General features: G+C 59.3%; 103 protein-coding genes, 1 tRNA gene and 1 pseudogene (1 of these 105 only partly in view). 60 read left to right on the top strand and 45 right to left on the bottom strand.

Going from position 1 to position 114,414, the window contains the following annotated elements; translation table 11 throughout:
- Positions 1-902 carry the 3' portion of an alanine racemase gene (gene alr, locus LG31_RS0110050; RefSeq protein WP_033114334.1) on the top strand. It extends 325 nt beyond the left edge of the window, so 902 of the gene's 1,227 nt are visible here — the last part of the coding sequence; its start codon lies off the left edge, out of view; it ends in the stop codon at positions 900-902.
- 196 nt (positions 903-1,098) lie between these two features.
- Here alr and LG31_RS0110045 read toward each other — a convergent pair whose 3' ends face one another.
- From LG31_RS0110045 to LG31_RS0110015, 7 genes are all read right to left on the bottom strand, one after another.
- Complete coding sequence (locus LG31_RS0110045) at positions 1,099-2,043, bottom strand: TerC family protein (protein WP_033114333.1); 945 nt, start codon at positions 2,041-2,043, stop codon at positions 1,099-1,101.
- A 298-nt stretch (positions 2,044-2,341) separates the two neighbouring features.
- Positions 2,342-3,337 carry a murein tripeptide/oligopeptide ABC transporter ATP binding protein OppF gene (oppF, locus tag LG31_RS0110040; RefSeq protein WP_033114332.1) on the bottom strand — a complete coding sequence of 332 codons (996 nt, stop codon included), beginning with the start codon at positions 3,335-3,337 and terminating at the stop codon, positions 2,342-2,344.
- Positions 3,338-4,318, bottom strand: coding sequence for an ABC transporter ATP-binding protein (gene oppD / locus LG31_RS0110035; protein ID WP_033114331.1), 981 nt, complete (start codon positions 4,316-4,318; stop codon positions 3,338-3,340).
- Between the two features lie 100 nt (positions 4,319-4,418).
- The gene (gene oppC / locus LG31_RS0110030; RefSeq protein WP_033114330.1) at positions 4,419-5,330 is read right to left on the bottom strand and encodes an oligopeptide ABC transporter permease OppC; all 912 of its coding nucleotides are present in this window, start codon (positions 5,328-5,330) and stop codon (positions 4,419-4,421) included.
- A 14-nt stretch (positions 5,331-5,344) separates the two neighbouring features.
- Positions 5,345-6,265: an oligopeptide ABC transporter permease OppB gene (oppB, locus tag LG31_RS0110025; RefSeq protein WP_033114329.1), complete on the bottom strand. Its 921-nt coding sequence runs from the start codon at positions 6,263-6,265 to the stop codon at positions 5,345-5,347.
- Positions 6,266-6,361: 96 nt separating this feature from the next.
- Positions 6,362-7,981, bottom strand: a complete 1,620-nt coding sequence (locus tag LG31_RS0110020) for an ABC transporter substrate-binding protein (protein WP_033114328.1) — start codon at positions 7,979-7,981, stop codon at positions 6,362-6,364.
- Between the two features lie 279 nt (positions 7,982-8,260).
- The gene (locus tag LG31_RS0110015) at positions 8,261-8,896 is read right to left on the bottom strand and encodes a YchE family NAAT transporter (RefSeq protein ID WP_033114327.1); all 636 of its coding nucleotides are present in this window, start codon (positions 8,894-8,896) and stop codon (positions 8,261-8,263) included.
- 754 nt (positions 8,897-9,650) lie between these two features.
- On the opposite strand from LG31_RS0110015, the gene adhE reads away from it, so the two are divergent.
- A complete protein-coding gene (gene adhE, locus LG31_RS0110010; RefSeq protein ID WP_033114326.1) occupies positions 9,651-12,317 on the top strand; it encodes a bifunctional acetaldehyde-CoA/alcohol dehydrogenase in 2,667 nt (888 codons plus the stop codon).
- Positions 12,318-12,767: 450 nt separating this feature from the next.
- Here the strand turns inward: adhE and LG31_RS0110005 are convergent, their stop codons facing one another.
- The 3 genes from LG31_RS0110005 to LG31_RS20480 form a co-directional block, all read right to left on the bottom strand.
- The gene (locus LG31_RS0110005) at positions 12,768-13,508 is read right to left on the bottom strand and encodes a YebC/PmpR family DNA-binding transcriptional regulator (RefSeq protein WP_033114325.1); all 741 of its coding nucleotides are present in this window, start codon (positions 13,506-13,508) and stop codon (positions 12,768-12,770) included.
- Positions 13,509-13,609: 101 nt separating this feature from the next.
- On the bottom strand, positions 13,610-15,376 hold the full coding sequence (gene aspS / locus LG31_RS0110000; protein ID WP_033114324.1) for an aspartate--tRNA ligase: 1,767 nt from the start codon (positions 15,374-15,376) through the stop codon (positions 13,610-13,612).
- A 32-nt stretch (positions 15,377-15,408) separates the two neighbouring features.
- A complete protein-coding gene (locus LG31_RS20480; protein ID WP_005337686.1) occupies positions 15,409-15,660 on the bottom strand; it encodes an FmdB family zinc ribbon protein in 252 nt (83 codons plus the stop codon).
- Between the two features lie 152 nt (positions 15,661-15,812).
- Here LG31_RS20480 and LG31_RS0109990 point away from each other — a divergent pair, with 152 nt between their 5' ends.
- From LG31_RS0109990 to LG31_RS0109965, 6 genes are all read left to right on the top strand, one after another.
- Entirely contained in the window at positions 15,813-16,661 is an 849-nt protein-coding gene (locus LG31_RS0109990) for a DUF72 domain-containing protein (RefSeq protein WP_033114323.1), read from the top strand.
- A gap of 344 nt (positions 16,662-17,005) precedes the next feature.
- Positions 17,006-17,752 carry a carboxy-S-adenosyl-L-methionine synthase CmoA gene (cmoA, locus tag LG31_RS0109985; RefSeq protein WP_033114322.1) on the top strand — a complete coding sequence of 249 codons (747 nt, stop codon included), beginning with the start codon at positions 17,006-17,008 and terminating at the stop codon, positions 17,750-17,752.
- Positions 17,749-18,726 (top strand): tRNA 5-methoxyuridine(34)/uridine 5-oxyacetic acid(34) synthase CmoB, encoded by a 978-nt coding sequence (gene cmoB, locus LG31_RS0109980; RefSeq protein WP_033114321.1) that lies wholly within the window; start codon positions 17,749-17,751, stop codon positions 18,724-18,726. The genes cmoA and cmoB overlap by 4 nt, the downstream gene beginning before the upstream one ends.
- Positions 18,727-18,778: 52 nt before the next feature.
- The gene (locus tag LG31_RS0109975; protein ID WP_033114320.1) at positions 18,779-19,567 is read left to right on the top strand and encodes an ATP-dependent zinc protease family protein; all 789 of its coding nucleotides are present in this window, start codon (positions 18,779-18,781) and stop codon (positions 19,565-19,567) included.
- 3 nt (positions 19,568-19,570) lie between these two features.
- Entirely contained in the window at positions 19,571-21,109 is a 1,539-nt protein-coding gene (locus LG31_RS0109970; RefSeq protein ID WP_033114319.1) for an inactive transglutaminase family protein, read from the top strand.
- A gap of 3 nt (positions 21,110-21,112) precedes the next feature.
- Positions 21,113-22,078, top strand: coding sequence for an alpha-L-glutamate ligase-like protein (locus LG31_RS0109965; protein WP_033114318.1), 966 nt, complete (start codon positions 21,113-21,115; stop codon positions 22,076-22,078).
- Positions 22,079-22,528: 450 nt separating this feature from the next.
- Here LG31_RS0109965 and LG31_RS0109960 read toward each other — a convergent pair whose 3' ends face one another.
- A complete protein-coding gene (locus LG31_RS0109960; RefSeq protein WP_033114317.1) occupies positions 22,529-23,131 on the bottom strand; it encodes a peroxiredoxin C in 603 nt (200 codons plus the stop codon).
- A 145-nt stretch (positions 23,132-23,276) separates the two neighbouring features.
- Here LG31_RS0109960 and LG31_RS0109955 point away from each other — a divergent pair, with 145 nt between their 5' ends.
- The 3 genes from LG31_RS0109955 (at position 23,277) to LG31_RS21425 (ending at position 25,317) form a co-directional block, all read left to right on the top strand.
- Entirely contained in the window at positions 23,277-24,191 is a 915-nt protein-coding gene (locus LG31_RS0109955) for a hydrogen peroxide-inducible genes activator (RefSeq protein ID WP_033114316.1), read from the top strand.
- 174 nt (positions 24,192-24,365) lie between these two features.
- A complete protein-coding gene (locus LG31_RS0109950) occupies positions 24,366-24,815 on the top strand; it encodes a C40 family peptidase (RefSeq protein WP_033114315.1) in 450 nt (149 codons plus the stop codon).
- A 325-nt stretch (positions 24,816-25,140) separates the two neighbouring features.
- Entirely contained in the window at positions 25,141-25,317 is a 177-nt protein-coding gene (locus LG31_RS21425; RefSeq protein ID WP_104014414.1) for a hypothetical protein, read from the top strand.
- 96 nt (positions 25,318-25,413) lie between these two features.
- On the opposite strand, the gene dsdC is transcribed toward LG31_RS21425, so the two are convergent.
- Positions 25,414-26,364 (bottom strand): DNA-binding transcriptional regulator DsdC, encoded by a 951-nt coding sequence (dsdC, locus tag LG31_RS0109945; RefSeq protein ID WP_033114314.1) that lies wholly within the window; start codon positions 26,362-26,364, stop codon positions 25,414-25,416.
- A gap of 222 nt (positions 26,365-26,586) precedes the next feature.
- Between dsdC and dsdX the strand changes: the two genes are divergently transcribed.
- Together dsdX and LG31_RS0109935 are read left to right on the top strand one after the other, a co-directional pair.
- Positions 26,587-27,924, top strand: coding sequence for a D-serine transporter DsdX (gene dsdX, locus LG31_RS0109940; protein WP_033114313.1), 1,338 nt, complete (start codon positions 26,587-26,589; stop codon positions 27,922-27,924).
- A gap of 16 nt (positions 27,925-27,940) precedes the next feature.
- Positions 27,941-29,272 (top strand): D-serine ammonia-lyase, encoded by a 1,332-nt coding sequence (locus LG31_RS0109935; protein ID WP_033114312.1) that lies wholly within the window; start codon positions 27,941-27,943, stop codon positions 29,270-29,272.
- Positions 29,273-29,348: 76 nt separating this feature from the next.
- On the opposite strand, the gene icd is transcribed toward LG31_RS0109935, so the two are convergent.
- Entirely contained in the window at positions 29,349-30,602 is a 1,254-nt protein-coding gene (gene icd, locus LG31_RS0109930) for an NADP-dependent isocitrate dehydrogenase (RefSeq protein ID WP_033114311.1), read from the bottom strand.
- Between the two features lie 170 nt (positions 30,603-30,772).
- The gene (locus LG31_RS0109925; protein ID WP_033114310.1) at positions 30,773-31,645 is read right to left on the bottom strand and encodes a helix-turn-helix transcriptional regulator; all 873 of its coding nucleotides are present in this window, start codon (positions 31,643-31,645) and stop codon (positions 30,773-30,775) included.
- Positions 31,646-31,774: 129 nt separating this feature from the next.
- Between LG31_RS0109925 and manA the strand changes: the two genes are divergently transcribed.
- Positions 31,775-32,974 carry a mannose-6-phosphate isomerase, class I gene (gene manA, locus LG31_RS0109920; protein ID WP_033114309.1) on the top strand — a complete coding sequence of 400 codons (1,200 nt, stop codon included), beginning with the start codon at positions 31,775-31,777 and terminating at the stop codon, positions 32,972-32,974.
- A gap of 269 nt (positions 32,975-33,243) precedes the next feature.
- Positions 33,244-33,741, top strand: a complete 498-nt coding sequence (locus tag LG31_RS0109915) for a hypothetical protein (protein WP_033114308.1) — start codon at positions 33,244-33,246, stop codon at positions 33,739-33,741.
- Positions 33,742-33,867: 126 nt separating this feature from the next.
- On the opposite strand, the gene LG31_RS21420 is transcribed toward LG31_RS0109915, so the two are convergent.
- Positions 33,868-34,020, bottom strand: a complete 153-nt coding sequence (locus tag LG31_RS21420) for a hypothetical protein (RefSeq protein WP_167334754.1) — start codon at positions 34,018-34,020, stop codon at positions 33,868-33,870.
- Between the two features lie 559 nt (positions 34,021-34,579).
- Here LG31_RS21420 and LG31_RS0109910 point away from each other — a divergent pair.
- The 7 genes from LG31_RS0109910 (at position 34,580) to tauD (ending at position 42,687) form a co-directional block, all read left to right on the top strand.
- Entirely contained in the window at positions 34,580-36,475 is a 1,896-nt protein-coding gene (locus tag LG31_RS0109910) for a PTS fructose transporter subunit EIIC (protein ID WP_033114307.1), read from the top strand.
- Between the two features lie 240 nt (positions 36,476-36,715).
- Positions 36,716-37,468, top strand: a complete 753-nt coding sequence (locus LG31_RS0109905; RefSeq protein WP_033114306.1) for a DNA/RNA non-specific endonuclease — start codon at positions 36,716-36,718, stop codon at positions 37,466-37,468.
- A 282-nt stretch (positions 37,469-37,750) separates the two neighbouring features.
- Positions 37,751-38,854, top strand: coding sequence for a YdcF family protein (locus tag LG31_RS0109900; RefSeq protein WP_033114305.1), 1,104 nt, complete (start codon positions 37,751-37,753; stop codon positions 38,852-38,854).
- A 391-nt stretch (positions 38,855-39,245) separates the two neighbouring features.
- On the top strand, positions 39,246-40,220 hold the full coding sequence (gene tauA, locus LG31_RS0109895; protein WP_033114304.1) for a taurine ABC transporter substrate-binding protein: 975 nt from the start codon (positions 39,246-39,248) through the stop codon (positions 40,218-40,220).
- 27 nt (positions 40,221-40,247) lie between these two features.
- Positions 40,248-41,015: a taurine ABC transporter ATP-binding subunit gene (gene tauB / locus LG31_RS0109890; RefSeq protein WP_033114303.1), complete on the top strand. Its 768-nt coding sequence runs from the start codon at positions 40,248-40,250 to the stop codon at positions 41,013-41,015.
- The gene (gene tauC / locus LG31_RS0109885) at positions 41,012-41,839 is read left to right on the top strand and encodes a taurine ABC transporter permease TauC (RefSeq protein WP_033114302.1); all 828 of its coding nucleotides are present in this window, start codon (positions 41,012-41,014) and stop codon (positions 41,837-41,839) included. Before tauB ends, tauC begins: the two co-directional genes overlap by 4 nt.
- On the top strand, positions 41,836-42,687 hold the full coding sequence (gene tauD / locus LG31_RS0109880) for a taurine dioxygenase (RefSeq protein WP_033114301.1): 852 nt from the start codon (positions 41,836-41,838) through the stop codon (positions 42,685-42,687). The genes tauC and tauD overlap by 4 nt, the downstream gene beginning before the upstream one ends.
- A 55-nt stretch (positions 42,688-42,742) precedes the next feature.
- Here tauD and LG31_RS0109875 read toward each other — a convergent pair whose 3' ends face one another.
- From LG31_RS0109875 to cyoA, 7 genes are all read right to left on the bottom strand, one after another.
- A complete protein-coding gene (locus LG31_RS0109875; protein WP_033114300.1) occupies positions 42,743-43,117 on the bottom strand; it encodes a DUF805 domain-containing protein in 375 nt (124 codons plus the stop codon).
- 60 nt (positions 43,118-43,177) lie between these two features.
- Positions 43,178-44,548: an MFS transporter gene (locus LG31_RS0109870; RefSeq protein ID WP_033114299.1), complete on the bottom strand. Its 1,371-nt coding sequence runs from the start codon at positions 44,546-44,548 to the stop codon at positions 43,178-43,180.
- A 167-nt stretch (positions 44,549-44,715) separates the two neighbouring features.
- Positions 44,716-45,606, bottom strand: a complete 891-nt coding sequence (cyoE, locus tag LG31_RS0109865) for a heme o synthase (RefSeq protein ID WP_033114298.1) — start codon at positions 45,604-45,606, stop codon at positions 44,716-44,718.
- A 14-nt stretch (positions 45,607-45,620) separates the two neighbouring features.
- Positions 45,621-45,950: a cytochrome o ubiquinol oxidase subunit IV gene (locus LG31_RS0109860; protein WP_033114297.1), complete on the bottom strand. Its 330-nt coding sequence runs from the start codon at positions 45,948-45,950 to the stop codon at positions 45,621-45,623.
- Positions 45,951-46,565 (bottom strand): cytochrome o ubiquinol oxidase subunit III, encoded by a 615-nt coding sequence (locus LG31_RS0109855; protein WP_033114296.1) that lies wholly within the window; start codon positions 46,563-46,565, stop codon positions 45,951-45,953.
- 4 nt (positions 46,566-46,569) lie between these two features.
- Positions 46,570-48,546, bottom strand: coding sequence for a cytochrome o ubiquinol oxidase subunit I (gene cyoB / locus LG31_RS0109850; RefSeq protein ID WP_033114295.1), 1,977 nt, complete (start codon positions 48,544-48,546; stop codon positions 46,570-46,572).
- A 2-nt stretch (positions 48,547-48,548) separates the two neighbouring features.
- Complete coding sequence (gene cyoA / locus LG31_RS0109845) at positions 48,549-49,592, bottom strand: cytochrome o ubiquinol oxidase subunit II (RefSeq protein WP_084059589.1); 1,044 nt, start codon at positions 49,590-49,592, stop codon at positions 48,549-48,551.
- Positions 49,593-50,205: 613 nt separating this feature from the next.
- Here cyoA and LG31_RS0109840 point away from each other — a divergent pair.
- Both LG31_RS0109840 and LG31_RS0109835 read left to right on the top strand, forming a co-directional pair.
- Positions 50,206-52,131: an NAD(P)-binding protein gene (locus LG31_RS0109840; protein WP_033114293.1), complete on the top strand. Its 1,926-nt coding sequence runs from the start codon at positions 50,206-50,208 to the stop codon at positions 52,129-52,131.
- Positions 52,128-53,333, top strand: coding sequence for a c-type cytochrome (locus LG31_RS0109835; RefSeq protein ID WP_033114292.1), 1,206 nt, complete (start codon positions 52,128-52,130; stop codon positions 53,331-53,333). Before LG31_RS0109840 ends, LG31_RS0109835 begins: the two co-directional genes overlap by 4 nt.
- A gap of 86 nt (positions 53,334-53,419) precedes the next feature.
- Here LG31_RS0109835 and LG31_RS0109830 read toward each other — a convergent pair whose 3' ends face one another.
- The 3 genes from LG31_RS0109830 to LG31_RS0109820 form a co-directional block, all read right to left on the bottom strand.
- Positions 53,420-53,749 carry a DUF3634 family protein gene (locus LG31_RS0109830; RefSeq protein WP_033114291.1) on the bottom strand — a complete coding sequence of 110 codons (330 nt, stop codon included), beginning with the start codon at positions 53,747-53,749 and terminating at the stop codon, positions 53,420-53,422.
- A 126-nt stretch (positions 53,750-53,875) separates the two neighbouring features.
- Positions 53,876-54,859 carry a nucleoside hydrolase gene (locus tag LG31_RS0109825; RefSeq protein WP_033114290.1) on the bottom strand — a complete coding sequence of 328 codons (984 nt, stop codon included), beginning with the start codon at positions 54,857-54,859 and terminating at the stop codon, positions 53,876-53,878.
- 211 nt (positions 54,860-55,070) lie between these two features.
- Positions 55,071-55,364: a hypothetical protein gene (locus tag LG31_RS0109820; protein ID WP_019446630.1), complete on the bottom strand. Its 294-nt coding sequence runs from the start codon at positions 55,362-55,364 to the stop codon at positions 55,071-55,073.
- Positions 55,365-55,576: 212 nt separating this feature from the next.
- On the opposite strand from LG31_RS0109820, the gene LG31_RS0109815 reads away from it, so the two are divergent.
- The 13 genes from LG31_RS0109815 to LG31_RS0109755 all read left to right on the top strand — a co-directional run bounded on the left by LG31_RS0109815 (position 55,577) and on the right by LG31_RS0109755 (position 66,913).
- Positions 55,577-57,022: a coniferyl aldehyde dehydrogenase gene (locus LG31_RS0109815; protein WP_033114289.1), complete on the top strand. Its 1,446-nt coding sequence runs from the start codon at positions 55,577-55,579 to the stop codon at positions 57,020-57,022.
- Positions 57,023-57,033: 11 nt separating this feature from the next.
- The gene (locus LG31_RS0109810) at positions 57,034-57,624 is read left to right on the top strand and encodes a TetR/AcrR family transcriptional regulator (RefSeq protein WP_033114288.1); all 591 of its coding nucleotides are present in this window, start codon (positions 57,034-57,036) and stop codon (positions 57,622-57,624) included.
- Entirely contained in the window at positions 57,605-58,123 is a 519-nt protein-coding gene (locus tag LG31_RS0109805) for a hypothetical protein (RefSeq protein ID WP_033114287.1), read from the top strand. Before LG31_RS0109810 ends, LG31_RS0109805 begins: the two co-directional genes overlap by 20 nt.
- A gap of 17 nt (positions 58,124-58,140) precedes the next feature.
- Positions 58,141-59,325 carry an iron-containing alcohol dehydrogenase gene (locus LG31_RS0109800; RefSeq protein ID WP_033114286.1) on the top strand — a complete coding sequence of 395 codons (1,185 nt, stop codon included), beginning with the start codon at positions 58,141-58,143 and terminating at the stop codon, positions 59,323-59,325.
- 176 nt (positions 59,326-59,501) lie between these two features.
- Complete coding sequence (locus tag LG31_RS0109795; RefSeq protein WP_033114285.1) at positions 59,502-59,762, top strand: GNAT family N-acetyltransferase; 261 nt, start codon at positions 59,502-59,504, stop codon at positions 59,760-59,762.
- Positions 59,749-60,339 carry a nucleotidyltransferase family protein gene (locus LG31_RS0109790; protein WP_033114284.1) on the top strand — a complete coding sequence of 197 codons (591 nt, stop codon included), beginning with the start codon at positions 59,749-59,751 and terminating at the stop codon, positions 60,337-60,339. Before LG31_RS0109795 ends, LG31_RS0109790 begins: the two co-directional genes overlap by 14 nt.
- Positions 60,340-60,410: 71 nt before the next feature.
- The gene (locus LG31_RS0109785; protein WP_033114283.1) at positions 60,411-62,234 is read left to right on the top strand and encodes a SulP family inorganic anion transporter; all 1,824 of its coding nucleotides are present in this window, start codon (positions 60,411-60,413) and stop codon (positions 62,232-62,234) included.
- A gap of 121 nt (positions 62,235-62,355) precedes the next feature.
- Complete coding sequence (locus LG31_RS0109780) at positions 62,356-63,702, top strand: MATE family efflux transporter (RefSeq protein ID WP_033114349.1); 1,347 nt, start codon at positions 62,356-62,358, stop codon at positions 63,700-63,702.
- A gap of 11 nt (positions 63,703-63,713) precedes the next feature.
- Positions 63,714-64,325 (top strand): hypothetical protein, encoded by a 612-nt coding sequence (locus tag LG31_RS0109775; protein WP_033114282.1) that lies wholly within the window; start codon positions 63,714-63,716, stop codon positions 64,323-64,325.
- Positions 64,326-64,597: 272 nt separating this feature from the next.
- Entirely contained in the window at positions 64,598-64,810 is a 213-nt protein-coding gene (locus LG31_RS0109770; protein WP_033114281.1) for an HP1242/YdcH family protein, read from the top strand.
- Positions 64,811-65,053: 243 nt separating this feature from the next.
- The gene (locus LG31_RS0109765) at positions 65,054-65,713 is read left to right on the top strand and encodes a YceH family protein (protein ID WP_033114280.1); all 660 of its coding nucleotides are present in this window, start codon (positions 65,054-65,056) and stop codon (positions 65,711-65,713) included.
- Positions 65,714-65,800: 87 nt separating this feature from the next.
- Positions 65,801-66,364 (top strand): HutD family protein, encoded by a 564-nt coding sequence (locus LG31_RS0109760; protein ID WP_033114279.1) that lies wholly within the window; start codon positions 65,801-65,803, stop codon positions 66,362-66,364.
- A gap of 93 nt (positions 66,365-66,457) precedes the next feature.
- Positions 66,458-66,913: a PD-(D/E)XK nuclease superfamily protein gene (locus tag LG31_RS0109755; protein ID WP_033114278.1), complete on the top strand. Its 456-nt coding sequence runs from the start codon at positions 66,458-66,460 to the stop codon at positions 66,911-66,913.
- Positions 66,914-66,918: 5 nt separating this feature from the next.
- On the opposite strand, the gene LG31_RS21800 is transcribed toward LG31_RS0109755, so the two are convergent.
- Both LG31_RS21800 and azu read right to left on the bottom strand, forming a co-directional pair.
- Positions 66,919-67,122: a hypothetical protein gene (locus LG31_RS21800; protein WP_084059590.1), complete on the bottom strand. Its 204-nt coding sequence runs from the start codon at positions 67,120-67,122 to the stop codon at positions 66,919-66,921.
- A gap of 119 nt (positions 67,123-67,241) precedes the next feature.
- The gene (azu, locus tag LG31_RS0109750; protein WP_033114277.1) at positions 67,242-67,685 is read right to left on the bottom strand and encodes an azurin; all 444 of its coding nucleotides are present in this window, start codon (positions 67,683-67,685) and stop codon (positions 67,242-67,244) included.
- A 271-nt stretch (positions 67,686-67,956) separates the two neighbouring features.
- Here azu and LG31_RS0109745 point away from each other — a divergent pair, with 271 nt between their 5' ends.
- The 14 genes from LG31_RS0109745 (at position 67,957) to LG31_RS0109680 (ending at position 85,708) form a co-directional block, all read left to right on the top strand.
- Positions 67,957-69,003 (top strand): FAD:protein FMN transferase, encoded by a 1,047-nt coding sequence (locus LG31_RS0109745; protein WP_193354225.1) that lies wholly within the window; start codon positions 67,957-67,959, stop codon positions 69,001-69,003.
- Positions 69,004-69,159: 156 nt separating this feature from the next.
- Positions 69,160-70,806, top strand: a complete 1,647-nt coding sequence (locus LG31_RS0109740) for a tetratricopeptide repeat-containing response regulator (RefSeq protein WP_033114276.1) — start codon at positions 69,160-69,162, stop codon at positions 70,804-70,806.
- An 89-nt stretch (positions 70,807-70,895) separates the two neighbouring features.
- Positions 70,896-71,702 carry an exodeoxyribonuclease III gene (gene xthA / locus LG31_RS0109735; protein ID WP_005337776.1) on the top strand — a complete coding sequence of 269 codons (807 nt, stop codon included), beginning with the start codon at positions 70,896-70,898 and terminating at the stop codon, positions 71,700-71,702.
- Positions 71,703-71,836: 134 nt separating this feature from the next.
- Positions 71,837-72,268, top strand: a complete 432-nt coding sequence (locus LG31_RS0109730) for a PPC domain-containing DNA-binding protein (RefSeq protein WP_033114275.1) — start codon at positions 71,837-71,839, stop codon at positions 72,266-72,268.
- 8 nt (positions 72,269-72,276) lie between these two features.
- Positions 72,277-72,855, top strand: coding sequence for an ECF transporter S component (locus tag LG31_RS0109725; RefSeq protein ID WP_033114274.1), 579 nt, complete (start codon positions 72,277-72,279; stop codon positions 72,853-72,855).
- On the top strand, positions 72,855-73,547 hold the full coding sequence (locus LG31_RS0109720; RefSeq protein ID WP_033114273.1) for an energy-coupling factor transporter transmembrane component T: 693 nt from the start codon (positions 72,855-72,857) through the stop codon (positions 73,545-73,547). The genes LG31_RS0109725 and LG31_RS0109720 overlap by 1 nt, the downstream gene beginning before the upstream one ends.
- A gap of 5 nt (positions 73,548-73,552) precedes the next feature.
- Positions 73,553-74,371, top strand: coding sequence for an energy-coupling factor ABC transporter ATP-binding protein (locus tag LG31_RS0109715; RefSeq protein ID WP_152598365.1), 819 nt, complete (start codon positions 73,553-73,555; stop codon positions 74,369-74,371).
- The gene (locus LG31_RS0109710; RefSeq protein WP_084059587.1) at positions 74,358-75,098 is read left to right on the top strand and encodes an energy-coupling factor ABC transporter ATP-binding protein; all 741 of its coding nucleotides are present in this window, start codon (positions 74,358-74,360) and stop codon (positions 75,096-75,098) included. The genes LG31_RS0109715 and LG31_RS0109710 overlap by 14 nt, the downstream gene beginning before the upstream one ends.
- Positions 75,099-75,299: 201 nt before the next feature.
- Positions 75,300-76,490 (top strand): efflux RND transporter periplasmic adaptor subunit, encoded by a 1,191-nt coding sequence (locus tag LG31_RS0109705; RefSeq protein ID WP_033114345.1) that lies wholly within the window; start codon positions 75,300-75,302, stop codon positions 76,488-76,490.
- A 9-nt stretch (positions 76,491-76,499) separates the two neighbouring features.
- The gene (locus LG31_RS0109700; RefSeq protein ID WP_033114272.1) at positions 76,500-79,610 is read left to right on the top strand and encodes an efflux RND transporter permease subunit; all 3,111 of its coding nucleotides are present in this window, start codon (positions 76,500-76,502) and stop codon (positions 79,608-79,610) included.
- A gap of 156 nt (positions 79,611-79,766) precedes the next feature.
- Positions 79,767-80,267, top strand: a complete 501-nt coding sequence (locus LG31_RS0109695) for a hypothetical protein (protein ID WP_033114271.1) — start codon at positions 79,767-79,769, stop codon at positions 80,265-80,267.
- Between the two features lie 302 nt (positions 80,268-80,569).
- On the top strand, positions 80,570-82,102 hold the full coding sequence (locus LG31_RS0109690; protein WP_033114270.1) for an efflux RND transporter periplasmic adaptor subunit: 1,533 nt from the start codon (positions 80,570-80,572) through the stop codon (positions 82,100-82,102).
- A 76-nt stretch (positions 82,103-82,178) separates the two neighbouring features.
- Complete coding sequence (locus LG31_RS0109685) at positions 82,179-85,307, top strand: efflux RND transporter permease subunit (RefSeq protein WP_033114269.1); 3,129 nt, start codon at positions 82,179-82,181, stop codon at positions 85,305-85,307.
- A 44-nt stretch (positions 85,308-85,351) separates the two neighbouring features.
- Complete coding sequence (locus LG31_RS0109680) at positions 85,352-85,708, top strand: copper-binding protein (protein ID WP_033114268.1); 357 nt, start codon at positions 85,352-85,354, stop codon at positions 85,706-85,708.
- A 108-nt stretch (positions 85,709-85,816) separates the two neighbouring features.
- Here LG31_RS0109680 and LG31_RS0109675 read toward each other — a convergent pair whose 3' ends face one another.
- The 5 genes from LG31_RS0109675 to LG31_RS0109655 form a co-directional block, all read right to left on the bottom strand.
- A complete protein-coding gene (locus LG31_RS0109675; RefSeq protein ID WP_033114267.1) occupies positions 85,817-86,734 on the bottom strand; it encodes an ABC transporter substrate-binding protein in 918 nt (305 codons plus the stop codon).
- Between the two features lie 85 nt (positions 86,735-86,819).
- Entirely contained in the window at positions 86,820-87,623 is an 804-nt protein-coding gene (locus tag LG31_RS0109670) for an ABC transporter ATP-binding protein (RefSeq protein WP_033114266.1), read from the bottom strand.
- Positions 87,623-88,660: a FecCD family ABC transporter permease gene (locus LG31_RS0109665; RefSeq protein WP_033114265.1), complete on the bottom strand. Its 1,038-nt coding sequence runs from the start codon at positions 88,658-88,660 to the stop codon at positions 87,623-87,625. The genes LG31_RS0109670 and LG31_RS0109665 overlap by 1 nt, the downstream gene beginning before the upstream one ends.
- A gap of 7 nt (positions 88,661-88,667) precedes the next feature.
- A complete protein-coding gene (locus LG31_RS0109660; RefSeq protein ID WP_033114264.1) occupies positions 88,668-89,684 on the bottom strand; it encodes a FecCD family ABC transporter permease in 1,017 nt (338 codons plus the stop codon).
- 176 nt (positions 89,685-89,860) lie between these two features.
- Positions 89,861-90,664 (bottom strand): siderophore-interacting protein, encoded by an 804-nt coding sequence (locus tag LG31_RS0109655; protein ID WP_033114263.1) that lies wholly within the window; start codon positions 90,662-90,664, stop codon positions 89,861-89,863.
- A 322-nt stretch (positions 90,665-90,986) separates the two neighbouring features.
- Here LG31_RS0109655 and LG31_RS0109650 point away from each other — a divergent pair, with 322 nt between their 5' ends.
- Positions 90,987-92,504, top strand: a complete 1,518-nt coding sequence (locus LG31_RS0109650; RefSeq protein ID WP_033114262.1) for an HD domain-containing phosphohydrolase — start codon at positions 90,987-90,989, stop codon at positions 92,502-92,504.
- A gap of 80 nt (positions 92,505-92,584) precedes the next feature.
- On the opposite strand, the gene LG31_RS0109645 is transcribed toward LG31_RS0109650, so the two are convergent.
- Positions 92,585-93,850: a TIGR03503 family protein gene (locus LG31_RS0109645; protein ID WP_033114261.1), complete on the bottom strand. Its 1,266-nt coding sequence runs from the start codon at positions 93,848-93,850 to the stop codon at positions 92,585-92,587.
- The gene (gene dnaQ, locus LG31_RS0109640) at positions 93,847-94,581 is read right to left on the bottom strand and encodes a DNA polymerase III subunit epsilon (protein WP_033114260.1); all 735 of its coding nucleotides are present in this window, start codon (positions 94,579-94,581) and stop codon (positions 93,847-93,849) included. Before dnaQ ends, LG31_RS0109645 begins: the two co-directional genes overlap by 4 nt.
- Positions 94,582-94,633: 52 nt before the next feature.
- On the opposite strand from dnaQ, the gene rnhA reads away from it, so the two are divergent.
- Positions 94,634-95,098 carry a ribonuclease HI gene (gene rnhA / locus LG31_RS0109635; RefSeq protein ID WP_033114259.1) on the top strand — a complete coding sequence of 155 codons (465 nt, stop codon included), beginning with the start codon at positions 94,634-94,636 and terminating at the stop codon, positions 95,096-95,098.
- Here the strand turns inward: rnhA and LG31_RS0109630 are convergent.
- A complete protein-coding gene (locus tag LG31_RS0109630) occupies positions 95,086-95,808 on the bottom strand; it encodes a methyltransferase domain-containing protein (RefSeq protein ID WP_033114258.1) in 723 nt (240 codons plus the stop codon). The genes rnhA and LG31_RS0109630 overlap by 13 nt on opposite strands.
- A gap of 72 nt (positions 95,809-95,880) precedes the next feature.
- Between LG31_RS0109630 and gloB the strand changes: the two genes are divergently transcribed.
- On the top strand, positions 95,881-96,645 hold the full coding sequence (gloB, locus tag LG31_RS0109625; RefSeq protein ID WP_033114257.1) for a hydroxyacylglutathione hydrolase: 765 nt from the start codon (positions 95,881-95,883) through the stop codon (positions 96,643-96,645).
- 70 nt (positions 96,646-96,715) lie between these two features.
- Entirely contained in the window at positions 96,716-98,266 is a 1,551-nt protein-coding gene (locus LG31_RS0109620; RefSeq protein ID WP_033114256.1) for a lytic transglycosylase, read from the top strand.
- 64 nt (positions 98,267-98,330) lie between these two features.
- On the opposite strand, the gene LG31_RS21775 is transcribed toward LG31_RS0109620, so the two are convergent.
- The 3 genes from LG31_RS21775 to LG31_RS0109610 form a co-directional block, all read right to left on the bottom strand.
- Positions 98,331-98,462: a hypothetical protein gene (locus LG31_RS21775; RefSeq protein WP_274518917.1), complete on the bottom strand. Its 132-nt coding sequence runs from the start codon at positions 98,460-98,462 to the stop codon at positions 98,331-98,333.
- A gap of 184 nt (positions 98,463-98,646) precedes the next feature.
- Positions 98,647-99,672, bottom strand: a complete 1,026-nt coding sequence (gene astE, locus LG31_RS0109615) for a succinylglutamate desuccinylase (protein ID WP_033114255.1) — start codon at positions 99,670-99,672, stop codon at positions 98,647-98,649.
- Positions 99,673-99,944: 272 nt separating this feature from the next.
- Positions 99,945-100,154 carry a DUF1127 domain-containing protein gene (locus tag LG31_RS0109610; RefSeq protein WP_033114254.1) on the bottom strand — a complete coding sequence of 70 codons (210 nt, stop codon included), beginning with the start codon at positions 100,152-100,154 and terminating at the stop codon, positions 99,945-99,947.
- 528 nt (positions 100,155-100,682) lie between these two features.
- Between LG31_RS0109610 and LG31_RS0109605 the strand changes: the two genes are divergently transcribed.
- On the top strand, positions 100,683-101,576 hold the full coding sequence (locus tag LG31_RS0109605; protein WP_033114253.1) for a DNA replication terminus site-binding protein: 894 nt from the start codon (positions 100,683-100,685) through the stop codon (positions 101,574-101,576).
- 108 nt (positions 101,577-101,684) lie between these two features.
- Here the strand turns inward: LG31_RS0109605 and LG31_RS0109600 are convergent, their stop codons facing one another.
- Both LG31_RS0109600 and LG31_RS0109595 read right to left on the bottom strand, forming a co-directional pair.
- Positions 101,685-105,521, bottom strand: a complete 3,837-nt coding sequence (locus LG31_RS0109600; protein ID WP_033114252.1) for a DEAD/DEAH box helicase — start codon at positions 105,519-105,521, stop codon at positions 101,685-101,687.
- A 512-nt stretch (positions 105,522-106,033) separates the two neighbouring features.
- Positions 106,034-106,123, bottom strand: a tRNA-Ser gene (locus LG31_RS0109595).
- A 382-nt stretch (positions 106,124-106,505) separates the two neighbouring features.
- On the opposite strand from LG31_RS0109595, the gene LG31_RS0109590 reads away from it, so the two are divergent.
- Both LG31_RS0109590 and LG31_RS0109585 read left to right on the top strand, forming a co-directional pair.
- Positions 106,506-107,417 carry a L,D-transpeptidase family protein gene (locus LG31_RS0109590; protein ID WP_033114251.1) on the top strand — a complete coding sequence of 304 codons (912 nt, stop codon included), beginning with the start codon at positions 106,506-106,508 and terminating at the stop codon, positions 107,415-107,417.
- Positions 107,418-107,441: 24 nt separating this feature from the next.
- Positions 107,442-108,428 carry a DUF481 domain-containing protein gene (locus LG31_RS0109585; RefSeq protein ID WP_033114250.1) on the top strand — a complete coding sequence of 329 codons (987 nt, stop codon included), beginning with the start codon at positions 107,442-107,444 and terminating at the stop codon, positions 108,426-108,428.
- Between the two features lie 66 nt (positions 108,429-108,494).
- Here the strand turns inward: LG31_RS0109585 and LG31_RS0109580 are convergent, their stop codons facing one another.
- From LG31_RS0109580 to LG31_RS0109565, 4 genes are all read right to left on the bottom strand, one after another.
- Complete coding sequence (locus LG31_RS0109580; RefSeq protein ID WP_033114249.1) at positions 108,495-109,910, bottom strand: SLC13 family permease; 1,416 nt, start codon at positions 109,908-109,910, stop codon at positions 108,495-108,497.
- Between the two features lie 224 nt (positions 109,911-110,134).
- Positions 110,135-110,860: a MaoC family dehydratase gene (locus tag LG31_RS0109575; protein ID WP_033114248.1), complete on the bottom strand. Its 726-nt coding sequence runs from the start codon at positions 110,858-110,860 to the stop codon at positions 110,135-110,137.
- A 243-nt stretch (positions 110,861-111,103) separates the two neighbouring features.
- Entirely contained in the window at positions 111,104-112,048 is a 945-nt protein-coding gene (gene rlmF, locus LG31_RS0109570; RefSeq protein ID WP_033114247.1) for a 23S rRNA (adenine(1618)-N(6))-methyltransferase RlmF, read from the bottom strand.
- A gap of 150 nt (positions 112,049-112,198) precedes the next feature.
- A complete protein-coding gene (locus tag LG31_RS0109565; RefSeq protein WP_033114246.1) occupies positions 112,199-112,687 on the bottom strand; it encodes a C40 family peptidase in 489 nt (162 codons plus the stop codon).
- 275 nt (positions 112,688-112,962) lie between these two features.
- Here LG31_RS0109565 and LG31_RS0109560 point away from each other — a divergent pair, with 275 nt between their 5' ends.
- On the top strand, positions 112,963-113,682 hold the full coding sequence (locus LG31_RS0109560; protein WP_033114245.1) for a 4'-phosphopantetheinyl transferase family protein: 720 nt from the start codon (positions 112,963-112,965) through the stop codon (positions 113,680-113,682).
- 50 nt (positions 113,683-113,732) lie between these two features.
- A complete protein-coding gene (locus LG31_RS0109555) occupies positions 113,733-114,104 on the top strand; it encodes a DUF3846 domain-containing protein (protein ID WP_033114244.1) in 372 nt (123 codons plus the stop codon).
- Positions 114,105-114,131: 27 nt separating this feature from the next.
- Here LG31_RS0109555 and LG31_RS0109550 read toward each other — a convergent pair.
- Positions 114,132-114,414: pseudogene (locus tag LG31_RS0109550) on the bottom strand (hypothetical protein); the annotation flags it as partial.

Here is a 114,414-nt window from a genome sequence, read left to right as displayed (position 1 = left end):
GCGAGAAGGGCTTCACCGGCCGTCTGATGCGGGTGCGTGCTGCCACACCGGATGAGGTCGAGCAGGCGTTGCCCTACAAGATGGAGGAGCTCATCGGCAGTCTGGTCAGTGCCCAGGGCATCGCCGATATCGCCCAGCGCCACCACACCACCATTCCGGTGCATATCGCCCTCAACTCCGCCGGCATGAGCCGCAATGGCATCGATCTGCGACTGGCCGACTCCAAGCAGGATGCGCTGGCCATGCTCAAGCTCAAGGGGATCACCCCGGTCGGCATCATGACCCACTTCCCGGTGGAGGAGAAAGAGGACGTCAAGATGGGTCTGGCCCAGTTCAAGCTGGACTCCCAGTGGCTGCTGGAAGCGGGCAAGCTGGATCGCAACAAGATCACCATCCACGCCGCCAACTCCTTCGCGACACTTGAAGTACCGGACGCCTACTTCGACATGGTCCGCCCGGGCGGCCTGCTCTACGGTGATTCCATCCCCTCCTACACCGAGTACAAGCGGGTGATGGCGTTCAAAACCCAGGTTGCCTCCGTCAACCACTACCCGGCCGGTAACACCGTCGGTTATGACCGCACCTTCACCCTCAAGCGCGACTCCTGGCTCGCCAACCTGCCGCTCGGTTACTCCGATGGCTATCGCCGGTCACTGAGCAACAAGGCCTATGTGCTGATCCAGGGCCAGAAGATGCCGGTGGTCGGCAAGACCTCCATGAACACCATCATGGTGGACGTGACCGACCTGAAAGGGGTGAAACCCGGTGACGAGGTGGTGCTGTTTGGCCGTCAGGGAAGTGCCGAGGTGAAACAGGCAGATCTGGAGCAGTACAACGGCGCCCTGCTGGCGGATATGTACACCATCTGGGGCTACACCAACCCCAAGAAGATCAAACGCTGAGCACACGATATGAAAAAGGGCTCCCGCGGGAGCCCTTGTTGTTACTGCTTTATGATCTGCCGCGCTTAAGCGGCCTTTTTACGGGTCACAAAGAGGCTGAGTCCCATAGAGGCCAGCAGGATCAACGCCACCACGCCCAATGCGATGTCACTCAGGGGGATCTTGAACAGACCCCACCGAGATTATTAACGCCGCTTCACGCCGCCTTTTTACGGGTCACAAACAGACTCAGCCCCATGGATGCCAGCAGGATCAGCGCAACTACGCCCAATGCTATGCCGGTCGGGATCTTGAAGATATCCAGCAACAGCATCTTGACCCCGATAAACATCAGGATCAGCGCCAGACCGTACTTCAGCAGAGCGAAGCGATCAGCCACCCCGGCCAGCAAGAAGTACATGGCGCGCAGACCCATGATGGCGAAGATGTTGGAGGTCAGCACGATGAAGGGATCCGTGGTCACCGCGAAGATGGCCGGGATACTGTCCACCGCGAAGATGAGATCGCTCACCTCCACCAGCACCAGAATGAGCAGCAGCGGGGTGGCATAGCGCACACCGTCACGCCAGACGAAGAAGTTCTCCCCTTCCAGGGTCTCGGTCACCTTGAAACGACGGCGCATCCAGCCCAGCAGCTGGTTGTTGGCCAGATCCGGCTCCTTGTCGGCCGCCCACAGCATCTTGGCACCGGTCAGCAGCAAGAAAGCGCCGAACAGGTAGAGGATCCAGTGGAACTGCTCGATCAGCCAGCTGCCCGCGAACACCATACCGGCACGCATCACGATGGCCCCCAGTACCCCGTAGAGCAGCACGCGACGCTGCAGCTCGGCCGGAATGGCAAAGTAGCCAAACAGCATCAGCCAGACGAAGACGTTGTCCACCGCCAGCGCCTTCTCGATGAGATAGCCGGTGAGGAACTCCAGCCCCTTCTGGTTGGCAATTTCACGGCCTGCACTGTGATCCAGCCAGAGCCAGATCGCCAGATTGAAGAGCAGCGCCACGCTGACCCAGATAAGGGACCAGATGCCTGCCTCTTTCAGCGACACCTTGTGGGATTTGCCACCGCCGACAAACCGTATGTCTATCCACAACAGGACCAGCACTATGCTGAAGAAACCGGTCCACATCCACCATTCACCCATGTTCACCTCTCCCAAAAACGACAAAACCCACGTCCGAGAGGCGTGGGTTTGCGTTTAGAGCAGATACACCTTGCCTCTCGGCAAGGTCTCACTTACAGCCCATTTTCATCGACTGCCCGGCTGCCGGGTACACCTCAATGGATGCACCGTAATGACGACAAACCGGCGAGAAGTTACTCCCCTTGTTGCGCGGATATTAACAGCGGAAAAAGATAACGCCAAGAGACATCTTCATCTGTGGCCAAAATTAATCGGGGCACCACCAAGGTGCCCCGCAAACAGGTTCAACACATCGCAATCAGAGCGGGTCGACCTTGAGGCAAGAGACGGCGTGATCGAAGTTTCCCTCCAGCACAGGGCGGGTCTTGGCACACTCGGGGCCAGCCACCGGGCAGCGGGTGCGGAACACGCAACCTGATGGCGGATTCATCGGCGATGGCAAGTCCCCTTCCAGGATCTGGATCACCTTGTTGCGCTCCAGCTCCGGATCAGGGATCGGCACCGCCGACATCAACGCCTTGGTGTACGGATGCAACGGATTGGCGAAGATCTCCTTGCGGGTCCCCAGCTCAACGGCGTTGCCCAGATACATCACCAGCACCCGGTCGGAGATATGTTTGACCACCGACAGGTCGTGGGCGATAAAGATAAGCGACAGCCCCATCTCCTTTTGCAGTGACTTGAGCAAGTTAACCACCTGCGCCTGGATAGAGACGTCGAGCGCCGACACCGGCTCATCGCAGATAATCATCTTGGGCTCGAGGATCAGCGCCCGGGCGATACCGATCCGCTGGCACTGGCCGCCAGAAAACTCGTGCGGGTAGCGGTTGACCAGGTTGGGCAACAGCCCGACCTTGCTCATCATGGCGCGCACCTTCTCCTTCACCTCTTCCCGCGGCAGGTTGGGATAGAAGGTGATGAGCGGCTCGGCAATGATGTCACCTATGGTCATACGCGGGTTGAGGGAGGCCAGCGGATCCTGGAAAATCATCTGGATCTCTTTACGCTTCTCGCGCAGGGCATTCTGGTCGAGCTTGGTAAGATCATCACCCAGCCACACCACCTTGCCTGCCGTCGCCGGCACCAGACCGATGATGGCGCGGGCGAAGGTAGATTTGCCGCAGCCGGATTCACCCACCACCCCGAGGGTTTCCCCTTCGTAGAGACGCAGGGTAACACCATCGACCGCCTTCAAATCGGATGGCTTGGCCCAGGGCCACGCCTTGCCACTTTTGATACTGAAGTGCACCTTGAGGTCAGACACTTCCAACAGCAATTTCTTCTCGGCACCCATTTAGTTGGCCCCCTTGTTGATGGCATCCGATACCCAATGGCAGGCCCGCTCCCGGCCGTCGTTGAACGGCGTCAGGATTGGCGACTGCTGGCCACAAATCTCGCTCACCCGGTGGCAGCGCTCCTGGAAGGGGCAGCCGGTGGGCAGACGCAGCAGGTTGGGCGGATTGCCCGGGATGGTGGGCAGCACTTCCCCTTCGGTATCTAGGCGCGGAATGGCGCGCAACAAGCCTTCGGTGTAGGGGTGGCTGGGGCGATAGAAGATATCGTCCACCTTGCCGTACTCCATGGTACGACCGGCATACATCACCAGCACCTTGTTGCAGATACCGGCGACCACGCCAAGGTCGTGGGTGATCATGATGATGGCAGTGTTGAACTCGCGCTTGAGCTCGTTCATCAGGGTCATGATCTGGGCCTGTACGGTCACGTCGAGCGCGGTGGTCGGCTCGTCGGCGATCAGCAGTTGCGGCCGGCAAAGCAGCGCCATGGCGATCATCACCCGCTGGCGCATACCGCCGGAGAACTCGTGGGGGTACATCCCCATCCGCTTGCGCGCTTCGGGGATCTTCACCGCATCCAGCATCCGCACCGACTCCTCGAACGCCGCAGCCTTGTTCATCCCCTTGTGCAACATCAGCACTTCCATCAGCTGATCCTGCACCTTCATGTAGGGGTTGAGCGAGGTCATGGGGTCCTGGAAGATCATGGCGATCTTCTCGGAGCGGATCTTGTTGAGCTTGGACTCGGGGAGATTGAGGATCTCTTCGCCCTGAAATTTGGCGGAACCGGTGATCACGCCGTTCTTGGCCAGCAAGCCCATGATGGCAAACGCGGTCTGGGATTTGCCGGAACCGGACTCGCCGACGATCCCCAGGGTTTCACCGGCGGAGAGAGAGAAGTTGAGGTCGTTGACCGCCACCACATTGCCATCCGGGGTCTTGAACTCGACCCGCAGATCTTTTACATCCAGTAATTTCATAAAAACTCCTTATCGATCTTTCGTGACGTTTTCCTGTCGATCCGATTCGCTGTCAGCGATGGGTGGCCGCACTCTTGCGGGCAGCCACTTGCCGCCTTGATTAGCGATCCTTCGGATCGAGGGCGTCACGCAGACCATCCCCGAGGAAGTTGAAACAGAACAGGGTCACCACCATGAAACCGGCGGGGAACAGGAGTTGCCAGATGGCCACTTCCATCGACTTGGAGCCTTCATCCAGCAGAGCACCCCAGCTGGTCATGGGCTCTTGCACGCCCAGGCCAAGGAAGCTCAGGAAGGATTCGAACATGATCATCCCGGGCACCAGCAGGGTGGCGTAGACCGCCACGATCCCCAGCACGTTGGGCACGATATGGCGGGTGATGATCTTCCACTTGGAGACACCGCAGACGTGGGCCGCCTCAATGAACTCCTTGCTCTTGAGGCTCAAAGTCTGGCCACGCACGATCCGCGCCATGTCGAGCCAGCTCACCGCCCCGATGGCGATAAAGATGAGCGCCAGATTGCGGCCAAAGAAGGTGACCAGCATGATGACAAAGAACATGAAGGGGAAGGCGTTGAGGATCTCCAGTACCCGCATCATCAGGCTGTCGACCCGCCCGCCGATAAAGCCGGAGGCGGCACCATAGAGGGTGCCGATAATGACGGCCACCATGGCCCCCATGATGCCGACCATCAGCGAGATCCGGCCACCCAAGAGGGTTCGCACAAAGAGATCGCGGCCCAGACTGTCGGTACCGAAGTAGTGACCCGCTTCGATGTCCGGCGCACTCTGCATGGCGCCCCAGTCGGGATCGTCAAAGGTGTACTGGGAGAGGTGCGGCCCGACAATGACCGCCAGACCGATGAAGGTCAGGATGATCAGGCTGGTGAGCGCCGCCTTGTTGCGCAGGAAACGGCGACGGGCATCCTTCCACAGGGAGCGCCCCTCCACCACTTCCACTTTCTGCGCGAACGCCTCGACGGCTTCGCGTTTTTCAGTTGAAACAACCATGATGCACTCCCGAATTAGTAACGGATCTTGGGATCGATAAAGGCGTAGAGAATATCGACCACAGCGTTAAAGGTGATGGTGAGGGCGCCGACCAGAATGGTCAGGCCGAGTACCATGGAGTAATCACGGTTAAGGGCACCGTTGACGAACAGCTGACCAATCCCCGGCAGACCGAAGATGGTTTCGATCACCACGGAGCCGGTGATGATGCCGACAAAGGCCGGGCCAAGATAGGAGACCACCGGCAGCATGGCCGGACGCAGCGCGTGCTTCAGGATGATATGGCGCAGCGGCAGCCCCTTGGCTCGGGCGGTGCGGATGAAGTTGGAATTCATGGTCTCGATCATGCTGCCACGCATGATCCGCGAGATGGCGGAGATGTAGTACATCATCATGCCAAACACCGGCAGCACCATAAACTGCACGCCACCACCCTGCCAGCCACCGGCCGGCAACCAGCCAAGATGGATACTGAAGATAAGCACCAGCAAGGGCGCCAGCACAAAGCCCGGGATCACCACCCCGGCCATGGCCGACGACATCAACAAATAGTCGATGATCGTGTTCTGTTTCAGCGCCGCTATGGTGCCGAAAGTGACCCCCAGCGTTACGGCAAAAATAAAGGCGAAGGTACCGATCTTGGCGGAAACCGGCAGCGCCTGACTCACCAGATCGTTGACGGTAAAGTCCTTGTACTTGAAGGAGGGGCCGAGATCACCCTGCACAAGGTTGCCCAGATAGGTGAGATATTGCATCCCGATCGGCTTGTCGAGGCCATATTTGGCTTCGATGTTGGCCATAACTTCGGGGGGGAGCGAGCGCTCGCTGCTAAAGGGGTTACCCGGGGCGAAACGCATCATGAAGAAGGAGACGGTGATCAAGACCAGCAGAGTCGGGATCGCTTCCAGTAGACGTTTAAAAATGAATTTCAACATAGACAATTCCTGTCCTGTACTGCTTCCAAAGGGTCGCGGTTGTAATAAAGGCCCGCCGTCCGGCGGGCCTGCTTGTTATGCGACTTGTAACGAAAATCAGTGAGCGATGATGTACATGTCTTTGCTGTAGAGGTTATCCAGCGGGTTGGCCGGGTAGCCGCCTACATAGGGTTTGACCATACGGGCAGTCACGTACTGGTAGATGGGGGCAATCGGCATGTCCTTGGCCAGGATCTCTTCGGCCTGGACATAGAGCTTGTTGCGGGCAGCCACATCAACCTGATCGCGAGACGAGTCCATCAGCTTGTCAAACTCCGGATTGGAGTATTTGCCGTCGTTATTGCCGTGGGTGGTCTGCATCAGATCCAGCATGGAAGAGGCTTCGTTGTAGTCGGCAATCCAGCCGGCACGACCCACATCAAACTGACCCTGCTTCTTGGTCTCCAGATAGGTTTTCCACTCCTGGTTGACCAGGCTCACCTGCACGCCCAGCTTCTTCCACATGGAAGCAACGGCGACCGCTACTTTCTTGTGGTTGTCGTCGGTGTTGTAGAGCAGCTCGAACTTCAGCGGCTTGCTGGCATCGAAACCGGCCTCTTTCAGCAGCTCTTTTGCCTTGGCATCGCGCTCGGCCTGGGTCATCTTCGACCATTCCGGAGCCACCGGCTTGAAGCCATCCACAAAGTCCGGCACCAGGGTGTAACCCGGTGTCTGGCCCTGACCCATCACCTTGTCGGCGATCACATTACGATCGATGGCATAGGAGAGCGCAGTCCGCACACGTACGTCATCAAACGGCTTCTTCTTGAAGTTGTACTGGTAGTAGTAGGTACCAACGTAGCCAGTCACCTTCAGCTCATCCGGCTTCTCTTTCTTCATCTGCTTGAAGCGCTCGATGGGCATCTGGTAAGTCATGTCCACTTCGCCGGCCAGATAGCGGTTCAGATCGGAGTTGGTGGACTGGATCGGCAGATAGGTCACCTTGTCGATCACTGTCTTGCCGTTGTTCCAGTAGTTGGCGTTGCGCACCACATCAACCCGCTCGTTCACGACCCAATCCTTCAGCTGATAGGCACCGTTGGATACCATGTTGCCGGGCTGGGTCCACTTGTCACCAAACTTCTCGATCACCTTCTTCGGTACCGGGTAGGTGGTGGTGTGGGAGAGCATGCTGACAAAGTAAGGAATGGCTTTCTCGAGCTGCACCTCGAAGGTGTAGTCGTCCACCGCTTTCACGCCCAGAGTGTCGGCAGGTTTCTTGCCGGCAATGATCTCGGAGGCGTTGATGATGGTCGGGATCTCCAGATACCAGGAGTAAGGAGAGGCGGTTTTCGGATCGACTGCGCGTTTGAAGGCAAATTCGAAGTCGTGGGCAGTGACCGGATCACCGTTGGACCACTTGGCATCTTTACGCAGATGGAAGATGTAGTGTTTGTTGTCCTTGGTTTCCCAGGATTCGGCTACCGCAGGCAGGATCTCGCCTTTGGGACCGGAGGCAACGAGACCTTCAAACAGGTCGCGCAGGATATTGGATTCGACCGTTCCTTCGGTCTTGTGCGGGTCAAGGGTCGCAGGCTCGGAGCCGTTGCCTTTTACCAGCTGCTGAACATCAGCCAGCTTGGTTCCCGCCGGGACATCGGCAGCCTGTGCCATATTGATGCCACCAAACAGTGCAGCCATCAGCAATGTGTTAATAATTGTTTTTTTATGAGTCATTTCCATACTCCAACAAGAACATTCCATGCGTTCATTTAAGTGGCGGGCATAGACCCCGCTCCCAGCATAATTCCCTGCCAATTCCGATATTGCAATAGATATTGTCAGGACAATCATCACTTTGCGGTCAAAAAATCAGCTGTCAGCCTGTTTTTCAGAATGAAAATACCAACGGCATGTTCATTTTTTAAACAAGCGTCCGATTCTAAAAAACGGTGACCAAAAAGCAACCAATAAAAAGCCGGTCACGAGGACCGGCTTTCATAAAACAGACCTGGCTCACATCAGGCTGGGGAAGACACCCTTGATACCCGCCACCATGATCTCGATACCGAGCGACATCATGATAAGACCCATAATACGGGTCACCACGTTGATACCGGTATTGCCCATGATTTTGAAGAGCAGCGGCGCGGCGCGGAAAATTAGCCAGGAGCAGAAGGAGAAGACAACGACAACAACCGACATGCCGAGCAGCTGCTGCCAGTGGCTCTGGCTGGCATAGACGATGACCGAGGAGATGGCGCCCGGGCCTGCCATCAATGGCAATGCCAGCGGCACCACGGCGATCGATTCACGCACCGCCAGTTCGCCCTTCTCCTGTTTGTTGTGCTTCACCTCGCCCAGCTTGCCCTGCAGCATCGACCAGGCGATCAGGGTAATCAGCGAACCACCGGCGATACGGAACGATGCCAGCGAGATGCCGAAACCGTCCAGGATCAGCTGCCCCATATACATGGAGACCAGCAGGATGATCATCACCGCAATATTGGCGGTGGTGTTGGTCTTCATCCGCTCAGCCTGGGTGTAGTGGCTGGTCAGGCTGACAAAAACTGGCAGCAGACCCAGGGGGTTGATGATTGCGAACAAACCGACAAAAAACTTCAGGTACAAAGAGACGTCAATTGCAGCCATAGGCGCCTTCCAAACGTGTGCAGGGCCCATCGGGCCAGTCCATTAATTTCGCGCGTAAATTTACATCATCCCCAGGGCGGGCACCAATCAAATAATCTCACCATTTACAGGGTTTTTTAGTTAGTTTCGCTAATGCATGGCCTCAACGTGGCATAAACCGGTGCTAACCAGCACAAAAGGGCTCAATTGCCACCCAACACTTGTCTGTGTGCCCATATCCTGGCTTATCGCCTTTGCTGCGATGGCAAAGATGGCATTGAACGGCTAACTGCCACGCCCCAAAGATCGCTGTCACAGCCATCAATTGGATTAGTCATGGATTAAAACAACATGCAATTTCGTAACAAATGGGGTTTTAGGACAGGTTGAATGGTGACTTTGTAACCACAACATTCATATTTTATAACCTGAAGAGCCTGTTCCACTTCCAGCAAACTGGCTAAAGCTTATTTAACCATTTGATACAAAGCGATTATTACCGTCTATTTACAATCCTCTTTGCTTCCTTCAGGATGCACATTCCGATAACATCCATCAAACATGGATCATGAAATAAAATTTCTTTTGTTCTTTTGTTACACATGATCCAGATCAAGTTTTTCTGAGTCAGCCCCGCTCTATAATCGACTCAGAAAGCAATTTAGTAAGGCATGTGAAAAAGCTGTTGCAACGATACCTCCTTGACAGGGTGACTATAATTGCCGGGCATTGCCAACGTCTTACTAAACAGTTTTCAAATAATCAGGAGATAAACATGGCAGTAACCAATTTGGCTGAACTGGATGCACTGGTCGCCCGCGTTAAGGAAGCACAGCGTGAATTCGCCAGCTTCTCTCAAGAGCAGGTAGACAAGATCTTCCGTGCCGCCGCCCTGGCCGCCAACAACGCCCGTATCCCCCTGGCCCAGATGGCCGTGGAAGAATCCGGTATGGGTATCATCGAAGACAAGGTTATCAAGAACCACTTCGCCTCCGAATACATCTACAACAAGTACAAAGAAGAGAAGACCTGCGGCATTCTGAGCGAAGACACTCAGATGGGCACCATCACCATCGCCGAGCCGGTAGGTATCATCTGTGGTATCGTTCCGACCACCAACCCGACCTCTACTGCGATCTTCAAATCCATGATCGCGCTCAAGACCCGCAACGCCATCATCTTCTCCCCGCACCCCCGTGCCAAGAACTCCACCAATACCGCAGCCAAGCTGGTACTGGATGCAGCTGTTGCCGCCGGTGCACCGAAAGACATCATCGGCTGGATCGACCAACCGTCTGTTGAGCTCTCCAACGCTCTGATGAAACACGACGACATCAACCTGATCCTGGCCACCGGTGGCCCGGGCATGGTGAAAGCAGCCTACTCTTCCGGTAAGCCTGCTATCGGTGTAGGTGCCGGTAACGTGCCTATCGTTATCGACGAAACCGCCGACGTGAAGCGTGCCGTTGCCTCCATCCTGATGTCCAAGACTTTCGATAACGGCGTGGTCTGTGCTTCCGAGCAGGCGGTCATCGTTGTTGATGCCATCTACGACCAGGTTAAAGAGCGCTTTGCATCCCACAAGGGCCATGTGCTCTCCAAAGAAGATGCTGACAAAGTACGTAAAGTCATCCTGATCAACGGCGCCCTGAACGCCAACATCGTTGGCCAACCAGCCACCAAGATTGCCGAGATGGCAGGCGTGACTGTGCCGGCTGATACCAAGATCCTGATCGGTGAAGGCGTCAAGCTGTGTGCAGAAGACGAGTTTGCTCACGAGAAATTGTCCCCGCTGCTCGGTATGTTCCGTGCAAGCAGCTTCGAAAACGCCGTTGATATGGCCTGTGACATGGTCAACATCGGTGGTATCGGCCACACCTCAGGTCTCTACACCGACCAGGACCGCAACGCTGACCGCATCAAGTACTTCGGCGACAAGATGAAGACTGCGCGTATCCTGATCAACACTCCGTCTACCCAAGGCGGTATCGGTGACCTGTACAACTTCGCAATGGCACCGTCCCTGACCCTGGGTTGCGGCTCCTGGAGCGGTAACTCCATCTCAGAAAACGTGGGTCCGAAGCACCTGATCAACAAGAAGACAGTCGCAAAACGGGCAGAAAACATGCTGTGGCACAAACTTCCGAAATCCATCTACTTCCGTCGTGGTTCCCTGCCGATCGCTCTGAGCGACCTGGAAGGTAAAAAGCGTGCCATGGTCGTGACCGACCGCTTCCTGTTCAACAACGGCTACGCCGATGAGCTGGTCAGCCTGCTGAAAGCACAGAATATGGAAGTGGAAGTGTTCTACGAAGTAGAAGCTGACCCGACCCTGGCTGTGGTTCGCAAGGGTGCCGAGATGGCCAACTCCTTCAAACCGGACGTTATCCTGGCGCTGGGGGGTGGTTCACCGATGGATGCTGCCAAGATCATGTGGGTGATGTACGAGCACCCGAACACTGCGTTCGAAGATCTGGCCATGCGCTTCATGGACATCCGCAAGCGTATCTACAAGTTCCCGAAAATGGGCGTGAAGGCCGAACTGGTCTGTATCACCACCACTTCCGGTACCGGCTCTGAAGTCACTCCGTTTGCAGTAGTAACCGATGAAGTGTCTGGTCAGAAGTATCCGCTGGCTGACTACGAGCTGACCCCGAACATGGCCATCGTTGATGCCAACCTGGTCATGGGTATGCCGAAGTCCCTGTGTGCCTTCGGTGGTATCGATGCCGTGACTCACGCCATGGAAGCCTATGTTTCCGTACTGGCCAACGAGTACTCCGACGGTCAGGCGCTGCAAGCCCTGAAAATGCTGAAAGAGTACCTGCCGTCCAGCTACCAGAACGGTGCCAACGACCCGATCGCTCGTGAGAAGGTGCACAATGCTGCCACCATCGCCGGTATCGCGTTCGCCAACGCCTTCCTGGGTGTGTGCCACTCCATGGCTCACAAACTGGGTGCCGAGTTCCACATTCCGCACGGTCTGGCCAACGCCCTGCTGATCAGCAACGTGATCCGCTACAACGCTAACGACAACCCGACCAAGCAGACTGCGTTCTCCCAGTACGACCGTCCGCAAGCTCGCCGTCGTTACGCCGAAGTCGCTGACCACCTGGGTCTGACTGCTGCCGGTGACCGTACCGCTGCCAAGATCGAGAAGCTGCTGACCTGGCTGGATGAACTGAAGGCTACCCTGGGTATCCCGGCCTCCATCCGCGAAGCTGGCGTTGCCGAAGCTGACTTCCTGGCCAAGGTTGACCAGCTGGCTATCGAAGCCTTTGATGACCAGTGCACCGGTGCCAACCCGCGCTACCCGCTGATCAGCGAGCTGAAGCAGGTTCTGCTGGACTCCTACTACGGTCGTCCCTTCACCGAAGCCGCTCCGGTAGCTGCTGCCCCGGTTGAAGCCAAGGTTGAAGGCAAGAAGAAATCCAAGGCCTGATAACCAGTCCTGAGATAACAAGCCCGCGCACTGCGCGGGCTTTTTTTATATGTGACACCCTGCACTCCCCCACTCTCCTCCCTCCCCAACCTGACAACCCGTTACCACTCTCATCCATCAGGTAATCCATACCACAAGCCCCCCGGTACGGGATTGGGTTGCCGGTACAAACTGTGCGAACAATCCCCGCAGCTCTTCTTAGCCAGGCAGACAGCACTGGCCCAGCCGAGAGTATCCGCAAGCCACTGATACAAGAGCTGAATGGAAATCGGGATAGGAAAGGGGAAATTCGGAGAACCTGCCGGAGTGTGATAGCCGGGCGTGGGGATGAGTACTGGCCACGGGCTGTTTCACTGATGAAATAAACAAGGCGATGTCTGTTTCACCTTTGCAACAATAAAAAAATGGCAGCCATCTGGCTGCCATTTGCAACATGAGTGCGAGGCGCGATTACAGGGTCGCTGCCACTTCGTCGGAGATGGAACCGTTGTGGTAAACCTCCTGCACGTCGTCCAGATCTTCCAGCATGTCGATCAGACGCATCAGCTTGGGCGCGGTCTCGGCATCCAGCTCCGCTTCAGTGGAGGGGATCATGGTCACTTCGGCGCTCTGGGCCTTGAAGCCGGCAGCTTCCAGACCATCCAGCACGGTACCGAAATCGTTCGGCGTGGTGTACACCTCGATAGAGCCATCCTCTTCGGTCACCACGTCATCGGCACCCGCTTCCAGCGCGGCGTCCATCAGGGCATCTTCGTCCACGCCAACGAAAGTCAGCAGACCTTTCTTGCTGAACAGATAGGCGACGGAGCCGTCGGTACCCAGGTTGCCACCGCACTTGCTGAAGGCGTGACGCACTTCGGCTACGGTACGGTTGCGGTTGTCAGTCAGGCACTCAACCATGACGGCAGAGCCGGCCGGGCCGTAACCTTCGTATACGATGGTCTCGAGCTGTTCGCCATCGCCACCACCGGCGCCACGCTGGATGGCACGGTTGATGGTGTCGCGGGTCATGTTGTTGGTCAGGGCGGCAGTCACCGCAGCACGCAGACGCGGGTTGTTGGCCGGATCGGCATCACCCAGACGCGCGGAGGTAGTGATTTCGCGGATCAGCTTGGTGAAGATCTTGCCACGCTTGGCATCCTGAGCGGCCTTGCGGTGTTTGATGTTGGCCCATTTACTGTGACCTGCCATAGAGACTCTCCGTTATATTTTTGAAATTTCAGTAACACACGTCATTGCTAACGCAAGGGGAACAGGGAGGCCGCTACGCGACCTCCGGTGCCCGGAAGGGCTTACTCATCACCCTTGACGGTGGTTGCAATCGCCAGCTCACCCAGTTGGGCGGCGTTGGCAAGGCTGGGGGCGTCGGTCATCAGACAGGCGGCCGCAGTGGTTTTCGGGAAGGCAATGACGTCCCGAATGTTTTCAGTGCCGGTCAGCAGCATGCTGAGACGGTCCAGACCGAAGGCCAGACCGGCGTGCGGCGGGGTACCGTACTTCAGGGCATCCAGCAGGAAGCCGAACTTCAGGCGCTGCTCGGCCGGGGTGATACCCAGGATATCGAACACGGTGGCCTGCATCTCGCTGTTGTGGATACGGACAGAGCCGCCGCCCACTTCGTAGCCGTTGATCACCATGTCGTAGGCGTTGGCGTAAGCACTCACCGGGTTGGCTTTCAGCTCGGCCGGGCTCATGTTGCTCGGCGCGGTGAACGGGTGGTGCATGGCAGCCAGACCACCTTCGCCATCTTCCTCGAACATCGGGAAGTCGATGACCCACAGCGGCTTCCAGCTGTTCTCCAGCAGACCCAGATCGCGACCCACTTTCAGACGCAGGGCGCCCATGGCATCGCAAACCACTTTCTTGGAGTCGGCACCGAAGAAGATGATGTCGCCGTCTGCGGCGCCGGTACGGGTCAGGATCTCGCGCACGATGGCGTCAGAGAGGAACTTGGCAACCGGAGACTGCACGCCTTCGATACCGTTGGCCGCTTCGTTGACCTTCATCCAAGCCAAGCCCTTGGCACCGTAGATACCGACAAACTTGGTGTACTCGTCGATCTGCTTGCGAGAGAGCTCGGCGCCGCCCGGTACTTTCAGGGCAGCCACGCGGCCTTTCGGATCGTTGGCGGGGCCAGCGAACACGGCGAACTCGACCGCAGTCAGCAAATCAGCCACATCAACCAGCTCCATCGGCAGACGCAGGTCCGGCTTGTCGGAGCCGTAGCGACGCATGGCTTCGTCGAAGGTCATGATCGGGAAGTCGCCCAGATCCACGTTCAGGATGTGCAGCCACAGTTTGCGGATCATCTCTTCCATCACTTCACGCACCTGCGGTGCGGTCATGAAGGAAGTCTCCACGTCGATCTGGGTGAATTCCGGCTGTCGGTCGGCACGCAGGTCTTCGTCACGGAAGCACTTGACGATCTGGTAATAACGGTCGAAGCCGGACATCATCAGCAGCTGCTTGAACAGCTGGGGAGATTGCGGCAGAGCGTAGAACTTGCCCTTGTGCACGCGGCTCGGCACCAGATAGTCACGGGCACCTTCCGGGGTGGCCTTGGTCAGCATCGGGGTCTCGATATCGAGGAAGCCGTGCTCGTCCATGAAGCGGCGCACGAAGGCACTGGCCTTGGCGCGGGTCTTCAGGTACTTGGCCATCTCGGGGCGACGCAGATCCAGGTAGCGATACTTGAGGCTGATCTCTTCGCTGTTGACCTGGTTGAAGTCCAGCGGCAGCGGCTCGGCACGGTTGATGATGTTGAGCTCGTGAGCGAACACTTCGATGGCACCGGTGGCCATGTCGCTGTTGCGCTGGGACTCGGGACGGGTGCGCACCACACCGGTCACCTGGATGCAGAACTCGCCGCGCAGCTCGGAAGCCAGGGCGAACGCTTCCGGTTTGTCCGGATCGAAGAACACCTGCACGATCCCTTCGCGATCGCGCATGTCGATAAAGATCAGACCGCCGAGATCACGACGACGATGGACCCAACCGCACAATGTAATGGTCTGCCCGGCATGGGCCTCATTGACCTGTCCGCAATAGATAGAGCGCATGGACTTCTTCCTTCGAAATTGTAGAGAGACGGTTAACCTTGGGCCGCCGGGCACGACTGGCAAGCACCGTCTGTCTCACAGCTGGCCAGATTTTTTTTCTTACCCGGTTTGAAATCAGTCTCGTACCATCCGGTTCCCTTGAGCCGGAAGCCTGCCGCCGATATCAGCTTGACCAGATTCGGCTTGCTACAGGCCGGACAGTCGGTCAGGGGGGCATCGGAAAGCTTTTGCAGTTTTGCCAATTCATGGCCACAGACGTCGCAACGATATTCGTAGATAGGCATGGGTCACAAGAAATTGAAAAACAAAAGGGCTGGCATTATAGAGGAAAACCCCCTTTTGGGTAAAATGGCCAGCAGCCTCCTTTCACCAGTTTTTTGCTCTTGATGGCAAAAAAAGGGGCCCGAATTCACCAAGAGCAGAGAGAGACGTCGCCATGAGCCTCTATTTGGGCCTGCCGCAGTGGTCCCACCCCGCCTGGCCCGGCCAGCTACTGGGTCTGGGCGCCAAGCCCGCCGAGCACCTCGCCCACTACGCGACCGTCTTCAACTCGGTGGAGGGCAATACCACCTTCTACGCCCTGCCGACCCCCGATACGGTGCACCGCTGGGCCGATGCGGTGCCTGATCGCTTTCGCTTCAACTTCAAGTTTCCGCAAACCATCAGTCACCAGAGCGATCTGGTGAGCGCAGACAAACAGGTAGCCGACTTTATCCGCCTGCTCGCCCCGCTGCACGACAAGCTGGGGCTGCTCACTCTGCAACTGCCCGCCCGCTTCAGCCCGGAGGGGCTGCCCCGGCTTGCAGCCTTTATCGAAGGGCTGCCGCCGGCGTTTCGCTACGCCCTCGAGGTGCGCCATCCCGACTTCTTCGCCAAGGGGGAGGCCGAGCGGGCATTGAACCGGCTGCTGATGGAAAAAGGGGTCAACCGGGTGATGCTCGACAGCCGCCCGCTCTTCTCGGTACCAGCCACTACCGCAGCCCTTGTAGATGCCCAAGGTAAAAAGCCGCGTCTGCCGGTACATCTGCTGGCGACCGCCAACGCCCCCATGGTGCGCCTGATTGGCTTGCCGGATCCGGCGGCCAACCACCCCTTCCTGCCCAGCTGGATACCCCATTGGCGCCAATGGCTGGCCGAGGGGAAGGATCTTTACCTCTACATCCATACCGCCGACAACGCCCAAGCCCCCGAACTGGCCCGTCAGGTAACCCGTCTGCTGGGGCAAGAGATGGCCCCCTGGCCGGGGGAAAACGATCGCGCGCGGCAGGGAGTGCTGCCCTTTTAACCAGTGGCACAAGCAACCCTCGCAGAGCCCCGAAAACGCAGTAAAAAAAGGGCGATTTTTGTGGTTTGGCGGGGCCCGGCGTCAAGACAAATGGCCGTCAATCCTCTACACTAGCGCCCCATGCAAGGAGCCCTGTCACCGTTACTGTTAATCAGTGGTAACAAATGACTCGGCTCCCGATAAGGGTCCGGAGATGACCCCTACGAACAGGACCGGTCACCAGGAGCTCATGACCGGCCACCCCGTTCGTAAACAGGTGATGAGCCACCCCCAGACGGGTGCCACCCAACGATTCAATTGAACAAAGCAGTCGGCCGATATGCCGGCTGTCAGGTTGCGCCAGCATGCATACCAAAGATCAAATATTTGCCGCCCCCATCGCCCGTTTGGGTGATTTCTGCTTTGACGAACAGGTCGTCGATGTCTTTCCCGACATGATCCAGCGCTCGGTGCCGGGTTACAGCAACATCATCTCTGCCATCGGCATGATGGCCGCCCGCTACGCCCAACCCGAGAGCCGACTCTATGACCTCGGCTGTTCGCTGGGCGCCGCCACTCAGGCGATGCGCCGCCATATCAGCCAGCCCGGTTGCCGCATCACGGCGGTGGATCTCTCCCACCCCATGATCGAGCGCGCCCGTGCCCACCTCTCCGGTTTCAAATCCGAGGTGCCGGTGGAGCTGGTGGAGGCGGATATCTGCGACATCGAGATTGAGAACGCCTCGGTGGTGGTGCTCAACTTCACCCTGCAGTTTGTCGAGCCCGAGAAGCGGGCTGCCCTGATCCAGCGCATTCACGATGGTCTGCGCCCGGGCGGGATCCTGATCCTGAGCGAGAAGTTCCGCTTCGAAGACGAGCCGGTCAACGAGCTGCTCATCGACCTGCACCTCGACTTCAAGCGCGCCAACGGTTATAGCGAGCTGGAGATCAGCCAGAAGCGCACCGCCCTCGAGAACGTGATGCGCACCGACAGCTTGCCGGTACATCAGGCCCGTCTGCGCGACGCCGGTTTCGTCCATCAGGATCTCTGGTTCCAGTGCTTCAACTTCGGCTCCATGATTGCCATCAAATCCAGCGACGCCCAGCCATGATCGACTTTGCCAACTTCTATCAACTGATCGCCAAAAACCGGCTGAGCCACTGGCTGCATACCCTGCCCGCCCAGCTGCACGCCTGGCAACACGATAACCAGCACGGCGATCTGCCGCGCTGGAACCGCGCCCTCAACAAGCTGCCGGCCGTCGCCCCCGACCACGTCGAGCTGAAAAGCCGGGTTGAAATCGGCTCGGCCGAGAGCCTGGGTGAAGGGGAGCGCAAGAAGGTCGAGAGCCTGCTGCGCCACTTCATGCCCTGGCGCAAGGGGCCGTTCACCGTGCACGGCATCCATATCGACACCGAGTGGCGCTCCGACTGGAAGTGGGATCGGGTCTTGCCCCATATCAGCCCGCTTGAAGGCCGCTACGTGCTGGATGTGGGCTGCGGCAGCGGCTATCACCTCTGGCGCATGGTGGGTGAAGGGGCCAAGCTCGCGGTCGGCATCGATCCGAGCCCGCTGTTCCTCTGCCAGTTCGAGGCGATTCGCCACTTCGCCGGCAACGACCAGCGTGCCCACCTGCTGCCGCTCGGGATTCAGGAGCTGCCGGAGCTGCGGGCGTTTGACACCGTCTTCTCCATGGGGGTGCTCTATCACCGCAAATCCCCCATCGAGCACATCGAGCAGCTGCGCAACCAGCTCAAGGATGATGGCGAGCTGGTGCTGGAGACGCTGGTGATTGACGGCGGTGTCAATGATGTGCTGATGCCCATCGACCGCTACGGCAAGATGCGCAACGTCTGGTTTATTCCATCCAGCGCCGCCCTCAAGCTATGGGTCGAGCGTTGCGGCTTCACCGACGTGCGAATTGTCGATGAAAATATGACCAGCACGGACGAACAGCGTCGTACCGACTGGATGATTAATGAATCCCTGAGTGATTATCTGGACCCAGACAATCCGGCACTCACGGTAGAAGGACATCCGGCACCGAAACGTGCCGTACTGATTGCCAGAAAGGCCAAAGACTAGCCGATGGCGGCTGTGGAAGTTACACTGACCCAATTCCAGGAAGCACAGTTAAATGAATGACATGAAAAGCAAATTAAAAGGAATGACCCTGCTCTCCCTGCTCAGTCTCGGCGGGTGTGTCAATATGGAAAAAGCGCCCCAGGTTCCTGCACTGACACTGGCCGAGTTGCGTAGCGAGCTGAGCCAGAGCGAGCAGCGCCTGCAAACATCCATGGAGCAGCAACAGAAGCAGTATGTGCAGCAACAGCACCTGCTGGTTCAGCTCAATACAGATGTCACCAATATGAAAGAGTCCGTCAAACAAGTAGATCACAAGATCGCCGCCCTCCCCTCCGAACCGCCCAAGCCGATGGCTGTACCAGCCGAGAAGTGTCCGGTGCCCAATCAGGGTCACACCATCGATGGCAAGCTGATGGTGGGTGAAGCGGAGTGGATCTGGGTGGATGCCGCCAATGACGCCTTCCAGGCCCGGGTCGATACCGGTGCGACCACCTCCTCCATCAGCGCTCAGGAGATCACCATTTTCGAGCGCAACGGCAAAAACTGGGTTCGCTTCCTGCTGAGCCATCAGGACGCCGACGACAAGATCCAGATCGAAGCGCCGCTGGTACGCCACGTGCGGGTACGTCAGGCCTCTGCCGACGATCTCGACCGCCGTCCCGTGGTCCGTCTGACCGTGCGCATCGGCGACATGACCGAGAAGGCCGAATTTACCCTGAAAGATCGTAGCGACATGGCCTTCCCCGTGCTGCTGGGTCGTGAATTCCTGAAAGATATCGCTGTGGTCGATGTGGCCCGCGAATATATCCAACCCAAACCCAAGCTCAAGGATGTGAAATAATCCATGGTTTCCCGTAAGCCGTTCTATTTGCTGGTAGCCCTGCTGTACATTGTCGGCCTGGGGATGACGATCTATCACCACATCGCGTTGGACGTTCCGCTCACGCCCGGTGAAAAGCGCCAGATCTGGTCTATCGAAGCCAAGCTGGAGTTTGAAGCCACCGGTGAGCCGGTGATCGCCTCCCTGGCCATTCCGGGTACCCAGCCCGGCTTTACCCTGATGAACGAAAACGCCGCCAGCCCCGGCTACGGCCTCTCCTTCGTCGAGAAGGATGGCGATGCGCGCGCCGAGTGGTCGATCCGCACCGCCTCCGGCCGTCAGGAGCTCTACTACCGCGTCGACATGATGGCGGATGCCCACGCCAAGCCGGCTGCCAACCCGCAGCCGCCCGCCATCGAGAAGCAGATCGAGAGCGAGCCCTACGCCACCGCCATGAAGCAGATCCTGGAGCGCGCCCAGGAGCGCTCTGCCGACGGCTACACCCTGACTCGCGAGATCATCAAGGAGATCGAGAAGCAGGAGCAGAACGCCGAGCTGCTGAAAAAGCACAAGAGCCGCGCCAACCTGATCGCCGAGCTGCTCAACAATGCTGATGTACCGGCCCGCGTCGTCCACGCCCTGAGCCTGGAAGATGGTCGCCGTCGTCAGGAGCTGGTCGATTACCTGCAGGTGTTCAACAGCCCGACCGACTACAAGCTGTTCAACCCCCAGACCGGCGAACAGGGCCGTCCTGGCAACCTGCTGCTGTGGGAATACAACTCCGGCTCGTTGCTGGATGTGACTGGCGGCCACAACTCCAAGGTAAGCTTCTCGATGATCGAGCAGGAGCAACCGGTGAGCGTGGCGCTGGCCCAGAAGTTTGAAAAGTCAGAGATGATGAACTTCTCCATCCACAGCCTGCCGCTGGAAGAGCAGACCCTGTTCAAGGGCTTGCTGCTGATCCCCATCGGCGTGCTGATGGTAGTGTTCCTGCGGGTCATCGTCGGGATCAAGACCTCCGGTACCTTTATGCCGGTGCTGATCGCGGTCGCCTTTATCCAGACCCAGCTGATCACCGGTCTGGTGGGCTTCCTGCTTATCGTCGGCACCGGTCTGGTGATCCGCTCCTACCTGTCGCGGCTCAACCTGCTGCTGGTCGCGCGGATATCGGCCATCATCATCATGGTTATCTCGTTGATCGGGGTCTTCTCGGCGTTCGCCTTCAAGCTGGGGCTGACCGACGGCATGAAGATCACCTTCTTCCCGATGATCATCCTCTCCTGGACCATCGAACGGATGTCCATCCTGTGGGAAGAAGAGGGTCCGAAAGAGGTATTCCGCCAGGGTGGCGGCTCCCTGCTGGTGGCAGTCATCGCCTATCTGGCCATGGATAACGAGCTCATTCGTCACCTCACCTTCAACTTCCTCGGCCTGCAGCTGGTACTGATGGCGACCGTGTTGTTGATGGGTAACTACACCGGCTACAAGCTGAGCGAGCTCAAGCGCTTCAAGCCGCTGGTGGACGAGATGAAATCTGGTGCCACCCCGGGTAAGGACAAGTAACAGATGTGGTTCTGGGAAAAGTACACCACCCCGTGGAGCCTGTCGCAGGCAGGCATCCTCGGCATGAACAAGCGCAACCACTCCTACATCAGCCGCTACAATCCGCGCAGCCTCTATCCGCTGGTGGATGACAAGCTGCAGACCAAGCGTATTGCGCTGGATGCGGGCGTAACGGTGCCGGAACTGATCGGCACCATCCGCGCCCAGCACGACGTGGGTCGCATTACCGAGCTGGTCAAGGATTGGCCAGGCTTCTGCATCAAGCCGGCGCGCGGCTCCGGCGGCAAGGGGATCCTGGTGATCCTGCGTCAGGAAGATGGCCTCTTCTACAAGCCCAACGGCAGTGCCAGCAACGGTCAGGATCTGGAGCGCCATGTCTCCAACATTCTGGCGGGGCTCTATTCGCTGGGCGGCAAGCCCGACGTGGCGCTGGTCGAAGGCCTCATCAACTTCGATGACGTGTTCGACGGCTACTCGTTTGAAGGGGTGCCCGATGCCCGGGTGATCATCTTCAAGGGCTTCCCGGTGATGGCGATGATGCGCCTCTCCACCTCGGCTTCTGATGGCAAGGCGAACCTGCACCAGGGTGCTGTGGGCGTGGGTCTCTGCCTGCGTACCGGCCGCGCCCTGCGGGCGGTGCAGTTTGGCAATCCGCTGCGCCACCATCCGGATACCGGCCTCGATCTCTACGAGCTCAAGGTGCCCCACTGGGATACCCTGCTGACGCTGGCCGCCTCCTGCTACGAGATGTCGGGTCTGGGTTATATCGGTACCGACATGGTGCTCGACAAGTTCCGCGGCCCCATGCTGCTGGAGCTCAACGCCCGCCCGGGTCTGGCCATTCAAATCGCCAACGGCCGCGGTCTGGTGCCCAACCTCAAGACCATCGAGAAGCTCGGTCAGGTGAAGATGAACGTGGAGCAGCGGGTCAATTTCGCCAAGGAGCACTTCGGGGTCTTTGACGAATAGCCGCTGATTCCCGCAAACAAGCGCGCCCAAGGCGCGCTTTTTTTATCCTTCGCATTTCTCTGCGGGCAAACCCACTGCGCACCGCTCAACTCTCGCAGCCATGCCGCTTGCCCACGATCCTCTTGCTGATAAGGGGCAACACGGCGCTTCACTATCGCCTATTCCGGCGACGCTTCTGCCCTCTCCCGGACTCATATTGTTGCAAATTAAGATGGAAAATCTTGATATTCGTTGCGTAGGTGAAACAATTTCAGCGCCAGATAGCGGCCCGACGCGCCATGGCCTGCTGGGAACTGCGACCGAGCTCTTGCCCGACACAGTCATTCCGGGCTCCTGCCATGGGCAATGAGCAAGACCCGCATGACCTTGCGCTATGAACATCGGGATAAATTGCAGATATAAAAAAACCGGTGCCTTGGCACCGGTTTTTCAAGCAGAGAGCGAACCCGATTACAGGGAGTCAGCATTCTCGGACAGGTACTTGGCAACGCCGTCCGGAGAGGCTTGCATACCTTTTTTGCCTTTTTCCCACTGAGCCGGGCACACTTCGCCGTGCTCTTCGTGGAACTGCAGGGCGTCGACCATGCGCAGCATTTCGTCAATGTTACGGCCCAGCGGCAGATCGTTGACAACCTGGTGACGAACAACACCGTTCTTGTCGATCAGGAAGGAGCCACGGAAAGCAACACCGGCTTCCGGATGCTCAACGTCGTAGGCTTTGCAGATTTCGTGCTTGACGTCGGCGATCAGCGGGTACTTGACCTGACCGATACCACCATCTTCCACTTTGGTGTTGCGCCATGCGTTGTGGGAGAACTGGGAATCGATGGAAACACCGATCACTTCCACGCCGCGCTTCTGGAACTCTTCATAGCGGTGGTCGAAGGCAATCAGCTCGGACGGGCAAACGAAGGTGAAATCGAGCGGATAGAAGAAGACAACGGCAGCTTTGCCTTTGATGTGGGATGACAGGGTGAAAGTGTCAACAATCTCACCATTACCCAGAACAGCTGCAGCGGTAAAATCGGGTGCGGGACGGCCTACCAATACCATATTCAATTCCTCTTTATGTGAAGTGAACAATCCAGTCAGGATTGGGCTACCTAGAGCCAAGTCCGTCTAATTCAAGCGACAAACTATATACCCGGTGGTAGATTAGTAAATCAAATTAAATAGATAGCATTAATCGGGTTTTTCTATGCAACGTTGGCCCAGCCTCAAACAGCTGCAATATCTGGTTGCTCTCGACGAGCACAAAAACTTCAATCGCGCCGCCAAGGCCTGTCATGTCAGTCAATCGACCCTGAGTACCGGGATCCAGACGCTGGAGGACATGATGAACCTGCAACTGGTGGAGCGTGACCACAAGAGCTTCATTATGACCCCGGTCGGCATGGAAATCGTCGAGCGAGCTCGCAATTTGCTCTCCGATGCGCGGGATCTGATGGAACTTGGCCTCAATCAGGGTGGGGTGATGCAGGGGACGGTGCGCCTCGGCTGCATTCCCACCATTGCCCCCTTCCTCCTGAGCAAGCTGCTCAAAGAGTGCAGCAAGGCCTATCCTGACCTCGAATTGTTGCTGCGGGAAGACACCACCAGCAATCTGCTCAAGCAACTTGAGCAGGGTCAGCTCGACCTGCTGATCCTCGCCCTGCCCATCGAGATTGGCGGTTTTCACTGCAAGACGGTCGGTCAGGATCCCTTCCACATGGTGATGCCCGCCAGCATGGCGGCCGGCCTGCACACCCCGTTCGACTACAAGGAGCTGCCCAACCAGAGCATCTTCCTGCTGGAGCGGGAGCACTGCCTCACCGAGCATGCGGTGAGCGCCTGCCGGCTGCGGGACAAGAGCAAGATCAACCCGTTTGCCGCCACCAGCCTGCACACCCTGGTGCAGATGGTGGAAGCGGGTCTTGGCACCACCTTCCTGCCCCAGATGGCCATCGATGCCGGCATTCTCGACAACTCCGATCTGGTGGCCATCCCGCTGCCAGGCGAACACCCCTACCGCGAGATCGGGCTGGTGTGGCGCCCCAGCACCACCCGGGTGCAGACCTTCTACAAGCTGGCCGAGCTGCTCAAGCCGCTGATCAGCCCGTCTCCTGACCTGTGACGCCAGACCCCAAGCGCCAGCCACCGTGCTGGCGTTTTTTTGCAACAAAGCGACCATTTTTGTCACATCTAGCTAGGTATCTGACCAATACCTTGTTTATGATGGAAAAGTTGTCGTGCCGAACGTGTCCTGTCGCACCTGTTTTGCCACGTTTGTTCTGGAGAATGTGCCCCGATGTACCGTCCGTTGCAGCTCATCCTGCTGACCCTGCTGCTGGCCGCCTGTTCCAGCACGCCTGAGCCACCGCCGGCCCCGCGCCAGAACAGCGCCTTCGACGGCTTCTATCAGCAGTGGCGAGGGGTGCCCTACCGGATGGGCGGCACCAGCCGCGCCGGGCTCGACTGCTCAGCCTTCACCCAGCTCGCCTACAACCAGGTGCTGGGGGTCAACCTGCCAAGAACCACCGAATCCCAGGCCAATATCGGCCAACCCGTCGATCGCTACCGGCTGCAGCACGGCGATCTGGTCTTCTTCAAGACCGGCTGGCAGCAGTATCACGTGGGGGTCTACACCGGTGCCGGGGAGTTTATCCACGCCTCCACCAGCAAGGGGGTGATCCGCTCGCGGCTCGACAATGTCTACTGGAAAAGCCGCTACTGGCAGGCACGCCGCCTCACTCAGTAATTTTCCAGCCATACAGCCCGCAGCAGACCAGAGAGGGGCGCAAGCTTTCTGGCCCCTTCTATCGCTATCAGGCTCAATTTTTGCCCGATTTATAACCCAATTGACCCCAAAACCTGATCTTCACATCTTTTTGTGATAAGGTAGTGGCCAATTTTTGACACCTTCGCTCCTTTCTCGACCGCTATCTGTCTGAATTGACACTTATAACGGCGAAAAACAGGGAGATCCGCAGACAAGGCGCAAGGTGCCTGCGACCGGGCCCGTTCAGGGTGTGGAGCCGTCGCAGCCGCAGTATCAATCGTCAAATTGATAAGGAGATCGTGCAATGAAACAGTACCAAAGCTGGCTTGGACAATATCTGATGAGCCGCCGCGATGGCGACCACGCCATGGCATCCGAGCTTGCCAGCTCCATCTGCGAGTTCTGGCAGCAGCAAGGGGATGAGACCGAGCTGGACAAGTGGCAGCAGATTTACCAGCACCATCTGGAAAGAACCACCTGATCCTTCGACTATTCGCCTTGCAGCACCAAGCTGCAAGGCGCTTGTTTATCTCCTCCCCCAATAACCTCTATTTTGTTTTTCCAGCTGCGGGCCCCATCAGGCCGATGCAGTCTCTTGCGCCGTTTGCTGCGCCCACTCGATAAACGCCTGGATCTTGGGACACTGGCGATTGGGCAGGGTCGCAATGTAGTAACGCTGTTCGCACTTCACCTCACGGCCCGAAAACGGGGTCACCAGTTCGTTGCGCGCCAACCGCTTGCTCACCAGATTCTTGCGTCCCATGGCGATGCCCCCGTGGTTCATGGCGGCGATGATGGCGAGATCGGAGCGATCAAAGCCCATATTTAGCCGGCAATCAGCGAGGCTCACTCCGTGGTGGCGTGCCCAGCTCTCCCACTCATCACCATCGGAGTCATACCCCCAGGCCTGTCGATCGTGCAGCAACCGACAGTGCTGCAGGTTGCCGGGATTCTCCAGCAGATTGTGTTGCATGGCATATTCGGGGCTGCAAACCGGCACTATGTACTCATCCATCAGATGGTGGATGGCGAGCCGCTCCGGCACCTTCTCATCGAAGTAGAGGGTCAGATCGATGCCATAACCGTGCAGATTGATGTTCTCGTTGCCGGTCACAATGTTCAGCTCGATCTGGGGATGCAGTCTTGAGAAGTCGGCCAGCCTTGGCACCAGCCAGCACTGGGCGATGGAGGGGCGCGAGTAGATGGTCAGAGTGCCCGAGAGCTCCTGATTTCTGATCTCCAGGATCTCCTGATTGATGAACTCCAGCGATGACTTGAGCGCCCAGAACACCCGCTGCCCTTCCGCGGTCAACACCACCTTACGATGGAAACGCTCAAAGAGCTGAAAGCCCAGCTCCTCCTCCAGCGCGCTGATCCGGTGACTGACGGCACTCGGGCTCAGCGACAGTTCATCGGCTGCCATGGCAAAAGAGCCGTGGCGCGCTGCCGCCTCGAAGGTGTGCAGCTTGGCCAGCTGGTAGCCATTCAGCAGCTTGTTGCGTGATATGTAGTGATCCGCGATATACATGCAAACTCCTCTCACCGGTTCACGTACATCATACCGCGCATCCCCCCTTTCCAGATGCAATGCAAAGACCCAATAAACATCATTTACAGAAAATGTGACCAATAAGGCCATTTTGCATCACTTCAGCTCATCCAAGTGGTCGATTTCATCATTTGTCAGCCCCGCCTCATTTTCATTCAATAGCGCATAAACAATCACACACAACAGATGTCGAGGCGCAGTATGAGTTCAGAGGTATGGGTCATCGCTACCTTGCTAAGTAGCATCGTTCTTATCGTGGTCACCATAGTGAAGGGCAAGATCCACCCCTTTCTTGCCCTGCTGCTGGCCAGCTTCTATGTGGGCACCCTGATGGGGATGGAGCCCCTCAAGATGGTCAGCGCCATGGAAGAGGGAATTGGCGGCACGCTCGGCTTTCTCGCCGCCGTCATCGGCCTTGGCACCATACTCGGCAAGATGATGGAGGTGTCGGGCGCGGCGGAGCGTATCGGCCTCGCCCTGCAGAGATGCCGCTGGCTCTCGCCGGATGTCATCATGGTGCTGGTTGGTCTGGTATGTGGCATCACTCTGTTCGTCGAAGTCGGCGTGGTGCTGCTGATCCCGCTCGCCTTCTCCATCGCCCGCAAGACCAACACCTCGCTGCTCAAGCTGGCCATTCCGCTCTGCACCGCCCTGATGGCCGTGCACTGCATCGTACCGCCGCACCCTGCGGCCCTCTATGTCACCAATCAGCTGGGCGCCGATGTGGGTTCCGTCATCGTCTATGGTCTGGCGGTCGGCCTCTTTGCCTCCCTTATCGGCGGCCCCTTGTTCCTCAAACTGCTGGGTAACCGGCTCCCGTTCAAGGGGGTACCCGATGCCTTTGCCGACATCAAGGCGCGCGATGAGGCAACTCTCCCGACCTTGAGCGCCTCGCTCTTTACCGTGCTGCTGCCCATCCTGCTGATGCTGGCCAAGACGGTCGCCGAGCTCAATATGGATCACGCAAGCCACCTCTATGTCGTGCTGGAGTTTATCGGCAACCCCATCACCGCCATGTTTATCGCTGCCTTCACCGCCTACTACATACTGGGGATCCGCCAGCAGATGAAGATGGAAGGGTTGCTTAGCAAGACCGAGGAGTGCTTCTCCTCCATCGCCAATATCCTGCTCATCATCGGTGCGGGTGGCGCCTTCAACGGCGTACTCAAGGCGAGCGGGCTGGGCGATAGCCTGGCCACCATCCTCTCCCAGCTGGATATGCATCCCATCCTGCTGGCCTGGCTGGTTGCCATCGTACTGCACGCCGCCGTGGGCTCTGCCACCGTCGCAATGATGGGTGCCACCGCCATTGTCTCCCCCATCATGGTGCACTACCCGAACATCAGCCCGGAGATCATGACCCTGGCCATCGGCTCCGGTGCCATCGGCTGCACCATGGTGACTGACTCCCTGTTCTGGCTGGTCAAGCAGTATTGCGGCGCCACCCTGAACGAAACGCTCAAGTACTACACCACCGCCACCTTTGTCGCCTCCCTGATGGCGCTGGCCGGTACCTTCCTGCTCTCCTTTATCGTGTAACAAGACCGAGAACACTATGAAAAACATCGATGTACAACAGCTCACAGCGCAATTTCCACTGGTGCAATCCCTGATCGCGCTTGAGCCAGTCACCTGGTTCAACCCCAACACCACCACTCTGGCTGCCGGTCTGCCCTATGTGGGGCTCGATAACAGCAATGTGGCGGACGCTTCCGCCCGCCTGACTCGCTTTGCTCCCTACATGTGCGAAGCCTTCCCCGAGACCCGCGCCAGCAACGGCATTCTTGAGTCCGACATCGCCGCTATTCCGGCGATGCAGCGCACCCTCAATGAGCGTTACGGTGTCGAAGTCACCGGCAAGTTGCTGCTGAAAAAAGATAGCCACCTGCCCATCTCCGGCTCCATCAAGGCGCGCGGCGGCATCTACGAGGTGCTGGCCCATGCCGAGCAGCTGGCCATCAAAGCCGGTCTGCTGCGAGAAGAGGATGACTACCGCAAGCTCTTTAGCGACGAGTTCCGCCAGTTCTTCAGCCAGTACAGCATCGCGGTGGGCTCCACCGGCAACCTTGGCATGTCCATCGGCATCATGAGCGCCAAGCTGGGGTTTACCGTCACCGTCCACATGTCGGCCGATGCGCGGGAGTGGAAGAAGCGCAAATTGCGCGAACATGGCGCCATCGTAGTCGAATACGCAGAAGATTACGGGGTTGCTGTGGAACAGGGGCGCAAAGAGGCTGAACGCGACCCCAACTGTTTCTTTATCGATGACGAGAACTCCCGCACCCTGTTCCTCGGCTACTCGGTGGCGGGCGAGCGGGTGAAAAAGCAGTTCGACCAGATGGGCATCAAGGTAGATGCCGAGCACCCGCTGTTCGTCTACCTGCCCTGCGGCGTCGGCGGCGGCCCGGGTGGGGTGGCCTTTGGTCTCAAGCTCGCGTTCGGTGACCATGTTCACTGCCTGTTTGCCGAACCGACCCACTCCCCCTGCATGCTGCTGGGGGTCCACACCGGGCTGCACGATGCCATTGCGGTGCAGGATCTGGGCATCGATAACCTCACCGCAGCCGATGGCCTCGCGGTAGGGCGCGCCTCGGGTTTCGTCGGCCGCGCCATGGAGCGGCTGCTGGCGGGCTTCTACACCCTGAGCGATCAGGAGATGTATGACCTGCTGGGACTACTGGCGCGCGATGAGCAGATCAAGCTGGAACCCTCTGCTCTAGCTGGCATGGCTGGCCCTTGGCGCGTAGCGGCCGATCCGGCATGGCAAACCTCGCAGGGACTGGACGCTGCAACCATGGCCCGCGCCACCCATCTGGTGTGGGCCACCGGCGGCGGCATGGTACCAGCCGAGGAGATGGCCAAGTATCTGGCAGCGGCCAACATCTGATCCTCTCCACTCACTCGAGATAAAAAAAACCGGCGCTCATGGCGCCGGTTTTGTCTTTTCTGGCAAGCAGAAGATATTACATCTGGTCGATCATGTCCTGAGCAAACTGGGAGCAGGAGCGCAGGGTGGCACCTTCCATCAGACGCTCGAAGTCATAGGTGACGGTCTTGTTGCGGATCGCCGCTTCCATCCCCTTGATGATGAGATCGGCCGCTTCGACCCAGCCCATGTGACGCAGCATCATCTCGGCGGAGAGGATGAGTGAGCCCGGGTTGACCTTGTCCTGACCGGCATATTTCGGCGCAGTACCGTGGGTCGCTTCGAACAGAGCCACACCGTCACCGATGTTGGCACCCGGTGCGATACCGATACCGCCCACCTGCGCGGCCAGCGCATCGGAGATGTAGTCACCGTTGAGGTTCATACAGGCGATGACGTCGTACTCGGCCGGACGCAGCAGGATCTGCTGCAGGAAGGCGTCGGCGATGACATCCTTGATGACGATGGTCTTGCCGGTTTTCGGGTTCTTGAAGGAGCACCATGGGCCGCCGTCGATCAGCTGGGCACCGTACTCGTTCTGGGCCAGAGCATAACCCCAATCCTTGAAGGCACCTTCGGTGAACTTCATGATGTTGCCCTTGTGCACCAGAGTCACGGAGTCGCGATCGTTGTCGATGGCATACTCGATGGCGGCACGCACCAGACGCTCGGTACCGGCCTTGGACATCGGCTTGATGCCGATCCCGCAGGACTCGGGGAAGCGAATTTTCTTCACGCCCATCTCGTTTTGCAGGAAGGCGATCACCTTGTTCGCTTCGGCGCTGTCGGCCTTCCACTCGATACCGGCGTAGATGTCTTCGGCGTTTTCACGGAAGATCACCATGTCGGTCAGGTCAGGACGTTTCACCGGGCTCGGGGTGCCGTCGTAGTAACGGACCGGGCGCAGGCAGATGTAGAGATCCAGCTCCTGACGCAGGGCTACGTTGAGAGAGCGGATACCGCCACCGACCGGAGTAGTCAGCGGGCCCTTGATGGCGACGCAGTATTCGCGAATGAAATCCAGGGTTTCGGCCGGCAGCCAGGCACCTTCACCATAGACATGAGTCGACTTCTCGCCGGTGTAGATCTCCATCCAGGCGATCTTACGTTCGCCCTTGTAAGCTTTCTCGACCGCAGCATTCACCACATTCAACATGGCCGGGGTTACGTCCACGCCGATGCCATCCCCTTCGATAAACGGAATGATCGGATGGTTGGGAACCTGCAGCTTGCCGCTGGCATCGACTGTGATTTTCTGGCCCTGGGTCGGGATAACTACTTTGCTTTCCATCGGCATCTCCTAACTTCCGTTTGTTATCAACTTGTTTGTTGCGCGCGGCCATCTTAGCCCATTCATTTTCATAATAAAATGGCGAGCTCGCATGTCAGACCAAAGAGGTAGAGCCCCGTTGGCAGTGGCGATTGCATCCCGGCAACGACCCTGTTTCGCCTCCCAAATTATCACGCCAGCTCATGACTCAGGCTCTGGGGCTGGCTCAGGGAGCGGTACTGGGTCGGGGTCAATCCCGTCTTCTGCTTAAACACCCGGCAGAAGTAGTTCACGTCGCTGTAACCGCAACGGCTCGCCACTTCCTCAAGGCGGAAGCGGTACTTTTTCAGCATGAATTTGGCCCGATCGATCCGTACCCAGCTGATGTAATCGGCAAGGCGCATATGGCCCTGCTCGCGAAACAGGTGCGAGAGGTGGCTGGCCGAGACGTTGAAGCGGTGGGCGATGGAGTCACGGGTGATGGAGCGGTGAAAATTTTCCTGGATATAGATGCAGATCCCGTGGAAGAGATCTGCCCCCCGCGGCCGATCGGTGGCAGAGGCGATCAGCAGCTGACGGGCGCTCGACAACAACGCCTGCAGCAGGTGGTCGTCGGTGGGAGAGCGACCGGGATCCTCGGCCAGCACGTTGAGCGCCGCCAGTATGTGTTCGATGACGTGGCCCGCCCGCGCCATGATGCTGTGCTTTTGCACATCGAAGAAATCGGGGTCTTCCCGTCGCTTGCTCACCAGACTGAAACCCAGCTGGCGCTTGCCAAAGAGCAGGCTTAGCACCGAGCAATCGGTGGTCCAGAGCGGCTTGTTCCAGCCGTTGGGGGGGATATAGAGCGCCTGTCCCGGCAACACGCTGATCTCCCGGATCCCCTCCTCCCTGTCCCAGATCTGGTTGAGATACTCGCCGCTGAACACCAGTTCGAGGCGGGGAAAATTGACCTGATAGCTGAAACCGGGGGGCACCCCCTGTTCACTGGCAAACCAGATTTGGTCAAATGGAACCTGTTCGCTCAGGGCTCCGTCGAGCAGTTGGCTGAAGATGAGAGACATGGTGATCCTGATCAAGAGAGAGGCAAGCGGTTGCGGCGCGCACGACCGCCCATGTTATAGTCCGGTCCACAGCAGCAATGCCACCCTTTTCTGCACCCGATTTTCTTCAAACTAGACGAGGCGTCCCTTATGAGCAGTAGCGATCTGCCCTCCTTTCTGTTGATGCAAAACCCGATTCAAGGCTATGACTGGGGCAGTCATGACTCCCTCACCACCCTGTTTGGCATTGCCAATCCGGAGGGCAAACCTCAGGCCGAGCTCTGGATGGGCGCCCACCCCAACGGCTGTTCCGACGTTGAGCTGGCGGGCCAGACCCAGAAGCTATCGACCCTGATTGAGCGCGCCCCTGCTGCCGTGCTGGGTGAGGCCACCCTCGCCCGTTTTGGCAGCCTGCCGTTCCTGTTCAAGGTGCTGTGCGCCGAGAAAGCTCTCTCCATTCAGGTGCACCCGAGCAAGGCTCAGGCCGAAGCGGGCTTTGCCAAAGAAGAGGCCGCAGGCATCGATGCCAAAGCCGCCAATCGCAACTACAAGGACCCGAACCACAAGCCCGAGCTGGTGTTTGCCCTCACCCCCTATCAGGCGATGAACGGTTTTCGCTCCATCCCGGCCATTCTGGAACTGTTCGAGCGAGTCAATCTGGCGGCCATCGCCGATCTGACCGCAGCCCTTGCCGCCAGCCAGAATGAAGCTGGCCTGCAGCACTTCTTCCACCAGCTGCTGGTACTGGAAGGGGCGCGCAAGGAGGAGGCGCTGGCGGGGCTGCTGGCCTTTGCTAGCGAGCATCAGGATGAGGAGACCTTTGCCCTCATCACCAGTCTGGCGGCCCAGTACCCGGGCGACGTCGGCCTCTTCTCGCCGCTGCTGCTGAACGTGGTGACCCTCAAACCCGGGCAGGCGATGTTCCTCGATGCCTGCACCCCGCACGCCTATGTGCGCGGCACGGGTCTCGAGATCATGGCCAACTCGGACAACGTGCTGCGTGCCGGGCTCACCCCCAAATACATCGATGTGGCAGAACTGCTGGACTGCACCCGCTGCCTGGCCAAGCCGGACGACCAGATCCTGCTTGCTCCCCATGTTGAAGGGGCGGTGCAGCACTTCGAGGTACCGGTCCCTGACTTCACCTTCAGCGTCTACCCGGCAGGCGAGCACCAGCTCACCACCGCCAGTGCCGAGATCCTGTTTGCCATCGATGCAACCGTGCTCCTCAAGCGCGGCGATGAGACGCTGCGTCTCGAGAAGGGCCAGTCCGCCTTTATCCCGGCCGCCACCGGCAGCTACCAGCTGCTGGCAGAAGGGCGAGTCGCTCGCGCCGGCAACCGCAGCTAAGGCGTAAACGCCATTACCGAATAAACGAAGGGGCCATCATTGATGGCCCTTTTTCTTGCGAATCAGTTCGTTGCGTAGTTTCCTGCCGAAAATAAGGCATCCATTCGGATGCGCCTTTTACTGCCAAAATTCTTGATGTGCGGCATAAATTCACCACATCCCTCTTTCCCTGCGCCCCTCGTTGACTATGATGCCCGTTTAACCACCACCTTTTTCCGGAGACCGCCATGACCCTTCCTCGTCAACCGGCACAGGTCAGGAACCACCCCATGAAAGCCGGCACTGCACTGCTGCTGGCACTGCTGGGCAACCCGGTTTATGCCGCTTGCGATGACGGCGTTGCCATCAAGCATGCCAAGGCGTTCTGGGAGCATCACCGGAACTTCTATTACACCGATCCGGCCAGGATCAAAGAGCTGCTAACCCCGGACTTTTTCAGTGTGCTGAGCCGCGAGGCCGAGTGCAATGCCGACGGGGAGGTGTGCGCCATTGATGCCGATCCCTGGACCAACGCGCAGGATGGCGATGTGGTCGAGCCCATCACCTTCAGGGTGACCAGCAGCAACGACAGCACGGTGGCCGTGACCATGCACTACCGTCTGGCGATGACAGATACCCGCCAAGAGCCGCAGGAGGTCACCCTCCAGCTGCAAAAATCGGGCGATCAACGCTGCTTTTTGCTCGACGACTTTATCCCCCCGGGAGAAGGTTCTCTGAAAAAGCAGTTGCAGCAGTGGCAATTGCAAAATGATGGCGGGCAGCAATAAATAACCCCGCAGTCCTTGCGGCCTGCGGGGTTTGGTTATTCGGGCTATCTCGCATGACGGTACCTGATAGATCGTAACGAGACATGGTAGGGAAGATACCGGCCACTCTCCTTTGGCCGCGACGGGCTAGAACTCAACCTCCTCCTCTTCCTGACAGTCACCGGAGCGCTCCTGCTGCAGTGCATCGACTCTCGCCTGCCACTTGTTGTGGGCTTGCTGCTGTAGCTGACGCTCCAGCTCCTGGCGCATGGTGTCGACCTCTTGGTCTAGTTTTTCCATCAGAATATCTCCTTGTTTTAGCGAGCCACACATGTTGAACGCGACTCAGGGCTGACGGCACTTGGCCAATGTATCACTTGTTTCGACAACCGGATCCCGCCAACTGCCCAATCAAATAAACGATTGCTTTTACCTGAACCAATCGAATATTTGGGCTGGTCATCACTCTCTCCTCCTCCCTTCGCCCCTCACTCTCGTCACTACATTGCTCAGAGTGCTCCTCACCCAAAGCCTGTTTTTTGCCGCCCTCTTCACATTTTTTGTGGCTGTACCACTCACACAAATCTCCATCTGCAGGATTGCAAGAATGGCGTAACCCAAACAGAGATCAATAATGAGCAGTAAATCAACTTATTGTTTATAAAGGATTTTACTTATTTTTCATGGTTAAACCTAACGATGTGCAAATTGCGAGCAGGGTCACAGGGCGGAGGATGTCACACAAAAATCCAGTAAACGGCACATTTGTCCGATTTCGACGAGGGGGCAACGGGAGAACAATATTCCAGTCAACCCAATCCCCACCCAGCGAGCTCAGGAACGGAGCCAGGAGAGTGCAATGTTACCCACCATAACCAACGGCAGACTTATCTGTCTGGAGCTGAAGGCCACCAGCAAGGAGGCCCTGTTCGACGAGATGGCACAGATGCTGGCGCGCGACGGTGCCGTATCTGACAAAGAGCAATTTGTCAAAGATGTCTGGGCCCGCGAGCAACTCGACTGCACCGGGTTCGAGCAGGGTGTGGCCCTGCCCCACGCCAAGAGCGCGGCAGTGAGCCGTCCCGCCATCGCCATCGGGATCAGCAAGCAAGGGATCGAGTATGGTGCCGAAGATGGCAAACCGACCCGGCTGATCTTCATGATCGCCTCCCCGGATGGTGGCGCCAACCACCACATCGAGGTGCTGGCCGAGCTCTCGACCCGTCTGCTGGAGCCGGGCTTTATCGAGCAGATGAAAGCGGCCACTACCGTCGAGCAAGCCCTGACCCTGCTCAAGCAAGGCCCGAAAATGGAAAAACCGGCGCCAGCCGCCAAACCAGCTGCCGCTGCTCCGGTTGAACCCACCGATCGCACCTTCAAGGATCGCCTCAACACCATGAAGCAGCACCTGCTGTTTGGTACTTCCCACATGATCCCCTTCATCGTGGCGGGCGGTGTGCTGCTCTCCCTGTCAGTGATGCTGAGCGGCAAGGGCGCCGTGCCGGAAGCGGGCTTCCTCAAGGATATGGCGACCATGGGTATCGCCGGCCTGACCCTGTTTACTGCCGTATTGGGCGGCTATATCGCCTACTCGCTGGCTGACAAACCGGGTCTGGCGCCTGGCATGATCGGCTCCTGGATTGCCGTGCAGCACTATCAGACCGGTTTTCTCGGCGCCATTCTGGTGGGCTTTATCGCCGGCTTTGTGGTCAATCAGCTCAAACGGATCAAGTTGCCGGACTCCATGAGTTCCCTTGGCTCCATCTTCATCTACCCGCTGATCGGTACCTTCCTGGTGTGCGGCATCGTGATGTGGGGGATCGGCGCCCCGATCGCCGCCATGATGGAAGGGATGAACCACTGGCTCTCCAGCATGGCGGGCTCAGGTAAAGTGATGCTGGGGGCCATCCTGGGTGGCATGACAGCCTTCGATATGGGCGGCCCGGTCAACAAGGTTGCTACCCTGTTTGCCCAGACTCAGGTCAACACCCAGCCCTGGCTGATGGGCGGCGTCGGTATCGCCATCTGTGTACCGCCGCTCGGGATGGCACTGGCCACTTTCATGTCCCCCAAGCGTTACAAGAAGGAAGAGCGTGAATCCGGCAAAGCAGCCGCCATCATGGGCATGATCGGTATCAGTGAAGGTGCCATCCCGTTCGCCGCCGCTGACCCCGTCCGCGTTATCCCGGCCATCGTGGCAGGCGGTATCGTCGGCAACATCACCGGCTTCATGATGCACAGCATCAACCACGCCCCCTGGGGTGGCTGGATTGTCCTGCCGGTGGTGGAAGGCAAGATGGGCTATATCCTCGGCACCATCCTCGGCGCCCTGACCACAGCCGTCATCGTCAACATTCTGAAAAAACCGGTAAGTGAAGAGGAAGAGGTCACCACCACAGATAGCGACTATCAGGTGATTGAAGCGGAAGGGGAAGCGGACGTATTGGCCATCACCGCCTGCCCCTCCGGCGTAGCCCACACCTTCCTCGCCGCCAAGAGTCTGCAGAAGGCCGCCGCCAAACAGGGGATCAAGATCAAGGTCGAGACCCAGGGCGCCAACGGCATCATCAACCGCATCACCGCCAAGGATGTCGCCAACGCCCGCTGCGTCATCTTCGCCCACGACGTGGCGATCAAGAACCGGGAGCGCTTCAGCGATATCGAGGTCATCGACGTGAAGACCAAAGAAGCGATCCACAACCCGGAAGCGCTGCTGGCCCGCACGCTGGCAGACAAGGGAGAGCAGGCGGCCTGAGACGACTGACCCTCGCCATCTTGTACCAAACAAGGGGCCCGCTGTGGGCCCCTTGTTTTTAGCTCCAATCAACTCTCCATCATCTCATGGTGAAAGACGTTGACTTAAAACACATTAGCCATCCACGCGACAGATCTTGGCGAGACGTCACAAATCCGGAAAGTGTCATCAAGCTGCAATTGAAGCTCCTTCGAGATGTGTATCAAATGATGCGGCCTACTAAACTGGAGCATCACAAAAATGATAAAAATCAATAAATTGGTTCTGGCTGTCACCCTCTCCCTCGGCACTGCACCGCTCTTTGCAGCGGACTTTGTCTGCGGGGAACACATGCGCTTTGGCACCCCCTCCGAAGCGGATCAGAAGCTGTGCCGCGACGGCTATGCCGCAGGCTACAACTACGACCACAAGGTCTCCGAGTGGGTGTCCTACCGGATGACCGCCCAGAGCGCACAGGGCAAGATCAAGCGCAAGGATGCCTTTGCCGAGGACAAGGAGGTGCCGGTCGCCTATCGCGCAACGCTGTCGGACTACAAGGGATCTGGCTACGACCGTGGCCATCAGGCTCCTGCGGCCGACATGGCCGCCACCGATATCACCATGAAGCAGAGCTTCCTGCTGACCAACATGACACCCCAGCTGCCAGCCCTCAACCAGAAGGCGTGGCGCATTCTGGAGGAGAAGGCACGTCAATGGGCTATCAGCCGCAAGGATGTGCAGGTCATCACCGGCCCCATCTTTACCGGCTCTGAAGAGTCCATCGGTCAGGGTGTGACGATCCCGAGCGCCTACTACAAGATCGTGATGGATCCGGCCAAACTGCAGGCCATCGCCTTTATCATGCCGCAACAGGATATTCCCGTTAGCAAGATCGCCGACTACCGGGTGTCGGTGCGTGAAGTGGAAGAGCAGACTCACCTCAACTTCTTCAGCGATATGCCCGAAGAGCAGCAGGAGACGCTGGAAGCACGTGTCTCCCCGATGTGGAACTAACTCGAAATTCGATAGATTGAGAATCAACCTATCCAGATAACAGATAGGTTGGGGAGCCAATGCTCCCGATGGCAGGGGGAAAACAGCGCCCCCTGCCCTTCTGGAAGAGCAGCCGGGAACGCGGTTCATCCCCCACGACTCGCCCCGACTCACAGTTTGACGCCCCGATAACTGCTATATTGCCCGCCTGTTTTGGTACTAACCGACTGAATTGACGCGACTTTGCTTGGCGCTGCCAACTGGCGGCGCGCAGTGGCAATCAGCCCGACCGAGGAATCTTCGATGAAACAGACCCTTCTCGCCCTGACGCTGAGCGGCCTGCTGGCTCTCTCCCCCCTCGCCCTGCAGGCGGCCGACAGCTCGATGCAGATAGAGAGCGACCTCAATACCCTGGTGAGCAAGCGCCAGGTGGTGGACATGCTGCTCGGCGAAGCGCAGCAGATCTACAAATCGCCGGCCAAGATCTCCCACGCCGGCTTCACCGCCAAGATGCCGAGCAACATGGAGCTGGTCACCAACCGGCTGCTGGCGGCCTACAAACTCGAACCCTATCGCACCGACCTGCTCATCTCGGCGGCCAATGCCCAGATCTACAACGGCAACCTGAGCCGCGCCATCACCTTGCTGGAGCAGGCGCAGGCCGTCGCCCCCGATGACCTCGACATCAACAGCTACCTCGCCATCTGGCAGCTGGTTAAAGGCAACAAGGAGGCGTCGCGCACCGCCCTGGCCAAGGTGGCGGATCGCAACGGCGGACGTGCCGCCAATCTGGACAAGATCATCGCAAGGGTGCAGCGGGTCACCACCATCGAACTGCAGACCGAGCTGACCGAGGATCAGATCAAGGCAAGCAAAGAGGGCAAGCGCGCCATCGTCACCCTCGGTTATGCCCTCAACCCCGACGGCACCATGGACCGGATCCTGCTGGGCAGGTTGCAGGCGACCCTCAAGCTCGCCAAGGCGGATCCCGATTCGCTCATCATCCTGACCGGCGGGGTACCGCAAAATCACCAGACCGAGGGCAAGCTGATGGCCGACTGGCTGGCCAATCACGGCATCGACCGCAGCCGCCTCATCGAGGAGAACTACGCCACCAGCACGGTGGAAAATGGTCTCTACAGCGCCTATGCCCTCGCCCGCCACCAGATCAACTACGCGGTGCTGGTGAGCTCCGCCAGCCATGTCCGCCGCGGTCAGGCGGTGCTCGAAACCGCCTGCGATCAGACTGGCCCGGCCGGGCTGCAGGTGGTGAGCGTCAGCTTCCCTGACAAACCGCTCGAAGATCTGGCGAGCGTGAGCCAGAGCGAGCTGCTCGGCATCTACCGCGACGTGCTGCGTACCTACGGCATGTGGAGCTACCGCTCGGCACCACTGATTGAGCGTTGATCAGCCGGGTTCACGCTGAACCATCCGTGATAAACCATAAAGCCCGCCACTCCGGCGGGTTTTAGCATTGCCACAAAATGGTTTTCGTTTTGCCGCCACCGCTCATTGTTCCGTATCCCTATCGCTCACAACCCCGTCTTTTGTCTGATCAGGCGAGGTGGCCATACCGCCATGTATCGGGTGGACAATCTCACCGCGAGGAACATATTCAGACGACATTTCTCACCTGACAGATATCGACTGCGATTATTGGGATATATAAATAAACGCATTGATTTACCGCTCTTTTTCTAAGAACCATTGCTCGCCACAACAATATTTTCGTTATTTCATTGTCAGGCCAATAAATGGGAAAACGGCTATTCCACACTCCAGATAACGGAATAGCATCATGATAGGAAAAGGATATTCTCTCTGGCTGACAGCCCTCGCCCTTCTCAGCCTGCAGGCCCACGCCGTCGAAGTGACTGTGGCCTACCAGACCTCGGCCGAGCCAGCCAAGGTGGCCCAGGCCGACAACACCTTTGCCCGCGACAGTGGCGCCAAGGTGAAGTGGCTCAAGTTTGACAGTGGTGCCAGCGTGGTGCGGGCGCTCGCTTCCGGCAACGTGCAGATCGGCAATATCGGATCCAGCCCGCTAGCGGTGGCCGCCAGCCAGCAGGTGCCGATCGAGGTGTTCCTGCTCGCCTCCAAACTCGGCAATTCGGAAGCGCTGGTCGTCAAGCCTGAGCTCGCCTCCCCCAAAGCGCTGGCTGGCAAACGCATCGCCGTGCCCTTTACCTCCACTACCCACTACAGCCTGCTGGTCGCCCTCAGACACTGGGGCGTGGATCCGGCCAGCCTGCAGATAGTCAATCTGCAGCCGCCCGCCATCATCGCTGCCTGGCAACGGGGTGACATAGATGGCGCCTATGTCTGGGCACCGGCCCTCAATGAACTGGCCCGGGAGGGCAAGGTGCTGACCGACTCGGCCCAGGTGGGTGAATGGGGCGCGCCCACCCTCGATGTGTGGGTGGTACGCAAGGAGTTTGCCAAGGCTCACCCCGAGGTGGTGCAGGCCTTCGTCGACAGCACGCTGGCAGCCCAGCGCGGCTATCTGGACAACCCGGCTGGCTGGCTGGCACAACCGGACAACCTCGCCAAGCTGGCAACTCTGAGCGGCGTCCCCGCCGCAGAGGTACCCGGGCTGGTCAAAGGCAACACCTACCTGACTGCCCGGCAGCAGAGCGACGAGCTCGCCGCGCTGGTGAACCGGACCATAGTGGACACAGCCCGCTTCCTCAAGGAGCAAGGCAAGGTACAGAGCGCCGGCAGCGATTACAGCCAGTACGTGACCGACCGTTTCGTCAAGGCCCAAGCCCGCTGAATGACCCCAAGTAACCCGGAGACTGCCATGCTGCAACTCACCCACCTTTGTGCCGACTACGACGGCAAAAGGGTGCTCGACAACATCAACCTCACGCTGGAAGCGGGGGAGCTGATGGTGGTACTCGGCCCCTCCGGCTGCGGCAAAACCACTCTGCTCAACCTTATCGCAGGCTTTCTCACCCACCATCAGGGCGAGATCAGCCTGCAAGGCAAACCGGTGACCGGCCCCGGTGCCGAGCGGGGGGTGGTGTTCCAGCACGAGGGACTACTGCCCTGGCGCAACGTGCTGGACAACGTGGCTTTCGGGCTACAGCTGGCCGGTCTGCCCCGCCCGGAGCGCGAAGCGAGGGCCCTGGCCATGTTGCGCAAGGTGGGGCTGGAAGAGGCCCATACCAAACCCATCTGGCAGCTCTCCGGTGGTCAGCGTCAGCGGGTCGGCATCGCCCGGGCGCTGGCCACCCAGCCGCAACTGCTGCTGCTCGACGAGCCCTTCGGCGCCCTCGACGCCTTTACCCGCGAGCAGATGCAGACCCTGCTGCTGCGCCTGTGGCACGAGCAGCGCCGCCAGGTGCTGCTCATCACCCACGACATCGAGGAGGCGGTATTCATGGCGACCGAGCTGGTGCTGCTCTCCCCTGCCCCGGGCCGGATCACCGAGCGGCTGACCCTGGATTTTGGCCGCCGCTTTGCCGCCGGGGAGTCGTGCCGCAGCATCAAGTCGGATCCAGCCTTCATCGAGCAGCGTGAATACGTGCTCGGCCGGGTCTTCGCCGAACGGGAGGTGTTTGCATGACAGCCGCCCTCTCATCCTCGGCACTCCCCGCCACTGTGCGCCTGCGCTGGCCCCTGTCACGCCGGCTTGGCGTGAGCCTGCTTAGCCTGACCACCCTGCTGGCTATCTGGTGGCTGGTGGCGCACTTTGGCTGGATAAGCCCTCTATTTTTGCCGCCCCCCGAGCAGGTACTGCACCAGTTCATCACCATTGCCGGGCCGCAGGGGTTTATGGATGCCACCCTGTGGCAGCATCTCGCGGCCAGCTTGCAGCGCATCCTGATCGCCCTGATAGCTGCGGCCCTGTTCGGGGTAACGGTGGGGATTGCCATGGGGCTGAGCCCCACGGTGCGCGGCATGCTGGATCCGCTGATCGAGCTCTACCGACCGGTCCCCCCGCTCGCCTACCTGCCACTCATGGTGATCTGGTTTGGCATAGGCGAGACCTCCAAGGTGCTGCTCATCTATCTCGCCATCTTCGCGCCGGTGGCCATGGCAACCCTGACGGGAGTGCAGAGCGCCCAGCAGGTGCGACTGCGGGCCGCCCAGGCGCTGGGCGCCACCCGCTGGCAGGTGTTGTGGTACGTCATCCTGCCCGGCGCCCTGCCGGAGATCTTGACCGGGCTGCGCATCGGGCTCGGGGTCGGCTGGTCCACCCTAGTGGCAGCCGAGCTCATCGCCGCCACCCGTGGCGTGGGTTTTATGGTGCAATCCGCCGGCGAGTTTCTCGCCACCGACGTGGTGCTGGCGGGCATTCTGGTGATCGCCCTGATCGCCTTCATTCTGGAACTTGGTTTACGTGCGCTGCAGCGTCGCCTGACGCCGTGGCATGGAGAAGGACTATGAGCAATACCCTGCGTATCACCCCCCTCGGCCCCCACATCGGTGCCGAGATCAGCGGCATTCAACTGGCTGAACCTTTGAGCGATAGCCACTTTGGGCAGATCCATCAGGCCCTGTTGAGCCATCAGGTACTGTTCTTTCGGGACCAGCCCATCACCCCTCTGGCTCAACGGGCGCTGGCCAACCGCTTCGGCGATCTGCACATCCACCCCATCTATCCCCATGCGCCCGAGGCCGAAGAGATCATCGTGCTCGACACCCACAACGGGAATCCACCGGACAACGACAACTGGCATACCGATGTGACCTTTATCGAGACGCCCCCGGCGCTGGCCATCCTGGCCGCCAAGCAGTTGCCACCGGTCGGCGGAGACACCCTGTGGGCCAGCGGCATCGCCGCCTTCGAGGGGCTCTCCCCCAGGCTGCAACAACTGCTGGCAGGACTGGAGGCCGAACACGACTTTAGCAAGTCGTTCCCGGCCCATCGCCACACCAGCAGCCCGGAGGAGTACGGACGTTGGCAGGAGGCAGTAACCCGCCATCCTCCCTTGCGCCACCCGGTGATCCGCACCCATCCCCTCAGTGGCCGTCAGGCCCTGTTTGTCAACGAAGGCTTCACCACCCGCCTGCCCGACTTGCCGAGGCAAGAGAGCGAGGCGTTGCTCGCCTTCCTGTTCAAGCATGTCAGCAAGCCCGAGTATCAGGTGCGCTGGCGCTGGCAAGAAAACGACATCGCCATCTGGGATAACCGGGTCACCCAGCACTATGCCAACGCCGACTATCTGCCAGCCCGACGCATCATGCATCGGGCAACCGTGCTCGGCGACAAACCGTTCTGGCGCGCCTCTTGACGCCCAACAACGAAAAAGGGAGGCATCATGCCTCCCTCCTTTTTGGTGCGTTTTGTTAGCTGGCGATAAAGCCCTGCGAGGTGCCTGCTTTGGGATCGTCACCGAAGCGGTTCGGCCCCTGCTGGCCGTTGCAGACCATAAAGTAGATGAGCACCAGGGTACCGATAACGGGGATAAGGCCGATCAGCAGCCACCAGCCGCTGCGGTCGGTGTCGTGCAGACGGCGTACCGCCACGGCGAGAGACGGGATCAACACCGCCAGCGAGTAGATGGAGCTCAGGATCTCCTTGTCGCTGCCAATCAACCGATCCACCATCCCCACCAGCAACATGAAGACGACGTTGCAGAGCACGAACATCCAGTATTCGGTGCGACGGGCCCGCCCGCTGAATACCGCATATTGCTTGAGTACCGAGATATACCAGTTCATTTCGCCTCCAGACTGTTTTCAAAAACAAGTAGTTGCAGATCCGAACCGAGCTTAGCGCGATCAGTGCCAGCCGTCGATGACCAGCAGCTCCAGATCCCGGCGGCTAATGCGCTTGCTGTCCACCTTGACATAGACAGAGCGCTCGGAAGCGGCCAGCAGCACGTCGCTCACCCCGTCGCAGGCGCGGATCTTCTGCTCCAGAGCCGTATTGGCCTCCACCCCTTCCGGCAGCACGATGCGCAGACTGCTCACATAAGGAGGCTCCTGCATGGTGAGGCTGACCCCGAGCCAGACCAGCGCCAGCACGGCGCAGCCGCCAAACACCAGCGCTGCGCCACCCAGACTGTAGAACAGACCGCCGAGGCTGCCGCCGATGGCTACCCCGATAAACTGGCTGGTGGAGTAGATCCCCATCGCGGTGCCCTTGTAGCCGGGGGGGGACTCCTTGCTGATGAGGGATGGCAGCAGCGCCTCCATCACGTTGAAACCGATGAAGAAGATCTGCAACCCGGCGAGCAGGCCCCACAGCTGCAGCCCGCTTTGCCAGAGCACCAGCTCCGCGACAAGCATCACCAGCACGCAGATCTGGAACACAAGCTTCATCTTTCTACGCTTCTCGGCATAGATGATGAACGGCACCACGCTGACGAAGGCGATCAGCATGGTGATCAGATAGGCCTGCCACTGGCTGTCGCGGGGCAAACCGGCCCGCTCCAGCAGCGGCGGCAGCGCCACGAAGCTCGACATCAGCAGGGTGTGCACGCAGAGGATGCCGAAGTTGAGCTTGAGCAGGCGCGGGTTGGTCAGCACGGTGCGCATCCCCCCCTTCACCATGCCGGACTCGCGATTGAGCCGGTGGTCGCTCGGGGTCGGCACCAGCCAGAGGGTGACGGCGATGCCCGCCAGCGCCAGCAGGGCGATGAGCCAGAACAGGCCGGAGAGCCCCAGCGCATGGGTGATAAGGGGGCCGGTCACCATGGCGATGGCGAAGGTGATGCCAAAGCTCACTCCGATAAAGGCCATCGCCTTGGTACGGTTCTGCTCGCGGGTGAGATCAGACAAGAGTGCCATCACGGCGGCCGAGATGGCGCCGCTGCCCTGCAGGGCACGGCCGAGGATGACGCCCCAGATGGAGTGGGTCAGCGCCGCGATCACGCTACCGAGGGCAAACATCAGCAGACCGCCGACGATGAGGGGCTTGCGGCCCACCTTGTCGGAGAGCAGGCCGAACGGGATCTGGAACAGCGCCTGGGTCATGCCGTAGATGCCGATGGCAAGGCCAATCAGCGCCTCGGAGGCACCCGCCAGCGACATGCCGTAGGTGGTCAGCACCGGCAGCACCATAAACATGCCGAGCATGCGCAACGAGAAGACGGAGCCGAGCGCCCAGGTGGCACGGCGCTCGCCCCTCGTCATGGTGAAATCATTCATGATGGCCTCGATAGGTCAGGGAAAAGGAGGAGTAACGGGGTGGCCGACAGGTACCATGCCACACCCGATATACGGGAAAAGTGCCCGACGGGGCGACCCCATAATAACAGAGCCGGGAAAGTTCCCGGCTCTGGATTTCATGCTTTTTAGGGGTGCGAGTCACACTGTCAGGGCAGCATGCTCACCAGCACGGGAGCTGCATCCGGTTGGAAATCCACCGACATCATCACGCTGAGACAAGTGATGGTGACGATGGAGAACATGAACAGCTTGCGGGCCCAGAGTGCATCATCCACTACCTGCTTGTAGCCAGACAGCGCCATCCCCAGCCACCAGACGCTGACCGCGGTAGCCACCACCAGATACTTGTAACCGGCATAACCGCCGAGGAACAACATCAGGGTCGGCACCATAAAGGCCAGGATGTAGAGGGTGATGTGGAGCTTGGCCACCGGGATCCCCTTCACCACCGGCAATACCGGGATGTTGGCCGCCTGATAATCCTTGAAGCGGAAGATGGCGATCGCATAGGAGTGCGGCATCTGCCACAGGCTGAAGATCGCCAGCAGGATAAGCGCCCCCGAGTCGAACTGACCGCTCACCGCGCAGTAGCCGATGACAGGTGGCGCGGCGCCCGAGAGGCTGCCGACCAGGGTGCCGTAGACCGAGTGACGCTTCATGTAGAGGCTGTAGACCCCCACATAGACAATGAAGCCCAGCACCGCCAGCAGGGCGGCCAACGGATTGGCCGCCCAATAGAGCAGTGCAATGCCCGCAATGCCGAGCGCGGTGGCGTACCAGAGCGATACGCCAGGGGCGATCAGACCCTTCACCAGAGCACGGTTCTTGGTGCGCTCCATGATGCAGTCGATGTCCCGGTCGATGTAGTTGTTGAACACGCAACCGGAGGCGACCACCAGTGATACACCGGCCATGGTCAGAATGAACAGGGGCAAGTCCATGCTCCCCTTGGAGGCCAGCAGGAATCCCCCGATAACCGAGATGAGGTTACCGAAGATGATGCCCGGCTTGGTCACTTGCAGGTATTGCTTCATCATCGTTGCCAGCCTGCTCAGTGGACCATCATGTTGATGTTGAGGTTGTACATGATCCACAGGGAGCCCACGATCACGATGGCAATGATGAGCACGGTAAAGACCAGTGCCACCAGATTCCAGCGCTCTTCGGACGAGGTGTTCATGTGCAGGAAGTAGACCAGATGGACGAAGATCTGCACCACCGCCATGCCGACCACGGTGGCCAGCACGGTCGCGTGGGAAGCGGAGCCATCCATCACCATCCAGAACGGGATCGCGGTCAGAATGACTGACAGCACGAAGCCGGTCAGATAGCTCTTGGCGCTGCCGTGGCTGGCGCCGTGATTGTCAACGGAATGACTCATTTACATTGCCCCCATCAGATAGACCACGGTAAAGACGCAGATCCACACCACGTCGAGGAAGTGCCAGAACAGGCTCAGGCACATCAGGCGGGAGCGGTTGCGCTCGGTCAGCCCCTTCTTGCTCACCAGCACCATCATCACAATGATCCAGATAAGGCCGCTGGTCACGTGGATACCGTGGGTACCGACCAGGGTGAAGAAGGCGGAGAGGAAGGCGCTGCGATCCGGGCCATAGCCCTCGGCGATCAGGTGATGGAATTCGTAGATCTCCATCGCGATAAAGCCGGCACCCAGCACGAAGGTCACCAGCAGCCAGCCGTTGACGGCGGATAGCTGGTTCTTGTTCATCGCCAGCATGGCAAAACCGAAGGTGATACTGCTAAAGAGCAGCAGCATGGTTTCGCCAAACACGAACGGCAGCTCGAAGATATCCTTGCCGCTCGGGCCGCCGGCGGTGCCGTTGACCAGGACTGCATAGGTTGCAAACAGGCATGCAAACAGAATGCAGTCACTCATCAGGTAGATCCAGAAACCGAATACCTTGTTGGCACCGGCATCGTGGTGCCCATGGTCATGGGCACCGTCGTGAGTGTGATGTAGAACGTCGGTCGCCATTGCTTCACGCCACCTTGTTGATATTTTCAAAATGCTGACGCTCGATCCGCTCGATCTCGTCAACCTGCACGTAGTAATCCACGTCGTCGTTGAAGCTGTGGATGATCCAGCTCGCGATCATGCCGATGAAGCCGGCGATGGCCATCCACCAGATGTGCCAGACCATGGCAAAACCAAACACGGTGGCAAAGCCTGCGATGATGACCCCGGCCCCGGTGTTTTTGGGCATATGGATCGGGTCGTAGTGCTCGGGCTGCTGATAGGCAGAACCGTCCTGCTTGGCATCCCAGAAGGCATCCAGCCCCTTGATCTTCGGCTCGATGGCGAAGTTGTAGAAGGGCGGTGGGGAAGAGGTTGCCCACTCCAGGGTACGGCCACCCCAGGGGTCACCGGTCAGATCGCGGTTCTGCTCGCGGTCGCGGATGCTGACCACCAGCTGGATCACCTGACACAGCACACCCACGGCAATCAGCGCGGCACCACAGGCAGCCACTACCAGCCAGCCATGGAACTGGGGATCCAGATGCTGGCTGACGCGACGGGTCATGCCCATGAAGCCCAGCACGTAGAGCGGCATGAAGGCGACGAAGAAGCCGACAATCCAGAACCAGAAGGCACGTTTGCCCCAGACATCGTTGAGCTTGAAGCCGAACGCTTTCGGGAACCAGTAGGTGATACCGGCGAAGCAACCGAACACCACACCGCCGATGATGACGTTGTGGAAGTGAGCGATCAGGAACAGGCTGTTGTGCAGCACGAAGTTGGCTGCCGGCACCGAGAGCAGTACCCCGGTCATGCCGCCGATGCTGAAGGTGATGATGAAGCCGACGGTCCACAACATGGGCGAGGTGAACTCGATGCGACCGCGGTACATGGTGAACAACCAGTTGAAGATCTTCACCCCGGTCGGGATGGAGATGATCATGGTGGTGATGCCGAAGAAGGCATTCACGTTGGCGCCGGAGCCCATGGTGAAGAAGTGGTGCAGCCAGACGATGAAGGAGAGCACGGTAATGGCGACGGTCGCCCACACCAGCGAGGTGTAACCGAACAGCTTCTTCTTGCTGAAGGTGGCCACCACTTCGGAGAAGATCCCGAACACCGGCAGCACCAGTATGTACACCTCGGGGTGACCCCAGGCCCAGATCAGGTTGATGTACATCATCATGTTGCCACCCATGTCATTGGTAAAGAAATGGGTGCCGAGGTAACGGTCGGCGGTGAGCAGGGCCACCGTGACGGTCAGGATCGGGAAGGAGGCGATGATCAGGATGTTGGCGCACAGAGCTGTCCAAGTGAACACCGGCAGGCGCATCATGGTCATGCCCGGGGCGCGCATCTTGATGATGGTGGCAAAGAAGTTGACGCCGGTCAGCAGGGTGCCCAGACCCGAGATCTGCAGACTCCAGATCCAGTAGTCGACCCCGACCCCCGGGCTGTACTCCAGCCCCGACAGCGGCGGATAGGCCAGCCAGCCGGTCTGGGCAAATTCACCAACCCCGAGGGAGATGTTGATCAGCACCACGGCGGCGGCGGTGAACCAGAAGCTCACGTTGTTGAGGAAGGGGAAGGCCACGTCACGGGCGCCGATCTGCAGCGGCACGACAATGTTCATCAGACCGATCACCAGCGGCATCGCCACGAAGAAGATCATGATGACGCCGTGGGCGGTGAAGATCTGGTCGTAGTGGTGCGGTGGCAGAATGCCGTCGCTGCCAGCCGAGGCCATCACCTGCTGAGTCCGCATCATCACCGCATCGGCGAAGCCGCGCAGCAGCATCACCATGCCGAGGATGAGATACATGATCCCGAGGCGCTTGTGATCCACCGAGGTGAGCCACTCTTTCCACAGATATTGCCACTTGCCGAAATAGGTGATGAGACCGGCGATGGCCAGCCCCCCCAGAATGATTCCGGCCACCGTCACCATGATGATGGGTTCATGGTACGGAATGGCGTCGAGCGTTAATTTTCCAAACATCGTTATTCCTCGGATCCCGCTTTCACAGAGTTGTCATCCATTGCCATTTTCATATGGCCGGCATGATCCATGTGTTCGTCTTGCGCCATGTCGCCATGGTTCATCTGTGAGTGATCCATCCCCTGATGGGTCATGGTCTCCCCCTGCGCCATGGGCATCTCGTGGGTCACCCCCTGATGCTGGCCGTGCTTCATGTCACCCATGAACTTGTTGATCAGGGTGACAAACAGTTTCGGGTCGGCACTGGAGAAGTACTCCACCGGATGGAACTCGCTCGGTTTGGCCAGCGCATTGAACTGATCCATGGTGATCAGCTGTTTTGGCGACGCCTTCACCTTGGCAACCCAGGCATCAAAACCGGCCTGATCCGGAGTCGCGATGGCATTGAACTTCATGCCCGAGAAACCGGCACCGCTGTAGCTGCTGGAGATGCCGTCATACTGGCCCGGCTCGTTGGCGATGAGGTGCAGCTTGGTCTGCATGCCCGCCATCGCATATATCTGGCCGCCCAGACGCGGAATGAAAAAGGAGTTCATCACGGTATCGGAGGTGACCCGGAAATTGACCGGCGTATTGACCGGGAAGGCCAATTCATTAACCGATGCAATACCCAGTTCTGGATAGACAAACAACCACTTCCAGTCGAGGGAAATAACATCGACCTGAATCGGTTTCACCGTGGAATCCAGCGGTTTGTAAGGATCCAGTTCGTGAGATGTTTTCCAGGTAATGGTGGCAAGAATAACGATAATAATGACGGGAACGGTCCAGACAACCGCTTCAATCTTGTTGGAGTGAGACCAGTCAGGCGTATATTTGGCGTCGGTATTCGAAGCTCTGTATTTACGAGAAAATACCACGGCCATAATAATTACAGGGATCACCACGATTAACATCAGGCCAAGGGCCGTCAGTATCAGTGATTTCTGTTCCAGACCAATCTGCCCTTTGGGGCTCATCAGAGCCATGTCACAGCCAGTCAGCATGCCGGCGGCCGCGAGCAACAGCAAGGCACCCAAACCCCTCTTTAATGCAAAAGGTTTCATGCAGCGTCCTTTATCTTCGCAAGGCGAAAGTTGTAAAAAAAACGCATCATTCTGAACAAAACCTGACTATGTGAACAACATGAAAAATTAATCTCCACGTTGTGCCCAGGTTGACGTTTGCTTGTAACAGTTGTTAACCCGCGACCAATAATTGAGTGCATAAAACCGACTGGTCATTAATTCATCGCACCCTGCTTTTATTTCAATCAATCTTGAGACCAAGAGACAAAACCACCGGCAATTAACCTTTCACTATTCATGGTCAAATAGTGGCACTGCGGCTATCTGCATAAATTTACAGCTCTATTTTTGTGCTGTTTTTTGACCGGATAGAAATATGGAAAATAAAAAGGAACTCAATCAAAACCATAATTAATCAAAAAGAGTTCAAATTAATTCCATGGGTTCGGCAAGGTTTTGTCTGATAAATATGCAAAGCGAAGACATCTACCCCTGTTTTGGCCATTACAAGCTTCATCATTTTGTTTAATAAGTTATTATCAAAGCCATGGACTCTACCGGGATATGACGGTAGGTTGCGTCCCCTTGCTGCTTGCCAGCTACCATTTCAGCTCTGTGCTTTTTTTCAACGCTTCAAACAACAGGGATTGCCATGAGCATCACACGCAGAGATTTTCTCAATGGCGTCGCCATCACCATCGCAGCAGGCATCGCCCCCATCAACCTGCTCAAGGCTGCCGAAGGCGGCAGCGCGCTGGCTGACAAGACGCTGGTCTACCCGCCCGCCCTCACCGGCCTGCGCGGCAACCACCCGGGCTCTTTCGAACCGGCTCACAGCATCGCCCGCGATGGCAAACAGTATGACTTTGCCAATGTCCCCCTTGAGGGAGAGGTCGATCTGGTGATCGTCGGCGCCGGCATCAGCGGTCTGGCCGCAGCCTGCTTCTATCAGCAACTGCTCGGCGCGGATAAAAAGATCCTGCTGCTCGACAACCACGATGACTTCGGCGGCCACGCCAAGCGCAACGAGTTCACCACTCCCGATGGCCTGCGGCTGGGCTACGGCGGCAGTGAATCCCTGCAATCACCGCGCTCGGTCTACAGCCCGGTAGCACTCGGTCTGCTCAAGGCGCTGGAGGTCAACATCGATGAACTGGCCGCCGGTTTCCAGCAGACTTTCTATCCGGATCTGGGGCTCAGTCGCGGCGTCTATTTCGACGAGAAGCACTTTGGCGTCAACAAGATAGTGAACGGCGATCCGGGCCATAACGTGGCGGATGACATCCCGCGCGATCGTCTTAACGGTCGTCCGCTAGCGGAGTTTATCGGTGACTTCCCGCTGGATGATGCCGACAAGGCCGCACTGCTGGCCCTGCATGAAGAGAAGACCGACTACCTGAGCGGCATGAGCCGCGAGCAGCAGGATGAGTGGATCACCCGCAACAGCTACACCACCTTCCTGCGCGACAAGGTGGGCCTGAGCGAACGTGCCATCACCTACTTCCAGCAGCGTACCAACGACTTCCAGGCAGTCGGCATCGATGCCACTGCCTGCGCCGATGCGCGCCTCTGTGCCCTGCCCGGCTTTGGCGGCCTCAACCTGACTCCGCTCGATGCCGAGGAGCAGGCCGAGCTGGACGATCCCTACATCTTCCACTTCCCGGATGGCAACGCTGGCCTCACCCGTCTGATGGTGCGCAAGCTCATCCCACAGGTGGCGCCGGGTCACACCATGCAGGATGTGGTGCTGGCCAAATTTGACTACAGCAAGCTCGATCTGCCGGAGCACAAGGTGCAGCTGCGCCTTGGCAGTACCGCCCTGCAGGCGAAAAACGTGCGCCTCGCCGATGGCAAGCTGGCAGTGGACGTCACCTACATCAAAGAAGGGAAACTGCACCGGGTGCGCGCCAAGCAGTCGATCATGGCTGGCTACAACATGATGATCCCCTACATGGTGCCCGAGATGCCGGAGCCCCAGAAGGAAGCGCTGCGCCAGAACGTCAAGGCACCGCTGGTCTACACCAAGGTGGTGATCAAAAACTGGCAAGCCTTCGTCAAGCTGGGGGTGCACGAGGTCTACTCCCCGGCCGCCCCTTACAGCCGGGTCAAGCTTGACTATCCGGTCAGCATGGGTGGCTATGAGCATCCCAAGAGCCCGGATCAGCCGATGTGCCTGCACATGGTCTATGTACCGACCCTGCCGGGCAGCGGCCTGTCGGCCCGCGAACAGTCCCGCAAGGGGCGCGCCATGATCCTCGGCATGCCGTTCGAGCAGCATGAACAGATGATCCGCGAACAGCTGCAGGGGATGCTGGGTAGCGCCGGTTTCAACCATGAGCAGGATATCCTCGCCATCACGGTCAACCGCTGGTCCCACGGCTACTCCTATGTCACCAACACCCTGTTCGATGACGAGGAGCAGTGCGAGAAGTGGATCGAGCTGGGGCGCAAGCCGGTCGGCAACATCACTATCGCCAACTCGGATTCGGGCTGGAGCCCCTACGCCCACGCCGCCATCGACGAGGCGTGGCGCGCCGTCAACGAGCTGGTCGCCATGACCAAGGGAGGTGCCCAATGAGCCGCGCCCTGTCACTGACTGCCAGCGCCCTGCTGCTGGCGCTGCCCGCCCTTGCCGCTCACGCGGCTCCTACCATGTCGGCAGGTGAGTATGTAGCCAAGCTGGGCGATTGCGCCGCCTGTCACACCAGCGAGGCAAGCAAACCGCTGGCTGGCGGCAAAGGATTCCCGACCCCCATCGGCACCGTGTTTGCCACCAACATCACCCCCGACAAGACTCACGGCATTGGCAATTACAGCCTGCCGGAGTTCATCAAGGTGATGCGCGAAGGGGTGGCCCGCGATGGGCATCGCCTCTATCCGGCCATGCCCTACACCGCCTACGCCAAGATGAGCGACGAGGATCTCACCGCCCTCTACCACTACCTGATGCAGGATGTGCAGCCGCTGGCGGTGGCCAACAAAGAGAGCGATATACCCTGGCCGCTCAACATGCGCTGGCCGCTGATGGGGTGGAACTGGGTCTATCACGATGACAGCCGCTTCACCCCGGTCGCTGGCAAGAGCGAAGAGTGGAACCGCGGCGCCTATCTGGTGCAGGGTGCCGGTCACTGCGGCAGCTGCCATACCCCGCGTGGCCTTGGCATGCAGGAGAAAGCGCTGACCGAGGCGGATCCCGTCTACCTGAGCGGTGCCGCCCTCGACGGCTGGTATGCCCCCGACATTCGCGGCAGCCGCTACGACAAGCAGGCGCTGATCGACCTGCTGAAAACCGGCCGCAGCCAACATCAGGCCGTCGCAGGCCCAATGGCAGAAGTGATCACTCACAGCAGCCAGTATTTCAGCGACGCCGATCTGGCCAGCATCGCCACCTACCTCACCGACCTGAAAGAGGAACCGGCGGTAGCGAAAGGAGCTCGCGCCTATGCCAGTGCCGGCGGCAAGGCGGACTACGCCATGTACTGCTCCACCTGCCACGGGGTCGATGGCAAGGGCAATGACCACGTCATTCCCTCGCTGGTGAACAACCGCACCGTGCTGGCGGACGATCCGGCGAGCCTGCTCAACGTGCTGCTGCACGGCGCCGAGACGCCCATCACCCGCGGCCATATCGGCTACCACATGCCGGGCTATGGCTGGACCATGGATGACGAGCGGATCGCCGAACTGGTCAATACATTGCGCGCCTCCTGGGGCAACGAGGGGCAGGCGATCAAGGCTTCTGCGGTCAAGGCCCAGCGCGAGCTGCATGGCAAGGAGTAAGGGCAAGCCGCTCTCGCTTGGCCAAGCGCCATAAAAAACGGGCCTCCACTGGAGGCCCGTTTGCTATCTGATGCACTCGGACTGCTTTACCCTTTGCGCGGCTTGGCGCCCGGGGCGGCGACGTGACGATAGTCGCCATAGGGGAAGATATTGCGAAAACGCTGGGCCACCGGCTCGGGGATGGAGCGGGAGAAGACCAGCTTGACCCCGTCGCCATCGCGATGTCCCACAATGCGCCCACGCACTGTTTCGTGGCGCAGGATCTGCTTGGCATGCTCAATAAAGGCGGGCGATACCTTGCCCTGCTTGACCACCACCTTGCCGGGTGCAAGGCGGATCTCGAACAGGGCACCACGCCCCAGTTTCATCAACCACCAGATCAGGGCTATCGCCACTATCAAGGAAATCCAGGCCATCCCAATCCCTCCTAACGTCTTGATATCAGGCAGTATAAGCACCTGTGGGCCGCGATTGTTTGGCGGGGATCACAGCCGCAACGCAACGTGCGCCACCACGAATCACCGCCAGACCGTCAGGGTTGTTTAACGGCGCTTGCCCCAGGCCACCAGCGTCTCACGATAGAGAGCCAGCAAGGCTTCATCACGCACTGCCACCCCGACCTGCTGTGGGCAAAACTCGGCCCAGCCATCGTGGGAGTGGCGCTTGCCATCGAACTTTTGCAGGGTATGACCGATGGCCGGGCCACTGTTTATCACCCGCACCGGCCCTTCGCGCAGGGTAAAGAGAGTCGGGTCAATGACATAGGCGATGGCGGACGGGTCGTGGACATGGCAGCCGGAGAGCCCCAGTTTCTCCGAGTAGAAACGCAGGTAGAAACGGCTCACATCCCACAGGAACTGGCCCGGCTCGCCAGCTTCGTCGCGCAGCGCATCGAGATAGTCGCCGCTGAAAAAGCTCTGCTGGGTCACATCCAGCCCGATGATCACCACCGGCCAGTCGGCAGTAAAGACCCGGTCGGCAGCATCGGGATCGTCGTGGATATTGGCCTCGGCATAGGGGGTGACGTTGCCACGATGACCATTGATACCAAAAGCGCCCCCCATCACCACCACCTGTTTCACCAGTGAAACAATCTCGGGCGCCTGCTGCAGCGCCAACGCCAGATTGGTCAGGGGCCCGATGGTGACGAGGGTGATCTCCCCCGGCGCCGCTTTGACCGCCTCGACAATATACTGCCAGGCGGGACGGGGATCGGGCGCAATAGTCACCTCTCCCGCCTCCAGGTCACCAAAGCCGCTCGGGCCATGGACTATGGTGGTGGGGCCGACCGGCTCGCGCAGCAGCGGCGCCGCTGCGCCTTTGGCCACATCCGCTTTCATGCCGTACTTCTGCTTGAGCCAGAGGGCGTTGCGGGTGCCATTGGCGATGGTGGCGTTGCCAAAAACGGTGGTGATGGCGAGCAGCTCGATGGCGGGGTGCGCCTCGGCAAAGAGGATGGCCATGGCATCGTCGATGCCCGGATCGGTGTCGAGAATAATCTTGTGAGTCTGGATCTTGTCAGTCATATGACCTCCCTGCAGCGACAAAAGGGGGAGTCTACCGGGCTCGCCGCCCTTTATCCCGGCAGGGGATCACACCCTGAACCTTTGTTTGCACTTTCCGGCATTGCATCAACGATCCACACCCCCCACAACAAAAAATGGCGCGGCCACTTGGGGCCGCGCCATTACGATTCATTATCTTATTGTGCAGGAACGAGGTTCCCGGCATTGCCGCTCAGCGTTTACGGTGCCAACGCGGCGAGGTGGACTTCTCTCCCCAAGGGGTCACGCAGGGGAGCAGAGCCCCTTCAATCACCGCATCGCAGCTGGCCAGCGCCTCGGCAATCTTCTGATGCAGCACCCGCAACACCTTGCCTTCGTGCTCGGCCAGCGAGTGGCCGGCGGCAAAGAACTCCGGCTGATATTGCAGCGCCAGCTTCTGGGCAAATTCGTAGGTGTTGAAACAATCCGGCATCCGCTCAACCACATCTTCAAGCCGGGTCAACAAGCTGTTCAATTCCCTGGTCATAGTGCTCCCTCCGTGCATGTGAATAGCCAAAAACTACCTCTTATTGGATAACCCACCAACGAGCAAACCACAAAAGTGTGGGGAGGAACACAGTTCTCTCTTGCGTCCAGCCGCCGGTGACAGAGGCAGATGATGCCAGCTTTACACTTGCGCAACAAACGACTAGATTTAGACCGACCAATCAGTCGGTTGTTTTTCAGACGGAGAAGAGCATGGGAGTCGCACCGCATCAGCACAGTCCGGAGGATATCCTCGCCATCAAGTTGGCCCTGCCCGAGCAGCTGGAGCGGCTCAAACGGGCGAGCCGGGAACACCCCATGCCAACGCTGGCCGAGCGGCGAGCCCAGCTGACCAAGCTCAAGCGGGCACTGCTGGCTCACAAGGAGCAGCTCTGCACGGCGCTGGCACAGGATTATGGCCAGCGCAGCCACTACGACAGCCAGATCGCCGACATCCTCCCCTGCATCATGCAGATCAACTACACCCAGAAGCGGCTCAAGCGCTGGATGCAGCCACATCGCCGTCATGCCGGTCTGCTGCTCGCCCCCGCCAAAGTGGAGGTACACTTCCAGCCGCTCGGGGTGGTCGGCATCATAGTGCCGTGGAACTTTCCGGTGATGCTGAGCCTCGGCCCGCTCATCACCGCCATCGCGGCAGGTAATCGGGCGATGCTGAAACTCTCCGAGTTCACTCCCCATACCAACGCCGTGCTGCGAACCCTGCTCACCACCACCTTCAACGAGGACGAGATCGCCGTCATCGAGGGGGATGCCCAGATGGCGGCCGCGTTCAGCTCGCTCCCCTTCGATCACCTGTTGTTCACCGGCTCCACCATGGTGGGCAAGCTGGTGATGGCCGCCGCCGCGCCCCAGCTCACCCCGCTCACCCTTGAGCTGGGCGGCAAGAGCCCTTGCCTCATCGCCCCCGACATGCCGGTTGAGACCGCCATCGAGCGGATGATCTTCGGCAAGAGCCTCAACGCAGGCCAAATCTGCGTTGCCCCCGACTATGTGCTGCTGCCCCGCAGCGAGGTGGATAACTTTATCGCCGCCTATCGCAACCACTTTGCCAAGCTCTACCCTGCCGGGCTCGCCAGCACTGACTACGGCGCCATCATCAATGATCGCCAGTATCAACGTCTGGTCAGCTGGCTCGATGAGGCCAAACAGGCGGGCGCCCAGCTCCACCCTTGCGCCACTCCGGCGCGGGATGATCAGCGCCGCCTTCTGGCCCCGCACCTGCTGACCGGGGTGCCGGGCCACTGTCAGGTGATACAGCAGGAGATCTTCGGCCCGCTGCTGCCGCTTATCCCCTACGACACGCTGGAGGAGGCGCTTACCTACATAGCCGAACGTCCCCGCCCGCTGGCCCTCTATCTGATGAGCTTCGATCCCGAGCTGCAGGCCCGGGTAACCCGGGAGACCCACTCCGGCGGCATGGCCATCAACGAGAGCCTGTTCCAGGTGGCAGCCGATGATGTCCCCTTCGGCGGCATCGGCGCCTCCGGCATGGGCCACTACCACGGGCACGAGGGGTTCCTCACCTTCTCCAAGGCGAAAACCGTGCTGACCCGCGGCAAGTTCACCACCGGCTCCCTGATCCATCCGCCCTACAACAGCTGGATCCAGAAGCTGATGATGGCTTTCTTCCTGCGTTGACGGAGCCCGCCATGACCGACAAGCGCCGCCAAATTCTGGATGCCGCCCTCGCCCTCTGCGCCGAAGATGGTCTGCAGGGCGCCGCCACCGCCCGCATTGCCAAGGCGGCCGGGGTCGCCAACGGTACCCTGTTCCACCACTTTCCGAGCAAGGAGGCACTCATCCTCCAGCTCTATCAGGATGTGAAGACCCGGATGGGAGCAGCCATCTGCGAAGCAGATCCCGAGCTGGCACTGCGCGAGCAGATCCACCACTACTGGCAGCAGGCGATGAGCTGGATGCTGGCCCACCCCAACGAGCTCAAATTTGTGCTGGGTTTCTTTCACTCCCCCCTGCTGGCCCGCCCGGCCCGCAGCCAAATCCTGAACGATACCCTGCGCTTTCTGCCCGCTCTGCTGGTAAAAGGGCAGGCCAGTGGCGAGCTGATGCAGGCCCCCGCGCCGCTGTTGCTGGAGGTGTGTCAGGGGCAGTTCCTCGCCTGCGCATCACTGTTTGTCGATCAACCCGAGCTTGGGCAGGATGCCCACTGGCAAGCCAGTGCCTTTGCCCTCTTCTGGTCAGCCATCTCAGGAGCCAACCCTTATGACAACTCCGACCGTTGAATCTCTGGCCGCACTGGGCCGCCGCCTCTGGATCACCACTCTGCTCTGGGTCGTGGGCCGTACTCTCTGCCGCGCCGCCCGTATCGACGACGCGGTGCGCCGCGAACTGGCACCCTTGCCGGATGGCCTGGCCATTCGCCTTGAGGTGGGGGGGCTTGATTACGCCATGAACATGCATAAAGAAGGAGGGCGCTGGTATCCCGGTGCGCCGGCTGCACCCCATGCCACCATCCATCCGCTGCGGGTGCGCTTCAAGCACCCCAATATCGCGTTTCGCGCCTTGAGCTTTCGGCTCGGGGTCAATCAGGCGTTCAGTGAAAACCGGCTGCTTGTAGAGGGGGACCTGACCACCGCCATGCATCTGGTGCGGGGGCTTGAGCAGTTGCAGTCCCTGATCCTGCCTGCCTTTATCGCGCGGCCGCTGCTGCGCCACTATCCGGCCCAGCGCAACAAACTTGGCCGTGCCTGCAACATCTATCTGGGTCTGGTAACCGGCTGAGCGCAAGGAGCCTTGATATGAGCCGCTATTACGATTTTTTCTGTCCGGTCAAACTGCTGGCCGGTGAACAGGCGCTGGAGCAGCTGGCCAGCGAGCTGGCAAGCCTTGGTGCTCGCCGCCCCCTGCTGCTAACCGACAAGGGGGTCAATGCCACCGGCCTTGCCACACTGCTGGCCAATGTGCTGGCCGAGGGGGAGCTGCCGGTCGCCGCCATCTGGGACGAGATCCCGGCCGACTCCTCCACCGCCGTGGTGGAGCGGATCGCCAAGCGCTACGCCGAGCTCGATTGCGACAGCCTGGTGGCACTGGGGGGCGGCTCGGTCATCGACACCGCCAAGGCGGTCAATATCCTGGCATCCATGGGTGGTGAACACCTGCTCGACTACTCGGGTGCGGGCTGCCTGACCCGCCCCCTCAAGCCGCTGGCGGTGGTGCCCACCACCGCTGGCACAGGTTCGGAGGTAACGCTGGTGGCGGTGATCAAGGATGAGGCGAGCGGGCGCAAGGTGCCCTTCACCTCCCCCTTCCTGCTACCGCAGCTGGCGGTGCTCGACCCGCGTCTGACTCAGGGACTGCCCCTCAACATCACCGCAGCCACCGCCATGGATGCCATGACCCATGCCATCGAGGCCTTTATCGGCACCGCCAAAAACCCGGTGAGCGATGCGCTGGCCCTGATGGCGGTAGAGAAGATCGCCAATGCCCTGCCGCAGATCCTCAAGGACCCGCAAAACAAGCAGCTGCGGCTGCAATTGGCCGAAGGCTCCACCCTGGCGGGCATGGCCTTCTCCAACTCCATGGTGGGGCTGGTGCATGCCCTCGGCCACAGTCTGGGGGCTCGCTGCCATCTGCCCCACGGCCTGTGCATGAACCTCTTCCTGCCGACCGTGCTCGACTACAACCGCCCCGAGGTGGATAACGAGCTGGCCCGCCTGCTGCTGCCGCTGGTGGGAGCCGAGCGCTTTGCCGCCACCCCGGCCCACCTGCGGGCCGAGGCGACCATCACCGCCATCCGTACCCTGCGCGATACCCTGTGGCAGGCAGTCAAGCTGCCGCGCACAATGAGCGAGGCGGGTGTGAGCGATCGTTCACTACTCGGGGAGATACGCGATCTGGCCGTCAACGACGGCGCCATGCTGTTCAATCGCAAGGATGCCGACCGTGAGCAGTTGCTCACTCTGCTTGAGCGGGCCTGGGCCTGAATCACGCAGACAAAGGATGCCCGGCAGAGCGCCGGGTATCTTTTGAGCAGGATCCCGATATGACACAGAGAGGAGACATCAGGGGAGGATATTGACCCCATGCAGCCGTTATCTGTTCTATACCTTGGCTAACAGTTATTGTGCAGACAGCCATCTTCATGCCAGAGGTGCCCACCATGAGCGACATCATTCATCAGGCCAACCAGCAGCAATTCATCTGTATGGTGGAGGGGAAGGAGTCGAGATTGCGCTACCGGCGCCTCGATGCCAAAACCATCGATGCCTACAGCACCTTTGTACCGCCCGAGCTGCGGGTGCAGGGGATTGCCGATCAGCTGGCCCGCGCCCTCTTCAACTGGACTCAGGCAGAGGGGCTCACTATAGTGCCCAGCTGCAGTTACATTGATGTCTGGTTACGCCGAAATGCCAATAGTTGAGCCATTAGATCCCAAGCAAGAACAAGCCTTCCAAGCCAAAACCGAAGCACTGCTGCGGGCCGATCCGCAGCGGATGGCCTGCCTGCAGGCGGCCGACGAGCTCAATCTGCCCGACTGGGCGCTGGGGGCCGGCTTTATCCGCAACCTCATCTGGGATCATCTCCATCACAAGGCGACCCCTACCCCGCTCAACGATATCGACCTTATCTACCTCGATAGCAGCGACCCGCAAGGGCTTGCCGAAGCAGAGCACGAAGTCTGGCTCGCCAAACGGCTGCCCGGCCAGCAGTGGGAGGTGCGCAATCAGGCCCGCATGCACACTCGCCAGCTGGTAGCGCCGTTTGCCAGCAGCCTTGAGGCGCTCAGCCACTGGGTCGAGGTGCCCACCTGCATCGGCGTGCGCCTCACCCGGGATGGCGAGTTCGAGTGGCTTGCCCCCTACGGCTTTGCCATCAACTGGTCGCTGCAAGTGAGTGCCAACCCCAAATGCCGTCAGGACAAACAGATCTTCACCCAGCGCATCAAGGAGAAGCAGTGGCAGACCCTCTGGCCTGACCTTCAGGTAAACTGGCCATAACCTGATTGCAATCTTTCGATAACCTTGGGCACACTAGGGGAAAAGCTGGTTGTAACTCAATGGGTTAAATAATGCGCGACTTCTTCTCTCTCGAACGCTGGCTACCGGGCCTCGCTGCCCTGCTGCAATACCAGCGCGCCTGGTTGATGCCTGACCTTCGCGCTGGACTCTCGGTCGCTGCGGTGGCCCTCCCCGTTGCCATCGCCTATGCCGAACTCGCCGGGGTCGGCGCCATCGTCGGCCTCTACTCCTGCATCCTGCCCATGCTGGTCTATGCCCTGTTCGGCACCTCCCGCCAGCTGATCGTCGGCCCCGATGCCGCCACCTGTGCGGTCATCGCCGCCGTAGTGACGCCGCTGGCGGCAGGCGACCCCACCCGCCACTGGCAGCTGGTGATGACCATGACTGCCATGACCGGTTTCTGGTGCCTGATTGCCAGCCGCTTCAAGCTGGGAGTACTGGCCGACTTTCTCTCCCGCCCGATCCTGATGGGGCTGCTCAACGGCGTGGCCATCACCATCATGGTGGGCCAGCTCTCCAAGATCTTCGGCTTCACCTTCAGCGAGCGCTATCTCATCGAGCGGATCGCCAACGGCACCACCTACATCACCCAGACCCATCTGCCGACCCTGGCCATGAGTCTGGTGGCACTGGCCACCCTGCTTCTGGCCAAACGCTTCCGGCCAGCCTGGCCCTCCTCCATGGTGGCCATGGTGATCACCGCTGCACTGGTGTGGGCACTCAACCTCGGGCAGTACCATATCGCGACCCTCGGTAAGGTAGGCTCCGGCCTGCCCGCCTTCCAGATGCCGGAGTTTCCCCCGGGACTGATGCGGGAGCTGGTACTGCCGGCCCTCAACCTCGCCATGGTGAGCTTCGTCTCCATGATGCTGACTGCCCGCAGCTTTGCCGCCAAGAACGGCTACGAAATCGACGCGGACAAGGAGTTCCGGGCGCTCGGCATGGCCAACCTCGCCTCCGCCATCTCCCAGGGCTTTGCCATCAGCGGTGCGGATTCGCGCACCGCGGTCAACGACGCCAACGGCGGCAAGAGCCAGCTGGTCTCCATCATCGCCGCCGGGGTAATCGCTCTCATCACCTTCTACCTGACTGCGCCGCTGCAATACATCCCGACCGCTGCCCTCGGGGTGGTGCTGGTGATGGCATCCCTGTCGCTCACCGACTTTCGCGGCCTCTGGGCGCTGCGCCACTCCGACCGTGCCGCCTTCTGGCTGGCGCTGGTCACCTTTATCAGCGTGCTCACCATGGGGGTGATCCCCGGGATCACCCTTGCCGTGTTGCTGGGGCTGTTCCAGTTCCTGCGCAATGTGATGCGTCCCACCGACCAGCTGCTCGGCATGGATGACGAAGGGGTGGTACGCACCCTGGGGGACAACGAGCAGGCCAAGGCGATCCCGGGTATTCTGGTCTATCGCTTCAACTCGCCGCTCACCTACTTCAACGCTCCCTACTTCAAGCGGCGAGTCATGGCCCTGCTGGTGCAGGATCCCCACAATCCCAAGTGTCTGGTGATCGATGCCGTCGCCTGCTTTACCCATCAGGACATCAGCGTGATGAGCATGGTGGGGGAGCTGCACAAGGATCTGAAACGGCGCGGCATCCATATGGTGATGGCGGGACGCCACGGCCAGATGACCCACTGGCTCAAGCAGGCTGGCGTACGGGTGGGCGACGAGGGGATCATTCTCTGCCCCGACATGTATCAGGCGCTACGCATGACCCGCTGCTACCGCGAGCCGGTGTTCAGGGATGACGATGTAGTCGAAAGCACCACAGATGCCATCCTCTCCCGCTGGCCACAGGATGATGCCCTGCCAGACTCGGCGCGTCTTACCCTCCCCTGCGAGCAGGAGGCGGGCACGACGCCGGCCTGATCCGCCGGCTAGCTCCTCTGGCCGGAGAGTCTCCGGCCAAGGATTGCACCCGCTCCGCGCTTGGTGTTAAATGCCCGACCAGATGGCACCAGATCGTGCCATCCCAGCTGTTGGACATGCCATGCAAACTCAATCCCACGCAGGCCCGGGCACGCTCTTTGCGCTGACCTGGCCGCTCTTTATCGATCTCGCCCTCCACTTTCTGACCGGCGCACTCAACACCTTCATGGTGGGACATGTCTCCTATCAGGGGGTAGCGGCGCTGGCGGTCGGCAATCAGGTGTTCGATCTGGCCATCACCCTGTTCAGCTTCGTCAGTATCGGTACCAGCGTGGTGATCACCCAGTATCTGGGGGCTGGTGACAGGGAGCGCAGCCGGGTGGTGATCCACACCGCCATCGGCTTCAACCTGTTGATCGGTCTGGTGGCGGCCGTCGGAGTCATGGCGGGCGCCAGCACCATGCTGGCGCTGATGAACCTGCCAGCCAACCTGATGAGCGATGGCACCCTCTACCTGCAGATCATCGGTCTCTGCCTGCTGCCGGAAGCGGCGGCGCTCTGTCTGGCGGCGACTCTGCGCGCCCACGGCCATACCCGTCAGGCGATGTATGTGACTCTCATCGTCAACCTCATCACCTTTGTCGGCAACCTGCTGCTGCTCTACGGCTGGTTCGGCCTGCCCCAGATGGGCGTGGCCGGGGTTGCAATCAGCACCGTGGCCGGGCGTCTGGTGGGCGTGGTGATGCTGGTCTGGCTGGTGGCCCGCAAAACCGGCATCCACCTCAAGATCCGCGACATCGTTCACCCAAGCCGGGAGATGCTGGGCAAGGTGCTCCATATCGGCCTGCCTGCCGCCGGCGAGAACCTCTCCTGGATGCTGCAGTTCATGGTAGTGACCGCTTTTGTCGGTCTGCTTGGCGACAAGGCGCTGGCAACCCAATCCTACTTCTTCCAGATCTGCCTGTTCATCCTGCTGTTTGGCCTCTCCATCGGCCTTGGCAACGAGATCATCATCGGCCATCTGGCGGGCGCCAGACAGTTTGACCGCGCCTATCAACAGCTGCTCAAGAGCCTCAAGCTCGGGCTTGCAGTCACCTGCGTCATCGCCGTGGCGGCGGCGCTTAATGGCCGCACCATCATCAGCCTCTTTACCGATGACCCCGACATCATCACTCAGGTGGCGCAGCTCTTTCTCATCAGCCTCATCCTCGAGCCAGGCCGCACCTTCAATCTGGTGGTGATCAACGCCCTGCGCGCGACGGGTGATGCCCGCTTCCCCCTCTACATGGCACTGCTCTCCATGTGGGGAATTGCCGTACCCCTTTCCTATTTCCTTGGTATCATGCAGGGCTATGGACTGGTAGGCATCTGGCTGGCGCTCGCCTGCGACGAGTGGGTTCGCGGTCTGGCCATGTTCTGGCGCTGGCGCAGTCGTCGCTGGCAAAACAAAATCCTAGTTGAAACATAAGCGGAATCAGAATGAAGAAAATCGGACTCTTGCTGACTGCCCTGCTGCTCAGCCCTCTGGCCATGGCGCAAACCGCGCCCGCAGCCCCCAAGACTCAAGCCACCATGACCTGGTATGTGGCCCCCATCGTTATCGATGAGAGCAGCGAGGCCCAGAAGGCGCTGACCAAGGATTTCATGGCCCAGATGATCAAGACCATCAAGATCAACGAGTACCAGACCGGCAAAGCGGTGGGTAACACCAAAAATCCCAAGTGGCTGATCCGCACCAAGCTGATCCCCGCCAGCAATGAGCCGCTGACAGGCAAGAAGCACCCGCAGGGGCTCACCTACGGCAAGGGCAACCCGACTCAGGAGATCATCGGTGAGTTGCTGATGAACGGCACTCTGGTGGCCCACATCGGGCAGGGCTGGCGTGAGCCGATTGTTGCCAATACCCCGGTGGCCGAGCGCCTCTCGGTGGCCAACTACCGTTACGCAGTTGGCGATCAGGCCAAGTCGCCGGATCTTGAAGAACTGGCCGCCCAGATCGGCTTCGAAGCGGGCAAGGTTATCCATCGCGACGGCAAACCATTGCCTGAAAAGAAAAAGAAGAAAGATCAGACTGACAAGGATAAGGGGTGATTCCCCTCATCACAGGAAAGGGGCCACAAGGCCCCTTTTTGCTCTCTGCCGCTCGCCGGCATCATGCCAGTGATGTGATCCGAGCCACGTTTTGGCCCATAGCTTGAATTGAAAACTCATTTATTCCTAGTCAATTCAATGCCTTAAAAATAGCCTTTCAAGTATATCCAATCATTGCCCCTAAATTCGATCATGATCACGTTTATCACCGTCGCTAAGGGGTAGCTTGGTCTTACAGGCACAATCAAACGAAACCAAGGAGGCTCCATTACATGTTCCCAGAGTACAGAGAACTCATCTCGAGACTGAAGAGCAGTGATGTCCATTTCCAGAAGAAGTTTGACTTGCACAACGACCTGGATGAGGAGATTAGGAAGCTGGAAAAGCATCACGCCAGTGACTACAGCTCCGAGGTGAAGGATCTGAAAAAACAGAAACTTAAACTGAAAGAGGAGATATACGAAATCCTCAAGCAACATCCATAATAGATGCCTCGACGAATATCAGGATAAGCAACTTATCCTTCAGCCCGGCCAGAGAGCCGGGCTTTTCATTACCCACTCAACCTCACTCCATGCCAAGAAATAGCAATCAAATGGCTCCTCCTGCTGGCGACGGTTTCACCAACCCCTCTGCACGCTCGCAAAAATGGCTGACAAAACTGGACGGAGCAGAGGTCATGGCTAAGATAGGGGCTCTTGATATCGCGATTTGCTAGGGAGTAGGAAATGGAGTTAGTACTTGGCCCGCTGGAGGCCCGTGTCATCGGGTGCCTGATTGAAAAAGAGATCTGCACCCCGGATCAATATCCCCTCTCCCTCAATGCACTGGTCAATGCCTGCAACCAGAAGAGCAACCGCGAACCGGTGCTGGAGCTTGCCGAGCTCGACATCCGCGCCGTGGTTGACGAACTGATCCGCCGGCGACTGGTGGTCAATACCGCCGGTTTCAACGCCCGGGTGCCCCGCTATCAGCACAGATTCTGCAACACCGAATTTGGCGAACTCAAATTCAGCGCTCAAGAGCTCGGTATCATCTGCGAGCTGCTACTGCGTGGCCCGCAAACCCCGGGTGAGCTGCGCTCGCGCACCAATAGACTGTGCAGTTTTGATGACGTGACCGAAGTGGATGCGGTGCTGACCCAGCTCATCGAGCGCGGCCCCTATGTGGTAAAACTGCCGCGTGAACCGGGCAAGCGCGAATCCCGCTACGCCCACCTCTTTAGCGGTGAAGTGGATATTCAGGCGATGATGGAGTCTGCTCCGGCGGCAGCCTATGCCTCTCCTGCGGCGGATCGCCTGAGCGATCTGGAGCAGGAGGTGAGCGAGCTCAAGAGCCGTCTCGCCGCCATGGAAGCCCGGCTGGCGGCGTTGGATGGTCAGGGCTGATACCCTGCCACTCCATCTTTCTATTTGTCAGGGAGCCGGGGCCAACCCCCCAGGCTCCCTCTGTTTTTTCATGCTGAGGAAGTGCCCGTGATCACCCTGATCAAAGAGTCTGACCACCAGAAGATGCCCTGGAAAAACAAGCAGGGCACCACAGCCCAGATCCTCATCTCCCCCAAGGGAGCGAGCCTCGACAAGCTCGACTTTGACTACCGGCTCAGCTCCGCCCCCATCAAGGAGGCCGGCCGCTTCTCCACCTTTCCGGGTTATCAGCGCATTCTGCTGCCGGTGAGCGGCGCCGGCTTTGTGCTCAACGGCCACCCCTACGCCACCTTTGAAGCGGCCCATTTCGGCGGTGATGAGGAGACCCACTGCGAACTGCTGAAAAAAGAGGTTACCGATCTCGGGCTTATCTACCACCCGGACAGGATTGCCGCCAACGTGCGGGTATTGAACCTCCCCTTCCCCCTGACCCTTACCCTCGAGCCAGAGAAAACCTACCTCTGCCATCTGCTGAGCGGCCAGCTCACGGTGCAGGGGCAAGTAGTCGCTATCAACGAAACGCTGGTCGTGAGTGGCGAGGAGAGCATTCACTTCGACTGCCAGAAGAAGAGCACCATCGCCTTCTTTACCCTGCAAGGTGTTCTCAAATAGGATCTGCTGCGGTTAAAAATCACTCACAAATATTGAAAGTTATATATCTCGGAGTAATATGGGTCTCTCATGCCTTTTGTGATGAGAGATCCTATGCAATACACATTTGATGGATTCGAAACACCACCAGAACTCACCACTGAAGAAGAAAAAAGTAATCAACAACTACAGAAAAGAATTAGAGAGATTTTGAATGAATTTGGTTATGTTGAGGATAATAAACTAGTTAATACCAAAACATTCAAATGCAGAGTTCCTTACGAAGATCTCTATGGGCTTAAAGCAATTAGTGCCTTTGTGATTAACCATCCTATTGATGGATTAACCCGCATTGAGCCACATCAGCAGCAAGTTTCCGGTTCTGTAGACCGTAAGTTCCCTTTCTTTTTACAAAGCGCAAACAAAGCACCTGAACAAAATGTCATCATTTTGATTGAGGGTCAGGGTCATAAAAAAGCCGCATTTGAATGGTTAAAGTCTGAGGCGAAAAAATGCTCGACTAAAAATGTCAAATGCTATGACTTGGCTGAGTTTTCACTCTGGCTCTAATTTTATTAACGCTTAGGAACCCGGCCTCCACTGTCGAGGCATGCTTGCATTGTGTCATAAGGGATATAATGCTTAGTTCGATTGTAATAAGTCCCCCCTTTCGGATGACATATACCACTACGACTTTTCTTTACCGGAGGTTCTGCCGCCAAAGCGATGGTACACACCAGTAACAAGCAACAACTGAGAACCCATTTTACTAATTGCATTTCCGTGCATCTTCTTGTTTGCCTAACAAAGGCCTCGTTCAAGGCTTTCTCATTTTCTCTCAGAGAGATAGCTAAATAGAAAAGCCGGGCATGCCCGGCTTTTTGCATTCAAGAGCCGGTTATCCGCCGACCTTGAAGGAACCCTTCATCATGGCAAAGTGACCAGGGAAGGAGCAGAAGAAGGTGAGATCCTTGCCGGCCAGACCGTCGGTCTTGAAGGTCACGCTGGTGCTCTCGCCACCGCCAATCAGCTTGGTGTGAGCCAGTACGCGGGGGTCATCCTTGGGCAGGTAGTTGTTCTCGGCACCTGCGCTCATCCCGGCAGTCGCCACGGCCTGATAGTCGGCAGTAGTGGCCAAAACCCAGTTGTGGCCCATGCCGGTAACCGGTAGTTTACCGGTGTGGTTCAGGGTGACGGTTACCTCTTTGCAAGTCGCAGGTACGCTCATCTCCTTGAGGTTGTACTGCATGGCATCATTGCCCTCGATGACCAATGCGCACTCATCGGCCAGTACCGGGGCAGCCAGGGTACTCAGAAACAGCAGGGTAATCGCCTTTTTCATTATCTTCTCCTTTGATTGGCAATGAATGGCAACAGGTTTGCGCAACACTGCTTCAAGAATGGCCGCAAAGATGCTGTCAAAATCGACCTTTATTTTACTCGTCTGTATTCAATCGGCTATGAATTTAGCCCGAAGCTGTGGGCCAGCTCACCAGAATAAGCAAAGTCTGTTTAATTTTTTCCGCCATTTTCTCCGGGCAGGGCTCGCCCGTCGCCAGCCCCTTGGCTAAGCTAGCGCCCCGACCAGCCCTTCGCCAACAAGAGACCTGCTGATGATGGCCATAACCCCCGCTGCCGCCCTGCGCTGCCTGCTACTGACCCTGCTGCTGGCGCTCACCGGCTGCCAACCCGAGCCCCCAGCCCAAACCCGCATTCAGGGCAAAACCATGGGCACCTATTTTGTGGTAACCCTAAGCGATCCCTTCCCCGGTGGAGAACCCGCGCTCAAGAGCGAGGTGGAGAACCTGCTGGCCAGGATGAACAGCGAGATCTCCACCTATGACCCCGATTCACTCATCTCCCGCTTCAATCAGAGGCCGGCTAAGACGCCGTTCGTCATCCCCGCGGCCATGGCCAAAATCGTCCAGCAGGGGATCGATGCCGGTCACCTGACCAATGGCAAGCTTGATGTCACGGTCGGGCCGCTGGTCAATCTGTGGGGCTTTGGCCCGGACAAACGCCCCATCAAACGGCCAGACGATGCCGCCATCGCCGCCGCCCGCCACAAGGTGGGCATCGACAAGCTGACTCTGATGCCACAAGGGGATCACTTCCTGCTGGAGAAGTCTATCCCAGAGCTCTATCTCGACCTCTCCACCCTCGGTGAAGGGGCTGCCTCGGATGAAATCGCCGCCCTGCTCGAGAGCAAGGGGGTCAACAACTACCTCATCGAGGTGGCGGGTGCTGTGCGCAGCAAGGGCCACAACAGCAAGGGCTCGCCGTGGCGAGTCGCCATCGTCGAGCCCTCCGATCAGCCGGGTGCCTTCTCCGACATCGTCATCCCCAACGGCATGGCACTCAGCACTGCCGGCAGCTATCGCAACTACTACGAGCTCGATGGCCAGCGCTACTCCCATATCATCGACCCCGCTACCGGCCAGCCCATCACCCACAAGCTGGTCTCGGCAAGCGTCATCACCCCCACTGCGCTGGAGGCCGACGCCCTCGATACCGCCCTGATGGTGATGGGCCCCACTGAGGCGATGGCTTTTGCCAAACAGCACAAGCTTGCGGTCTATCTCATCGTCAAAACGGACAAGGGATTCCAGGCCATCCACACGCCCCAGTTTGCCCCCTATCTGGCAGAGAAGAAAAAATAAAAAGAGAGGGCCCACAACCGGGCCCTCTCTATTTCCCGACGTTTCTCCCTCGATGGCAGCGGAGCAAGGTATACAAACGACAACTTGGCTAATTGCCTCTTCAGCCGCTTTGGTGGCACACTTTCCCCATCAGCCCGTAGCGCCTCGACCAGACAGATGCAGATACCGGATACCGAGCCCGAAAAGAAAAGCCCAGCCAAGCCCCAGCGCATTCTGATGGTCAACGAGCAGCGCTCGTTTCAGGTCATGATGAAGGCAATGCTGATCAATATCGGCATCAGCAACATCACCTTCTCCAACAGCGCCGAGGATGCGCGCCGCCGCTGCCAGAAGGGCAGTTTTGACATCTATCTCATCGATTACGATCTGGGGGTAGGCGAGAATGGCCGCCAGCTGCTGGAGAGCCTGCGGGATCAGCACCTGGTTCCTCCCCAAAGCGTGGTGATCATGGTGAGTGGCGACAGCTCCCGCGCCATGGTGCTGAGCGCGCTGGAAGCCGAGCCCGACGAATACCTGATGAAGCCCTTCTCTCAGGAGCAGTTCTCGTTTCGCATCAAACGGGCCCTCGCCCGCCGTCAGGCACTCGCCAACGTCTTTAGCGCCATGGCAGAAGATGACCTGCCCGCGCTTATTACCGCCTGCGCCGAGCGAGCCGATGCGGTTCCGCGCTATGCCAACTACTGCCGCTGTCTGCAGGCCGATACTCACCTCAAACTGGGTCAGGCTCAGGAGGCGCGCTCCCTGATGCGCCAGCTGCTGGCTGGCCAGGAGAACAGCTGGGCCCGCCTGACACTGGGCAAGGCGTGCAACACCCTGGGGCTCCATGAAGAGGCGGTCAGCCACCTGCAGGCGACCCTGAAAAATACTCCCCTGATGGTGGAAGCTTACCGCTGGCTGGCAGAGTCCCAGCTCGCCCTTTGCAACGATGAAGTCGCCCAGCAGGAGCTCAAGCGGGCGGTCGATATCTCGCCCCAGTCAGTCCAGCTGGCTCGCCGACTGGCCGAGGTGTGCCTGCTGCGCCACGATTACGCTCAGGCCAAGGATGTACTGCTCTCTCTCATCGATCTGTCGCGCAACTCGATTCACCGCACCCCCCACTATCTGGGGGCCTATATCCAGACCCTGACCCTCTACGCCCTCAACAGCAACGACAGCTACCACATCGCCAACCTGCAAAAGCAGGTCAACTCGGCCCTGTCGCGCATCCGCGATTCGCTGATGATGTCGAAGTTCAACTACCCGGTGTTCGAGCAGATCTGTCAGGCGCGGGTGCAGATTGCGCTGGGGGAGCTGCTCAAGGGCAAGAAGATGCTCTATCGCGCCAACCAGAACTGGCTCGACGAACCGGCCTCCATGCCCCCGACCCTGCTCGGCGAGACCATCCTTGCCCTCTATCAGCTCGGCGAGTTCGAGTATGCCGAAAGCCTGCAGAGCCTGTTGGCCGAGGATGAGGATCACCTGCTCACCACCTGTATTCAGGCGACCCGGGATGACAAGACAGTGCTTGAGCGCCGTCAGCGCTACCAGCAGCTCAACGAACTGGGCATCAAGGCCTATCAGGCGGGCGAGCTGGAACAGGCGCTCGGTCACTTTCGCGAGGCGCTGCGCCGCGCGCCCGCCAATACCGGCGCGGCTCTCAACAAAATTCAGGTGTTGCTGCAACTGATGCAGAAAAACCGCAAGAGCCCGGAGTTTGGCATCGAGTGCAAGGACACCCTGGACATGCTCGACGGCATCCCTCTCAACCCCGCCCAACAGGATCGTTTTCGCAAGCTGCGCCAGGAGTTCAACCAGTTCAGCTGAGCCGTGGGCAACCCGGCCCCCAGACCTTGCATCCACCGCCGATTCCTAGTCCAATAGCGACTTATAAAAATGACATGAGCATCCCGGACATGAAGATCATCTCTTTCAATATCAACGGCCTGCGCGCCCGTCTGCACCAGCTGCAAGCCATCATCGACAAGCACCAGCCCGATGTCATCGGCCTGCAGGAGATCAAGGTGCATGATGAAGCCTTCCCGCTGGCCGATGTGGAGGCCATGGGCTATCACGTAGAGTTTCACGGCCAGAAGGCCCACTACGGGGTCGCCATCATGAGCAAGCAGAAGCCGGTCAAGGTGGAGAAAGGCTTCCCCACCGACGATGAAGAGGCCCAGCGCCGGATGATCATGGCCACCTTCGAACGTGAAGACGGCTCCCTCATCAAGGTGATGAACGGCTACTTCCCGCAAGGTGAAAGTCAGGATCACGAGACCAAGTTCCCGGCCAAGCAGAAGTTCTACGAGGATCTGCAGCACTACCTCGAGACCAACCACACCCCGGATGACCAGCTGGTGCTGATCGGGGATATGAATATCTCCCCCACCGACCTCGACATCGGCATCGGCGAGGCAAACCGCAAGCGCTGGCTACGGGATGGCAAATGCTCCTTCCTGCCCATCGAGCGCGAATGGATGGAGCGCCTGAAAGGGTTTGGCCTGACCGACACCTTCCGCGCCGCCAATCCCACCGAGTGCGAGCGTTTCTCCTGGTTTGACTACCGCTCCAAGGGCTTTGACGAGAACCGTGGCCTGCGCATCGACCTCATCATGGCCTCCGATGCTCTCAAGGACAAGGTGACCGAGACCGGCATCGACTACGAGCTGCGCGGCATAGAGAAACCCTCCGACCACGCCCCCATCTGGGCCTGCTTCGCCTGATGCGGCGCAGGATGCCGCAGTGATATCGCCAATCTGTGAAGCGGCTCGCGGTTGCCTGCGATAAAAGGGCGTAAACAGCCTATCCAGACAAGGTGCCTCAGGGCACCTTCTTTTTGCAGCAAGGAGTGCCTGCCGTGACCACCACTCACCTTCCTCTCTCCCCCGCCCGTTTTCTGGCCCTGCGCCTGTTGCCCGGGGAGGAGCTTATCGCCGGATTACGCTCTCACATGGCCCGACACGGTCTGCAGGCGGCATGGATCGTCGGGGCGGTCGGCAGCCTTACCCACGCCAACCTGCGCTATGCCGCCCAGCCCGATGGCACCCTGCTGGAGGGGGCCTTCGAGGTGATCGCCCTCGGCGGCACCCTGGACCCGGAGTGTGAACACCTGCATCTCTCCATCTCTGACGAGCAGGGATTGATGCGCGGCGGCCACGTGCTGCCAGGTTGCCGGGTGCGCACCACCCTCGAACTGGTAGTCGGAGAGCTGGAGGCGTACCGTTTTGGCCGTGCCCCCTGCCCCCAATCCGGCTATGAAGAGCTGCTCATTACCCCCAGAACCTTGTGAGGATCACTATGTCCGTCAGTAAACTCTCCAGCTACAACCTGGCTTTTATGGTCATCTGCATCGCCATCAACATGGTGGCGGGACAGGCCGTCTCCATGCTCAAGCTGCCCATCTTCCTCGACTCCATCGGGACTGTGCTCTGCGCCATTCTGGCGGGCCCCTGGATGGCGATCGCCACCGGTCTGCTCACCAACCTGCTGTGGGGCCTGCTCACCGGCCCCATCGCCGCGGCCTTTGCTCCGGTCGCCATGATGATTGGCCTCAGCGCCGGTCTGCTGGCTCGCATCGGCTGGTTCAACAATCTGCCCAAGGTGGTAGTGAGCAGCGTGGTGATCACCCTTGCGCTCACCCTGGTGGCCATTCCCATCCGCTCCTACCTGTTTGGCGGCGCCACCGGCAGCGGTGCGGATTTCGTGGTTGCCTACCTGCACGCCATGGGCAGCGATCTGCAAGAGTCGGTCGCCGTCACCGTGCTGGGCACCAACCTGCTGGACAAGCTGCTGACCGTGCTGATCGCCTGGGGGCTGGTACGCCGCCTGCCGCAGCGCACCCTGCGCCACTTCCCGCAGATGGCTGCCGTGCGCTGATGCACCCGTTTACCTCCCTCGCACTCTGGCTCTGGTTTTCGGTCACGGCCAGCGTGCTGCCGCCCCCCTGGCTCTGGGGCTGGAGCCTGCTGCCGCTACTTGCTCTGGTGCTACTGCCGGAGGCCCGCTCCCGGCTCAAGCTGGTGCTGGCGGTAATGCTGCCGCTGGGACTGGGGCTCTATCTGGTGCACGGCCCCTGGGTGCGGATCCTGCTTGGCATGCCAGAAATGCCTGCCAGCGACGTCTTCCCCATTCTGCCCCTCTGGTGCCGGCTGCTCGCCTGTCTGGCCAGCGCCCAGCTCTGGCTCTGGGCGGTCTCGACCGAGCGGTTTGTTCATGCGCTCTTTGCCAGCCGGCTGCCCATCGCCCTCTCCTACCTCTGCTGCGGCCCGCTGCTGCTCAAGGAGCAGCTCGGCCACCAGCTGCGTGCGATAAAGGAGGCCCAGCTAGCCCGCGGCGTGCCCTTTGACGGCAATCCGCTGGCCCGGCTAAAGGCTACTCTTCCGCTGCTCTCGCCGCTGGTCGGGCAGGCATTGAGCGAGCTGGCCACCCGCAGCATGGCGCTGGATCTGCGCGGCTTTCGCAGCCAGCCGACCCGCACCCGCATGACGGAGATCCCGCAGCAACGTTACGAGCCACTGCTGCGCTATCTGTTGCTGTTGCTGGTAGCGCTGGAGATTGTCTGGAGGTGATGGCCATGATCTCGCTGCAAGGGTTGACCATCGGCCATACGGGCCACCCTGACCACTTTCAACTGGGCCCACTCGATATCGAGCTGAAAGAGGGCGAATGGCTGGCCATCCTGGGTGGCAACGGCGCGGGCAAATCCCTGCTGGCCCAGCTGCTGGCGGGGGGCTGGTCCCAGCTGCACCTCGACACGCTGGCGGGAGAAGGCGTCATTCTCGGGCAGCCCCATGATAGCGGCCAGCTCAATCAGCATGCGGCTGTGCGTCAGTGGGTACAGCAATCTCCCTACCTGCAATTTTCCGGCTGCTGCTTTTCGGTCGCCGATGAGGTGGCCTTTGGCCCGGCCAATCTCGGATTGCCACCTGATGAGGTCAGCCGGCGGGTATCCGAGGCCATGGCGCTCTGTCACTGCGAGGCGCTGGCAGCCCGCCATCCCCTCGACCTGTCGGGAGGCGAGGCACAGCGCGTGGTGCTGGCCTGTGCCCTGGCGATGGCTCCCAAGCTGTTGATCCTCGATCAGGCTTTCAGCCGTCTGACCCCGGCGGCAACCCAAACCATGCTGCGCCAGATCCGCCGCTACAGCGAGCAGAGCGGCTGCAGCGTCATCTTGCTGGAGCAGCGGCTTTTTCCGGCCGCTCACTTTTGCGAGCAATTCATGCTGCTCGACCATGGCCGCCAGCTGGCCTGCGGTGAGCTGGGCGAGGTGCTGCCCCATCTGCCCGGACGGGTGATCCTGCCGGACTCCCTGCGCGAGACGTTGCAGGCGCGCGACTCGCGCCATCATCCCTACCCCTTGGCCATGTTGCGGGAGTTTTATGCTGAGCTTTGACCACCTCTGCTTCTCATGGGCGCCGGGCAATCCCTGCCTGCACGACATCACATTGCAGATTGCCAGCGGGGAACAGGTTGCCATCGTCGGGGATAACGGCGCAGGCAAGTCAACCCTGCTGCGACTGGCGGCCGGGCTGCTGGCCCCCACCTCCGGCACGGTGAGCTGGCAACAACAGGCGCTTCGCGAGCAGCGGGCTCTAGCCCTTGCCAGTCAGATCGGCTTTCTGTTTCAGGAGTCGGAGCGTCAACTCTTTCACAGCCGGGTCGAGGATGAAATCGCCTTTGGCCTGCGCCTGCAGAAACTGCCGCGCGAGGAGATCCGACTGCGGGTCGCCACCGCGCTGGAAGAGTGCGAGCTGACAAAGTGGGCGGCCTCCCATCCGCTCGATCTCGATGCCGGTCAGCGGCGCATGGTGGCGGTGGCCTGTCTCCATGCCATGCAACCCGCCTTGCTGCTGCTCGATGAACCGAGCCGGGATTTTGATCCCCGCTGGCTGACCATTCTGGAACGCTGGCTGGCCAGCGAGCGGGCGAAGGGCACCACCATAGTGGCCATCAGTCACGATGCCGAATTTGTCAGACGCAACTTCACCACCCTGATCGAGCTGAAAGCGGGGCGTCTGATTGGTCACGGCCACACCAGCGAACGACTTGCTGCCCTCAACGGTTACCGCCCCCACCACAGTAGCGCCATGCTGCTGGCCGCGCTCGACCAGCGCCGCTAACTTCCTCTTTTCCCATCAAAACAGCACGAAACCTCGTCATTTGGGGACAAATTGTCCCCTTGAGAAGGTTCGGTTCAAGGTTGCCCGCCTATCATCCCCCTTCCACCCCAAGAGAAGCTGTTTTTTATCATGACGTTAATGATCCAGATGGAGAAAAATACCGGACACCCTCACCGCTATGGGGCCAGCAAAGAGATTGGCATGGCTGGTGCAGATGCCCCGCTCAAGCGCGCCCTGCTGACTCTGGCGCTGATCGGCGGACTGAGCGGTTGTGGCGGTGAATCCACCCCGGCGGCCCAGAGTGTTCCGGCCTTTCCTGTCGTGGTCAATGAAGTGACCCTGACCGATGTGCCGCTCACCACCGAGATGGTGGGCGAGACCGCAGGTTTTCGTGAAATTGAAGTGCGTTCGCGGGTGAGCGGCATTCTGCTCAAGCGCACCTATGTCGAGGGCCAGCCGGTCACCGCCGGTCAGCAGCTGTTCCTCATCGACCCCGAGCCCTACAAGGTAGCTCTCGAACAGGCCAAGGGATCCCTTGCTCAGGAGCAGGCCCGTCTCAACAAAGCACGCGCCGATCGGGATCGCATCATCCCGCTCTTCAAGCGTCAGGTGGTGAGCCGCAAGGATTATGACGACACCCTCGCCAACTACGAGGCGGCCGTCGCCAGTCTGCAGGCCGTTCAGGCCAAGGTCAAAGAGGCCGAACTCAACCTCAGCTACACCGAGGTGACCGCCCCCATCGACGGCATGGCGAGCAAGAGCTCCCAGTCCGAAGGCAGCCTTATCTCCACCAGTGGCGACAGCAGCCTGCTGACCACCATCACCCAGTACAACCCGCTCTACGTCAACTTCTCCTACTCGGAGCAGGATCGCCTCAACTTCGAGAACTCGGTGAAAAAAGGGTTGATTGAATCCAAGGATGCCACCAACTGGCGCACCCACATCCGTCTGGCTGACGGCTCCGTCTATCCCGAGGCGGGCAAGCTCAACTTCTCCGACAACCGGGTCGATCCCCAGACCGGCACCATCCGTGCCCGCGCCATCTTCGACAACAAAAATGGCGTGCTGATGCCGGGCCAGTTCGTGCGCATGACCATCGATCTGGGTACCCGCAAAAACGCCATCGTGGTGCCGCCGCGTGCCATCGTTCAGTCCCAGGCTGACCGCATGGTGATGGTAGTGGATGCCGACAACAAGGTCGTGCCCCGTCCGGTCAAGCTGGGGGCGGTGGTTGCCGATGGCGTGCTGATCGACAGCGGTCTTGAGCCGGGCGAGCACTACATCGTCGAGGGGCTGATGAAGGCTCGCCCCGGCAGCGTGGTCAAGCCGGTCTCTGCCGAAGAGATGCAGGCCATCAGTGCCAAGCTGGTTCGACAGTCCGCGGCCAAGTAAGGAGTTCGCATGTTTTCCAAGTTCTTTATCGAACGCCCCATCTTCGCCAGCGTGATTTCGATCATTATCGTGCTGGGCGGGCTGGCGGCGATGCGATCGCTTCCCATCGAGCAGTACCCGCAGATCACCCCGCCGGTGGTCTCGGTGACTGCTTTCTATCCGGGCGCCACCCCGGAAGTGATCTCCCAGACCGTTGCCGCACCACTTGAGCAGCAGATCAACGGCGTGGAGCAGATGATCTACATGCAGTCAGGTTCTGCCTCCAACGGCCAGATGAACCTCAACGTCTACTTCGAGATCGGCACCGACCCGGATCAGGCCACCATCAACGTCAACAACCGGGTCTCGGCCGCCATGGCCCAGCTGCCGGAAGAGGTGAAAAAGCAGGGGGTCACGGTCAAGAAGAAGTCGACAGCCATCCTGCAGGTGGTGACCCTGCAATCGCCGAACGGCTCGTTTGATACCACCTATCTCTCGAACTATGCCCTGCTCAACATCATCGACGAGCTCAAGCGGATTCCCGGCATCGGTGATACCACATTGTTTGGCGGTACCGACTACGCCATGCGCATCTGGCTGCGACCGGATCGACTGGCCCAGCTCGAACTCACCCCAAGCGACGTGATCGGCGCCATTCGTGAACAGAATACCCAGTTTGCGGCGGGCAAGATCGGTGCCCAGCCTACCTCGGCCCCGGTCGATTTCACCTACACGGTGCAGACCAAGGGGCGTCTTGAGGACGTCAAGGAGTTCGAAAACATCATCGTTCGCTCCATGCCTGACGGCTCCAAGATCCGGGTGAAGGATGTGGCGCGGGTCGAGCTGGGCGGCAAGGATTATGACGTCCTGGCCCGGGCCAACGGCAAACCGGCCATCGGTATCGCCACCTACCTGCAGCCGGGCGCCAACGCCGTGGCGGTGGCCGGTGCGGTGCACGACACCATGGAGCGGCTCAAGGAGCGCTTCCCGCAGGATGTGGAGTACCAGATCCCCTACGACACCACCGAGTTTGTGAAGATCTCCATCGAGGAGGTGGTCTACACCCTGTTCGAGGCGATCGTGCTGGTGTTCGTGGTGGTCTATCTGTTCCTGCAGAACTTCCGCGCCACCCTGATCCCCTGCATCGCGGTGCCGGTATCGCTCATCGGTACCTTCGCCGGCATGCTGGTGCTGGGCTTCTCCATCAACCTGCTCACCCTGTTCGGCATGGTGCTCGCCATCGGTATCGTGGTGGATGACGCCATCGTGGTGCTGGAGAACGTCGAGCGGATCATGCAGGAGAGGAAGTGCTCGCCCAAAGAGGCGGCCATTCTCGCCATGCAGGAGGTCTCCGGCCCGGTGGTCGCCATCGTGCTGGTGCTGTGCGCCGTGTTCCTGCCGGTCGCCTTCATGGGCGGCATGACGGGGGTGATGTACAAGCAGTTCGCCATCACGGTTGCCGTGTCGGTCGCTATCTCCGGTCTGGTGGCACTGACCCTCTCCCCGGCCCTCTGTGCCGTGTTGCTCAAAGAGGGACACCACAAACCGGCCCGTTTCTTCGTCTGGTTCAACGACAAGTTTGATCAGCTGACCCGCGGCTATGTGCGCGGCGTAGCCTTCCTCAACCGCCGGGTGGCCGTTGCTTTTGGCATCATCGCAGTGCTGCTGCTCTCCATCTACGGCCTCTTCCTCAAGGTGCCGGGAGAGCTGGTCCCGAACGAAGATCAGGGTTACCTCATCTCCGCAGTCATGCTGCCGGATGCCGCCGCCATGACCCGTACCCAGGCGGTCGCCAACCAGTTCGACAAGATCGCCATGGCCAACCCCAACGTGAAGGATGTCATCACCTTCTCGGGCTTTGACATCCTCTCCAGCGCCATCGTCAGCAACAGCGGCCTCACCTTCATTACCCTGAAGGACTGGAGCGAGCGCAAAGAGGCCGGTGCCGACTCCTTCTCGCTGGCCAAAACCCTGCAAGGAATGAGCATGATGGGGCTGGCGGACGGTTTCGTTGCCTCCTTCAACCCGCCTCCCATTCAAGGGATGTCCACCACCGGCGGCCTTGAGGGGTATCTGCAGAACCGCGGCTCGGGCAATGCCCAGGAGTTTTCGGCCGAAGTGCAGCGCTTCCTCGAAGCAGCCAAGGAGCGCCCGGAGTTTGCCAGCGTCACCACCACCTACCGCGCCAACGTGCCGCAGGTCTATCTCGACCTGGATCGCGAAAAGGCCAAGGCGCTGGGGCTGCCCATCAACGCGGTGTTTGACACCATGCAGGCCACTTTCGGTCAGGTCTATGTCAACGACTTCAACCAGTTCGGCCGTACCTACCGGGTACAGTTGCAATCCGAGGCGGACTACCGCGCCAAGAAGAGCGACATCCGCAATGTCTATGTCCGATCCAACAAGGGGGAGATGATCCCGCTGAGCAGCCTGGTCACTGTGCGTGACGCCACCGGCCCCGAGCTGGTCGAGCGTTTCAACATCTTCCAGGCGGCCAAGATCATGGCGCAGCCGGCGCCTGGCTACAGCTCGGGTCAGGCCATCGCCGCGCTGGAAGAGGTGGCCAACAACACCTTGGGCAACGACGCCAAGCTGGAGTGGACCGGCTCCGCCTATCAGGAGAAGGCGGCTGCCGGCAGCGCAGGCATGGCCTTTGGCTTCGGCATCGTGATGATCTTCCTCATTCTGGCCGCCCAGTATGAGCGCTGGAGCCTGCCGTTTGCGGTGATCACCGCGGTGCCGTTCGCCCTGTTCGGCGCTCTGCTGGCCACCTGGCTGGTGGGTCTGACCAACAACGTCTACTTCCAGATAGGGTTGGTAACGCTCGTCGGGCTGGCGGCCAAGAACGCCATCCTTATCGTGGAGTTCGCGGTGATGAAGCACGAAGAGGGAATGAGCCTCATCGAGTCAGCACTGGAGGCCGCGCGCCTGCGTTTTCGCCCCATCGTGATGACCTCGCTCGCCTTCATCCTCGGCTGTGTGCCGCTCGTCACCTCCAGCGGGGCCGGTGCGGCGAGCCGCCATGCCCTTGGCTGGCCGGTCATCGGCGGCATGCTGGCCGCGACCTTTATCGCCATCTTCTTTATCCCGCTCTTCTTCCGCCTCATCATGCGAGGCTCGGAAAAAGGAGCGAAGCAGTAAGGCCGAGCCTGTTGCCACGCCGATAACCCTTACCCCCGCACCTGCGGGGGTCTTTTTTATATCTTCTTCCCCTTCATGGTGCCTGCGAGCGCGCCTTGACCTTATCCCTGTGGCAAGGTTTACAGTCCAACCATCTGATCCAGAAGGATATCCAGTTTGTCACTCATCCAGCTTGCTGCAAGATTGCCCTGCGTTGCTCTGGCCCGGCTGTTGCTGGCGCTGCTGCTCGTGTGCAATCTGACCCTCTGCATCAGCTGGCATGCTTCTCCCCTCTCCTCCGAGACGACCCAAAGCAGCCCCCTGCCGATGGTGATGTTCGATTCATCCATGGCGATGGCGGATGGCGAGCTCTCTCATGCAATGCCCGCCATGGATCACCCGGGCGATGGCATGACCCTCTCCTGCCATCAGGGAAACGATGGGTCAGCCATGGGCGATGAGTGCCAGATGCAGACCGGCGTCAATGCCCTCTCCTTTGGGGCGATGGCTCTGCTGGGGGTACTGGTCGCCCTGCTGATCTTCCCCCTGCTGCTTGGCAGCAACTTCGCAACTGCACTGCTTGATAACTGGTTGCGGGATCCCTTCCTGCGATCCCGCGGTACCCATCCTCCCTCCTGGCCACGCCGACACCTGATGCTGTCGGTGCTGCGCCACTAGAACGATCTTCTCCCGTGCATGGGGCAAGGCTCACCTTGCCCCTATCTGCACACCTTTATCGCTTGACCCTGTGACCACTGGCCCCGCCAGCAACAGGGAGCCGTGCGTCCGCTGACTCGTCAGCAACGCCCCGTTTGCCGCCAGCCCCTTTGGTGTTGCCTTGCACCTCACCCGCCCGGCGGCCTGCACAAGAGAAGAGATGTCATGTCACCAGCCCACTTTTCACCGTCCAAGGTTGCTGCCTTCGCGGGCGCCTTATCCTCCTGCACTTTTTGCATGCAGATCCGCGCCGGAGGCCTGTTATGAACAAGACCATCCTGATGTCGGCCCTATTGCTCGCCCTTGGCGCCGGTGGCGGCTACTGGGCCGCCAAACAGAGCACCGCTGACACCGCGGCCAAGGAGAAGACGCCGCTCTACTGGGTCAACCCCATGGATCCACGCGACAAGCGCGACGGCCCCGCCAAGGACAACATGGGAATGGACTTTATCCCCGTCTATGAGGAGCAAAAAAACGGCTCGCCGGGCACAGTCACCATCAGCCCAGAGATCCAGCAGAATCTGGGGGTACGGCTGGCCAAGGTCGAACGGTTGCCCATCCACCAGCAGATTGAGACCGTGGGTTACGTCGGCTATGACGAAGATCGGCTGGAGGCCATCAACGCCCGCATGGCGGGCTGGATCCGCACCCTCGCCATCAAGAGCGAAGGGCAGAAGGTCACCAAGGGGAGCCTTATCTACGAGCTCTACGCGCCGGATCTGGTCAACGCCCAGCACGAATACCTGCTCGCCCTCAACACCGCCAACCCCCTGCTGCTACGCGCCGCCGAGGGCAAGCTCAAGTCCCTGCAGGTGCCGCCTGATCAAATCGCCGCCCTTAAACGCAGCCGTCAGGTGCGCGAAACCATCAGCATTTACGCCCCCAGCAGCGGCTATGTCTCTGAGCTCAAAGTGCGCGAAGGGCAGTACGTGGAGCCCGCCGCAGCGCTGTTCAATATCAGCACCCTGCAGCAGGTGTGGGTCAGCGCCGAGGTGTTCGAGCGCCAGGCCGCCCAGCTGAAAGTCGGCGATCCGGTCACCATGACCCTGGACTATGCACCCGGCCGCAGCTGGCAAGGTAAGGTGGATTACCTCTATCCGACCCTGGATGCCGCCACTCGCACCCTCAAGGTGCGGCTGCGCTTTGACAACCCGGATGAGTTTTTGAAACCCAATATGTTCGCCGAGGTGGCCATTCGCACTGGCAAAGGAGAACCGCAGCTGGTGGTGCCGAGCGAAGCGGTGATCCGCACCGGCAGTCAGGATCGGCTGGTACTGGCGCTGGGGGATGGCAACTTCAAGTCGGTCGCCGTCACCCTCGGCCCCCAGTTTGGCGACAAGGTGGCCATCAAGGCGGGGGTGGAAGCGGATGACAGCATAGTCAGCTCGGCCCAGTTCCTGCTCGATTCGGAATCGGCCATCGACTCGGACTTCCTGCGCATGACGGCGGTACGCCCTGCCCAAGTGTGGACTCAAGGGACTGTACAGAGCATCGATCTGGCCAATCGCACTCTGATGGTGGCCCACCAACCCATCCCCGAGTGGCAGTGGCCCGCCATGGAGATGGAGTTCACCGTCGCCGAAGGGGTCGACATGAGCACGCTGGCCGAGGGGCAAACCCTCCATCTGCAGGTGATGCAGGAGGGGGATGAGTACCGTATCACCACCATCTATCAGGAGAAGTCACCCGCTACTGACGGCGACGTCAAGCCCGCAACGGATGAGATGGAGAAGATGGAAGGCATGGACCATAGCCAGCATCAGATGGCGATGCCCGAGATGGAGAAGAAGTCATGATACCGTCGATCTCTTGCCGCTTTACTAGCAACCATGTCCTGCCATTCACGCCACGCCTAGAGGAAGGAGCCAGATCATGATCCCTTCCATCATTCGCTGGTCCGTGGGCAACCGCTTCCTAGTGCTGCTATTGACCCTCATGCTCACCGCCTGGGGGCTCTGGTCGGTCAAACAGACACCGGTGGATGCCCTGCCGGATCTCTCCGACGTGCAGGTGATCATCAAGACTTCCTACCCGGGCCAAGCACCTCAGGTGGTGGAGGATCAGGTGACCTACCCGCTCACCACCGCCATGCTGGCGGTGCCGGGGGCCACCACGGTGCGCGGCTACTCCTTCTTCGGCGACTCCTTCGTCTATGTGCTGTTTGACGACAACACCGACCTCTACTGGGCCCGCGCCCGGGTGCTGGAGTATCTGAGCCAGGTTGCCCCCAACCTGCCCGCCTCAGCCCGACCCCAGCTCGGCCCCGATGCCACCGGGGTGGGTTGGGTCTACCAGTACGCGCTGGTGGACAGAACCGGCAAGCACGACCTCAGCCAGCTCACCTCGCTGCAAAACTGGTTCCTCAAGTACGAGCTGCAGACGGTGGACGGGGTCTCAGAAGTCGCCACCGTGGGCGGCATGGTGCGCCAGTATCAGGTGCAGGTCGACCCGGGCAAGCTGCGCGCCTACGGCATCCCGCTCTCTCTTATCGAGACCGCCATCAAGCAGGGCAATCAGGAGACCGGTGCCTCCGTCATCGAGATGGCGGAAGCGGAGTACATGGTGCGCTCCAATGGCTATTTGAAGAGCGTCGAGGATCTGAAGCAGATCCCGCTCGGTACCACGGTACGCGGCGCTCCGCTGCTGCTAGGGGATGTGGCGGATGTGGTCACCGGCCCCCAGATGCGGCGCGGCATTGCCGAGCTCAACGGCGAAGGTGAAGTGGTGGGCGGCATCATTGTGATGCGCTACGGCGAGAATGCCCAGCACACCATAGACGGGGTCAAGGCGCGACTGGCGGAGCTGAAAAGCAGCCTGCCAGAGGGGGTGGAGATCGTCACCGTCTACGATCGATCCGATCTTATCCAGCGCGCCATCGACAACCTCTCCGGCAAGCTGCTGGAAGAGTTCGCGGTAGTGGTGCTGGTCTGCCTCGCCTTCCTGTTCCATCTGCGCTCGTCACTGGTAGTGGTCATCACCTTGCCCATCGCTATTCTGGTGGCCTTTATCGTGATGCACCTGCAGGGGATCAACGCCAACATCATGTCCCTTGGTGGTATCGCCATCGCCATCGGCGCCATGGTGGATGGCGCCATCGTGATGATTGAGAACGTCCACAAGCATATGGAGCGGGAGGCGCTCACCGACAAGAACCGCTGGCGCATCATCACCGAGGCGAGCATCGAAGTGGGTCCCGCCATCTTCTTCTCCCTGCTGATCATCACCATCAGCTTCCTGCCGGTATTTGCGCTGGAGGCGCAGGAGGGACGGATGTTCCACCCTCTTGCCTACACCAAGACCTACGCCATGGCAGCGGCGGCCGCGCTCGCCATCACGCTGGTACCAGTGATCATGGGTTACTTCATCCGTGGCAAGGTGCTGGCCGAGCAGGCCAACCCGCTGAACCGCTGGCTGAGCCAGGGCTATGTGCCACTGCTGAAAGCCGTGCTGGCCCGCCCGAAAACCACCCTGGCCATCGCCGCCGTGGTGACCATCGCGGGCTTCTGGCCGCTCAAGTACCTGGGCTCCGAATTCATACCGCCGCTCGATGAGGGGGACATCATGTATATGCCCACCACCGCGGCCAATATCTCGGTGGGCAAGGCGCGGGAAATTTTGCAGCAGACCGACAAGCTGATTCGTACCGTGCCCGAGGTGCAGAACGTGTTCGGCAAGGCGGGGCGCGCCGAGACCGCTACCGACCCCGCTGATCTGGTGATGATGGAGACCAGCATCCAGCTCAAGCCACGCGATCAGTGGCGCCCCGGCATGACTCCGGAGAAGCTCAAGGAGGAGCTCGACTCCCTCATCCGCTTCCCCGGCCTTACCAACGCCTGGGTGCCCCCCATCAAGACCCGCATCGACATGCTGGCGACCGGCATCAAAACCCCGGTCGGTATCAAGATAGCTGGGCCGGATCTCAAGGTGATCCAGCAGCTTGGCCAGCAGCTGGAGCAGATCGTCGGCAAGGTGGAGGGCGCGGCATCGGTCTACGCCGAGCGGGTGGCGGGCGGCCGCTACGTCAAGGTGGATATCGACCGGCTGAAAGCGGCCCGCTATGGCCTCAACATCGCCGATGTGCAGGCGGTGCTCGCCACCGCAGTGGGCGGCATGGAGGTGGGCCAGACCATCGAGGGGCGCGAGCGCTACCCCATCAACCTGCGCTATCCACAGAGCTATCGCGACTCGGTAGCCAGCCTCGAGCTGCTGCCGGTGGTGACGCCGAGCGGTGCGCGCATCGCCCTGGCGGACGTGGCGCGGGTCTATATCAGCGACGAGGCCCCCATGCTGCGCAGCGAAAACGCGCGGCTCAACGGCTGGGTCTACGTCGATATTCGCGGCCGCGATATCGGCTCTTTTGTCGCGCAAGCCAAAGCCGAAGTGGGCAAGCAGCTGATGCTGCCGGCGGGCTACGCCCTCACCTGGTCGGGCCAATACGAATACATGGAGCGGGCCAAGGCGCGCCTCGCCTACGTGGTGCCATTAACCGTCGCCATTATCGTGCTGCTGCTCTATCTGGCGTTTCGCCGCTTTCAGGAGGTGCTGCTCATTCTCACCACTTTGCCGCTGGCGGTAGTGGGGGGGATCTGGACCCTCTGGCTGCTCGACTTCAACCTCTCGGTAGCGGTCGGGGTGGGCTTTATCGCTCTGGCCGGGGTAGCGGTGGAGACGGGCGTGCTGATGCTGGTCTACCTCAACCACGCCTGGGATGAGCTGATGGCTAGCGGCAAACCGGATCAAGCGGGTCTGCACCGGGCGGTGATCCACGGCGCCGCCCTGCGCCTGCGCCCCAAGATGATGACGGTGGTGACCATCATCGCGGGCCTATTGCCCATCATGTGGAGCCACGGCACCGGATCCGAGGTGATGCAGCGCATCGCCGCGCCGATGATCGGCGGCATGGTGAGCGCGCTGGTGCTGACTCTGCTGGTACTGCCTGCAGCCTACTACCTGTGGCGCAGTCGCAGCCTTGGCAAGAGCGCGAACCCGCAATCCGAATAACCCGATTTCACGATCCATATTGACTGAACGATGAGGAAACCATCATGAACTACAAAACGCTGACCCTGACATTGCTGCTTGGCCTTGCCTCTCTCCAAGCCCGGGCTGAGATGACCATGAGCCATGAGGGGCACGATATGTCCCAGATGGAGGGGATGAATATGCAGATGACCGGAGAGCAGGTGATGACCAAAGGGGTCATTACCCGCCTCGACGAGGCCAACGGCAAAATCGGCATCAAGCATGAGGCGATCAACAACCTCAAGATGCCTGCCATGACCATGGTGTTTCGGGTGGCTGATCCGGCCCTGCTCAAGGATCTGAAGGTGGGGGATGCGGTGCGTTTTCACGCCGAGAATCCGGCCGGCAAACTCACCCTCACCAAACTCCAGCCGCAGTAAATGCCCGGCTCACTCCGGACCGCACGGATAAACAAAGAGGGAGGCATCAGCCTCCCTCTTCTTTTGCTCAATCTTTTCGTTTGGTCAACCTCAAGTGTGCGATGGCGCTCAGCTGCGGGTTGCCAGCAACTGCTCCACATCTGCAATCACCTGCAATGCTGCCTGCGGGCCGCCGCTTGAGGTCCAGAGCGACCCGTCCACGGCGCCAAAGCGCTTGGCCTTTATCACCGGCAACTGCTGGAACGCAGGGGTCTGTTCCGCCTGACGCATGGCATCCACCGCATCGCCGGTAGCGCTCAGGGTACCGATCACCAGCCAGTCGGCATCCAGCAGATTGAGGGACTCAAGACTCAGGGGCGGCGAGTGAGGGGCGCCGGTACCCTGCTGCTTGCTTGGGCGTACCAGCCCCATCGACTCCACCACGCTGCTGGCAAACGTCCCCTGATACATAAAGCTCGGCCCCTTGGGATTCCAGCGCACTATGCTGATGCTCTCCCCCTGATGGTCTGCCAGCTTGCTGCGCGCCTCTGCCAGCCGCTCTTCATAACGCTTGAGGAAAGCCTCCCCCTCCTTGTCGCGGTTGAGGGTATGAGCGGTGCGGCGGAACATATCCAGCCACGGCTCGCCCCACTTGCCGGTGACCACGGTCGGCGCGATCTCACCCAGCAGGGCCAGCAGCTCGGGACGGGTCTGGCCGGTCAGGATAAGGTCGGGCTCCAGCGCAATCAGCGACTCCAGATTGGGGCTGTCGAGATCGCCGATCACCTTGATATCGCTTACCCCCTTCTCCAGCAGGTAACGTGGCATGGTGGGCTGGCCACGACCATTGACGGCACCGATGGGGGTCAGCCCCAGGGTCAGGGCGCTGTCGAGATCGAACTCGCTCAAGGTCACCACTCGCAGTGGCTTGACCGGCACCTGCACCTGTTGGCCAAACGCATCGGTCACTTCACGCATCTCCTGCGCCTGAACCAGCGGCGCGGCCAGCATCAGAATGGCTGTTGTCAGGGCGGCAAAACGCTTCATCATCTCACTCCTGTGTTGTGCTGCTTGCATACAAGTCAGCGGTGGGAAGGTTCGCGAAACAGGCCGATGCCGGTTTCGCACAATCTCAACTGGCCGACCGCCATTGGCTGACTTGCTCATGGCGGCGCGGCACGATAACGGGCGCACCGTCACCGGGGGCATGCAGAATGTCGACACTGGTCTGGTAGAGCCGGTCAATCAGAGACTTGGTCACCACCTCCCGGGCCGGGCCCATGGCGGCAATCTCGCCATTGCCGATGGCGATCAGCTCGTCGCAGTAGCGGGCCGCCATCGCCAGATCATGGATCACCAGCAGCACGGTTTTGCCCTCGGCGGTGATGCGGTGGATAGCCTCCATGACCTCGGTCTGGTGGCCGATATCGAGGGCGCTGGTAGGCTCGTCGAGCAGCACCATGTCGCTGTCCTGCGCCAGGATCATCGCAAGCCACGCCCGCTGCGCCTGCCCGCCGGAGAGAGATGCGGCGCTCTGCTGCCAGATCCCCTCAAGCTGCATCCGCTCGCAGGCGATGCGCACCATGCGGGCATCCTCCTCTCCCCACTGATTGAACCAGCCCTGATGGGGATGGCGGCCATATTGCACCAGCTGCTCCACCAGAATGCCGGCAGGCAGGGTCGGTCGCTGGGGCAGATAGGCGAGCTCCCGTGCCAACCCCTTCATGGGGTAGCTGGAAAGCGGCTTGCCCTTGAGCAGGATCTCGCCGCTTTGGGCTTTCATCTGGCCGGATAACAGCTTGAGCAGGGTCGATTTACCGCAGCCGTTGGGGCCGACGATCCCCACCAGCTTGCCCCTCGGCACGCTGAAGGAGATATCCCGCAAAATGGGGGTCTGCTGATAGGCGAAATGGAGGCGATTTACGGTGAGCGTCATCAGTCAGCCCTCTGGCGATCGTTAACAAGAAGAAAAAGCAGCAACAGGCCGCCGAGAATGCGGGTCATGATGCCGGTCGCCACCTCGTGGGGGCTGGCCAGCACCCGGACCAGGGTATCGCTGGCAAGCAGCAGCAGGGCACCGCTGAGTGCCGCCAGCCAGAGCGGCACCACCCGATCTTTCACCAGCCAGGAGGCGAGAATGGGGGCCGCCATGGCGATAAAGACCACGGGGCCGCCGATGGCGGTGCCGAGCGCTGCCACCAGGATGGCCTGCGCCAGAATGCCCAGCTGCACCCGATCGCCGTTGACGCCAAGCCCTCTGGCCATCTCGGGACCAAAGCGCAGCACCGCCAGCGAGCGGGAGAGATAGACAATCCAGGGGCAGAGCAGCAGCAACAGGATGGCGATGGGAGTGATGGTGCTGTAACCCACGGCGATAAAGCTGCCCATGTTCCACAGATAGAGGGAGCTCAGGTGCAACAGGGCCTGAGTGGACATCACAAACTGGCCGAGCGCCTCGAACAGCTCGGAGAGGCCGATACCGATCACCACGAACAGATAGCCCTGCTCACCCGGTTTGCGGCAGAGGGCATAGAGCACCAGCGCCGCGAAGATGGCTCCGATGGGCGCGGCCCACCAGGGCCAGCTCCCCACAGTCAGATAGAGGGAGAAGACGATGATGGCCAGAGAGGCCCCGTTGTTGACTCCCACCATGTCGGGGGTGGCCAGCCGATTGCGAACCAGAGTTTGCACCAGACAGCCGGAGAGCCCCATGGCGGCCCCCGCCACCACCACCCCAAGGATGCGCGGCAGCCGGATCTTGAACAGGGTGAGCTGCTCAAGCCGGGTCCCCTCCCCCAGCAGGGTGTTGACCACCCCGGCAAAGCCGAGCTTGCCGCCGCCAACGCTCAGGGCCAGCAGAGCAAGCGCCAGCAGCGCCATGGCCAGCAGAGCCAGCCAGCGCCAGCTCGGCAGATGGATCAGCACAGAGCGGTTGCCGGCCCGCAGGCAGAGCATATCGGTAGGTGTGCGCATCAGCCCCTCACTTGACGGTCAGCAGGGTACGAAAGCCCCCGCGATGAACAATGGCGATCAGCACAGGTGCACCGATCAGGGCCAGAATAACCCCGTTGGGCAGCTCGAACGGCTGGATCAGCCAGCGCGCCAGAATGTCGGCCAACAGCAGAAACAGCATGCCGAACAGGGCGGAGAAACAGACCTGCACCGACAGCTTCACCGGCTCTACCAGTCGGCCACAGTAGGCGGCCAGAAAGCCGACAAAGCCGATGGGGCCGGCGATGGCGATGGCACTGGCGGTAAACAGGGTGGCGGCCAACAGCACGCCAATCCGCACCCGATTGGGGCGGATCCCGAGTGCCTGGGCCTGACTGTCCCCCATCTGCATCAGGGTCAGCTGGCGACAGAGCAGCAGGGTGATGACAAACGCCGCCAGCACGAAGGGCAGCACGGCGACGATGGCATCGAGATTGGCCGCCGACAGGGAGCCGAGGTTCCAGAAGCGGTACTGCTCCAGCACCATCTTGTTGGAGAGCAGCAGAAAGCTGGAGAGACCGCCGAAAGTGGCGGAGAGCGCCACCCCGACCAGAATCAGCTTGAGGGGGTTGGATCGGCCAATCATCATGCCGAGCCCCAGCACAATCACGTTGCCAAGCAGCGCGCCGAGTCCGGCCCAGAGCAGATAGCCGTAGGCGGACTCCACCCCGAACCAGGTAAGCCCCACCACCAGCGCAAAAACGGCCCCGGCGTTAACCCCGAGCAGACCAGGTTCTGCCAGCGGGTTGCGGGTCGCGCTCTGCAACAAGGAGGCAGCCAGAGATAAAGAGGCACCGACCACCATGGCACAGAGGGTGCGCGGCAGTCGCAAGGTATTGAGCACCATGGCGAGCTTCTCGTCATTAACCCACAGGGGATTGTGCGTCAGATACCCGAACACCTCGCGGGCACCATAGACGCCGGCACCGGTAGCCAGCGAGAGGCAAAACAGCGTGCAGAGAAGGAGCAATGCCAGCCAGAACAGATGGGTCTGGTACTTAACCACCCTTTACGACTCCTTGCGTTGGGGTCTGACAGCATGCAGCCAAACCGACGTGAAAACAGGGCGCTCTTGTGTCAACGGAAATAAAAACGCCGCCCGGACGAATACCCGGACGGCGCAATACTAAATGCAAATCATTTTTATTTGCAAGTTTTGATGTGTGACGGGCTCTCTTCTGCTCAGCTATCCATCACATCATGGCGGGTCTGATGATAGGCCTCTTCACTCTTGCCCCGGCGCCAGTACGGCACCGCATAGAGCGATTGACGCTCCACGTCGAGCACGCCGCGGCAATGGCGACGCAGCGGCAGCACCAGCGCCTCTTCCCCGCCTAGCCAGAAGAAACCGCCATCCCGAGAGAGAGGCAAGGCCTGCACATGCTCCAGAATGCCGCTGGTTGCAGGCTCTCCCACAAACCAGTGACAGCGTACACCGACCGGCAGTGTCAGCGGCTGAGCATCCGCCTGATCCGGCACCAGTATGGCAATCTCCCCGCTGGCATCGGCAGGCATCACTTCACACATCGCCATGATGGCTGGCAAGGCGGTGAGATCGCCCACCAGAGAGTAGTGCTCTGCCGGTTGCAGCATGGGGTTGGGGCCACCCGGCCCGGACAGGATCACCTTATCCTCCGGCTTGGCGTGGGTAGCAAAGGCGCTGGCTGGCCCACTATCGCCATGAAGAACAAAGTCGATATCGAGCTCCAGCTCATCACGGCGAAATACACGGATGGTGTAGGTGCGGATGACCGGCTTATCCGCCGGATTGCTCCAGCGCGGGCCGCCCGCCGTCATGGCAGGCATGACGGGTTCGCTCTGATGAGGCTGGGCCAGCATCACCTTGATATGGGCGCCACCGCAGGTAAAGGGATAATCGGCCAGTTCACGGCCGCCAAAGGTGATGCGCCGCAGATGAGGGGTAAGTTGTTGCACTCGCTTGACCGTCACCAGACGGGGGCGATTGGGAGGCAGGCTCTGGGTCACGGATAAACTCCTCTTCGAATCAGTCTGCATGCTACCTTTAAATAGGAATAATTATCAAATGAGATCTATTCTCGCCTTCATCCTTAATCCGAAGCGGATTGGCTTTTTCCCTCTTGCGGCTCAACCGAGCGAGGGACACAAGGTGGTGCATTGGGACACCTTGATTCACAACAGAAAGCTCGCACCTCACCTGGATTGACCAAAGGGTTCCATTTGCTTATTTCGACCATAGTTTTGCGAGATCAAATTTTATTTCTCAATAAGTTTCCTATCCTTAGTTGAGCAGTTAATGTAAGCACAGGATGCCAAACAGGATTGTATGATGGATGACGAAATCCTGATTATTGATGACGACGATCTTGCTCTCACCGATGTGCAGCAAGCGGGCTGGAAAGTGATGATCGTTGACGATGAACCCGAGGTTCATCGCATCACCAAGATCACCCTGAACAAGTTCGAGTTTGACAATCGCCCCATCGACTTTCTGCACGCCTATTCCGCAGCACAAGCCAAGGAGCTGCTGGCGACTACGCCGGATGTCGCCCTGCTGCTGCTGGATGTGGTGATGGAAGTCGACCATGCCGGTCTCGACGTCGTCAAATACGTCCGCGAAGATCTGCAAAACAAGATGGTGCGCATCGTGCTCAGAACCGGCCAGCCCGGTCAGGCACCGGAAGATGACGTTGTCACCAACTATGACATCAACGACTACAAGGACAAGACCGAGCTTACCTCACAGAAGCTGCGAACCCTGCTGCGTGCCAGTCTGCGTTCATATAGAGATATCCGCACTCTGGAGAGCAACCGGCAGGGGCTCGAGAAAGTTATCGAAGCCTCCAAGGGAATTTTCGAGAAGCGGGCCCTACGCCAATTTGTTGAGGGAGCACAGGAGCAGCTGAGCGCCCTGCTCCATCTGGGGGAAACCCAAATCTACGACGTAAAGCAATACACCTACGAGGTAAAGGATCAGCTGCTTGAACCCCTGCTGCCGGGTCACGCCGCGATGCGGCTGACAGATGCTCCCGAGATCCTGCGCCAGGCGATGGCACAGGGCAGCAATGTCTACAGCACCAACCAGATGGTTCTCTACTGCCAAAACCCTCGCCACCACCTGTTGTTCCATATAGAGACAACGCGCCAGCTCAGCCAGATCGATACCAGCCTGCTCACTCTCTTTACCGAAAACATCATAGTGGCGCTGGAGAACATCCGTCTCAACGAAGTGATCGCCGATAACCAACGCGAGATCATCTACCGCATCGGTGAACTGGTCGAAACCCGCTCCAAAGAGTCGGGGCTGCATGTCAAACGGGTCGCGCTCTATACCGAGCAGTTCTGCCATCTGCTCGGAATGAGCGAAGAGCAGAGCGAGCTGATAAAACGCGCTTCACCGCTGCACGATATCGGCAAGGTCGGCATCCCTGATGCCATCTTGCACAAGCCGGGCAAGCTGACCCCGGAAGAGTGGGAGATCATGAAAACCCATGCCCAACTGGGACAGGACATGCTCTCCGGCAGCGACTTGGCACTGTTCCAGATCGGCGCCACCATAGCGGGCAATCACCATGAAAAGTGGAATGGCAGCGGCTATCCACGCGGTCTGAAAGGGGCAGATATCCCGCTGGAGGGACGCATTGTGGCACTGGCAGATGTATTCGATGCACTGGGTTCTGACCGCTGCTACAAGAAGGCATGGCCGCTGGAAAAGGTGCTGGCTCTCATCGAAGAGGAGAAGGGACAACACTTCGATCCCCAGCTGGTCGAGCTGATGATGGCCAATCTCGACAAGTTCCTCGAGATCCGCGAGCAGAACAAGGATGTCTATATCGGCGAACACTAGCCCTTCTTTCCCAACTAACATTCGAAAATGCACAATAAAAAACCGCCCAAAGGGCGGTTTTTTATTGTTTGAACTTGCCGTTATTGCTCTGGCAAGTTGAGATCCAGCTTGGCGGCTGGTTGTTCTGCTTGCTGGCTTTCTGCTTGAGCTGCTGCCAGGGCACGTTTCAACGCCTTGCGTTTTTGCAGGATGATAAACCCGACCCCGCCCAGAATAACCAATAGCCCGCCACCACCGGCCAGCGCCCAGATCAACCAGCCCATTCCCCCCTTCTCTTCCGCTTTCTCGGTCGCTTTGGCGCTGGAGGTTGGCTCGGCAGCAGAGACCGGCGGCGGAGGTGGAGGTGCCGGCGGGAAGACATTGAAGGTTTTCACCGGCATAGCGATCTTCACTTCACGGCCAAGGCGGGTGGTACCGTAGAGCGCGGCCTCTACCTGATATTGTCCAGGCTCCTTGATGACGGAAAAATCGACATCCAGTTTGGGAGCAGTCGCCACTTCGCTAAACGAGTAGTAGCCTCCAGTCTTGCTGGTGACTGTGCCCTTGAGCGCCACAGAGGCAGGATCCATCTCATCACGGTCGACCAGCAGTGACAACTTGGCCCCCAGCTCTTCGGAGGGAGGCGCCAGGTTGTAGGTAAATGGATAAGGATAAAGCAGCACATCCTGATAGCGGGCCCGGACAAACACCTGATTGCCGGTACTGAACATGGCGCGGTATTTGCCCGCCGGAATATCCTGCAGGATCGCCTCCGCCGTCATGACGCCATCACCAGGTACCTCATCAAGCCCCTTGCCATCATCAAGGTAGTGGCCAATCTCCTGATCGAGCACTGTATTCTGCTTGCCAGGATCGCTGAAGGATTGCAGTTTGACTCTCATTCCCAGATCGGAGAGGTAGTACTTGTCCTTGGGGGGCTGGCCATCGATCGAGAGCCACGCCTTGAGCTTGACCACTTCTCCCTGATAGAGCTGCATCGGCAAGGCGGCGATGTCCATCCGGATATCGGAGAGGATCCGCACCCGGTTGTCGGGATCCACCTCGCCAATTGCCTGCCACGGGCCCGGCATGGGATTGCGCAGGGTAATGAGATCATGCTCCGGCAGCGCCAGCCAGCCCACATCATCCGGCTTGACTTTGCCCACGTAGAGCTTGCTGCCATCGGGGCGCACCAGGATCACCGAGGGGGTGCCCGGCTTGCGCTTGATGATGAAGGTGATCTCCTTCACCCCGTAATCGATGCGAAAGCGGTTATCCAGCAGCGGAATATCGGAAGGGGCAAATACCTCGGTCGCCGAAGCGCCGAGCGACCCCAGCAATAGAAAAGAGGCCAGCCACTTGCTCATTGCCGCCACAGACAACTCCCTCCCTTCTTCTGCACCAGATCCAGTCTTGCCTCGTGCAGCGCCTGCACCTCTTCACCCGCTCTGATCACCTTGAGCGCCGGTCGGTTGCTCTCCAGCCGGCGGATACTGGTGTCCTGATTGCTCTCGTTTTCACTGCTTTCGGTAGCCAGATTGAGTTTGGTCTGGCCGCCGGTCATCAGCAGATAGACATCAGCCAGGATCTCCGCATCGAGCAAAGCCCCGTGCAGGGTCCGGTGCGAGTTGTCGATGCCGTAACGATCGCAGAGCACATCCAGGTTGTTGCGCTTGCCCGGGAAGAGATCCCGCGCCATCGCCAGGGTATCGGTGATGGAGCAGATATCCGCGGTCTTGAAGTTGAGCCCGAGCTTGCTGAACTCGTAGTCCATGAAGCTCACGTCAAACGGCGCGTTATGGGCAATAAGCTCGGCACCACGGATGAACTCGAGGAACTCGTCGGCTATCTGGCTAAAAGAGGGTTTGTCGCGCAGGAACTCGTCGGTAATCCCGTGAACCTGGATAGCTTCCGGGTCCACCAGCCGATCCGGCTTGATATAGACGTGGTAGTGGTTACCGGTGAGCTTGCGGTTGATCACCTCCACACAGCCGATTTCGATGATGCGATGGCCAAGGTAAACTGGGCCGCCACTGGTATTCATACCCGTGGTTTCAGTATCCAGAATGATCTGGCGATTCAGTTGGGGTGTGTTCATGATCCAATCTATGTCAAACTTCGGCTTTACTCGCTAGTTTACCCCAAGCCTCATGTTAAAACAGATTGATTTGTATACGGATGGTTCCTGCCTCGGCAACCCGGGCCCAGGCGGTTATGGCGCCGTGATGGTCTATGGCAAGCACCGCAAGGAGATTGCGGCCGGCTTTCGCCTCACCACCAACAACCGGATGGAGCTGATGGCCGCCATTATGGGCCTGCGCACTCTCAACGAATCCTGCCAGGTTCGCCTCACCACTGACAGCCAGTATGTGCGCCAGGGGATCACCCAGTGGATCATCGGCTGGAAGAAGAAGGGGTGGATGACTGCCAACCGCCAGCCGGTCAAAAACGTCGATCTCTGGAAAGAGCTGGATGCGGAAGTGAGCCGTCACCAGATCGAGTGGCTCTGGGTCAAAGGGCACTCGGGCCATCCGGAAAACGAACGCTGTGACGAGCTGGCCCGCGAGGCGGCCTGCGGCAAAGATCTGGCCGAGGATACCGGCTACCAGCCCTGACGGGCCATGCCCTGTGTGGCGAGGGATTTTGGCAGCTGCCAGCGGCGGCGCACCGGGATCAGCGGAAAGCGCCGTTTACGGGCAGCAATGACATAGACAGAAGCAAACGCACGGCAGTAGTCCCGCCCTACACTCTCCTGCCACCAGCTGTGCCAGCTCTGTTTGCCCATAAACGAGTAACCGAAGCGCTCATCAAACATCACCTCGCACCCCAGCAGATGGAGCCAGTCGGTGACTCGCCCGGGGGTAAACATCCGCGCCGACCAGGGCACCTTGCGCCGCAAAAAAGGGATGCAGTGGCCTATGCCCACCAGACTCATGGGGTTGTAGCCACTGATAATCAGCCAGCCATCGTCGGTCAGCACCCTTTCGGCTTCGCGCAACACCTGATGGGGATCGGCAGAGAAATCGAGACAGTGGGCCAGCAGGCAGGCATCGACACTGCCGGTACGCACCGGCAATGCCATAGGATCGCCATACATGTCGAGCAGCCGCCCCTCGCAGGCGACGCCCACCTGATGGCGAATGGATGAGCGTTTGCAGGAGAGTTCGGCGCTCAGGGCGCCAATCTTGAGCAAGTGATAGCCAAACAGGTTGGGACACCAGCTGTCGAGCCGCTCCTGGATCTCGGCAGCAACCCAGTCCCCCATAGGCAACGCGGACCAGCTGGTCGGGATCTCGATTTGTTGTTCGGTACGTGCCACCTGCATAATAGGGCTCAACTCGCGGTTTCGAACGCCATCCTGTTATATAAGATACCCTCCCTAAAGAGAAGCAGACTCATGTATCCAGTGATCACAGTTCCAGCCTTTAATGACAACTACATCTGGTTGATTAGACACGAAAATCACTGTCTGGTTGTCGACCCGGGCGAAGCGGCCCCCGTGCTGGAGCGGCTCGAGGCATTGGGTCTGGTGCTCGATGCCATCCTACTGACCCACCATCATCACGACCATGTGGGCGGGGTTGGCGAACTGCTCGAACAGTTCCCTCATGCCCGGCTATATGGCCCCAAACTTGACCCCATGCCGGCCCACCATGGCCAGTGGCTGGAAGATGGCGATCAGATCAACTGGCATGGTCTTGCCCTCGAGGTGATCCATGTGCCCGGCCATACCCGCGGCCATATCGCCTACCATGGCAACGGCATGCTCTTTTGCGGTGACACCCTCTTCTCGGCCGGTTGTGGTCGCCTCTTTGAAGGGACGCCGGAGCAGATGTATCACTCGCTGCAACGCCTCACCGCCCTGCCCGACGACACCCTCATCTATTGTGCCCACGAATACACCCTGTCAAACCTGCGCTTCGCCTACGCGGTCGAGCCGGACAACCCGGCGATCCGTGATCAGATCGGGCTGATCAGCAAACTGCGGCAACAGGGGCTGCCAAGCCTGCCCAGCCGACTGGGGGATGAACGCAGGTTTAATGTTTTTCTGCGCTGCGAGCTCGATTCAGTGAAATTTTCTGCTGAAAAGCAGGGGCTAAAATGCGTGGAAAATCCGGTAGATACCTTCACGATCCTGCGCCAATGGAAGGATGTTTTTTGAACAAACCTTGATCAGGGGGGGATTGCCCCTTATGATGCGAGCTGTTTTTCTTAAAAATGACCGGAACGAGATGAAGGTACGAACGGCCTTATTGGCAGCGCTGTTGCTCAGCGGCTGCCAAAACCTGAGCCATCAGGATGACCGGGCGCTAACGGCAATCGAGCCGATCAAGTCCCCCCAGGTCAACAAAAAAGCGCATAAAAAACACTCTTCACGTTTTCTGTTTGGCGATGAACAGCTGGACGAAATGGAAGATACGGACAATCTGTGGGTGCGTATCAGCGATGATATGCAACTGGAAACTCCAGACAATGCGCGCATCCGCCAACAACGTGAGTGGCTGTTGCGCAATGATAAGCATCTGGCGACCATTGCCAGCCGGGCTGAACCCTACCTCTATCTGATGGTAGAGGAGATTGAACGGCGTGAGCTGCCAATGGAGCTTATTACTGTCCCGATGATCGAGAGCATGTTTGATCCTCATGCCCGATCCCGCAGCAATGCCGTCGGTTTGTGGCAGTTTGTGCCCGCCACCGGCAAGAACTTCGGTCTGCGCCACGACAACTGGTATGACGGACGGCGCGATGTGCTGGCCTCCACCAATGCGGCGCTCGACTATCTGGAATATCTGAACCGCTTCTTTGATGGTGACTGGCTGCAAACGCTGGCCGCCTACAATGCCGGTGAAGGACGGGTTCGCAACGCCATCCAGCGCAACCAGCGTGCCGGCAAGCCGACCGACTACTGGTCGCTCGATCTGCCGCGCGAAACCCAGATGTATGTGCCCAAGATCCTGGCCATGGCTGACATGATCAGCAATGCCGACAAGTACAACGTCCAGCTGCCGGTGCTCGCCAACGAGCCGAAGCTGCGGGTGGTGGAAACCGGCAGCCAGATCGATCTGAACGTGGCGGCCCAGCTGGCCGGTGTACGCACCTCGCAGCTCAAGGAGGTCAACCCTGCCTTGAGCCGTGGCGTGATGTCACCGCGCGGCCCCTACCGCCTGCTGGTACCGGTTGAATATGCCAATACCCTGGAGCTGGCACTGGCCGATCTGCCCAAGAGCGAGCGTATCCGTACCCGCTCCTATCAGGTCACCAGTGGCGACACCCTGTCACGCATCGCCCAGAATCACGGCGTCAGCGTGAGCGAGCTGAAACTGGCCAACAATCTGCGTGGCAACAGCCTGCGTCGCGGTCAGCGTCTGGTCATTCCGACCAGCGGCCATACCGTCAGCAGCAAGGCAAGTGCCGCCCCGCAACAGCTGGCCAGCCGTGGCAGCAGCCAGAAAGGTAAGGTGAGCTACAAGGTGCGCTCAGGTGACAACCTGTGGAGCATCAGCCAGGCGCACGGCGTCTCCCACGAGGAGCTCGCCAAGTGGAACGGTTTGAACGCCAAGTCGGCCCTGAAACCCGGCATGAAGCTGGTGGTCTATCCCAAGCAGGGGAAGAAGAGCGACAAGTCGATGGTCTATCAGGTTCGCCGTGGTGACTCCATCTCCTCCATCGCCGCGCGCTTCCAGGTCGCCATCAACGATGTGATGCGCTGGAACCAGCTCGACAAAGGGGACTACCTGAAGCCGGGCCAGGAGATCACCCTGTTTGTGAAGAACAACAGCTGATCCCCCGCCAACGCCATTAAAAAACGGAGCCAGTCAGATGACTGGCTCCGTTTTTTTATTCCCTTTACTCCCCGTGACACAGTTCGCGCTCTTCATCCCGATAGGGCCGGACAGCGCTGGCCAACCGCAGCCACCACCACATATCTATCAGATCGGCCAACCCCTTGAGCGCCTTGCTGGCGTGTTCTGTGGCCATCCCGGAGAGCAGGCTGGTCACTATAAGCTGGATTTATGGCATTTCCCAAAATGCCCCAACTTTTGCTTATACCGCTTCGCCAACCCCTTCACATGACCAACCTGGCCTAAAGAGAGCGGGAAACACCCTCCGTCCGATCAGCCACATACGATTCACCCCCGCAACCAAGGGGCCATTGCATGGCTTATTCCCAGAGCCGGGTCGGCACCACCAGCAACACGGTGCGCTGGCCAATCGCCACGTTGGCATTGGGGAAGACCACCGCCTCGCGGGGCTGCTCGACGGTGTAGCGCAGCTCGCCATCCTCGGCCAGCACGAACCCTTGCGGGAACTCGGTGAAATTGTCCACATCGCTGGCAAAGAGGAAGCGAAAGTCCGCCGATTTTTTGGTGATCACCCGATCGATGGCAAACAGGGTGAAATCATCCGCCCGCCAGGGTTCGAGCGCCACCTCGTCCTGACTGACCAACTCCTGCAGCGCCTGCCGGGTTTCGATAAAGCGGGTCATGTCGTTCTCGCCAAATGGCCGCACCTTGCCCAGCTCCACCGTGAAGGCGTGGGCACCGTGCTGGCGCGAGCTGTAGTAGCTGAAGGTGGTGGTCGGGCTGGCGGAGAGCAGTATGGTGCGCACCCCGCAGGCGCCGAGGAACTGCACCTGCTCGCGGCAGTGGGGCCGCTCGTGGGGGAAGGGGTAGACGGCAAATTTCTCGTGGCGCGAACCGCGAATGGCGGTGTGCAGGTCGTAGTGGTAGCGGGGGCGGGCCGGATCGGCAAAGAAGCGGCTCACATACTGCTCGAGGCGCATGGCGCGGATCCGCTCCCGATTGCAGAGTCCCTCCCCCTTGCTGTGGGCGCCGGAGAAGAGCCGGTTCATGTTCTCCTCCACCTCCCGCAGCCCGAGGTTCATCGCCGCCGGATTGCCAAACAGGAACAGCACCCGATGGCGGGCGCTCAGCTCACCTGAAAGCAAACGAGTCAGCAGCTGGTTGCAGATCTCGATGGGGGCGGTCTCGTTGCCGTGGATGCCGCAGGAGAGGACGATATCCTTGCGCCCTCCGGGCTGGCCGCCCGCTCCGCTGGCAGGCTCCAGACAGATGACACCGGTATCCCAGATACTGACCTGCGTGCCATCCGGCAGCGCAAAATCAAAGGGATCGAGCTGCCACTCGTGGCTGCGGGTCATGGCCAAAAAATCGTGCTGGGGAATCATCCGTCTCACCCTCTTGCGCTGGAACACTATGGCCGGATTATACGCAAGGCGTTGCGGCTTAAAACCGATTTTTAAACAAATTCAAACATTAACGATACAAGTCGCAGCAAGGTAAAACGGCAGCAATGGGCGGAGCAACAACGGGATATGAAGGCGGGGAAGCGAGGGCAATAACGGGGCAAACAACAGCAGGGTTGACGGGGTGACCTGATGTCACCCGGCCGTCAGCATACAGGTATCAGCAGATAAACGAGGCATCCATGCCCGGCTGATCAACCACGCCAGAACGGCTTGGTGGTCTCTTGATAACGGTCAGCTTCGTTCAGGCCGATGTCTTTGAGCAGGTACTCGGGCAGCTCGGAGAGCTGGCGACGGCTGCGGCTGCGATCCAGCCAGGTCAGAACGGTCATTTTAACGCGAGCAACCAGATTCAATTGGCTGGAATGCTGGTAACCGGTTTCGGTATAAGTCATGTTGGCCATGATGTGGCTCCTCTGAATATTTGTTTACGCACTGGGCTTAAATTTGATGCGCAAAGCTTAGTCAGGGAGTCAGACCGACTCAATTGACGAATTTTGATACATTACATTAGTAAATCTAATGTCTAAAAACGGCAGGATTTAATTTTAACGCTTTGATTTTAAAAAACTAATTATTTTAACGGTTGGCCAGCAGAGTTGCACAGCATATTGTGCTGCATGGCACCCATCTATATATGCATTTTACTGCTTTACATATGCAGGGATGGACAAGGTTTGAACAGCTGGCAACAGCGGGGTTACACGAAATTGTTAATTTAATGATCTTGTGGCGATCTTTATTTAACACAATGAAACATAAATAAAACCATTACCGCATCCCCATTCAGAGGCGCACATTGCCCCCCCCCAAAAAGTGCCTCTTGGCACTCCAGCCGCATGCTGGTATGTTTATTTATACAGTAGTTTTGCTACCCGCAGGTGATGTCATACCTGATGTCGTCAACAGCGGGTCAGACCACAGGATCATCGATGGATACCTTTACCCCTACCGCCGCCCTGCGTCAACAGATGGAGACCATTGAAGCCTCTCTGGATCAGCTGGCCACCCTGCTCGGCCAGCTCGAACTGCAGGAGGCCAATGTCTATCCCCTCCCCCCGGTCTCGCAGGGCGAAGAGCACGAGCCCATCAGCCAAATTGAGGTGGGTTACCTTAGCGGCGATGAGGCGCTGGCCGCCACCCTGTCAGCCTATCGGGATCACAGCGCCCGCCCCGGCTGCTCCACCAAGGCCACCCGTCGTCTGCCGGGCTGGCTGCGCTTTCCCGCCGCCGCTGCTCCGCTGATCCAGCCGCTGGTTGAGGAGATCAACCAGCGCAAGTTCGATTTCAAAGCGCTGGTGCAGCAGGCGGGCGGACGGGACGAGAAGTTCGAGCTGGTACATACCGCCCTGCCCGGGGTGATCACCCTGCAGGTCTACCGTAAGCTGACGTGGCTACATGGAGAGCTCCACTCCCTTGGTTTTACCTGGGCTGACAAGCAGACCATCAATCGCCTCACCCGCGAACAGGTGCTGGAGATGCTGGAGCGCAGTCGCCGCTACATACCGGCTCTCTCCAACAACGAGGAGTGGAGCAAGATGGTGGATCAGGAGGTATACGACATTCGCCGCCTGCCCGCCGATGCCGAGCTGCGGATCCGCCGCCCGGTCAAGACCCACCCGATGATCAACCTGCTCTGGCAGGATCGCACCCCGCGCAAGCAGCAGATCAAGGCGAGCCTGCCGCTGCTGCTCTGCTCGGACAGCCCACCCGCAGTCACCCATCTGGGCAATTATCCCCCCAAGAGCCGGCAGGCGCGGCGGGATCGCAAGATTGGCGGCGAGCCCATCATCGAGCGGCTGCACCTCTACCTCTATCAGGGCTAGTGCAGCGCTGGCGAAAACAGGCAAGCAGAAACAACAGAGGGGAGCACATCGGCAAGATGTGCCCCCCTCTTCCATATGGCATGGCCATGTCGCTGGTGATACAGCGGATCAGCTCATCAGCAGGGCCCGCAGGCTCTCCACATCCAGCCCGCGCACCTCCGACTGGCCGCTCAACAGACCATCGGCCAGCGCCCGCTTCTCGTCGTGCAGGGCGACAATCTTCTCCTCCACCGTCTGCTCGCACACCAGACGATAGACGGTCACCGGCTGGGTCTGGCCCATCCGGTGTGCCCGATCGCTCGCCTGATCTTCCACCGCCGGGTTCCACCAGGGATCGAGGTGCAGCACGGTATCGGCCTGGGTGAGGTTGAGACCGGTGCCTCCTGCCTTGAGGCTGATGAGAAACAGCGGTACCGCCTCGTGGCGAAAACGCAGGATGGAGTCCTGCCGCGCCTTGGCCGAACAGCCGCCATCCAGATAGCAGTAGTCCCAGGACTTCTGCTCGATGCGGGCACGCAGCAGGCTCAGCAGATCGACAAACTGGCTGAACACCAGCACCCGATGACCGCCATCGATCGCCTCCTCCAGCAGGGCCATCGCCTCGTCCAGCTTGCTGCTGGTCTGCGACCACTCGGGCATCACCAGCTCCGGCGAACAGCAGAGCCGGCGCAGTCGGGTCAGGCCGCTCAGCACGTGCATCAGGGCACGGCCATCGGCACTTTGCACCTGCTGTACCACTTCGCGCCGGGTCGCCTCGTAAAGCTGTCGCTCCTCGGGAGAGAGGCTGATGTGGTGGATGATCTCGGTCTTGTCCGGCAGCTCGGTCAACACCTCCTGTTTGAGGCGGCGCAGGATGAAGGGGCTGATCACCGCCCGCAGCAAGGCCATGTGCTGGGGATCCTTGACCGCCTTGCCAAAGCGGCGCTTGAACTCGCCAAGGCTGCCGAGCAATCCCGGGTTGATAAAGGTGAAGAGGCTCCACAGCTCCCCCAGATGGTTCTCGATGGGAGTGCCGGAGAGGGCGAGGCGAAAATCGCCGTCGAGCTGGAACAGCAGCTTGGCGCGCTGGGTACCGGCGTTTTTGATCTGCTGCGCTTCATCGAGCACCATGGAGGACCAGCGGCGCGCCTTGAGCGCCTCCGCCAGACTGCCGAGCATGCCGTAGTTGATGAGGATCACCTGCCCCGCTTTGGCATCGCGAATAATTCGCTCGCGCTCGGCGGGATTGTCAAAGATCACCACCTCCAGCTCGGGGGCGAAACGGGCTACCTCCTCCTGCCAGTTGGTGACCACCGACTTGGGCACCACCACCAGCGCCGGCCCCAGATGCTGGCGCATCCGCAATACGATCAGCGCCTGCAGCGTCTTGCCAAGGCCCATGTCATCGGCCAGGCAGGCGCCAAAGCCGTGATGGGCCAGGGTCGCCATCCAGCGCACCCCCTCCTTCTGGTAATCCCGCAGCGCGGTGAGCAGCTCGGGCGGGCAGGCAACCTCCTGCTGCCACTCCTGCTGCAGGGATTGCCACGCCGCATCCCCCTCGGTGGTGATGACCGAGAGTAGACGGGTAAGCGGATAGGCCAGCTTGTGGTTGATCCGCTGCTCATCGTCGAGCATGGCCCCCAGCATGGAGAGCCGCTCCACCAGCTTGTCGCTCAGCATCAGGCTGGTCTTTTCGTCGAGCTGGACGGTACGCTGTCCCGGGGTCAGCTGGCGCAGGATCAGACGCAAGTCGAGGATCTGGTGTTCATCAAGGGCGAGCGCCCCCTCAACCTGAAACCAGTCCTGCCGCCGCTCGATGCGCAGGCTCAGGGCCGCCTCATCGAGACTCTTGAGGCGCGCGCTGTCCTGATGCCAGTGAATGACCACGCCGGCATCCACCAGCTCGGGCAGGGCATTGACCAGCGCCAGTGCCTGCTCTCCTTCGAGGCACCACTCGCTGCCGGGCAGATCGATGGGCAATTGATTGCGCAGCAGTTGGGCCTGCCCCTTCTCGGCGGCGAGATCGCGCTGCCAGTAGTGGTTGCCCTTGATCCCCTGACGGATGATGGTCTCCCCCTTGCCCAGAGGCTGGGGAGGCAGCTCGTCGAAACGGGTCACCAGCTTGACTGCCAGCTGGCCATCCTGCCAATCGAGTTGCACCGAAGGAATGCCCGGCCAGGGGGCCAGTTCAGCATTGCCGTGCAATCCCTCAACCTGGCTGTGCCAGGGCAGATCGGCGATCCCGTCCAGGGTGCGCTGCAACTCGCTCATCCCCTCGGCGGGCAGCAGCGGGATGGATTCGAGCGCCGGCAAGCGGTCGAGCAGCGGCTGCGGGGTGAGGATGAGCTGCCACAGATCCTGCGCCAGCGGCATGATGTGAGCGCCGCGCGCGGCTGCAGCGGGGATCAGCAGGGCGCTCATCCCCTCTTCGGTCGCCACAATTTGCAGCAGCGGCGCCGTGATGGCGAGCTGCAGTTTCTGCCCCTTGGCGTTGAACAGGCGCGGATGGTCAGCGAGCGGCGCCCAGACATCCCGGGGCAAGCGTCCCATCACCCGCGGCAGGGTGCGTACCACCGCCCAGTCGTGCTCATCGAGCAGCGCCGCATACTGGGTGGAGAGCAGGGAGGGATCGACCCGGCGGCCCGCCGTCCACTCCCCCTTGGTACTGAGCTTCTGGATCTTGCACTCCAGCTCGGGGCCATCGGCGTGGAGCAGCCATACCAGCCGCTCCTGCGGCTTGCGAACGCCACTGGCGCGGCCCAGCCCCTGCAGCCAGTTGAGCCAGCTGGCAGAGGCGGCTCCCTTCTCCTCGCCGGAATCTTCCTCTTCCGCGTCATCATCGGCATCGCTGCTGCGCAGCTGGCCAAGCGGCGCCCCTGTGGCCGCCTCGCCCAGCAGCAGGCGCAGCAGATCCTGACAAAACGCCATCAACCGGTGATGGGGTTCGGCATCGAGCAGGTGGGAGAGATCCCACTTGTGCAGCATGGCCACCTGCGCGCTCTGGGCGCCGTGACGGGCCAGCGCGCAGAGATCGAGCCAGAGGTAGCCCCAGTGCAGCTCCTCCACCGGCAGTTGCAGGGTATCGAACAGCCCGACCGCCTGACCGTGCCGCTCCCCGGCCCACTGGCTAAGCAGATCGGCCAGCAGCGGAAACTGCCCGCCAAGGCTGCGCTGCCACTTCTTGCGCTGCTCGCTGGCAATGACAAGGTCAGCCTGTTGCAGCCAGCCAAGCCAGAGCAGGGCACTGAAGGCTCGGGGCCACTGCCCCTCACAACCCTCAGCCTGCCACTGGCCAAGAGCAGTGAGCAGCCGCTCCCCCAGCGGGCCGCTCTCTCCTTGCAAGGCAACCGCCTGCAGGGCTGGCCACAAGAGGCTGGAGTCGGAGCTCTCGCCATCACCGCAGAGCCAGCGCCACTCAGCCTCAAACGCCCGCCCTTGCGCCTGAACTTCGGGGGCACAGCGGGTCAGAGCACTCGCCAATGGCCAGCGCTCTTCATAAGGAGCATCGAGCAGCAGTTGCAGCGAAAAGTGCTCCAGCAGCAGTTGCTGCCAGACCAGGCTGGAGCCTGCAAGCAGCTGATGGGCATCGGGGGTATCGAGCAGGGTGAGCAGATCACCGGGAGAGAAGAAGGCCGGGATCTCGCCCGCCTTGCCCCGGCACAGCTCACGCACCAGCCCGTGAACCAGATCCTGACCAGTCACCGAGGAGACCCGGCTCCAGTCAGGGGCGGCGCACACACCGGCCCGCACGCCCAGGATCAGCGCCAGCGTCCCCTCGGCAGTCAGGCTCCACTGCTGCTCCCCACGTAATCTGACAAGGCCGGCGTCATGAAGCCGGGTCAGGTGGCTGGCGAGCTCATGGCCCACCTCCAGCGTCTCTTGTAACAGACGGGTACTGGCGACACGCTGCAGTTGCAAGGTACTGAGCAGGAGATAACTATCCGAAGAGAGGGTGGAGGCAGACATCAAAACTCACGGGCAGATGCAAAAGCGGAATTTTAACGGTAAAGCGCCGGCCACTCGACCCTTTACAGTGAAATAACTCAAAAAAAAACGGCCATCCGTGATGACCGTCGAAAGTAACGAAGGAAATAGCCGGATTTACCAGTTATCTCCCACAGCGGGAAAATCGGGAGCGCTAGCCCCTAATTCGTGGAGCCAATGCTAGAGGTTGACGCTTCAAAAAGCTTTGAAGCGGATCACAGTTGAAAAGGATTTCTGAAAGCGCTTTCAAATTTCAGGCTGGAAAACAGTAGAGTTCAAGCCAAATGAGTCACAGTGCGACCAAAAGCCATAGTGCTGATCGCCTGTTGGTTGGCGGCGCCATCTTTGATGTTATCAACCAATCATCTTGCACGGATAACTCCTTTCAACACCAGAAAACATCAAACGCAGCCCAGGTAATCAAAACAAAAAACCCGCAGAGCCATCAGCTATGCGGGTTTCAGGTATTTCCCGGACTGTTCCGGGTAACGATTTGGCGGAGAGACAGGGATTCGAACCCTGGGTGGCATTGCTGCCACAATTGATTTCGAGTCAATCCCGTTCGGCCACTCCGGCATCTCTCCGTGGGATGATTTTTTACCCAAGCAAGGGGAATAATGCAATGAAAATTTCTTACTTATCAATCGAGTGAATGCTTTTTAGCCAATCATTCCCCCTTCCTCTCCAAGCAAACCCTATCGACACCAACCAAGCCAGACAGGATTGTCTGGCCAGATAAAAAGATTCATCCATCTTGTCCTGTTCGCCATTCGAGTCAGTAGTTCGCTGTTTATCAGCCCCTTGCGACAAAAAGGGTGGCCGTCGCCACTTTTGGCTGGTTTACTGTCGCCTCAACGCGCTATTTGTCGCAAATAGCCTTGCGCGACAAGGCAAAAAAAGAACAGAGATGACTGTCGGGGCGTTAAGTCGGAATCACCTTGCCCCGCGCCAACCGATGGAACACCGATGCCGATAAAAACCCTCCTCTTTCTGCTGCTGGCCCTGATTTCTGCACTGCCCGTACAGGCCAGAAGCTATCCACTTCCACCGGCTGGCAGCCGCCTGATTGGCGAGCTGGAGGATTACATCATCCAGCAGGATGAGTATCTGGAGCTGGTTGGCAAACATACCCAAATTGGTTTTTTGGCGCTGCTTGAAGCAAATCCCGGTGTTGATCCCTATTTACCCAAGCCGGGCACCCGCTTGACCCTGCCGACCCAGATGCTGCTGCCCGATGTCCCGCGCGAGGGGATAGTGATTAATCTGCCCGAGCTGCGCCTCTACTACTTCCCGAAAGGGAAGCAGGAGGTGATCGTGCTGCCCATCGGGATCGGCGACATCGGTCGCGAGACACCCGAGATGACCACCACCATCATCGAGAAAAATCCCGATCCGAGTTGGGTACCCGGTCCCATGGTGCGCAAATCCTGGCTGGAGCAGCAGGGGATCACGCTGCCAGCGGTTGTGCCGCCGGGACCGGACAATCCTCTCGGCAAATTCGCCATGCGCCTGGGTTATGGCAAACGAGACTATCTCATTCACGGTACCAACAAGGATTTTGGCGTAGGCCTGCGGGTGAGCGCGGGCTGTATCCGCCTGCGCCCTGATGATATCGAGTCCCTCTTCAAGATGGTGCCGCTCGGCACGCAGGTGCGGGTCATCAATCAACCGGTCAAGGTTGCCATCGAGCCTGATGGTCGTTGCTGGCTGGAGGTGCACTCTCCTCTGTCACGCACGGAAGATGAGATGGAGCAGGGCGCGCCTCTTGTTCTCACCTCGGAGGTAGAACAATTTATTGCGGCCCCCGAAGTAGAACAGAGTGCAGTCGCTGCGACTATGGCACTGAAGAATGGCTTGCCCAAGCCCATCAGCAACTGACACTGCGCGGAGTTGCCCCAAACCATGAGATACCTGCTGCTCTTTTTGTTGTTCTCCTGCCCGCCGCTTTGGGCCAAAGACATCCTATGGATGCAAAATGGTGATCGCCTAACCGGTACCATTGAAGAGATCACCGACCAGTCGGTACGGATTGCCCTGCCCTATAGCGGGTCAGTCACCGTCAAGCGTGATGCCATAAAACGCTGGCGACTCGAAAAGCAGGACAAGCCCAAGGCGACAGCCAAGGGAGGCATAAAACTGTTCGAGGATGGGAATGACGAACGCAATACCTGGTTATGGAGCGGCAGTGGCGACCTCAACGTCAAGATCAGGGACAACGACAAGAAGACCAACAACGTCAACGTCAAAGGCACGACTGAAGTGGCCAATCTCGACTGGCGTTACACTCTGTCGGGAGAATATAACTACGAAACCTCCAACAACGTCACCGATAACCATGACTACAAGGTGACTCCCACCCTCGACTACTTCTTCGATCAACACTGGTTCATTCGCAGCTCGATCAATGCCGAATATGACATGCTTGACGACAACTACCTGAAACTCGATTTTGGTTCAGGCCCCGGTTATCGCTTCTGGAATGACAAAAAAAGGCGGCTCGAGCTTATTGCCCAGGGAGGCATGCTGCGAGCCTACTATCGCAACAATGAGCTGCTGAGCATATTTTATTCAAGCTCACATACCATCAGCTATCCCATCGGGGAGCTACTCTGGGACTACCGCCAACCGCTCTCTTTCTGGCAGCAACCATTCGAGCTGTTCAGCAAAGGAAGCTATACCAAGTATCTGGCTCAACCCTCCCCCTATATCACTCTCAATCAGGATATCTCTGGCAGCATAGGCATGCGTTACTACTTCAACGACCACCTGCGCCTCTCGTGGAGCACTGAAGTCGAGCGAGAGGAAGGGGAGTTCAACCTGGGCCCGTTCAGCCAGTCTCTCAACAAAACTGATTACAAACACCTTCTCAGTCTGGGTGCCAGTTTCTAGGCCCAAGAGTAATCAAAAGGAGGAGCCAGATTGGCTCCTCCTTTTATGAGACACACAGACTGGCAGCTAGATCAGGCCCCAAGCCGCGACCTGGTAGATCCACAACATCGCCAGCACTGTGCCCACTATCCCCATGATGACGCCGATCCTTACCATCTGGCGGCTCTCCACCAGACCGGTGGCGTGGGCCAGCGCATTGGGCGGCGTACTGATAGGGAGCGACATGCCCAGCGATACCGAGATGGTCACCGCCAGGATCAGGGTGTGGCTGCCGCCCCACTCGGCAAGCTCCGGCATGCTGACCGCCAGTGCAGCCACCAGCGGCAGCAACAGGTTGGCTGTCGCCGTATTGGACATAAAGTTGGCCATCACTACCGCCAGCAAACACGCCCCGACCAGCACGGCGAGTGTGGAGTACTCATGGAATGGTATGTGAGTGATGAGACGCTCAGCCAGCCCTGAGTCCTCCAGCGCCAACCCCAGCGCAATCCCGCCCGACACCAGCCAGAGTACGTCGAGGGAGATCTTGTGCAGGTCATCCTTGGTGATGATCCCTGTCGTCAAAAAGACGGCGACCGGGATCATGGCGACGACGTAGGAGTTCATGCCGTGCAGATCACCGAGCAGCCAGAGCACTATGGTGGTAATGAAGGTGAGATAGACTACCCAGGCCCGGGGTGTCTGCATGAAACGCCCCTCGATTTTCAGCTCGATCTGTTTGAGCGGGCTCGGGAAGAAACGCCCCAGCAGAAACCAGCCAAGCAGCAGCAAGAGCGCGACGAAGGGCACCGCAAACCCCATCCACTGACCAAACGAGATGGCATGCTCACCGGTGAGGTACTTGAGGGCCACCGCGTTGGGCGGTGTGCCTATGGGGGTACCAATTCCGCCCAGATTGGCTGCCAGCGGAATGGCCAGCACAAACCCCACCTTGGCCGGATCCCGCTCCGGGAATACCGCCAGCACCGGTGCCAGAATGGCCAGCATCATGGCCGTGGTAGCGGTGTTGCTCATGAACATGGAGAAGGTGGCGGTAATGAGCATCAGCCCCAGCATCACGACTCTGGGGTTGCGGCCGAAAGGGCGCAGCAGCACCCGCGCCAGATTCACATCCAGATGGTATTTGGTTGCAGCAATGGCCAGAAAAAAGCCGCCGAGAAAGAGCATGATGACCGGTGAGGCAAAGGTTGCCATCACCTCGGTCGACTTGAGCAGCGAACCAAACCCTGGCTCGCTCTTGCCTGCCGTCATGAACCAGAGCCCCTTGTCGGAGAGCAACAGCAGCTCCAGCACGATGATCAGCACAGAGGTGGCGAAGATGGGGATGGGCTCCAGGATCCAACAGAGCGCCGCCAGCACGAAAATAGCGACCACCCGCTGCTCGACCACAGTAATGCCCTCGAGCGGGATCCAGTGCGTCGGTATCAGCAGGATAAAGAGACTGAACAACAGTGGCAGAATAATCTTGTGATTGATGGGCACTATCGTCTCCAGAATAGGGATTGAGAAGTCGATAGTGGCATAAGATGCTGCCGTTTCAGGAAACGGACTTGCCAAAATGAGAGCTGACTAACCGCATACAACGCGATTTTGTGAGTCATATCAAGCGCAAGCAGCGTCTCTGAACGTTCATGCAGCGCCTGACGGCCAAAATGAAAACGGGCTGGCTATTGCGAACCCGTTTGCTCATCACCAACGAAGAGGGATCAGAAGTAGATGCGAGTCACCGACTCTATCACGCAACCCGGGCGGCGGATCCCTTCGATCTCCACCTTGATCTCTTTGAGCAGCTCAAGCCCGCCCTTGATGGGGGTAACCCGTGCCAACCTGGTGCGAGCGCGAATGTTGCTCTCCACCTTGATGGGGTACGGGAAGCGCACCTGATCCAGCCCGAAGTTCACTACCATGCGAGCAGTCGGAAACTCGGGAGTCGATTCATCCACCGAGCCGGTCAGCTGCGGCAGCAGAGCCAGCGTCAGGAAACCGTGCGCAATGGTGGTCTTGAAGGGCGACTCGGCAGCCGCACGCTCCGGATTGGTGTGGATCCACTGATGATCACCGGTCACCGCGGCAAACTGATCGATCATCTGCTGGCTGATATGGAGCCACTCGCCGACATGGGTCTCTTCGCCAATCTTGCCCTGCAGCTCGGCATAGAGCGCAGCGGCTTCGCCCTCCAGCTCGATGGCAGGATCCTGCGCCACGGCAGGCTGGCCGTTGGCCACCTGAGCCACGGTGTCGGCATTCTGCTGCTGTGCGTTCTGGGCTTCGCTTTGCAAGTCCAGCACCCGTCCCAGCAGAGGGTGAAGATGTGCCTTTTGCTGAAACTCACGCCAGTAGTCGCGGATAGCCGGAGAGAGCCAATCCTTGAGCTCAAAGGGGTGCTGCGCCAGAATTTCGCGCTTGCGCTTCAGAAAATCGACAACTTTCATGTTCCGATCCCTATGTGATTCAATGCCGGTAAAGAGGTCTAACCAGTCCTATTTTATTAAAGTTACAGCTGAAAGTGCAAAAAAATCTCGGCGTACACCTGTACCAAGGCAGAAGTCACTACTCATATCACATCAAAAAGCATTATCTGCCAATGAGGAAATCGATTTCCAACAGAGATCTCGACCTCCCTTCTATCCCCATGGCGATCAAAAAAGGCCCGCAACGGGCCTTGTTCAATCAGCTCAGCGCGGGGCTGACCACCATTCACGCATGCCGGCATCATCGAAATAGGTCCAGGCCAACACCCGGCTCACCTTGTTGCCCTGCGCCATCTCAAGCACCCGAATTTCACGAGCCCCGACCCGGGTCAACGCCTTTTTGGCAACTGGCAGATTCTCCTTCTTGGAGACCAGCGAGCTGAACCAGAGGCACTGGCTGGCAAACTCCTTGCTCTGATTGATCATCCTGGTCAGAAACGCCGCCTCGCCCCCATCGCACCAAAGCTCGGCTTTCTGGCCGCCAAAATTGAGTACTGGCGCCCCCTTCACCTCTTTGCCCAGATTGCGCAGCTTGCGCCCGCTCCCCTTGCTCGCCTCTGCCAGCGATGCGTGAAAGGGTGGATTACAGAGGGTCAGTGCAAAGCGTTCCTTCGGCCCTATGATGCCGCGAAAGATATGCTCGGGATTGCCCTGCAGGCGACACTCGATCTGGTTGCCAAGTCCATTGCTTTTGGCCAGCAGAGCAGCCGCTTTCACCGATACCGGATCAATATCGGAGCCTACAAAACGCCAGCCATACTCACGACTGCCGAGCAGCGGATAGATACAGTTAGCTCCGACCCCGATGTCCAGCACCCTCACCCCTTTGCCAGCAGGTACCTTGCCGGCACTCTCGGCCAGCAGATCGGCCACCCGGTGCAGATAATCGACCCGCCCCGGAATGGGTGGACAGAGGTAACCGGCGGGCAGATCCCAGTGAACAATGCCGTAGTGGTGGGCCAGCAAAGCGCGGTTCAGAGCCTTGACCGCAGCGGGATCGGCAAAATCGATGCTGAGATTGCCGTAGTCGTTGGTAAAAAGATAAGTGGCCAACTCCGGAGTCTGCCGGCAGAGCGCCTCAAAGTCGTAACCATCGAGATGGCGATTGCGGGGATGGAGTCCGGATTTGCGGTCATTGCGGGATGTCATGCTGGGCCTGCCGAAGAAAAACGGGCCCACACTATAGTGATTTGGCCTGCGAAAGTCTAAATCGCAGCCATAAAAAACCGGGCTTCAGGAGCCCGGTTCAAGTGAGGTTGGAAAAACAGTCCGTACTGCGAGCCGTTTGTCCAGCCTGACTCAGATATCAATCCGGCGCGCTTGCCAGAACTTGCTGCGCCAGTATTGGCTGTCCAGCTTGGAGCGGGTCACACCGGCTCGGGTCGAGGCGTGGATAAACTCGCCATTCCCGACATAGATGCCGACATGATTGAGACGACGATTGATTTTGAAGAAGACCAGATCACCCTCGACCAGATCCTTCTTGGAAACACGAGTCCCTTCATGGACTTGAGAGCGGGTGTCACGGGGTAACTCGACACCGACGGCATTGCGGAACACTTCGCGGGCAAAAGCGGAACAATCGATACCACGCTGGCTACTGCCACCCATCCGGTACGGAACGCCACGCCACTCTTTATAAACTGTCAGGATTTCATTCACATCAGGTGTTTGCGAAGCTTCCGGTTCAATAACGGGTTCCATCATGGAAACTTCGATCTTGCTCGCGACCTCGGTTTGGGGTGCCGAGGCACAACCCACCATTCCGAGCGCGACCAGCAGTAGCATCAGGTGGCGCAATCCTTTATCCCCGCAAAAATAGAAATCTTGTTAAAATACGGCCCCGAAAGGCAATTAATAAGGCAACAGCACCCGACTATATCCAAGAATTCTATCGAGGCAAGTGAAAATCCCTATCGGGCTCACATTTTTGCAAGGAAATGCACGATTTTTCATAATTAATGTGATCATGGCCAAACAATATACAATCGCAAAAGTAGCCATCCGGCTCAGAGATAAGTGGCATTTATCCCTGCTTCATCACCCTTTTAAAGTGAAAAATTATGATCGCCACCGATCTTTTTTTGTTAAATCCAGCCCTGATAGCTCAGGAATCGCTCGCTACCTTGCCCGAGCTGTTATCGGCTGATGAACATCATATTTGGCAGCAAATGAGCCACAACTTGCGCCGTCAGGAGTATCTGGTCAGCCGGGCCTTGCTGCGCCAGCTTCTGGCACAGAGACTGGCCACTTCGCCATCCGCGTTGCAATTTAGCAACGGGGAACACGGCAAGCCGCAGCTGCAAGATGGGCGCTGGCATTTCAATCTCAGCCACAGTGGCTCCTGGCTGGTGCTGGCGCTGTGTCAGCAAGGGCCGCTCGGGGTTGATATCGAGCTGGGCAAAAGACGGCACTCTCCCCTGCCCCTTGCCCGGCGGTTTTATGCACAGAGTGAATATGAGTGGCTCTGCGCCCTGCCGGAGAATGAGCAGGAGAGCGCCTTCTACCGGCTCTGGTCACGCAAGGAAGCCGTGCTCAAGGCCCATGGCGGCGGCATCGCCGCCGGGCTTGAGAAAGTACGCTTCATCCCTGACGAGGCGTGGCGCCTCGATAACCAGCTCGATGAGCAGCACTATCAGGTTCAGGATTGGCCCTTTGCCAGTGGCTGGCTGAGCCTTGCCGCCGCCACGACAGCGGTCAATGGCTACCGGCTGGATGAGCGCTTGAATTGCCATCCCCTTACCCCCATGTTGTTCCAAACCCTTTCGGAAGAGTCCAACTGATGATGCTGCGTTGTGTAGTACTTTGCATAACAAGCTCATGAGGTTTTACGATGGACACTAATAGTAACAAGTACTTGAAGTTCACGGTACAAGACGGGGTGCTCAAGCAAACAGTAGAGGAGTTCAGCAAGGGATCTCTGCTTGAACAGATGCAGGCAGCAGTACAAGGGCGTATAGAGGTTGCACGGTACTTAGAAGCGCACGGAGAGCCGTGGGCGGCTGTTATCGTTAACGAAGAAGGGCTAATGGATGGATCGCTGCGTTGGTACGTCCCTAGGGATTCATGGTTGTATCAACAGTGGCCGGAGCACATGCAGTACCATAAAGTCCCTGTTGCATTCGGTACTGTCATTATCGTAGGTGACAACAGCAGAGACTTTACTGGGCTAAGTGCAGAACAACTTCAAGTGCTGTGCCGTTAATACTTGAGGGGGCAATGCCCCCTCCTTTTAGAACCCATATTTGGCAATGCTTGCCACTATATCGCTTTGCTCTTTTGCTTTTATCACATCGTCAACGCTTTCGTTGAGCTTTTCCGCAAGTGCAATTGCATGGTCTAACAGTTGCTCCAAGCTCTGCTCGGTAATCGTTACTGGATTGCCGTCTTTATCCTTTCCACCGCGATGCACTAAGTGGTTTCGAATCAACGTTGCAGCTTCGATATCATTTATAGGCCAGTTTTTTTGTACTTGAATGCCAAACGTTGCTTTGTAACGCTCAACTACTTTATTG

The organism is Aeromonas lacus (genome assembly GCF_000764665.1).
GTDB classification, from domain to species: Bacteria; Pseudomonadota; Gammaproteobacteria; order Enterobacterales; family Aeromonadaceae; genus Aeromonas; species Aeromonas lacus.
This window is presented reverse-complemented; position numbering and strand designations above follow the sequence as displayed.

What these genes read in the sequence shown, in the direction of transcription:
- LG31_RS0109990 (WP_033114323.1), top strand. Translation starts at nt 15,813, where the DNA reads ATGAGCCTCTATTTGGGCCTGCCGCAGTGGTCCCACCCCGCCTGGCCC.
- LG31_RS0109905 (WP_033114306.1), top strand. Translation starts at nt 36,716, where the DNA reads ATGATAAAAATCAATAAATTGGTTCTGGCTGTCACCCTCTCCCTCGGC.
- cyoE (WP_033114298.1), bottom strand. Translation starts at nt 45,606, where the DNA reads ATGATGAAGCAATACCTGCAAGTGACCAAGCCGGGCATCATCTTCGGT.
- cmoA (WP_033114322.1), top strand. Translation starts at nt 17,006, where the DNA reads ATGCATACCAAAGATCAAATATTTGCCGCCCCCATCGCCCGTTTGGGT.
- LG31_RS0109740 (WP_033114276.1), top strand. Translation starts at nt 69,160, where the DNA reads ATGCAGATACCGGATACCGAGCCCGAAAAGAAAAGCCCAGCCAAGCCC.
- LG31_RS0109610 (WP_033114254.1), bottom strand. Translation starts at nt 100,154, where the DNA reads ATGGCCAACATGACTTATACCGAAACCGGTTACCAGCATTCCAGCCAA.
- xthA (WP_005337776.1), top strand. Translation starts at nt 70,896, where the DNA reads ATGAAGATCATCTCTTTCAATATCAACGGCCTGCGCGCCCGTCTGCAC.
- LG31_RS0109745 (WP_193354225.1), top strand. Translation starts at nt 67,957, where the DNA reads ATGATGGCCATAACCCCCGCTGCCGCCCTGCGCTGCCTGCTACTGACC.
- LG31_RS0109970 (WP_033114319.1), top strand. Translation starts at nt 19,571, where the DNA reads ATGGTTTCCCGTAAGCCGTTCTATTTGCTGGTAGCCCTGCTGTACATT.
- LG31_RS0109725 (WP_033114274.1), top strand. Translation starts at nt 72,277, where the DNA reads ATGTCCGTCAGTAAACTCTCCAGCTACAACCTGGCTTTTATGGTCATC.
- tauA (WP_033114304.1), top strand. Translation starts at nt 39,246, where the DNA reads ATGATAGGAAAAGGATATTCTCTCTGGCTGACAGCCCTCGCCCTTCTC.
- LG31_RS0109860 (WP_033114297.1), bottom strand. Translation starts at nt 45,950, where the DNA reads ATGAGTCATTCCGTTGACAATCACGGCGCCAGCCACGGCAGCGCCAAG.
- LG31_RS0109950 (WP_033114315.1), top strand. Translation starts at nt 24,366, where the DNA reads ATGTACCGTCCGTTGCAGCTCATCCTGCTGACCCTGCTGCTGGCCGCC.
- LG31_RS0110005 (WP_033114325.1), bottom strand. Translation starts at nt 13,508, where the DNA reads ATGGCAGGTCACAGTAAATGGGCCAACATCAAACACCGCAAGGCCGCT.
- aspS (WP_033114324.1), bottom strand. Translation starts at nt 15,376, where the DNA reads ATGCGCTCTATCTATTGCGGACAGGTCAATGAGGCCCATGCCGGGCAG.
- LG31_RS0109790 (WP_033114284.1), top strand. Translation starts at nt 59,749, where the DNA reads ATGCCAATAGTTGAGCCATTAGATCCCAAGCAAGAACAAGCCTTCCAA.
- LG31_RS0109960 (WP_033114317.1), bottom strand. Translation starts at nt 23,131, where the DNA reads ATGGTATTGGTAGGCCGTCCCGCACCCGATTTTACCGCTGCAGCTGTT.
- LG31_RS0109675 (WP_033114267.1), bottom strand. Translation starts at nt 86,734, where the DNA reads ATGAAGCGTTTTGCCGCCCTGACAACAGCCATTCTGATGCTGGCCGCG.
- LG31_RS0109590 (WP_033114251.1), top strand. Translation starts at nt 106,506, where the DNA reads ATGCCGATAAAAACCCTCCTCTTTCTGCTGCTGGCCCTGATTTCTGCA.
- LG31_RS0109855 (WP_033114296.1), bottom strand. Translation starts at nt 46,565, where the DNA reads ATGGCGACCGACGTTCTACATCACACTCACGACGGTGCCCATGACCAT.
- LG31_RS20480 (WP_005337686.1), bottom strand. Translation starts at nt 15,660, where the DNA reads ATGCCTATCTACGAATATCGTTGCGACGTCTGTGGCCATGAATTGGCA.
- LG31_RS0110015 (WP_033114327.1), bottom strand. Translation starts at nt 8,896, where the DNA reads ATGGCTGCAATTGACGTCTCTTTGTACCTGAAGTTTTTTGTCGGTTTG.
- LG31_RS0109690 (WP_033114270.1), top strand. Translation starts at nt 80,570, where the DNA reads ATGAACAAGACCATCCTGATGTCGGCCCTATTGCTCGCCCTTGGCGCC.
- cmoB (WP_033114321.1), top strand. Translation starts at nt 17,749, where the DNA reads ATGATCGACTTTGCCAACTTCTATCAACTGATCGCCAAAAACCGGCTG.
- LG31_RS0109955 (WP_033114316.1), top strand. Translation starts at nt 23,277, where the DNA reads ATGCAACGTTGGCCCAGCCTCAAACAGCTGCAATATCTGGTTGCTCTC.
- LG31_RS0109565 (WP_033114246.1), bottom strand. Translation starts at nt 112,687, where the DNA reads ATGCTACTGCTGGTCGCGCTCGGAATGGTGGGTTGTGCCTCGGCACCC.
- LG31_RS0109650 (WP_033114262.1), top strand. Translation starts at nt 90,987, where the DNA reads ATGGATGACGAAATCCTGATTATTGATGACGACGATCTTGCTCTCACC.
- LG31_RS0109700 (WP_033114272.1), top strand. Translation starts at nt 76,500, where the DNA reads ATGTTTTCCAAGTTCTTTATCGAACGCCCCATCTTCGCCAGCGTGATT.
- LG31_RS0109800 (WP_033114286.1), top strand. Translation starts at nt 58,141, where the DNA reads ATGAGCCGCTATTACGATTTTTTCTGTCCGGTCAAACTGCTGGCCGGT.
- LG31_RS0109875 (WP_033114300.1), bottom strand. Translation starts at nt 43,117, where the DNA reads ATGAACTGGTATATCTCGGTACTCAAGCAATATGCGGTATTCAGCGGG.
- LG31_RS0109810 (WP_033114288.1), top strand. Translation starts at nt 57,034, where the DNA reads ATGACCGACAAGCGCCGCCAAATTCTGGATGCCGCCCTCGCCCTCTGC.
- LG31_RS0109795 (WP_033114285.1), top strand. Translation starts at nt 59,502, where the DNA reads ATGAGCGACATCATTCATCAGGCCAACCAGCAGCAATTCATCTGTATG.
- LG31_RS0109765 (WP_033114280.1), top strand. Translation starts at nt 65,054, where the DNA reads ATGGAGTTAGTACTTGGCCCGCTGGAGGCCCGTGTCATCGGGTGCCTG.
- LG31_RS0109555 (WP_033114244.1), top strand. Translation starts at nt 113,733, where the DNA reads ATGGACACTAATAGTAACAAGTACTTGAAGTTCACGGTACAAGACGGG.
- LG31_RS0109560 (WP_033114245.1), top strand. Translation starts at nt 112,963, where the DNA reads ATGATCGCCACCGATCTTTTTTTGTTAAATCCAGCCCTGATAGCTCAG.
- LG31_RS0109720 (WP_033114273.1), top strand. Translation starts at nt 72,855, where the DNA reads ATGCACCCGTTTACCTCCCTCGCACTCTGGCTCTGGTTTTCGGTCACG.
- LG31_RS0109840 (WP_033114293.1), top strand. Translation starts at nt 50,206, where the DNA reads ATGAGCATCACACGCAGAGATTTTCTCAATGGCGTCGCCATCACCATC.
- LG31_RS0109770 (WP_033114281.1), top strand. Translation starts at nt 64,598, where the DNA reads ATGTTCCCAGAGTACAGAGAACTCATCTCGAGACTGAAGAGCAGTGAT.
- LG31_RS0109870 (WP_033114299.1), bottom strand. Translation starts at nt 44,548, where the DNA reads ATGAATGATTTCACCATGACGAGGGGCGAGCGCCGTGCCACCTGGGCG.
- tauB (WP_033114303.1), top strand. Translation starts at nt 40,248, where the DNA reads ATGCTGCAACTCACCCACCTTTGTGCCGACTACGACGGCAAAAGGGTG.
- LG31_RS0109835 (WP_033114292.1), top strand. Translation starts at nt 52,128, where the DNA reads ATGAGCCGCGCCCTGTCACTGACTGCCAGCGCCCTGCTGCTGGCGCTG.
- cyoA (WP_084059589.1), bottom strand. Translation starts at nt 49,592, where the DNA reads ATGAAACCTTTTGCATTAAAGAGGGGTTTGGGTGCCTTGCTGTTGCTC.
- LG31_RS0109915 (WP_033114308.1), top strand. Translation starts at nt 33,244, where the DNA reads ATGAAAGCCGGCACTGCACTGCTGCTGGCACTGCTGGGCAACCCGGTT.
- LG31_RS21425 (WP_104014414.1), top strand. Translation starts at nt 25,141, where the DNA reads ATGAAACAGTACCAAAGCTGGCTTGGACAATATCTGATGAGCCGCCGC.
- LG31_RS0109805 (WP_033114287.1), top strand. Translation starts at nt 57,605, where the DNA reads ATGACAACTCCGACCGTTGAATCTCTGGCCGCACTGGGCCGCCGCCTC.
- LG31_RS0109685 (WP_033114269.1), top strand. Translation starts at nt 82,179, where the DNA reads ATGATCCCTTCCATCATTCGCTGGTCCGTGGGCAACCGCTTCCTAGTG.
- LG31_RS0109825 (WP_033114290.1), bottom strand. Translation starts at nt 54,859, where the DNA reads ATGACTGACAAGATCCAGACTCACAAGATTATTCTCGACACCGATCCG.
- oppF (WP_033114332.1), bottom strand. Translation starts at nt 3,337, where the DNA reads ATGGGTGCCGAGAAGAAATTGCTGTTGGAAGTGTCTGACCTCAAGGTG.
- LG31_RS0109710 (WP_084059587.1), top strand. Translation starts at nt 74,358, where the DNA reads ATGCTGAGCTTTGACCACCTCTGCTTCTCATGGGCGCCGGGCAATCCC.
- LG31_RS0109975 (WP_033114320.1), top strand. Translation starts at nt 18,779, where the DNA reads ATGAATGACATGAAAAGCAAATTAAAAGGAATGACCCTGCTCTCCCTG.
- rlmF (WP_033114247.1), bottom strand. Translation starts at nt 112,048, where the DNA reads ATGACATCCCGCAATGACCGCAAATCCGGACTCCATCCCCGCAATCGC.
- LG31_RS0109965 (WP_033114318.1), top strand. Translation starts at nt 21,113, where the DNA reads ATGTGGTTCTGGGAAAAGTACACCACCCCGTGGAGCCTGTCGCAGGCA.
- LG31_RS0109775 (WP_033114282.1), top strand. Translation starts at nt 63,714, where the DNA reads ATGAAGAAAATCGGACTCTTGCTGACTGCCCTGCTGCTCAGCCCTCTG.
- LG31_RS0109900 (WP_033114305.1), top strand. Translation starts at nt 37,751, where the DNA reads ATGAAACAGACCCTTCTCGCCCTGACGCTGAGCGGCCTGCTGGCTCTC.
- LG31_RS0109705 (WP_033114345.1), top strand. Translation starts at nt 75,300, where the DNA reads ATGGCTGGTGCAGATGCCCCGCTCAAGCGCGCCCTGCTGACTCTGGCG.
- icd (WP_033114311.1), bottom strand. Translation starts at nt 30,602, where the DNA reads ATGGAAAGCAAAGTAGTTATCCCGACCCAGGGCCAGAAAATCACAGTC.
- LG31_RS0109925 (WP_033114310.1), bottom strand. Translation starts at nt 31,645, where the DNA reads ATGTCTCTCATCTTCAGCCAACTGCTCGACGGAGCCCTGAGCGAACAG.
- astE (WP_033114255.1), bottom strand. Translation starts at nt 99,672, where the DNA reads ATGATTCCCCAGCACGATTTTTTGGCCATGACCCGCAGCCACGAGTGG.
- azu (WP_033114277.1), bottom strand. Translation starts at nt 67,685, where the DNA reads ATGAAAAAGGCGATTACCCTGCTGTTTCTGAGTACCCTGGCTGCCCCG.
- rnhA (WP_033114259.1), top strand. Translation starts at nt 94,634, where the DNA reads ATGTTAAAACAGATTGATTTGTATACGGATGGTTCCTGCCTCGGCAAC.
- LG31_RS21775 (WP_274518917.1), bottom strand. Translation starts at nt 98,462, where the DNA reads ATGGCCACAGAACACGCCAGCAAGGCGCTCAAGGGGTTGGCCGATCTG.
- dsdC (WP_033114314.1), bottom strand. Translation starts at nt 26,364, where the DNA reads ATGTATATCGCGGATCACTACATATCACGCAACAAGCTGCTGAATGGC.
- LG31_RS0109935 (WP_033114312.1), top strand. Translation starts at nt 27,941, where the DNA reads ATGAAAAACATCGATGTACAACAGCTCACAGCGCAATTTCCACTGGTG.
- LG31_RS0109830 (WP_033114291.1), bottom strand. Translation starts at nt 53,749, where the DNA reads ATGGCCTGGATTTCCTTGATAGTGGCGATAGCCCTGATCTGGTGGTTG.
- LG31_RS0109780 (WP_033114349.1), top strand. Translation starts at nt 62,356, where the DNA reads ATGCAAACTCAATCCCACGCAGGCCCGGGCACGCTCTTTGCGCTGACC.
- LG31_RS0109645 (WP_033114261.1), bottom strand. Translation starts at nt 93,850, where the DNA reads ATGAGCAAGTGGCTGGCCTCTTTTCTATTGCTGGGGTCGCTCGGCGCT.
- LG31_RS0109785 (WP_033114283.1), top strand. Translation starts at nt 60,411, where the DNA reads ATGCGCGACTTCTTCTCTCTCGAACGCTGGCTACCGGGCCTCGCTGCC.
- dnaQ (WP_033114260.1), bottom strand. Translation starts at nt 94,581, where the DNA reads ATGAACACACCCCAACTGAATCGCCAGATCATTCTGGATACTGAAACC.
- gloB (WP_033114257.1), top strand. Translation starts at nt 95,881, where the DNA reads ATGTATCCAGTGATCACAGTTCCAGCCTTTAATGACAACTACATCTGG.
- LG31_RS0109715 (WP_152598365.1), top strand. Translation starts at nt 73,553, where the DNA reads ATGATCTCGCTGCAAGGGTTGACCATCGGCCATACGGGCCACCCTGAC.
- LG31_RS0109820 (WP_019446630.1), bottom strand. Translation starts at nt 55,364, where the DNA reads ATGACCAGGGAATTGAACAGCTTGTTGACCCGGCTTGAAGATGTGGTT.
- LG31_RS21420 (WP_167334754.1), bottom strand. Translation starts at nt 34,020, where the DNA reads ATGGAAAAACTAGACCAAGAGGTCGACACCATGCGCCAGGAGCTGGAG.
- oppB (WP_033114329.1), bottom strand. Translation starts at nt 6,265, where the DNA reads ATGTTGAAATTCATTTTTAAACGTCTACTGGAAGCGATCCCGACTCTG.
- LG31_RS0109755 (WP_033114278.1), top strand. Translation starts at nt 66,458, where the DNA reads ATGCAATACACATTTGATGGATTCGAAACACCACCAGAACTCACCACT.
- LG31_RS0109630 (WP_033114258.1), bottom strand. Translation starts at nt 95,808, where the DNA reads ATGCAGGTGGCACGTACCGAACAACAAATCGAGATCCCGACCAGCTGG.
- LG31_RS0109670 (WP_033114266.1), bottom strand. Translation starts at nt 87,623, where the DNA reads ATGACGCTCACCGTAAATCGCCTCCATTTCGCCTATCAGCAGACCCCC.
- cyoB (WP_033114295.1), bottom strand. Translation starts at nt 48,546, where the DNA reads ATGTTTGGAAAATTAACGCTCGACGCCATTCCGTACCATGAACCCATC.
- oppD (WP_033114331.1), bottom strand. Translation starts at nt 4,318, where the DNA reads ATGAAATTACTGGATGTAAAAGATCTGCGGGTCGAGTTCAAGACCCCG.
- LG31_RS0109680 (WP_033114268.1), top strand. Translation starts at nt 85,352, where the DNA reads ATGAACTACAAAACGCTGACCCTGACATTGCTGCTTGGCCTTGCCTCT.
- LG31_RS0109910 (WP_033114307.1), top strand. Translation starts at nt 34,580, where the DNA reads ATGTTACCCACCATAACCAACGGCAGACTTATCTGTCTGGAGCTGAAG.
- LG31_RS0109605 (WP_033114253.1), top strand. Translation starts at nt 100,683, where the DNA reads ATGGATACCTTTACCCCTACCGCCGCCCTGCGTCAACAGATGGAGACC.
- adhE (WP_033114326.1), top strand. Translation starts at nt 9,651, where the DNA reads ATGGCAGTAACCAATTTGGCTGAACTGGATGCACTGGTCGCCCGCGTT.
- manA (WP_033114309.1), top strand. Translation starts at nt 31,775, where the DNA reads ATGAGCAGTAGCGATCTGCCCTCCTTTCTGTTGATGCAAAACCCGATT.
- LG31_RS0109575 (WP_033114248.1), bottom strand. Translation starts at nt 110,860, where the DNA reads ATGAAAGTTGTCGATTTTCTGAAGCGCAAGCGCGAAATTCTGGCGCAG.
- LG31_RS0109600 (WP_033114252.1), bottom strand. Translation starts at nt 105,521, where the DNA reads ATGTCTGCCTCCACCCTCTCTTCGGATAGTTATCTCCTGCTCAGTACC.
- dsdX (WP_033114313.1), top strand. Translation starts at nt 26,587, where the DNA reads ATGAGTTCAGAGGTATGGGTCATCGCTACCTTGCTAAGTAGCATCGTT.
- LG31_RS0110045 (WP_033114333.1), bottom strand. Translation starts at nt 2,043, where the DNA reads ATGGGTGAATGGTGGATGTGGACCGGTTTCTTCAGCATAGTGCTGGTC.
- LG31_RS21800 (WP_084059590.1), bottom strand. Translation starts at nt 67,122, where the DNA reads ATGCAATTAGTAAAATGGGTTCTCAGTTGTTGCTTGTTACTGGTGTGT.
- tauC (WP_033114302.1), top strand. Translation starts at nt 41,012, where the DNA reads ATGACAGCCGCCCTCTCATCCTCGGCACTCCCCGCCACTGTGCGCCTG.
- oppC (WP_033114330.1), bottom strand. Translation starts at nt 5,330, where the DNA reads ATGGTTGTTTCAACTGAAAAACGCGAAGCCGTCGAGGCGTTCGCGCAG.
- tauD (WP_033114301.1), top strand. Translation starts at nt 41,836, where the DNA reads ATGAGCAATACCCTGCGTATCACCCCCCTCGGCCCCCACATCGGTGCC.
- LG31_RS0109815 (WP_033114289.1), top strand. Translation starts at nt 55,577, where the DNA reads ATGGGAGTCGCACCGCATCAGCACAGTCCGGAGGATATCCTCGCCATC.
- LG31_RS0109665 (WP_033114265.1), bottom strand. Translation starts at nt 88,660, where the DNA reads ATGCGCACACCTACCGATATGCTCTGCCTGCGGGCCGGCAACCGCTCT.
- LG31_RS0109620 (WP_033114256.1), top strand. Translation starts at nt 96,716, where the DNA reads ATGAAGGTACGAACGGCCTTATTGGCAGCGCTGTTGCTCAGCGGCTGC.
- LG31_RS0110020 (WP_033114328.1), bottom strand. Translation starts at nt 7,981, where the DNA reads ATGACTCATAAAAAAACAATTATTAACACATTGCTGATGGCTGCACTG.
- LG31_RS0109585 (WP_033114250.1), top strand. Translation starts at nt 107,442, where the DNA reads ATGAGATACCTGCTGCTCTTTTTGTTGTTCTCCTGCCCGCCGCTTTGG.